This window comes from Amycolatopsis sp. NPDC005232 (assembly GCF_040607795.1).
Classification (GTDB): Bacteria; Actinomycetota; Actinomycetes; order Mycobacteriales; family Pseudonocardiaceae; genus Amycolatopsis.
The window spans coordinates 278,876-360,939 of the sequence record NZ_JBEXHL010000006.1; the positions used below are offsets into that span (position 1 = coordinate 278,876).

An 82,064-nucleotide genomic window follows, 5' to 3' on the forward strand; every position below is an offset into this window, starting at 1 on the left:
ACCGAGCTGATCGAGGCGGTTTACGTCGTTGTGGTTGCCGCACTGGGCACTGTCTGCGAGCACGAACTGGACCTGAAGACCGTGGTCGGCGGCCCGCCGGCCCGGCGCACTTGACTCATGCGATGAAGGAGAAGCAATGGAGCGGCTGAAGAGCGCGGTCGAGGCGGTGGATGACCCGGCGAAACGGGCGGCCGTCCGCGACACCGTGGCGACGGTGATCGAAGACGTCCGGCGTGATGGTGACGCGGCGGTGCGCGCATACTCGGAGAAGTTCGACAACTGGTCGCCGGAGCGGTTCCGGCTGTCGGCGGAGGACATCGACCGCGTTGTGGCTACCGTGCCCGAGCAGACGCTGGCCGACATCCGCACGGTGCAGGCCAACGTCCGGGATTTCGCGCAGCGCCAACTCGAATCCCTGCGGGATTTCGAAGTCGAGCCGCAGCCCGGGGTTTTCCTCGGTCAGAAGAACATTCCGGTGTCGGCGGCCGGCGCGTATGTGCCGGGCGGGCGCTACCCGCTCGTCGCTTCTGCGCACATGACCGTGGTGACGGCGAAGGTCGCCGGAGTTGAGCGTGTGACCGCGGCCACGCCGCCGATCCGCGGTCAGGTGCCCGCCGCGACCGTCGCGGCCATGCACCTCGCCGGAGCCGACGAAATCCTGCTGCTGGGCGGTGTCCAAGCCGTCACCGCGATGGCGGTGGGCACCGAGACGATCGGCAGGGTCGACCTGCTCGCCGGTCCCGGCAACGCCTATGTCGCCGAAGCCAAGCGCCAGCTGTTCGGCGAGGTCGGCATCGACCTGTTCGCCGGTCCGACCGAGATCCTCGTGATCGCCGACGACCACGCCGATCCGTTTGTGGTCGCGGTCGACTTGCTGTCTCAGGCTGAGCACGGCCCAGATTCGCCGGCGGTGCTGATCACCACGTCGGAGCGGGTGGGGCGCGAGGTCCTCGCACACGTCGAGGCCCTGCTGCCGGGAATGCCTACCGCGGACTTCGCGGCACCGGCCTGGCGGGACCACGGCCAGGTGATCGTCGTCGACGACCTGCGGGCCGCGTTCCGCCTAGCGGATGAGTTCGCGAGCGAACACGTCCAGGTGCTCACCGAGAACCCTCGGCAGGCGCTCACCGTGATGCGCAACTACGGCGCGCTCTTCCTCGGCGAAGGCACCGCGGTGTCCTATGGGGACAAAGTGATCGGGACGAACCACACACTGCCGACACGGGGATCCGCGAACTACACCGGCGGCCTGTGGGTCGGCAAGTACCTCAAGACCGTGACGTACCAGGAAGTGACGGATCGGACGTCCAGCGCGGCGCTCGGCGAGCTGCTCGGCCGGGCAGCGCGGGTCGAGTCCTTCGAGGGCCACGCTCGCTCCGGCGACGTACGAGTGGCGAAGTACCGCGGGGCGCAGCTGCCGTGGGCACCGGAGCGGAAGTGGTGAGGAAGGACCGGATCGCCGGCCGCACTGCGCTGGTGACCGGCGCGGGCAACGGGCTCGGCCGGGCGATCGCCACCTCGCTGAGCGCTCACGGTGCGAGGGTCGTGCTGGCCGGGCGGAACGAGGCGAAGGTCGTCTCAGTCGCCGGCGAGATCTCGGCCAATGGTGGCAGCGCACACGCTGTTCGGTGCGACACGAGCGATCCGGAGTCCGTCGCCGCGGTGGCGGAGTCGCTCGCCGACGAGGAGATCTCGATCCTGGTCAACAACGCCGGCGTCGCCGGCCCGGTCGCGCCCCTGGTGGACGTCGAGCCTGAGGCGTGGGACGACGTTTTCGCAGTCAACGTGCGCGGCGTCTACCTGATGTGCCGGGCGTTCCTGCCTCCGATGGTCCACCGGCGTTCCGGCGACGTGATCAACCTCGCCTCGGTCTCCGGCAAACGGCCGCTCGCCGGCCGGACGCCCTACACCGCCTCGAAAATGGCGGTGCTCGGGCTGACGGTCACCCTCGCGCACGAGGTCGGTTCGTCCGGCGTAACCGTCAACTCACTGTCGCCCGGGCCGGTGCGCGGGCCGCGGATGGAGCGCAATTTCCGGCTGGAAGCGCAACGGCTGGGCGTGTCCGAGGCGGACGCGGAGCGTGAGTTCGTATCGCGGGCTGCGCTGCACCGGATGGTCGAGGAGGACGAGGTGGCCGACGCCGTGGTCGCCATGCTGCACATGCCCGGACTGAGCGCGGCCGACATCGACCTGTCCGCGGGGATGGTCGCGCGCTGACGCCCGGCTGCGCTGTGGTGGCCGCGTTCACGCAGGCCACCACAGCGCCGGGAAGGCCGTTGCCGCGGTCAGTCGTTGACGGGTACCCGGGTGAGCACCGCACCGGCTTTGTCGTACACGGTCAGCTCGCTCGGTGGGTGGACGGGATTCGCGGCCTCGTTGACGTTGAGACCCGGTAGCACGAATGTTCCATTGTGGACCTGAGCTGTGACGGCGGGCGACACCGGCCGGGACAGGCTGACCGAGGTGACCCGGGGATCGGTGACCAGGCCGGCGATCACTCCCGTTTCGCTCGAGTAGCTTCCGCGGTACGGCCGGAAGTCATACGGCATCATGCCGCTAATGAAGAACGGATTCGGCTGCACCTCGAACGAAACGAACAGTTTGTCGAAGGTCTGGTCGAAGACCTGGAGCCGGCGCGAAGTCCCCTTGATGATGCATTCGGCGAGCAGCGAACCGTAACGGCCAACCTGCAGCGTCTCGCTCGTGGTGAGCACCTGAGTCTGGGTCGGCTGCCACTGGTCCGGGTCGACGGCGGGGCTTGTGCCGGCATCCGGGTGCGTGAGGCACTCGCCCAGCAGTCGCCCGCCCTCGGACGCGCGGTCGCCCGCTGGGGTCGGCCGGTCGGTCGCCGCCGGGACTCGGGCCGGTATCGCGTCGGCCCCGACTCGCACAAGCCGTCCTTGTTTCACCGGCGTGCCACCGATTTGCACGGTCACCCCATTATCGCCGATCGCGACGCCATTCGGGACCACGAATACGCCGCCGAACGCGAGACCCGGCATTCCCCACTGGTCGCCAGGGCCGGCGCTCACGGACCGGAACGCCGGATCGATCAGCCCCGCGATCGTGCCCAGCGACGAGACGTAAGTCGCCCGCGCCGTCCCATCCGCCGTGCCTCCGGCGGGTTTCGCCACCCGCACCGTCGCCGGGGTCTGTTCGCAGAACACGACACCGCCCGGTGCGCGGAACGCCGCCACGGTCACGCCCTTCGTGGCCGCTGTCAGGATCGGCTGCCACTCCTGCGCACCGCAGCGCCGGATCTGGTCCTCGGGAACAGTTCCCTCGTGGACGTTGTAGAGCTCTTGCGGGGTGTACTCCCACGAGTCGTCGGTGTTCGGCGCGCCCGTGCCGGGCGGGACGGACCGCGGCGCCGGCCCGGATCCAGTGATCACCAGCCCGCCGACGGCTGCGGCTGCGACGGTCGCCGCCACCGCAGCTGGAGCCCAGCGCCGGGCCGGGTTTCGCGCCAGAATCATCCCCGCGACGATCCTGTCGCGCGCCCGGGCGCGGACGGGATCCGGTAAGAGGCGCTCGGGTGGCAGACCCAGCAGGTCGGGCAGGTCACGCATCGTCGGTCTCCTCGGTGAGTTCCAGCAGCCGCGCCCGCGCGCGGGACAGTCGCGATCGGACGGAGGACTCCGTGATGCCGAGCACCTCGGCGGCGTCGGCGGCCGCGGTCCCGCCGAGCAGGCACATCCTGACTGCCTCGCGTTCCGCGGGCGGCAGCTGGTCGATCGCCGTGAGGACCCGCCGCAGCCGGTCGGCGGCGGCACCGGCGTCCGCGAGCCGCTCGGCGTGATCGGGTGAAGGGCCACTCACCAGCCGGGGCACGAGTCTCAGGTACCGGCTCAGGCGGCGCCGTTCGTCGCGGACCACGTTGCCGGTCACGGTGTAGAGCCACGGCAGCGCGCTGTCGCGGATGAGCCGGACCTCACCTCGGCGGCGCCACGCGGTGAGGAACGTCGTCGCGAGCAGGTCGTCGGCGGCGGTCCACGAGGCGGTCGTGCGGTAGGCGTAGTTCCACACCGCCTGGGCGTGGCGTTCGTAGAGCTCGGTGAACGCTTGCTGGTCTCCTTGCGAGATGAGGTGCCAGAGGCGGCCGTCGGACACTTCGTCCTCGGGCGCCGGCTCCTCGTCGGGCCGCATCGCGGCCTCCTTTGCCGGAACTGGGGTGAACACGGCTGTTTGTGGTCGATGGAACGATCTTGTTGCGGCACGAAGATGTGACGTGGTTCACCCCAGTCTCGGTACTCAGTCGCGGGTGGCCTGTTCGAGGAGGAAGATCACCGATTCGTAGACCGCGCCGGTGGCCTGCTCCATCCCGACCTCGCAGGTGCGGTTCGCGGAGACGTGCGCGGCGGGACCCCACGCCCGGATCTGTTCGGCTTCGCGAGCTGTCGCCGACGCCGCGAGTTCGGGGTGGAGCAGGCCGCGGTCGCCGGCGAAGGCGCAGCAGGTCATCGTGTCCGGTACGACGACGTCGTCCGCGAGGCGCGCGGCGAGGTCGACGAGGTCGTCGCCGAGTCCGAGGTGTCGCATTGAGCAGGTGACGTGCACGGCGAGCGAATCGACCGTGCGGCTGATCTCGAGGTGTGGCGCGAGTTCCCGCGAGGCCCAGGTGACCGAGTCGACGAGGGTGAGGTGCTGGTGCCTGTCCTGGCGCTCTTCGTCGAGGTAGGGCAGCACTCCGCTGATGAGGCCCAGCGTGCACGAGGAGGCATCGACCACAAGCGGCAGGGCGCCTTCGGCGGTCCAACGCCAGATCCGGTCGTGTATTTCCCTCGCCATGTAGTCGTTGCCGCGCTCGTAGCCCTTCGAATGCCACACCGTCGAACAGCACGCGCCGACCACGTCGTCGGGAATCCACAGTGGACGCTCAGCGCGCCGGGACACCTCGACGAGCGCTTCGGGTAGCGAGCCGGAACGGGTGGAGTGCCTGCTGTTGCCGAAGATGCGGTTGATGCAGGCCGGGAAGTAGACGGCGTGGGCGCCTTCACGGTTGGTGCGGGGGAGCCGGGCCGGTGCCGGTCCGGGCAAGCGGTCGCTCCAGGCCGGGACGAGTTCCGGGCTGACGACGGAACGCACGACCCGGGTCACGCCGTTCATCAGCCGGTCGCCCACGCCCGCCCCGGCCGCGAGCGCGAGCCGCGCCGCCTGTTCGGCGCGGCCCCAGTGCCGGGCCAGCGCGAGCGCGGCGGACTCCTCCCGTGCCGAATGACCGGCGGCGCGGAACTGCTTCATCAGTGCGCCGGTGTCGATGTCGACGGGACACGCGATCGAGCAGGTCCCGTCGCCCGCGCACGTGTGGACCGCGTCGTAGGCGTACTGCTCGACAAGTTCGCGCTGCAGGGCCGAGCCGGCAGGCTGACGGAACATCTCCCGGCGCAACGCGATCCGCTGGCGCGGGGTAGTGGTGAGGTCGCGGCTGGGGCAGACCTGCTCGCAGAACCCACATTCGAAACAGGCGTTCGCGCTGCCCTCGATGGTCGGCATCGTCTTGAGGTGGGCGAGATTCGCCGCGGGGTCCCTGCTGAGCAGGACACCGGGTGCGAGCAGGCCACCCGGGTCGGCGAGTTCCTTGATCCGCCACATCAGCTCGGTCGCCTTGGCGCCCCATTCGGTTTCCAGGAACGGGGACATGTTCCGGCCGGTGGCGTGTTCGGCCTTCAGCGAGCCGTCGTACTTGTGCACGATGAGGTCGACGAGTTCGCGCATGAACGACGAATACCTGGTGCGGTCGGCGTCGGAGGTGGCGTCGAGGGCGAGGATGAAGTGCAGGTTCCCCGCCGCGGCGTGACCGGCCACGCCGCGCGGGTACTCGTGGCGTTCCTGAAGTGCGAGAACGTCCCGGCAGGCTTCGGCGATGCGTTCCGGCGGCACGCACACGTCTTCGACGATCAGAGCCGTCTCCGGCCCGCGGTCCTTGCCGAGGCCCGCGATCAGGCTTTCCCGGACCCGCCAGAAGAACTCCGCCTGCTTCGGGTCGCCGGTGAACTGCGCCGGTGTGAGCAGGCCGAGCTTCGCGACGACTCGCTGGGCGCGTTGTGCGAGCACTGCGAGCGTGCCGGTGTCGCCGGCGCGAAACTCGACGAGGAGCCCGCAGGCCTCCGGCGGCAGCGTCGCCCACGAGTCGGGGGCCCCGGGCTTACCCGCCGACAGCTTCAGGGTGTTCGCGTCCATCATCTCGACGGCCCGCGCGCCCGCTTCGACGAAAGCCGGTACCGCCGTGGCTCCGTCCTCGAGTGTGGGGAAGATCAGGAGGCCGGTGTGGTGCAGGGCGCCGAACGGCACGGTGTCGAACAAGACTTCGGCGACGAACGCCAGTGTGCCCTGGGAACCGATGACGAGGCGGCGGAAGATGTCGAGCGGGGTGCCACCGTCCAAGAAGGAGTCCAGGCGATACCCGTTGGTGTTCTTGATGCGGTACTTGCGCCGGATGCGGTTGGCAAGGGCCGGGTCGGCCTCGATGTCCGCCTTGATCGTCATGAGCCCGGCAGCGAGCTCGGGCGCCGCTGCCGCGAAGACTGCTTCGGCATCCGGGGTGGTGGTGTCGATGATCGCACCCGAGGGAAGGACGAATGTCAGTCCGGCGACGGTGGTGTAGGAATTGTGAGCGACGCCCGCGGCCATGCCGCTCGAGTTGTTGGCCACCACGCCGCCGATACAGGCGACCGAGCTGCTCGCCGGGTCGGGGCCGAGGACGCGGCCGTGGCGCTTGAGCGAGAGGTTCACCTGGTTGACCGTCGTGCCGGGCTTGACTCGGACGCGGCGGCCTTCGTCGAGCACCTCCACGCCGACCCAGTGCTTGCGCACGTCCACGAGCAGGTCATCTGATTGCGCTTGGCCGCTCAGGCTGGTCCCACCGGCGCGGAAGACGAGTGTGCGGCCTTCGCGGCGGGCGAGTGCCAGCACGGCCGAGATGTCGTGCACGTCGTGGGCGACGACCACGGCCTGCGGCACCATCCGGTACGGGCTCGCGTCGGTCGCGTAGCGCACCAGGTCCAGCGCTCGCGAGAGCACGCGATCGGCGCCGAGCGCGGTGTGCAACCGGGCCAGCAGCGTGGCCGGGGTTCCGGTGGCCAGCTCGTCGTCCACGCGGTCCACCGCACCCGGAGTAGCCGCCGGGCGGATGGCGTCCAAGTTGGGCTCGAGGAATTTCACGAATTGTCTCCTTGCTCGGCGGGCGCCGCCCGCTTTCGTGGGGTTCTCGCGTCCGGGTGCGGGGCCGGTCTCCGGACACCGGCGATCGCGAGAGGGACCGTGAGCAGCGTGATCAGCGCGGCCGCGAGGAGCACGACGGTGTAGCGGTGGCCGCCCGCGAACATGGCGAGCAGGTACGGCGCGGCGAGCCCGGTGTAGGTGAGGGCATAGAAGATCGCCACCAGGCCCGCGGTTTCACCGGGGTTCGCCAATCGCTCGACGGTGCGCAGGCCAGTGACGAGCAGCACGCCGTACCCGGATCCGAGCACCACGGCAGCGACCGGGACGAGAACCGCCGCCTGCGTCGCGGCCACCAGCGCGCAGACGACCAGCCCGGCAGTGGCCACGAGCAGGCCGGCGACCTCGGCCCGTGCGTCACCGGAGCGGCCGAGCCATCGGGCCAGTGGCTGCACCGCGATGCCCGCCGCGAGCACGAGCCCCGCGACGCCGCCGCTGAGGACGACCGGCTGCCCCACCTGCTGCGAGATCACCGCGGGGAGCGTGGCGAAGCCGATGGTCGCGATCCCGAACACCCAGGGTGCCCAGGGCAGGACACCGAGCAGGAATCGTGGGCTCCGGGCGGCCGCCGGGATCAGGGAGTGTCGCGGCACCGCGGATTCCGGCGCGCCGGGCGGAGCCGACCACACCAGCGGGATGGCGACCGCCATCAGGGCGACGTGAACCAGGTACGGGATCACGGCGGGAGACGGCAGCCACTCGGCGACGGCCCCCGCGATGAGTGGACCACCGCCGAACCCGAGGGACAGCGCGATGGTGGCGCGTCGTGCACCGGCGCCCGGGCCGGCCCGGCCGGACAGCTCCTTGAGCCAGGCGCTGCCCGCGCTGAACGCCACTCCCGAGGCCAGCCCGCTGAGAAACCGGCCGAGGAACAGCAGCCACGGCGTAGTGGCTCCAGCGATCATGACCAGCGAGGCGATCAGCGACACCGCCACGCCAAGACGGACGCAGACGCGCCGGCCGTGCCGGTCGGAGTAGGGGCCTGCCACGAGCAGCGCGGGGATGAGCCCGACAGCGTAGATCCCGAACATCGCCGTCACTGCGGTCTCCGGGAGGTGGTCGCGCGTCCGGTAGACGAGGAGCAGAGGCGCGACCTGGTTCGCGCCCCACCCCACACCCACCATCGCGAGCGCCACGCGCAGCCAGTTTCCGGCCGGGGCGCGGCTCACCCGCCGACCCTCTTTCGACCCTGCCACCGGCTCGCGGCTCAGGACCGCGCGGTGAACGGCTCGACGGGTGAACGGTGCTCGCCGAGGCCGGCCACCTCGAGCTCCACCACGTCACCCGCGGCGAGGAATCGCGGCGGATTTCGCCTCATGCCGATCCCGGCCGGTGTTCCGGTGTCGATGAGGTCACCGGGCTCGAGCACCAGAAACTGGCTGAGGTACCAGATGATGTGGTCCGGCGTGAACACGAGATCTGCCGTCGTGCCGTCCTGCATCGTTTCGCCGTTCACGGCCAGCTTGAGCCGTAGGTCGCCGACCGAGGGCAACTCATCGGGCGTCACGAGGTAGGGTCCGGCCGGGTTCGAGGTCGCAAACGATTTGCCCTTGATCCACTGTCCGGGTCGGGCCATTTGCCAGGCCCGTTCCGACACGTCGTTCACCGCGACGTATCCGCCGATGTAATCGTTTGCCGCCTCGGGCGAGGCCAGGTTCGCGGCTCGTCGTCCGATCACGACGCCGAGTTCGACCTCCCAGTCGACCTGGGTTGCGCCTGGCGGGATCACGATCGGGTCCGTGGGCCCGACCAGGCTGTTGGGTGGCTTGGTGAACACCACCGGTTCGGTCGGTAGCTCAAGGCCCGCTTCGGCCGCGTGGTCACGGTAGTTGAGCCCGATCCCGTAGATCGCGCTCGGGCGGGCGATCGGTGGCCCGATCCGCTCCCCGGTCAGGTCGACCGGCTTTCGGGCACCGTCGGCCACCAGCTCGGCGACGCGGGCTGCGCCGCCGTTCGCGAGGAACACGCCGTCGACGTCGGACGTCACGTCCGACAGATCGAGGGCGAGATGGTCCGAGCCTGGCACCAGGACGGCGGGCCGCTCGGCTCCGGGCGGGCCGTAACGGAGAAATTTCACGACGATCCCTTTCGGTGGTACAGAAATGACCGAGCGCCGGCGGTGCCGGGCTCGTCAGCCGAGCCAGCCGGTCAGGAAGGACCGCAGCTCCTCGTTGACGAGGTCGGGCCGTTCCTCCTGGCACAGGTGCCCGCACTGGGGGAGCGCCACCGCACGCAGATCAGGAGCGAGGTCCCGCCACACGGCGGCCACGTCGTAGGCCTTGCCGACCCCCTCGAAGTCGGCGCCCCACAGCGCGAGGACCGGCTGCTCGATGGGCACGTCGGCGTCCGCGGTGTCCTGAGTGATGTCCTCACCGGCGGCCCGGTAGTCGGCGCATGCGCCGCGGATGGCACCCGGCTGCCGGTACGCGCGGACGTAGACGTCGATCTCGTCCTGCGACAACATCTCCGGGTTGTAGGACCAGGTCCGGTAGAAGTAGCTGAGGAACACGTCCTCTTTGCCCGCGATGAGCGCCTCGGGAAGGTCGAGGATGCCGAGGAACGGGAAGTACCAATACCCAGCGCGTGCCTTGGCGATGTCGAAGGTCTCCGCGACGACTCTCGTCGGGATGTTGTCGATGACGGCCAGCCGGTCCAGCCGACCGGGATGGTCCTTGGCGAACCGGGTGCCCACCCGAGCCCCGCGATCGTGGCCGACCAGGGCGATCCGATCGTGGCCGAGGTGGTTCATCAGCGCGATCACGTCGTTCGCCATGGTGCGCTTGTCGTATCCGCCGACCGGCTTCTCGGTGGCGCCATAGCCGCGCAGGTCGGGTGCTACGACGGTGTGGCGCCGGGCCAGCTCCGGGATCTGCTTGCGCCACCCGAACCAGGTCTCCGGAAACCCGTGCAGCAGGTAAACCGGTGGCCCGGTGCCGGCAGTCACCCAGTGCTGCTGGATCCCGTTGAGCCGGGCGAAGTGATGGGTCACGTCGGGATAGAGCTCGCCGCTCATGCGCGGACTTCCTTCCGGACGAGAGGTGCGGCGGGTACCGGCCGGCACCCGCCGCACCTCTGCGGTCAGTTCTTGTCCTGGTAGGGGATGTCGGCGGCGGTCAGGCCTTCGAGCGCCATCCCGAACGGCACGTCCTGGACGATGCGGCGGCGGAGATTGCGGTTGAGGGTCTGCTTCTGCATGCTCCGATAGAGCGCGGGCTTGGCGGCCAGGCCGCGAGCGATCTCGATGCCCCGGTCCACGGCCTGCTCGTGGGGGACGACCTCGCTGACGACGCCCCAGTCGAGTGCTGTGCGGGCGTCGATGGTGTCGCCCGTCCACAGCAGCCACTTGGCGCGAGCCGTGCCTGCCACCTCTTCCCACACGACCTGCACGCCGTCACCACCGGTGATGCCGAACGCGGGGTGCGGGAAGTCGGCGTAGGTGGCGCGCTCGGAGGCGATGTGGATGTCGGCCAGCAGCAGGTATTCCGAATGGATGATGGCCGGCCCGTTCGCCACGCCGACCACCGGCATGGGCAGCTCGACCAGGCGCTGCAGCACCTTGGCGCCCTCGGTCCGGGTCTTCTCCCACGCGGCGGGCTTGAAGATCTCGCCGAGGCTCGGGCCGTCGATCTCGTTCATGAAAGCGTCGCCGGTGCCGGTGAGGACCATCGCCTTGTTGTCCCGGTCGAGGGAGATCTCCTCCAGCGCGGCCGGCAGGTCCTCGTGAGTCTGCCCGGTGAACACGATCGGGCCGCCGTTGGTGTGCAGGCGCAGGATCAGGACACCGTCGTCGCCTCGGGTGAACGCCAGGTTCTCGTACTTGTCGAAATAGGCCGGGTTGCCCATGACTCGCCTCTTCTGTGGATCGGTGGTTGCCTTACGCACTACCCAATCTCACAAGCGGTCCGATCGATACCCGCTGGCTGATGGGCCTGCCGATGCTGGCTATAAGGGGCACCGATGCCCCGATCGGGGCTCAGTCCGGCGAACCACATGGACTCGGGTCACCTGACGATGGTCGACGTGCGTACTGCTGGTCGGCGATTCATCCCGCTGAGGCTCATCGCCGGCGTCGGGCCAGCGCGGTGCGTGCGCGGGTCCATCCTGCCTTCAGCAGCCCTTCGACGCCTTCCCTTGCCACCACGACGGCCAGCATGACGAGAGCGCCATAGATCATCTGCGACACCTGAGCACCGTGCTGGGCGGAGAACTCGGTGCCCGCGATCGAGGCGATGACATCTTTGGTCCAGAACGGCAGCAGTACGATGACGGCTGCGCCCAAGATCGGGCCGGCGGCGGTGTCGATGCCGCCGACGAGAAGCATGGCCACGAACTCGATCGACAACAGCAAGGTGTACTGGCTCGTGGACGTCGTACCAGTGAAGTAGTAGTTCAGCGCGCCTTCGGTGCCGATGATCGCCGACGAAAGCATCATCGCTCCGATGCGCCACCGGGCCACCGGAATGCCCACGGAGGCGGCGGCGAGTTCGTGGTCACGCAGCAGGCGCCACGCCCGGCCGGCACGACCACGACGGACGCGGGTGATCCCGATCAGCACGATGCCCAGGAGAAGGGTGAGCACCCACGACCAGGTTTCCTGAAGGCCCAGGATCCCGTGTCCGGAGAAGACCGGTGTGGTCACGAACCCGGCGTCGCCGACCTTGCTTCGCTGGTAGTTTTCCGCAAGGCCGACGAGGATCGCTTGGCCTGCCAGTGTGGACAGTGCGAAGTAGAGGGCCGCCAGTCGTGCCGACGGTAGTGCGAATACTCCACCGAACACCGCGGACGCCGCAACAGCGAGGACCACCGTCCACGGGAAGCCCAGCCCGGCGGCATCCCCGGCCACTGAGACGAAGCTGCCGACGCACAGGAAGGCGGCCGAGCCGACTGAGACCAGTCCCGCCGTGCCCATGGAGAGGTTGAGGCCCGAAACCCCGATCGCGGCGAACAGAAAGGTGTTGTAGAGCAGCAAACTGTACGAGGTCTGCGTCGTGCTCATGTACAGCGTGAGCACGATCAGCAAGGCCACGACGCCCCGCGCCACCCATCGGTCGTCTGTGCCACCGTCGGGGCGGAGGAATCGTGGTGCCCGCGATCCGGCAGCCGGAGGCCAGGTCATCACGATGCAGCCCCTTTCAGACTCGTTTGACGATGCGTGTACCGAAAAGTCCTTGTGGCAGCAGCAGAAGGATGAGCAATAGAGCGACGTAAGTGACGAGGTTGACGTGCTGGCCGCCCCAGTACATCGTTGTCACCCCTTGCAGGAGCCCGATGAGGACACCGCCGAGGATCGCGCCGGGCACACTGTCGAGACCGCCGAGCATCATCGCCGGCAGCGCGAAGAGCGCGACGTCCGCGATCTGTGCCGTCACCAGGTTCGTCGACGCGAACGACAGCCCGGCGAGCGCGGCCAGCACCCCGGCGACGGCCCACGTCACGACGAACATCCGGCGCACGTTGATGCCGCCCTGGCTCGCCAGCAGCGGCATCTGGCCGGCGGCCCGGATGCGGATGCCTGTCCGGGTCCGCTGGAGGAACGCGGCGACCGCGCTCGCCAACGCGATGTTGGCGACGGCGATGAGCAGTGCGGAGGACTGGATCTTCGCCCCGGCGACGTCGAACGAACCGGTGGGGAGGAGAGGATTCCGCACGCTGTACTGCGGGGCGTTGAAGACGATGCCCATCAGGCCGTCGAGGAACGATGCGAACGCGAGCGTGGCCACCACGGTGAGGAAGACCGACGCACCGAGCATCTTCCGCAGGACGAGCTGGTAAAAGAGTGCGCTCACAACGGCGGTGATCACGAACGCGATCAGGACGGTCCCGAGAAATGACCAGGTGGTCCCGGTGGCCCACCGGCCGATGACGTAGGCGGCCAGCAGCATCATCTGCCCGTAGGCGAAGTTGAAGACGTGCGTGGCGCGGAACACCAGCACGAGACCGAGGGCGATGAGCGAGTATGTCCCGCCCAGGAGCAAGCTCGTCACCATGGCGGTGACAAAGGTCTGCATCTAGAGCCCCTCCTCGTGATCGGTGTCCTCGTCATCGTCGCCGCGGGTATCGCCGACGAGCGCGTCCTTGAACTCCCTGCTTTCCAGTACCGCCTCGGGGGGGCCGGCAACGACGGCCCGGCCGGTCTGCATGGCGACCATCCAGTCCGCGACCGCGCGCACCAGCGTCATGTGATGCTCGATCAGGACGATCGTGGTGCGTTCGCGCTCGTGTAGCTGGCGAAGAGTGTCCGCCAGTGCGGCCTGCTCGCGCTCGTCCAGTCCCGAGGATGGTTCGTCGAGCAGCAGGAGGTCCGGCTGCCGCATCACGGCCCGGGCGAGGTCGACCAGCTTGCGGTGCCCATACGACAGCTGCGAGAGCGGCGTGTCCGCGAGCGTGTCCATCCCCATCACGTCCAGGATGGCCCTGGCGCGCTCGACGGACGCAGCTTCCTCCCGCGCCGCGAGCCGGGGGAGCAGGAGCTGGGAGATGACTCCGTGGCGCCTCGTGACATGCGCGCCACAGAGCACATTGTCGAGTACCGTCGTCGCTTCGATCAGTCGTGGCTCCTGGAAACTGCGTGCCACCCCGAGTTCTGAGAGCTCGGCCGGCCGCATCCGGACGGTGTCCTGGCCGTTGATGGTGATCCGGCCGCTGACCCGGTCCCGCAAGAACCCGTTGACCGCGTTGAGCAGTGTCGTCTTCCCCGCGCCGTTCGGGCCGACAACGGCGGTGATGCTGTGGAGATCCACCGAGAGGTCGACGCCGTTCAACGCCTTGACACCACCGAACGTGACGTGGAGGCCCTCGACCCGGAGCATGGGCATGTCGCCCGGGCCCGGCAGTGCCGGTCTCGCTCCGGGCGCGGTGCCGAACCGGGTGGTTTCAGGGTTAGCCGGCAAGATAAAGATCCTCCAATAGCGCCCTGTCTCCGAACTGTTCACGCGGACCCGATGCCCGGATCCGGCCGCCGCTCATCACGTGAATGGTGTCGGCGTATTCGAGAGTCGAACTGGTTCCTTCGTCCACCAGCAGCACACCGGTACCCCGGGCGGCGATCTTCCGGACAGCGTCGTAGAGCTGTGGGTGGATGCCTGGGTGAAGGCCCAGTGTCATCTCGTCGATCAGCAGAACGGTGGGTTCGAGGAGCAGGCCACGCGCGATGGCCAGCATCTGTTGCTGGCCACCGCTGAGCAGGCCGGCTACATCGTTCATCCGGTCCCGCAGGAACGGGAACATCGCGAGGACCCGGTCCGTTGCGGCGTCCAGCGCCACGCCATCCTTGCGCCGGTGCAGTGCACGCAGGTTGTCACGGACCGAAAGGTTGGCGAACACTTTGTCACGCTCCGGGATCGCCACAACACCAAGCCGTGCCATGCGATTCGGCTCCCGGCCTGTCACAGCTGTGCCCTCGTACGTGATCTTGCCGCTGGTGACCACCGCGGGCTCGCTCCTGAGGAAGCCGGACAGCGCTCGCAAAGTGGTGGTCTTCCCGGCACCGTTCGGGCCGAGGATCGCGACGATCTCGCCGGGAGCCACGCTGAGCGAAACCTCGGTGATCGCCAGGGCGCCTGTTCCATATCGGACGGTGATCGAGTGTGCCTCGAGCATCGGGATGCTCCCTACTGCTTGGGCAAGGAGACAGGCTTGCCTGCCGTGACGACGTTCTGAGTGGCCGGGTCCCAGGTGTAGAACTGGGCCGTACTGGTTGCGTAGTGGTTAGCCGGCGAGAAGCTGATCGGTCCGTACATGGCATCGCCGGGGACGGTGAACCCACTGATCCGCTCGAGCTCGTCGGTCAGCTTCGCTCCGTCGCACGAGGCGCCGCAGTCGGTCAGGGCCTTCACCAGGATGGCACCTTCGCTCCAGCCGTAGCTGAAGTTGGGTGTCGTCATCTTCTCCGCGATTCCGGCCACTTTCGCGGCGTCGGCCATTTCTCCGCTCGGGGCCGGCTGCGCCGCTCCGAGGAAACCGGAGTACTGCGGAGACGCGACCGCTTTGATGATCGCTGGATCGCTGGCCTGTTCGTAACCCAGGATCGGTCCGGCGAAGCCTGCGGCAATGGTGTCCTTGACGATCTGCGGGGTCAGCGACGGCAGGTCCAGCACGATCAGGGCGTCCGCCTTGCTGCTGACGACCTTCGCTGCGTTGGGGGCGAACGTCGTCAGCTGCAACGCTGCACGGTCGACGAGCGCGGGCGTGTAGCCGAGGGCGGTCGCACTGTCCTTGAACGACTGGACGAAGCCGTCACCGAACGGTGTGTCCGCTGCGCTCACGGCGAGACGCTTGCCCTTGAGCGTGCCGAGCTTCTGTTCGAGCTGCGCGAGGATTATCTCCATCATTTTCGCGGTGGGCATGTAGGTGGTGAACAGCCATGGCTGCGGTTTCGGCAGCATTTGCGAGTCCGTGGAGATCTCCATCAGGAACGGGATCCGGGCCGACGAAGCGAGCTGCGGAATGGCGGCCATCTGGCTGCTGCCTGTGAAGCCCAGAACGGCGATCGGCCGGCTGGACAGGAGCTGCTGGAGCGCGGTCTGGGCGCCCTGCGGTTTGCTCTGGCCGTCCGCGACTTGCAGCTCGATCCTCTTTCCGTTGACGCCGCCCTTGTCATTGATCATCTTGACGTAAGCCTGAATACCGGCACCTGTGGGCACGCCTTGGTATCCGCTGACTCCGGTCTGGTCCAGCAGCACACCGACGTTGTAGGTCGCGTCGTTTACGCCGGCTTCGTCTCGCGCGCCGCATGCCGCGGTCAGGCCGACGAGCAGGATTGCACAGGCAACGCTGCCCAGCCATTTCCTCACGAATTCTCCTCTGTCGATGTGCCCCGCGTCTTTGTCGGGAATCGCGCGCGAATCGCGGCATTGAACCCCGTGGCTGCCGTTACTCCTTGGAGACGGGTCCGAGGTCGTCGAAGCGTAATCGCCGCCTCGTCTGGAGTCAACGGACACGTTGACTCTCGAAATTTCGGAATCGATACTGTGGGGCGCGCAGGTGGAAGCTGCGCTACTTCTTGGTCCCGCGTCCTGAATGCTAACGTTGACAGTTGCATTGCGTGAGGAAGGGAACACGAATAGCAATCCCTGATTCCGCGGGATTGGTCGCGTGCAAGCCTGAAGCCCTTGAACACGCGGGGTCAGAGGACAGCCACAAGGACGACAGGACTGCCTGCTCCGCCGACGAAGGGGCGGGGAAGCGCGGGGTGAGGAGCGGCTGGTCGGTGAACGTTCGGGCGCGAGAGTGCGTTCGCAGGGTGGCCGGACCGATCGCTGGGAGCTGGATGGGCTCGTGCCATGAGCGCAAGGAGTCGGTTGACGCGCAGGCTATCCCTCTGATGGGTGCGCTGCGACGGACGGATGGTCGACCGGGCCGGTGCCGTTGACGTCGGGTCCGAGGTCGTCCAGGGCGAAGAAATCCGCATTCACCCGCCGGAATGACTCCAGCCCGGCCGGCAGCTCGTCGTCGCGAAAGATGGCGTTCTGAGGACAGGCCGGCTCACATGCCCCGCAGTCGATGCATTCATCCGGCTTGATGTACAACATCCGTGCGCCCTCGTGGATGCAATCCACCGGACACTCGTCCATGCAGCTTCGGTCCATGATGTCCACGCAGGCCACTGTGATCACGTACGTCATGATTCGGTCTCCTTGAGGGTAGGGGCAAGCGTTCGCCCGAGGGCGATTTCGACAAGCCGGTCGTGGTCGGCGATCTTCGTCCGCAAGCGCCCCTTGCTTGCTCCCACGGCGGTCTCGGCCGCGTCGATCGCTGTCCACCCGCGCCAGTCGACAACCCGGCGTCCGCGTGCGTGGAGCAAAGGAGCAATACCACGGAGTCCGACGGCTACCGGGATCGACGGGAGGTCCTCCAACAGCAGCGCCACGGTTTCCGCGGCGCAGGACTTGTTGCTCCCGATAACCCCCGACGGGCCACGTTTGGCCCAGCCGACGGTGTAGATCCCGGGCGCAACGCGGCCTCGGTCGTTCACGATCCTTCCGCGCCGGTCGTCGAAGGGTGCCCCGTCGATTCTCTCGCCGTTGTAGCCGATCGCGCTGACCACTGTGTCGACCGGGAGCCGCGACACGCCTCGCTCCCCGCTGAGCTCCAGTGCTTCCACGCGGTCGTCGCCGAGGATCCGGACTGGTGCTTCACGGAATCGGAACCGGAGAACCTTGGGTGCTCCGGTAGCCGGTGTCGCGCTCCACTTCCGGAAGATACGAACCCTGGCGGCGGCGAACCTGTCCTCACCAGCGCGAGCTTCTTCCTCGGCAATAAGTTTCAGGTCCTCCGGGTCCACGAGGATGTCGACGCCTTCCAGCTTGTCGAGGTCCAGCAGCTCGGCCGGTGAGAACTTGGTGTCGGCGGCGCCGCGGCGGATCACCATGGTGAGTTCGTTCGTCGGTCGGCGATCCAGTACGGCGAGGACCTCATCGGTGACGTCGGTATGCGCAAGGCCCGTGCCTGCTTTCAGCAGCACCCTCGCTGAGTCGAGCGCCACGTTGCCGGCACCGATCACGGCGACGCGGCGTGCGGGGATACCTGCGGGTCGGCTGGCGCCAGGACGGCTGTTGTACCAGTCCACGAACTGCCCAGCGGGAATGTGCCCGGGAAGGTCGTCGCCCGGGATGCCGAGCCGGCGCGACCGGGCCGCGCCCGTCGCCAGCACGATCGCGGCGTAGGAGGCTCGGAGTTCGGCGAGGCTGACGTCCCGGCCGACCTCGACGTTGCCGTGGAAGGACACCCTCGGGTCCACCATGGTCTGGGTGAACTTCCGCTCGACGGACTTGATCTTGAGATGGTCGGGAGCCACCCCGTAGCGCACTAGCCCGAACGGGGTCGGGCTACGATCGATGACGTCGACGAGGACGTCGTCGCGAGCCAGCAGGCCATTGACGGCGAAGATTCCCGACGGACCGGCGCCGACAACGGCTATTCTCTGCACTGTCAGACCTCCTGAAGTGAATGCGCGGTTGGACCCGCATTCGAATCAAGCGCCGTCGGGGAAGTCGAGGCACGGCATGCGCGCGCCCTCGCGCGGTGTTTCCCGCCTGCTGAAAGAAGCTGACGGGCCGCGTTGTCGGCGGGGGGTGATCGTATCTAGTGGTTCCCGTGCGGTGGGGGGTCGCCGGCCCGAAGCGCCTGGGTGGCGGTGAGGGCCCGTCCTTCCGTCCGCAAGCCGTAGCAGATGTCACCGCCGAGGCCGGGGGAGACATCCAGAGCACCGAGTGTCCAACGGCCGTCGGCGCGGGTTTCGGGTGTGTAGGCCACGTTCGAGTTGATCTTGATGAAGTAAATCATCGTGGAGAGCTCGGCGAGCCCGATGAGGAGAGTGTTGACGTGCGTACAGCCTCGGGTACCGCGGCCCTGCGCGAGCACGGCGCCGCGCCAACCGGAGAGGACCGATTTCCCGAGTAGCGCCTGCGTTGCGGGGATGATGAACGGGCAGTCGGCGTATGGGTGGGCGTAGGCCTGTACGTCGAGGGAGATCAGGATCAGATCGGGGCCCTCGACCTCGCCGTCGAGTCCGAAATCGTGGATGGTAGCGGTTTCGCCGCTGAAGTCGCCGCCGGTGGCGGAGTCCGTGAGCCGCGCAGTGAATCGGAAACGGCCCTCGCCTGCCGGGGTGACCTGCATCGTCTTCGCCCGGGTGACGGAGGGATCAGTGTTCATGATCGGCCACATCCTGGGCGGCTGCGCGCTCACCGGCTGTAGCGGGCGGATGAACGGCTGGGTAGGGGGCACTGGAGAGCTCGATGGGGTTGCCCCACGGGTCCTTGCAATAGCTGATCCGGCGTCCGGGCTCCACCTCGTGGATGCCGGTCCGGACCGAGCCGCCGTGGGCCTCGAGCGTCGCGAGCGTGCTGTCCAGATCCGGCGTGGTGAACGCCAGGTGAGAAAATCCAATGCGCCAGTAGTCGAAATGCTCCTGGGGGGCCGTCATTTCCGGGTCGATGAACTGGAAGAGCTCGACTCCGGTGTCGTTGTCGTCCGCGAGATGCGCGATGCGCATCTCGCGCCACCGCTCGCCGAATACCTCCCGGCGGCGGTCCGCACCTGCGGTCTCGCGCGTCGCGGTCTCCGCCCCGACCAGTATCCGGAGCTCGAAGACTGCCGAGTAGAACTCGATCGCCTCGTCAAGATCGCCGACCGTGACGCCGATGTGGTTGACGTTCATGGCTTGACCGTAGGCGCGGACGGGAGCGTAGTCAACGCCTCCGTTGATAGATGGGTTGGTCATGGCGCTGAACCCTCGTCGGACGGCAGGCCGTGTTGTCGTGAGCACCTCGCGAACGGAGTTGACCGAGGTTCGCGGCCGAGGCGTGGGGAGGTGGAGGTTTTCGGTGCAAGGGCGACCGGGAGGTCCGGGTCGGCGGCGCACCGACGCCGAGGTCGGCAAGTGAGCCACGGACGCCGAGGCTCCGCCGGAGAAGCCACCAGTGCCGCGTGCTGTGGACCCCGTCGCGGGGATGTTCACCGTACCGGTCAGCTACGGTTTGACCAGCCGTTCGGCCCTGCCGTCCCACGCGACCACCTTGGGCGTCCGGAGAGTGAACTCGTTGCCGTCGAAGGTGATCGGGCCGGTGGCGCCGGTGAAGCCCATCTTGGCCACGAAGACGAGGCCCCGTTGGATGTCTGCGGGAGTTGCGCGGCCGGCGACCTTGATCGCACGGGCGAGCCACCACACTGCGTCGTAGCCTTCGGCGGCGTAGGGGTTAGGGGCCGCGCCGTTGAACTTCGCCTTGTACGCGGCAGTGAAGTCGGTTGCGACCCGATCGGTCTGCGCGGAGCTGAAGTCCGTGGGCCAGGCGGCGCCCGCACCGGCGCTCCCGGCTCCTGCGATGTTGCCCCCGGAATCGCTGTTGGTCGCGATCACCGGGCCGTCAAAACCCGCTTGCCGCAACTGCTGGAGAGCGGTGGCGTTGGCTGTGCCGAGCAGGAATTTCGCGACGGCGTCGGGTTTCGCCGACACCAGCGAGGCGATGGGGGCGGTGAAGTCCTGTGTAGACGACACCACGCTCTTGTCGGCGACGACCGAGATCCCGAACTTGGCCGTCCACGACCCGATCAGCGTCGCGAGTTCCTGATACGACGCGACGTCGGAGTTGTAGAGAAGTGCGATGGTTTTGACGCCCTTGTTCCTGAGGTAGGTTCCCATCACGTCGTAATAGCGGGTGAAGGAGGCGGTTGCGCGGAAGGTGTAGTCGCCGATCACGACGCCGTCGCCGTTGGACTGGGTGAAGATGACGGGCACTTTGCCCTTCTGGGCGATCGGCGCGACGGTGAACGCCTCGGTGGTGAGGATCCCACCGAGGATCGCCGAGTATTGCCTGCTCGCGACGGCCTGCGCGGCGAGGCCCGCAGCCGTCTGGGGCGTGCCGGTCGAGTCGAGGTACTTGACCTCGATCGTCGTGTCGCCCAGGAACTTGGTCCTGGTGATCTCGTCCACGGCGACCTGCGCACCTCGAGTGGCGGGAATCCCCGCGAACGAGACCTGGCCCGTCTGGGCGTTGATGGAGACGACCTTCACGACGGCGGGCAACCCGGCGCTCGCGGCGCCCGGGCCCGCGCCCTCGTGGCCGCACGCGGTGAGCATGGCGGGGAGCAGTATGCCCACCGCGAGGGCCGCGCGCCGGGCCACGACGTGGCGTCCTCGTCTGTTCATCGGTTACCCCTCACTGGCTGTCGAGTGATGGTGGTCCCACGGTGGGGGAGAAGTGTTCCTCAGGCGCGGACACCGGGCAGCGTCAGGCCGCCGTCGACGTAAAGGCATTGCCCCGTGATGAAACCCGCGTCCTCGGCGGTGAGGAAGCTGACCGCGCGGGCGATGTCGGCGGGCAGCCCGGTGCGCCGGGTCGCGACCGCCGCTGCCATGCGCTCTTTCATCGCCTCGAAGCTCCCACCGGTGCGCTCCGCGACCGAGCGGGTCATGGCCGTTTCGATGAACCCGGGCCCGATCGCGTTGACGGTGATGCCGAAAGGTCCGAGCTCCAGGGCAAGGGTTCGCGTGAACCCTTGGATCCCGGCCTTCGCGGCCGCGTAGTTCGCTTGGCCTCGATTGCCGAGGGCGGAGGTCGAGGACATGTTCACGATCCGGCCGTGCCGGTGCTCGACCATCGAGCGCTGCGCGGCCTTGCTGAAGAGGAACGCGCCTTTGAGGTGCACGTCGATGACGGCGTCCCAGTCCTCCTCCGGAAGCTTGTACAGCATTGCGTCACGAAGGATGCCGGCGTTGTTGACGAGGATGCCGACGGGGCCGAGGTCGGCGACGATCCGGTCGACTGTGGCGGTGACTTCCCGCGCGTCCGACACATCCGCGCCGTACGCGGTCGCCACGCCCCCTTCGATCGTGATCCGGTCGGCGACCAGACGTGCGGCATCGGGGTCGCGGTCGACGACGGCGACGCAGTTGCCGTCCGCTGCGAGCCGCTCGGCGCAAGCGGACCCGATGCCGGAGCCCGCGCCTGTCACCACCGCGACCCGTCGGGCGCCGGCGCCGCTAGTGGACATAGATGGCCTGCTCGGGGCAGTTCCGGGCGCCCATCAACGCGTCCTCTTCACGGCCCGGTGCAACGACTTCGTTCTCGACGTAGGCGTGATCGTCGTCGCCGATCGTGAAGATGTCCGGGGCGTTGACGCAGCACACGCCGTGGCCTCGGCATTTGGTTCGGTCTACTCGCACCCGCATGTGGACTTCCCTCGTGTGATCCGTGACAAGATGTGTACGGGGCAGTCAGTATACCAGGGGTCAGGGCGAGTCCGGTACCGATTCGGGACGGTCAGCTGCGGGCGACGCCGTGCCACACCAGATCGAAGAACTCGGTTCCGATCTGTTCGGCCGTCAGCCGGCCATCGGGCGTGTACCAGTGGTTCATGAAGTTGACCATGCCGAGGATGATCAGGGCGACGGGCCGGGCCAGCTTGGGCACGGCCCAGGTGCCACTGGCGGCCTTGACGACGTCGGTGAACAGCCCGGCATACTCCGAGCGGACGACCTGGATCTGGTCGTAATGGCCGGGGTCGAGGAACCGCATCTCGATGCTCAGCGCCCGGAGCGCGCCGAGGTTTTCCGCCACGGACTTGGACTGCCATTCGATGATCGCCCGCAGTGCGGCGACCGGGTCCGGATGGGCTTCGACCAGCTCGCGTTCGATGCTCAGGCCCTGCACCGTCAGGCGGAGGTTGAGCTGGTACAGGACCGCTTCCTTGTTCGGGATGTAATAGTAGAGCGCGCTCTTGGTCAGCCCTGCTCCGTCGGCCAGCTCGCGGGTGTTGGTGTTGTCGTAGCCGCGGTCGTAGAACATGGCCGCCGCGGTGTCGAGGATTTTGGTCAGCACGGGGTTCTCGGCCCAGAGCAGCTCCGCGGCCTCGACGATGGCCCGCGGATCGCCGTGCCGGGCCGGCCGGGCCGGACCGGGCGCGCTGCCGCGGCGACGACGAACGATCGGGCGGGCGGTCGCCGCCGTGTGGGCCAGGCCATCGAGGAACAGCCCGGAGATGACGGCCACGACGTCGGTGGGCGCGAGCCACTTCTCGGGGTCGTACCACTGGTACAAACTGGCGATCGCGCCTAGGACACCCTCCGCGGTCAGGGGAACGTCGAATGTGCGGAAATCGCCCGCGCTCGTACCTTCCGCCAGCGTCTCGCGGAAGAGTTTCTCGTGCCCGTCGCGAAGGTTGACGACTTTCTCGGCGTTCTCGAGCGAGAGGTTCTTCCGCTCCTCGAAGAACACACGGATCTGGTCACCGTGCTCGATGACGGTCTGGACATAGTTTTCGATCAGCAGCCTGAACCGCTCACGCGGAGTTCCTCGGAGGTCGATGGGCTGTAGCAGCCGTTCCAGGAACTGCTCGTGGATCGCGAGGAGGAGGCTCTCCTTCGAGTCGAAATACCGGTACAGGGTTCGCTTGGTGATCTGCGCGCCGGCGGCGATCTGGTCGGTGGTCGTCCGCGAGAAGCCCTGACGGTGGAAGAGTTCGGTCGCCGCGTCGACAATCGCCTCTCGGTGCGTGGACCTCGCCCTGACCATGCCTTTGCCCTCGTTCGTTCGCGCTCGGCGCAGCTTCGCCGAATTCGATGATGCTGAGAGGTCAGTATACCGAGGATGCACCTCCGGCACCTTGACGGGCCCGGTTCAGTAAGTATACTGTTTGGTCAGTATACTTGAGGAGCTTGCGCATGGACGTCTCCGACTACAGCCCGACCGACCCGCAGGTGCTCGCTGATCCCTACCTGTACTACGCGTTGCTGCGCCGGGGGCCTGCCGCCCATTACGTGGAAGTGGACGATCTCTGGGTCGTGTCACGGTTCGAAGAAGTCGGGCAAGCCATTCGCGACCCGGCGACATATTCGTCGAAGGCGCTCTGGGCTCTCTTCGGCGGTGTCGTCAGCGCCCGGGAGGGAGCGCGGCCCGACGTGCGTGAATTGGCCGCACAGCAACCGAAATCGCTCATCGCCCTCGATCCGCCCGAGCACATCCCGATGCGGCGGATGGCGGCCAAGATGTTCACCAAACGCGCCGTGGACGGCTATGCCGTGATGGTCCGCCAGATCTGCGAAGAGCTGGTCGACGACATGCTGGAACGCCGCGATGGGGGAGAGGTGGACCTCGTCGAGCACTTCCACCACCCGCTGCCGGTCCGCGTCATCGCCGACATCCTCGGGATAGACCAGGACCGGCGGAGGGATTTCCGCCGCTGGTCGGACATTCTCATCAACCGGCTCAGCGGCCGGGGTGACTCGCCTGCGGATCGCGCCGATCTCAAGCAGATGATGGAGTACTTCGACGTTCTCATCACCGACCGGAGGCGCCGCAGGCGGGACGATCTCATCAGCCTGATCATCTCGGAGAACGAGCAGGCCGGCGACCTGCTCACCGACTGGGACCTGTTCAACTTCTGCGCACTTCTCCTCTCCGCCGGCAACGAGACGACGACGAACCTGCTCGGGAACCTCTTCAACGCCTTTTTCCGCTTTCCCGACCAGCTCGTCCGGGCGCGAGGGCGGGACGACCTCAAGCCGGTAGTGGAGGAGATCCTCCGCTGGGAGTCGACCGTGCAGGGCATCGTGCGGTTGACCAACCGCGAGGTCCGGGTCGGCGACGTGAGGATCCCGGCCGACGCGATAGTGCTGCTGCAGACCGGATCGGCCAACCGCGACGAGTCCCGGTGGGAGGACCCCGAGCGGTTCGATGTGGACCGTCCTCAGCTCCCGCACTTCGGTTTCGGGACCGGTATCCACCATTGTCTCGGCGCGGCGCTGGCGCGGCTGGAGACGGAGGTCGCCACCGGGGTCCTGCTGTCGCGCACGGCCGGCATCGAACCGGGTGCCGAGCCGCCTGCCCGCACGGCCAACATCATCCTGCGCGGGTTCAGGTCGATGCCGGTCGTGATCAAGCCCGCGTAACGGGGGCGCGACCAGGCTCGGACGGGCCGGTGACCGCCGTCCGCCGGTCGAGCTCGCCGCGGTGGGCGAGGAATTCGCGGAGCGCGCCGCGTGCGGCCACAGCCTGCACACCGGTGCCGTCGGTCAGGAGGGCGACGAAGCGCTCGGACCCCGGTCCGCCGGCCGCGTACTCGACCGTGGGGTCGGGCGGGACGGCGCCGGCGATCTGCAGACGGGCGCCGAACTGGTCGGACCACACGTAGGGCAGGGAATCCGCGACAGTGTGCCCGCCGGCGAGATTGGCGGCGACCACACGGGCGTGCTCGGCCACGGCGGTCCAGTGCTCGGCGCGCACGTCGCGTGGGTAACGAGGGTGCCGCCATCGGGCGACGTCGCCTACGGCGAAGACGTTCGTCGTTCCGTCCGCCCGCAGGTCGGGTCCGCAGACAACGCCGTCGGCCAGCCTCAGTCCGCTGCCTTCGAGCCAGCCTGTGGCGGGAATGGCGCCGATGCCCGCCACAATCGTGCCGGCGGTGATGATCGATCCGTCGGTGAGGCGGATCCGGTGCCCGGCGGGGCCGGGCGAGAGTTCCCGGACGCCTGCCCCGGTTCGCACGTCGATACCCCGACGCCGGTGGAGCTCGGTCAGGTGCTCACCGATGACCTCCCCGACTGCCCTGACCATCAGGCCGGCGGCGGGTTCGACGATCGTCACGGCCAGACCCAGCCCCTGCGCCGTGGCGGCGATCTCGGACCCGATGAACCCGCCACCCACCACTGTCAGAGAAGCGCTCCGCGCCAAGCGATCGCGAAGCACCATGCCGTCGTCGAGCGTTCGGAGCGTGTTCAGGTACCCGGCGCCGGGCAGGGTCCGCGGCCGGCAGCCGGTCGCGATCACCAGCGCGTCGTACGCCACGCTGGTGCCGCCGTCGAGCTCGACCACCTGGCGTGTGATGTCCAGCCCGGTCGCGGTGGTCGCCAGGCGGAGGTCGACGTCGAGGCGGGCGAGCTCGTCGCGCGAGATCAGGGCGAGGTCGCCGGCATCATTCTCGCCGCGGAGAAAGCCCTTGGACAGCGGCGGACGGTCGTAGGGCAGCACGGGCTCGGCACCGATCAGGATGATCGAGTCCTCGAGACCGGCTGCGCGGATGGCTTGGGCTGTGCGCAAGCCGCCGAGTGAGGCGCCGACGATGACGGTCCGCATGTCAGGACTCCTGCCGTAGCGCGGTTTCGCCGAGGAACGCGCGCACCACCGAGGAATGGGACCGCGTCTCCTGCGCGCTCCCGCTGAAGACGACTTCACCGCGAGCGACCACCACCGCGTCGTCGGCGATCTCGAGCGCCACCTTCGCGTTCTGCTCGACCATGAGCACGCCGATGCCGGAGTCGGCGACTTCCCGCACGCGGGTCAACACCGTGTTCACGATCGCCGGTGCCAGCCCCAGGGACGGCTCGTCGATGAGCAGCACCTTCGGTCGCGCCATCAACGCCCGTCCGAAAGCGAGCATCTGCTGCTCGCCGCCGCTCAGGAGACCGGCCGCTCCGTGCCGGCGTTCGGACAGGACGGGGAACAGGTCGTACACCCGCTCCAACTCCTCGATGAGTCCGGCTCTGGGCCGGGTGTAACCCCCGAGCCGCAGGTTCTCCTCCACGGTCAGGGGCCCGAACACGCGCCGGCCCTCCGGCACGAGAACGATGCCGGCGGCCACCACACGGTCAGCCCTCTGCCGCTCGATGCGCCGGCCCTGCATGGTGATCTCTCCGCTGTCCGGCGGATGGAGGCCGGCGATCGACCGGAGCGTCGTGGTCTTGCCGGCGCCGTTGGCACCGAGCACCAGCGTGATGGAGCCGGGTTCGACAGTCACGCTGATCCCGCGGACGGCGGGCACCCTCCCGTAGGACACGTGAAGATCACTGACGCGCAGCATCGCCGGCTCCCGTTCCTCCCAGGTATGCCTCCTCGACCAGCGGATTACGCACCACCTGGGTGGGCGCGCCCGAGGCGATCAGCCGACCGGAGTTCATGGCGAGGAGGTGATCGCAGGTCGCCACCATCATGTCCACGTCGTGCTCCACTAGCAGTTGCGCAAGGCCTTCGCCACGAAGACGGCGCAGGAGATCGGCGATCTCCCGCCGCTCGCGGGCGTTCATCCCGGCGGTCGGTTCGTCGAGGAGAAGGAGCCGGGGCCGGGCCGCGATCGCGCGGGCGATCTCGACGCGGCGCTGGGTTCCGTAGGGCAGCTCAGACGGCCGCAGGCCGCCCATTCCGTCCAGGCCCGTCAGTTCCATGGCTCGTTCGGCCTGGTCCGCCGCCGCGCGCCTGCGCCGTGCTCCCCGGAGCCGGTGGGCGCCCGCCGCAGCGAGCGCCCCGGGCCGGTCGGACGCAAGCTGGATGTTCTCCCGGACCGTCAGACCCGGAACCAGGCGGACCGTCTGGAACGTGCGGGCGACGCCGCGGCGGGCGATGGTCGCAGCCGATTGCGTGCCGTACGCGGCCCCATGGAACTTGAACGAACCGCCGGTGAGCCGGACCAGCCCGGTCATGGCGCCGAGCAGGGTGCTCTTGCCCGAGCCGTTGGGGCCCAGCAGCCCGAAGATCCGGTTCGAGGTCAGTCCGAAAGAGACACCGTCGAGGGCGCGGATCCCACCGAAGTGGACGGTCACGTCCCGTGCCTCGAACACCGTCGATTCGCTCACGTCTGCTCCTGGGGGTGCGTCTTGCGGTTGCCTTGCGGGGCCTCGTCACGGGACGGACCGGCCGGGCCGGGCGCCGGCGATTCCCTGTCCGGCAGCCGGGCCGTGCGCCGCCGTGAAGTGAGTTTTCGGAGCGCGTCCCCGGTCACTCCGACGACACCGCCGGGCAGCCAGATGGCGACAGCGGCGACCACGATGCCGTAGCCGACGCCCTTCCAGTCGCCGACGAAGGCGAGCACGGTCGGCAGCCAGGTGAACACGAACGCGCCGATCACCGCGCCCTTCCACGAACTGGCGCCACCGACCACGATCATCGTCACCGCGAGGACGATGAGGGCGAAGTCGATGTTGCCGGGTGCGATGGTCGTGGTGATGGCGGTGTTGAGTCCTCCGGCCAGGCCCCCGAGTGTGCCGCTCGCGACGAACGCGGCGCGGCGCACTCGGTGCACCTCGATGCCCAGCGCTGCCGAGAGTTCGGGGTCCTCACGGACGACGGCGATCTTGCGCCCGAGCCGGCCGTGTTCGGACGCCGCGACGACCGCCAGGACCACCACGGTGACCAGGAAGATGTGCAGTGTCGTCACGTCGGCGACGACACCGAACAGGCCGGTCGCGCCACCCGTGACCTCACCGCCGTTCACGGCCAGTACGGAGACGAGCAGGTCGAAGGCCACCGTTGCCATCGCGAGATAGAGTCCGCTGAGCCGCTGGAGCAGCCAGGCCAGCCCGTATCCGATCAGGGCCGCGGCGAGGGCGCCGGCCGCGAGTGCGCCGAAGACCGGGTACTCGTAGCGCGTGACGAGGATCGCGGTGGCGTAGGCGCCGATTCCGTACGACCCGACTCCGGCGAAGGAGAAGACGCCGAACCGGAGCGGGACCTGGATGCTCAGTGCGAAGAGCACACTCACCATGGTCGCCTGGATGAGCACGAGATGTTCGTCGTACCAGAGGCTCACTGGGGCTCGCTTTCGCCGTGAACGGGGACGGGGAGAAAGCCGGAAGCTTGATCGGACAATGCTTCCGGCTCACGTGCGGCGTACCTCCGCGCGCCCGAAGATCCCCCGTGGACGGAACAGGAGAACCAGCAGGATGAGCCCGAAGGAGATCGCGCTCACCCAGGTTCCCGACGTGTACGTGAGCACCATGGTTTCGGCGAAGGCGAGCACGACACAGCCGACCACGACGCCCGCTACGCTGCCGACACCGCCGAGGATGATCGCGGCGAACGCCTTGATGAGCAGTGCGTCGGCGCCGGCCGTCTCGATCGCACCGAGGTGGTAGGTCAGCAGCGCGCCGGCCAGCCCGGCGAGCGCGCCGGCCACAGCCATGGTGACGCGGGCGAGCCGGTCCCGCTTGATCCCCATCAGCGCGGCCGTCTCCGCGTCGACACCGATGGCGCGCAGCGCCAGCCCCGTCCGGGACCGCCGCAGCCACACGGCGGCCGCCGCACCGACGACGATCCCGGCCCCGATGATGACGAGCTGGATGTCGGAGATCCGGACCGGTCCCCAGGTGTGAGCCGTGATGGTGAAGGAACTCCTGACGAACCCGAATGGCGCGCTCGCCGTCGCCTTCTGGACGAGCGCCAGCAACGCGGCGCCGACACCGAGACCACCCACGAGGATTGGGAATTCGGCCCTGCGCACGTCCGGGGTCCGGCCCAGGATGGGCTCGAACGCGAGCACCTGGACCAGAAGCGACACCACGGCGCCGGCCGCCACGCAGATCGCGACGACAGCGCCGATCGGCATCCTGGTCCACTCGAGCACGAGGTGCCCGGCGAAGGCGGAGGTTGCGAACACAGCCGCGTGTGCGAGGTTCAGGATGCCGATCGACCCCCACACCAGGCTCATGCCGATCGCGAACAGTAGGTAGACGGACGCCAGGGTGGCGATGTTGACGAGATCCTGCACGGCGGTCCTTCCTGCTGCCACCGCCACGGCAGCGGTGCGGTCTTCGGCGGGCAGCGCCCGCGCCGGTCAGGGCCGGAAGTTCTTCAGGAGGTCGCGCTTGAGCTTCTTGCCGAGTGAGTTCACAGGGATGCTGTCGACGAAGACGATCCTCTTGGGCGCCTTGTAATGCGCGATCCGCTCGCGGCAGAAATCGATGATCTCCTGCGGAGCGGGATCGGTGTCTTCCTCGGCGACGACGAAGGCGGTGACGGCTTCGCCCCACTTCTCGTCGGGCACACCCACCACAGCCGCATCGCTCACTGCGGGGTGGTCGAGCAGTACCCGCTCGACTTCGATCGTGAAGACGTTGAGGCCACCGGATTTGATCATGTCCTTGAGCCGGTCGACGAAGTAGAGGTAGCCGTCGGCGTCGTGCTTCACCAGATCGCCGCTGCGGAACCAGCCGTCGTCGAAGGCTTGCGCCGTCTCCTCGGGTTTTCCGTAGTATTCCCTGAACACGGTCGGCCCGCGGTACTGAAGTTCCCCGACCTCGTCGACCTGCGCCGGCTTGCCCTCCGCGGTCACCACGCGGATGTCCATGAACGCGGGCTTTCCGAGTGTTCCCCGCCGTTGCCAGAGATCGACGGTCCGGTGCGTGGTGATGAGTCCGGTGGTCGTCTCCGTCTGGCCGAACATGTAGTACACCTCGGCCCCGAGTCCCTGATGCAGCGCCCGAAGCTGCTGTTCGTTGTGGCGGGCGATGCAGGTCCCCACGACTTCGAGCGACGAAAGGTCGAAGTCGGCAAGGTTCTCCTTGACGACCGCATTCCACATCGTCCCGATGCTGAAGGCGAGATTGACCCGGTATTTCTCGATCGACTCCAGCATGCGCCGGGGATTGAACTCGTCGAGCACGACGAGCGTGCCGCCGTCGGCGAGCACCGGAAGGGAACTGGTGTTCAGTCCGCCGATGTGGTTCATGCCGGCGGTCACCAGTGCGTGGACGACGGGGGAGAGCGCCGAACCGTACCGGGCCCAGAGAAAGCGCTTGGTGAAGTCGTTGGCCGCCATGATGTTGGCCTGGGTCAGCAGGACACCCTTGGGCTTGCCGGTCGTGCCGGAGGTGTAGATGATCACGAGCCCCGATTCGGCGAGCACGACGTCGCCCGGTGGCTCGAACGACGGCGCCCCGTCCGCGACCAGGGACTCCAGCGCCACCACGTCATCCGGGCGGTCTCCTGAGCCTCCTGTGCGGCTCCACCACTTCGCCTTGCCCGCCAGAGGACGCAGTTCGGCGACGGCGTCGTCGAACTGGGGGGAGTACACCAGCCCCACCGACTCCGAGTCATCGAGTTCGTAGGCCATTTCGCCGGGACTCAGCCGCCGGTTGACGAGGACGGCCGTCGCCCCGATCTTGGCGGCGGCGAACACGACTTCGAGAAAGTCCGCGCTGTTCTGCATGAGCAGGCCGAAATTGTGGCCGGGCCGGACGCCGAGGGACCAGAGTGCGTTCGCGGTCCGGCACGCTCGTTCCTCGAGTTCGCGGTACGTACGCCGCACTTGCTGCTCGACGTCGATGACGGCGACTCGATCAGGGTGCTCGGTGCTCCGGGTCTCGAGTTGCCAGCCGAGGTCTTCACGTGAGCGTGGACGCACTCCGGACATGGTGATCCTCTCTCGTCACTCCTGGCGGCAGCTCCCTGCGGCGTCGTACCGCTCTCACAATCCAGTGAGGTGAGTCACACGGGAACTGACTGCACAGTTTACTTATCAAGTCGGTTGCGTCAACATGTCCGAGGACGGTGATCACCGTTCCGGTTCGGATCCGCCGAGGATTCCCTTGTTAAGGAGCGCTCCGTTGCGGCTGCACGAGGCCATCGCGAAGTCATTAGTGGCACAAGGCGTCGACACGGTCTTCGGCGTCATGGGCGACGGGAACCTCTTTGTCGCCGACAGCTTCGTCCGGGAAGCGGGCGGGCGCTTCATCGCGGCGAGCCATGAAGCGAACGCGGTCCACATGGCTCACGGCTACGCGGTGCTGTCGAGCCGGGTCGGGGTCGCCACGGTCACCCACGGGCCCGGCCTGACCAACACCGTGACCGCCCTGGTCCAGGCGGTCAAAGCCGGTGTCGGGCTCGTGCTCCTCTGTGGTGACACCGACAGCCGCGACCGCTACGGCCCTCAAGTGATCGCGCAGCGGGAGCTCGTGCTCCCGACCGGTGCGGGCTTCGAACAGGTCCGGGCGGCCGATACGGCGCTGGAGGATCTGGCGACGGCCCTACGGCGGGCACAGGTCGAGAGCAGGCCGGTGGTGCTGAACCTGCCGGCCGAGCTGGTCCACGCGGATATCGGCTACACCGCGCACCGGGGTCAGCTGCCGACGAGGCCGGCGCCCGTGGTTGACGAGGACCAGCTCGACGTCGCCGTCGGCATTCTCGCCTCGGCACAGCGGCCGCTGGTTCTCGCGGGCCGGGGAGCGCTCGGGGCGGGCGAGCAGCTGTCGGCTTTCGCGGAGCGCGTCGGCGCGCCGGTGGCGACCACGCTGGGTGCGAAGGACCTGTTCCACGGCGACGCGGGAAATCTCGGGATCTTCGGCACGCTGGCGTCGGCTGCGGCGCTGGAGGTGATCGGCCAGGCGGACTGCGTGTTCGCCTTCGGTGCGAGTCTCAATCCGTACACGACCGTTTCGGGCTCGCTGCTCGCGGGCAAGCGGGTGATCCACTGCGACACCGAGCCGGAGGGCATCGGCCGGTTTTCGACGGTCGACGCCGCGGTGGTGGGTGATGCCGGTGAAGTCGCCCGTACCGTCGTCACCTGGCTGGACAAGGCGGATGTCCCGCCTTCGTCCTTCCGGCGGCGGGTTCCGGCCGGAGAGCTGCGCGATCGCGAGGAAATCGCGCCGGGCGCCGCCGGGGGCACCGGGGTCGACATCCGCACCGCGCTGCGCGCGATCGACGGCGTAGTCAGTTCTGATCGCACATTCGTGACCGACGCGGGGCGCTACCTCGCGGTGGCCTGGCCCGAAATCCACGTCGAGCGCCCGGAGCACTTCCTGTTCACGGTCAGCTTCGGGGCGATCGGAACGGGCGTCGGCAGCGCCATCGGCGCCGCCGTCGGGCGGCCCGGGCACCCGGTTCTGCTCGTCTGCGGCGACGGTGGGCTCATGCTGGGCGGGCTGGCGGAGCTGGCGACGGCGCGCCGGCTGGGTCTGGATCTGATCGTGGTCGTCTGCAACGACGGCGCGTACGGGGCGGAGCACGTGCAGCTCGTGAACGCCGGGCGATCACCAGGACTCACGGAGTTCGCGTGGCCGTCTTTCGCCGCTCTCGCGACGGCGATGGGATTCGAAGCGGTGACCGTCGGCTCCGCCGGAGAGCTTCCCGCAGCGCTGGAACGAATCCGTACTCGCTCCGGCCCCGTGCTCGTCGATGTCGTGCTCGACCCGGCGCACATGCCCGACGTCGCCCACTGACGGCCCGCCGTAATCGTTGACAGCCCAGTTGACCTAAGTATACTGACTGCCCAGTGACATGTAGGACGGTGATGTGATGAGTGACGGTGAGCCGCACTCCGAGCGTGGCGGTTCCGCTCCTCTGGAAGGCGTGCGCGTCCTGGATCTCACCCGGGTCCTGGCCGGTCCGTTCGGAACGATGATCCTGGGTGATCTCGGCGCGGACGTGCTCAAGGTCGAGGAGCCGGGGCACGGCGATGGCGTACGTGACATCGGGCCGTTCTACGCCGACGGGACCAGCCACTACTTCCTGGCCATCAACCGCAACAAGCGCAGTATTGCGATCGACCTGAAAACCGATGCCGGCCGCGACCTCGTTCTCGACTTGGCCGCGCACAGCGATGTCGTGATCGAGAACTTCCGGCCCGGGGTGATGGAGCGGCTGGGGCTGGGCTTCGATCGGCTGGTCGAGCGCCGCCCCGACGTCATCCTCTGCTCGATCAGTGGCTTCGGCAGCACCGGTCCGATGTCGGGCAAGCCGTCCTTCGACCTGGTTTCGCAGGCGCTCAGTGGCGTTATGAGCATCACCGGCGAGCCCGGCAGTCCGCCCACCAAGATGGGCCTGCCGATGGGGGACCTCGCCGGTGGGCTCTGGGGCTCGATCGCCGTCCTCGCTGCTCTGCAACGGAGGCATCATGACCCGACGCCGCAGCACATCGACCTGAGCTTGCTCGAGGGTCTGGTGGGGCTGCTCGGCTATCTCGGGCAGCTGTCGATGCTGACCGGCGAGAGTCCCCGGCGGATGGGGAGTGACCACCACAGTGTGGTGCCCTACGGCCGGTTCGAGGTCGCCGACGGTCATCTCGTCATCGCCCTTCACGTCGGCAGCTTCTGGCGTGGCTTCTGCCGGGCCATCGGGCGCGAGGATCTGGCCGACGATCCGCGATTCCGTTCGACGCGGCTGCGCAACACCAACCGGGAGGCGCTGCTCCCGATCGTGCAGGCCATCCTGCGCACCAAGACCCGCGCCGAATGGCAGAAGCTGCTCGGCGACGCCGATGTCCCGCACGCGCCGTTGCTGGATGTCACCGAAGCACTGGCCCACGAACAGATTCAGGCTCGCGGGGTCCTGCGGCCGTTGCGTCATCCTTCGGCCGGAACCGTCGAGGTGGTGGGGCCGGTCGTCCGGTTCGCCGGAGAGTCACCGCCACGGCTGCGCCCTTCGCCGCAGCTGGGCGAGCACGGGCGGGAACTGCTCTCGGAAGTGCTGGGGATGGCCGATGAAGCTATCGATGCCCTGGCGGCAGCCAAGGTGCTCAGCCTGCCCGGTGAGCACGAGCGTGCGGGGACACGGTCGGCCGACGAAAATCGCGGAAGGTAGGAACGAGTGAGCAGCACCACTGGAATGATCACCGAGGCGGAGGTCGAACGACTTCGCGGACGGTTGGGCGAACTCGTCCGGGTCTCCGAGCTTCCCTATCTGACCGAGGGGAACCGCGATGCCATCCGGCGCTGGGCCATGGCGACGGGCGACCGCAACCCCCTTTACCTTGACGAGGAATACGCGGTGAAGAGTCCACACGGGACGATCATCGCGCCTCCCTGCCTGCCCTACGCCTTCAGCCGCCTGTCCATCGGATACCGCGGCGGGCTGCCTGGCGTGCACTCGATGTTCGGCGGCTCGCACTGGCGCTGGTTCAAGCCGCTTCCCGTCGACTCCGCCGTGACGGCCCAAACCCGGTTCACCGACCTGATCGAGCTCGAAGGTCGCTTCGCCGGCCGGATGTTCAAGCAGGTGAGCACCACCGAATTCACCAGGACCGGCGATGGGCAGCCGTTTGCGGAGGTCCAGGGATGGGGCATGCGGACCGAGCGGCAGACCGCTCGCAAGAAGGGCAAGTACGGCGGCACCAGGCTCGCCGCCTACACCGAGGACGACATCGCCGCGCTCGCGGAAGAGTACCGGCGTGAGCAGCGCACCGGCAGCGAGGTGCTGCACGTCGACGACGTCGTGACTGGGCAGGAGATCCCGGCCATCGTGCGCGGCCCCTACACGGCGACGATCGCGGTGGCGTTCGAGCAGGCCTGGGGCGGCCTGTTCGTCCGCGCGCACGGCGCCTGGTTCGACTACGTGCGGGACCACCCGGCGATCTCGATCCCCAACGCCTACGGGATTCCCGAACCTCCGGAGGCGGTCCATTGGGATTCGGGGCTCGCTCGCATGGCCGGAGTGCCCGAAGCCTACGACTACGGTCCCGAACGGATCTCGTGGCTCTCGACGCTGGTCACGAACTGGGCGGGTGATCACGGGTTCCTGGAAGAGCTCTACTGCGAGATCCGCGGGTTCAATCTCATCGGCGACCTCTCCCGCGGGCGGGGCGTGGTCACCGAGGTGCGACCTCCCGGACCCGACGGCACCGGTCGGGTCCGGCTTGACGTGTGGATCGAGAACCAGCGCGGGGACAAGACTGCCAAGGGCTGGGCCGTGGTCCGGCTCCCGGCCCGATGACCGCCGTCGCGGCCGCTCTGGCGGCCGAAGCTCGTACACCTGACGGGACCTGGCGCCATTTCATCGACGGGGCCTGGGCTGACAGCGCCGACGGTGGTCGCTTCGAGGTCGTCAATCCGGCGGACGGGACACCGGTGGCGGTGGTGGCCGCCGCGGGCGCCGGCGACGTCGACGCGGCAGTCGGCGCCGCACGGAGGTCGTTCGATTCGGGCCGGTGGCGATCGAAATCGCCCCAGTCCCGGGCCTCGGCGCTGCTGCGGCTCGCGCACGTCGTCAAAGGCCGCGCGGCCGAGCTGGCCGCGGTCGAGACCCAATGCAACGGCATGCCGCTGCGGGACGCCAAGGCCATGGTGAAGCGCTGCGTGTCCAGCTTGGAATACGCGTCGGGCTTCGCGCAACGCGCCTACGGGCAAAGCATCCCGGTCGCCGACCGGTACCTTGACGTCACCCTTCGCGAGCCGATCGGGGTGTGCGCGCTGATCGTGCCCTGGAACGGCCCGCTCATCTCCGCCCTGTGGAAGCTCGGTCCGGCCATCGTCCTCGGCAACTCCGCGGTCCTCAAACCCTCCGAGCTCACGCCGTTGTCGGCACTGCTGCTCGCGCAGTGCTGCCAGGAAGCGGGGATCCCACCGGGCGTGGTCAACGTCATCGCCGGGGGGCCGGCGGCCGGTGCCGAACTCGTCGCCCATCCGCTCGTCGACAAGATCGCATTCACCGGCTCGACCGCCACTGGCAAGGCGATCATGAAGGTGGCGTCCGAGCATGTGAAGCGGGTGACGCTGGAGCTGGGCGGCAAGGCGCCCAACATCTTCTTCGAAGACGTGGAGATCTCCGACGCGGTGCCGGCCGCTCTGTCCGGTCTGATGCGCAACACCGGACAGACCTGTATCGCCGGTGCCCGGATGCTCGTCCACACCTCGCGATACGACGAGTTCGTGGAACGGTTGATCGCCGCGGCGGGCCGGCTCCGCGTGGGGCCGCCGGTCGCGGAGTCGAGCCAGCTGGGGCCCCTCGTCTCCGCCGTCCAGCTGGCGCGGGTTCAGGGGTACGTCCGCCTCGCGCGCGAAGAAGGCGCGGATGTCCACGGCGGCGGGTTGCTCGAAGGCGAGGGCTATTTGGGCGGGAACTACATGGCGCCAGGACTGATCACAGGCGCGGGCAATGAGCTGCGGGTCAATCAGGAGGAGATCTTCGGCCCGATCGGCGCCGTGCTGCCCTTCTCCGATGAGGAGGAGGCCGTCGCCATCGCCAACGCCACCCCGTACGGGCTCGCTGCGGGCGTCTGGACCCGTGACGTCAAGCGCGCGCTGCGGGTGACCCGCGGGATCCGGGCAGGCACGGTGTGGGTGAACACCTACGGCTGGAACTTCGTCGAAGCGCCCATGGGCGGCTTCAAGGAAAGCGGCCTCGGACGTGAGAACGGCTCAGCCGTCATCGATGCCTACACCGAGACCAAGAACGTCGTCCTCGAGCTCGACGACGCCAGTCTCGACATCTACGGCCTGAGTGAGCCGAGGTGATCGGGACGCGGACCGAAGGCGGGAAGGCTGTGGGCGAGGACGCGCCGGCGGGTGCTCCGTTACGGGAGCTCGTGCGTGATGGCGATCGGCTGTTCGTCGGGACGGGCGCGGGAGAGCCGCACACCTTGATCCGGACGCTCGTCGAGGACGTGCTCCCCTACCGGCGGGACGTCGAGCTCCTGCAGGTCGCTGTCGGCGGCCGTGAGGGGATCGTCGATTACCCCGACGGGCGAGGGCATCGGCTGCGGCTGGTCGCCGGCGGTCCCCGGGGCATCCACGCGCTCCGCGAGGGCCGGGCGAGGGGAGTCCCGGCTTCGATGGGCACAGTGGACGAGCTGATCGAATCGGGTGCCCTGCCCATCGATGGAGTCCTCGTCGCCGGCACGGCACCCGCCGGCGACGACGCAGGGGCGGTCGGTCCCGGCCTGTCGCTGGATCTCGGTCGCTCCGCCGCCGCGGTGGCGAGGTTCAGGGCGCTGGAGCTCAACCGCGCGCTCCCGAGCGTGCGCTCGGTCGGCTGGCTCGACCTGGCCGACTGCGATCTCGTGATCTCGACCGACCTAGCACCTCCCGAGCTCGCGCCTTCGCCCGTAACCGACGCGCAACTGCGGATCGGGGAGCTGGTCGCTGATCTCGTCGTCCCGAGCGCGGCACTCGAGCTGGGAGTCGGACGAGGACTCACCGGAGTGGCACGGGCGCTCGCAGCGCGCCGGCCCGGGCTGAAGCTTACCGTCCACACCGGAATGATCACCGACGATGTGAAGCTTCTGGTGGAGAGCGGCGTGGTCGCGGGACCCTCACCGGATGATCCGAAAGCCGGTGTCGTGGCGACCGTCGCACTCGGGTCGGCGGAGTTCTACCGCTGGCTCGACGGCAATCCCGCCGTGACCTTTGTGGACTCCTCGCGCGCCCACCGCCTCACGCATTTGACCCGGTTGGGCGATTTCCTCGCGGTCAACTCTGCGTCCCAGGTCGACCTCGTGGGGAATGTCGGTGCACTCTCCTGGGCCGGTTTGCTCGGTGGTGGTGGGCTCTCCGACTTCGCGACCGCCGGCGCACACAGCCTCGGGTCGGTGATCGCCGTCGAGTCACGGAACCGCAGCGGCCGGAGCCGGCTCGTCCCCCGCGCCGCACACGTGCAGCTTCACGGCTCTCTCGTTACGCACGTCGTCACCGAGTACGGAGTAGCGCACCTGCGTGGGCTGGACGCGCCGGGCCGGGCCGAGCGCGTGATCGCGGTCGCGCACCCCGGCGATCGGGCCGAGCTCGCCGCGGCCGCCGAGGTGCTCGAGGGAGCCGGATGATCTTCCCGCGCCCACCGCGGTCGCCGACGCGAAATTGACGACCCGATATCCGAACCGCAGCAGGAAAAGGAGGACCGTCGTGCTGGACGACTACGTGGTCATCGACGCGGTGACCCACGCCTACAACTTCCATCCGTCGAACTACGCGGTGGCGAAGGATGCCCGGCTCGTCGCGGATCTTTCGTACTTCATGGCGCGCAATCCGCCGGATCGCCGCTATGCGCTTCCCGACGAAGTCTACCGGAGCGACTGGTCCTCGGCCGACGTCGCCAACCTGCTCTTCCACGAGAGTGAAACCGACTTCGCGGTCATGCACGCCTTGCCCATCTCGGCTTTCCACGACGGCCTGGTCTCCGTCGCGAAGGCGGCGGAAGCGGTCGAGCGCTGGCCCAACCGGTTCATCGGTGCCTACGCGGCGGTCGATCCGATGACCGGACCGCAGGCGCTGCTCGAGCTGGAGCGTCAGGCCGATCTCCTCAAGCCGCACGGGCTCAAGCTCTACCCGAACAGCTGGGCCACCGGAAGCGTCGAGCTCTGGCGCATGGACGATCCGAAACTCGTCTATCCCTTGTACGAGAAGGCGATGGAGCTCGGTATCCGGCACATCGCCGTCCACAAGGCCGTGCCGATCGGGTCTGTTCCGGTCAAGGACTCCTACAACCCGAGCGACATCGAGGGAGCGGCCGCGGCCTTCCCCGATCTCACTTTCGAGATTGTCCACGGTGGCATGGCGTTTCTCGACGAGACGGCCTGGCTGCTGTCCAGGTTCGACAACATCTACGTGAACATGGAGATCCAGAACATCATCCTGGAGCGTCGGCCGCGTGCGTTCGCGGAGATCCTCCTCGGCTTGGCTCGAATCGGCGGCAAGCGGATGTTCCGGAGGATGTTCTGGGGCTCGGGCACCACCCTGTACCACCCTCGCCCGGCGCTGGAAGCGTTCCGTGCGTTCGAGTTTCCCGAGGACCTGCTGGCGGATGCGGGGTTGTTCGCTTCGATTCCTCAACTGACCGACGCGGACAAGCGCGGGATCCTGGGTGGCAATTACGCCCGGATGCACGGTGTCGATCTTGAAAAAGCGAAGGCCGCTGTCGTGGGGGACGAGTTCTGGCGCGAACCGGGTGCGGAGCTACCGGAGCCCTACTCCACGATTTCATCCGCGAAGGCAGTCGACGACTGGAGGTCCGAACGTGTCTGACGCCGCCGGGTTTGCTCGCCGGCCCGAGTTCGCCCCGGCTCCGTCCGAGATCGTGGCTCGGCTCGCCACCGTTCACGATCCGTGCAGCGTCGCCTCTGGCCGCCCGCTCAGTCTGGTCGACATGGGGATGGTCAAGCGCGTGACGGTGGGCGACGACGGCACCGTCGACATCTACCTGAGGCTCACCTCGCCGGCCTGCTATCTCATGCCGTACCTGGAATCGGAATCAACCCGCGCGGTGTCGGAGATCTCCGGGGTCCACCGGGTCACCGTTCACCCGGACGAGGGGCTGGACTGGTCGCCGCGCCTGATGTCCGACGCCGCCCGAGCGGGTCGCTCACTCCCGATCGTGTCGACCACCGGCCCGGCCGAAGAGCGACGGACCGGTTCAGCCACCTCCCTCGGATGCCGCGGCTGACTTGAGGTCCGCCGCATTCGATCGGGGCAGGGATGGGCGCGGGCGCCGTCGCGTGCCCGCCATCGTGGCTTGCCGGCTTCTGGCGATGATCACTGACGCGACGTTCTCGCGTCAGTGATCATCGCTTCGGCGCTCGATCCACCCAGCGGGCGACGTCGGCCCGGAGATCGGAGTCGACGAGTTCGACGCGGAGCGCGCCGCCCAGCACGTGGTGGTAGCTGAACACCCGGGTCTCTCCGGCGCTGTTCACGTGGCTGACCTCCCGTTTGCCACCCGCGTCCAGTGAGCTGAGCGCGAGGGGGAACTGGTCCGCCCAGAAGCCGATGTGGTGGAGCGTCGCCGAGCGCCCCGGCTCGGTGGTCCACAGGGTGCCGGGGATCTCTTCGATGAGCTCGACCATCAGCCCGTCACGAGACGGACGCGAGTAGGTGTACAGAAGGTCCACGTCGGACAGATCCCCGCCCTGCTCGACGCGGAGGGTTGCGCGGCGAGGCGTCGCCCAGGACAGGCCCAGAAGCTCGCCCAGTTCGGCTGCTGCGTCGTCGAGCTTCGGGACCACTATGCCCACGTGATAGCCGGATACGAAGGTCACAGTGGATTCACCCCCGAAAAAAGCCGCGCCCGTGACGTTGCCGCCAGAGAGCAAGAGCCGCCCAGTGGAGGCGCGGTCCTGGGGGAAGACTGAAGGGGTGTTGTGCCGGGAGTCGCTGAGTCTGCGGCGCTCATTATTCTCCTAACCTGGGCGCTCAGTATACAAGGAATGAGTGTGGATTCAGTGGCCGTCGAAGGTGAGAGTTCTCCGGTGTCCACTCGGAGCGCGCGGGTGGCCGGGGTCTCAGGTCCATAAGTGGAATACCCACACCACTTATTCGGTTGATGCTGACGCCAGGGCACAGCACACGGAGGAGCGGTTCATGGAAATCGGAGTGTTCACCTTCGCGGACCTCGCGGCCGGAACAACTGCGGCGCAGCGCATCCCGGAGCTGATCGAGGAGATCCGGCTCGCGGATGAGGTGGGGCTGGACGTCTTCGGGATCGGCGAGCACCATCATCCGGCGTTCGGAGCGCCGGCTCCACCTGTTCTGCTCGCCGCCGCTGCGGGGCAGACGTCGCGTATCCGGCTGACCAGCGCGGTGACGGTGCTCAGCGGGGACGACCCCGTGCGGGTGTTCGAGCAGTTCGCCGCCCTCGACCTCGCCTCGCACGGGCGGGCGGAGATCATGGCTGGCCGGGGGGCGTTCCTCGACACGTTCCGGCTGTTCGGGCATGACTTGGCCGCCTACGACGCACTGTTCGACGAGAAGCTGCGGCTGCTGCTGCAGCTGCGCGAGGACGAGCCGGTCACCTGGTCGGGGCAGTTCCGCCCGCCGTTGAAGAACGAACTGCTCCTTCCCCGGCCGGTCCAGTCTCCGCTGCCGGTGTGGGTCGCCGTCGGCGGCAGCCCGGACTCGGTGATCCGCGCCGCGTCGCTCGGTCTGCCGATGGCGCTCGGCACGATCGGCGGCACTGCGCGGCAGTTCGCACCGTTGGCCGAGCTGTACCGGCAGGCGGCGGCCCGCTACGAGCAGGCTCCGCAGGCACTTTCGGTCACGGTGCACGGTTTTGTCGCCGAGACGACTCAGCGCGCCCGCGAGATCTACTACACCGCTGACGCCGACCTGATGAACCTGGCCGGCGCCGATCGTGGCATCCACGGGGTGACCGCAGAGCACATCGCGGCCCGTGACGTGCCGGGTGGGATGTACACGGTGGGCTCGCCTGGCGAGGTCGCCGAACGGCTGCTCTACCACCACGAGATGTTCGGGCACCAGCGCACCATGCTGCAGCTGATGGTCGGGTCCATCAGTCACCGGGACGCTATGCGTGCGATCGAGTTGCTCGGCACGGAGGTCGCGCCCATGGTCCGCGACGAGGTCGCCCGTCGCGAGGCGACGGCGACCGCGCCGGTGCAGGTGGAGCTGTGAATGCCGGGCCCACCGCGCCGGCGCGCACCATCGGCATCTACGGCGCGGGTAAGTCCGGTATTGCCATCGCGCGGCGATCCTCGGCGAGCGGGCACGAGGTGCGGATTGCGACCTCCGGTCCGGCGGATCGCACCGATCTCATCACCGCGATCCTCAGCCCGGCGCCATCGCGGTCGATGCTGCCGAGTTGCCCGGAGCCGCGGACCTCGTGATCCTCGCTGTGCCGCTGCGCAAGTTCCGGCGCGTGCCGCTGGGTCTGCTGGCGGGCCGGACCGTCGTCGACGTGATGAACTACTGGCCGCCCATCGACGGCGTGTTACCTGAGTTCGAAGACGGGCGACCGTCCAGCGAGATCGTTCGCGACGCCCTCCCGCCCACGAGCCGTCTCGTGAAGACCCTCAACCACATCGGCTACCACGAGATCGAGGAGCTCGCCCACCCCGCCGGAAGCCCTGAGCGGGTCGCGCTTGCGCTTGCCGGGAACGACTCCGGCGCCGTCGGCGTCGTTGCCCGGTTCGTGGACGAGCTCGGATTCGATCCGGTGCTCGCCGGGAGCCTCGCCGAGAGCGCCCGCCTTCAACCTGGTTCCCCGGTATTCGGCGCCGATCTCGACCGAGACGCGCTGCGTCGAGACCTCGGCTCGGCGACGACCTCGGTCGGCATCGGCTGACCGCGAGTGCCTCCTGGTCGAAGAAGTGCGGAGAATACGCGAAATGTAGAATCCGGAGCCGGACGCGACAGCGACGACCGAGGGGGTGCCATGCCGCTCCGCCAGGACGCTGAACGCAACCGCGTCCGCATCCTCGAGGCCGCGCGCCGAGTGTTCGCCCGCGACGGGCTCGACGCGTCGATGAACTCCGTCGCTCGGGAAGCCGGCGTCGGGCCCGCCACCTTGTTCCGACGCTTCCCGACCAAGGAAGCATTGATCGACGAGGTGTTCTCCGACCGGATGGACGCGCACCTCGCGGCCATCGATGACGCACTCGCAGCCCCGGACCCCTGGCAGGGGCTCCGGACCTACATTCAGATCATGTGCGAACGCCAGGCTGAGGACGCCGGATTCTCCGACGTGATCACTTCCGCCTTCGTCACAGCCAAGGGAGTGGAGCGTCGCCGCCAACACGCCTACCGACGGCTCAACGAGCTGATCGCGCGGGCCAAGAACACAGGGCGGCTTCGACAGGACTTCACAGCCGAGGATGTGATCCTCATCCAGGCTGCTAACGCGGGCGTGATCACCACTACCGCATCCGACGCACCCGGTGCCTGGCGACGCGTCGTCGAGCTCATGCTCCAAGCCCTCGAACAGCCGACCCCACCTCCTTTGCCACCGGCGCCCACGCCATCAGCTGTCTACCGGGCGATGCTTCGCGCCGCCCGACGGCGTGACGCGACACGGACCGTCGGGGACGCTGAGGCTCGCCGATAGAAGAAGGAAGCCGACGCTAGGGTGCCACCGTCGCTGTGTGCCGTCGCCGACCGATGCGACGATCCGAATCGGGGCGCACCGGCCGCAGCGCGCCGCGATGTCAGCCGGCGAGGTCGCCGAGCGCGGCGAACTGGGTCCCGCACAGTTCGCCACACAAGGCGATCCGGGCGGGGGTCAGGACCTGCTGCCAGGCACCAGCGTTGCCTGGGCCGGAACAACCCGTCCACCGCGGGCCCAAGGCCCATATCCGATCGGCCTGTTACGTCACGGCGCACCGGTGTGCACGCGCCACCGGATCTCGTCGATCGACTGCCGCTTGCTCCACAACGACGGCCGACCTCGTCGTGACGGTTCAGGCAGCAACGGCTCCAGCACTGGCCACTGCTCGTCGGTCAGGTCGAACCGCCTCGTCACCGCCATGGTGGCCACCAGGTCTCCGGTGCTCAGGTTCTTCTTGGCCTACGGACCAACTACCGGGGACCTCACTCACTTCACCGCGACACGCCCTGCAACACCAATTCCAGCCCAACCCGCCCGAGAAACTTCGGTGCAGGTCCTGGGCGCGGACGGCTCGGGACGCTAGAGGATCGCCACCGGGACGACGGGGCTGCCTACCCCTCCGACGAGGGGAAGGGGAGCGAGGACGAACAGGAAGGTGGCCCGACCGGCGGCGGCGAGCGGCTCGAGGTCCAGGAGTTCGGCGAACAGGATTCCGTGCCCACGGACCAGTTCGATGTGCAGGGGCACCTGGCAGTCGTCGACGCCGGACGGGAAAACTTCGACGCCGGGGTTGTCCGCCCCGACGAGAACGACGTCGCGTCCGGCGAGCCAAGCTGCGCAGTCCGAGTGCAGGCCACCCCAGGTCGAGGCGCCGAGGCCGGAGGCGAGCCATCCGGTCCGGACCAAGAGCGCGTCGCCGGTGCGCAGTTCGACGCCATTGGCCGCAAGAAGTGCCTGCAGTTCTTCGACGTGCACCGGGTCGTCCGGGGTGCGTGGCCGGGAAGCCGCGGCATCGACGAACACCCCCCGGGTCACCACCGGTGGGATCTTCTCGATACCGAGCTTCCGCGCGCCCTGGCTGGTGACGTAGCTCGACGGGAATCCGTTGTACAACAGGCCGTCCTGCCACACGTGGGACAACGCGTCCACATGCGACACTCCGTGCGTAGGGACCGTGAGGATGTCGTCGGCGAAGCCGAACCCGCCCCGTTCGGGCAATCCTGCGGCGTAATCGCCCCCGTCTCGAACCATCAGATGCAGCGGATCCGGCCGCCCGACCAGACCGAAGCCATGTCCTCCGCGGATCGGCGCCGCGAGCCGCACGACCTCGCCGGTCCGCACTTCGGTGACTGCGCTCAGTACGTTCGGTGCGTCGAGGAGGTTGGTCGCACCTCGTTCGTCGTCGGCGCCCCACCGGCCCCAGCCGGTCATGCGTCCGGCCGCAGTGCCGGGGTGAAGTAGCCGAGTGACGCGCCGCCGTCGACGACGAAGTCCGCACCTGTGCAATAACCGGACTCGTCAGAGGCCAAGAAAACCGCCATGGTCGAGATGTCGCTGGACTGTCCCATCCGTGGCAGCGCCATGCCCGCCCAGGCCTGCGTTTCGCTTACCATCTGGTCCCGGCGACGGCCCAGCATCGGGGTGTCGATGTAGCCGGGAAGGATCGCGTTGACGCGCACCCCGTTCCTGCCCATTTCGATGGCCGCGGACTTCGTCAGTCCACGCAGGCCCCATTTGGAAGCGGTGTAGGACCCGCGGCCGGGAGTCGCTCGGTGGCCGGCGATCGATGCGATGTTGACGATCGAGCCACCGCCGTTCTCGGCCATGTGCCCACCCACCACGCTGAGCCCGATCCACGGGCCGAGCAAGTTGATGTCCAGAGTGCGCCGGAATTCCACTGGGTCGATCGCGGCCAGCCGGCCGGTGCCGAGAACTCCGGCGTTGTTGACCAGCACAGTGGGACTGCCGAAGGCCGAGAGCGTCGCTTCGAGCACAGCCTGCCAGGAGTCCGGGTCGGTCACGTCGTGTCGCACTGGTACGGCGGATTTACCCAGGTCGGCGGCGACCTTTTCCACCTCGTCGGTGAGCACGTCACCGACGACCACCTTGGCTCCTTCGTCCACGAATCGGCGGGCATGCTCCGCACCCTGGCCGCGGGCGGCTCCGGTGATGATCGCGATCTTGCCGGACAGACGTCCCACAGTCGTTCTCCTTGTCTTGCCCAGGAACCAGGTCCGTCATGAGTTCGGTACGGACTCGAAGTGGAAGTCGGTGATGCGCCCCTCGCGCTGTTCGCTGAACACGACGCGAACTCGGTCGTGGGTGAACAGGTACTCGCCGGCGGCGCTTTCGTCGCTCAGGTCGATGCCTTCGACGAAGTTGAGGATCGCGCTGTCCGCGCCGTCGAGCGTCACGAACGCGATCACGAGCGGCGGGTCGGGGAGCCCCGGGAACTTGGTGCTGATGAAGCCGAACGCGTCGATCGTACCCTCGGTGCCGACCGGTTCCCATTCGTCGCGGGTCGCCACGTAACACGCGTCGCAGTACGACCGGGCAGGTACCACCAAGCGCTCACAGCCGGGGCAGCGCCGGCCGAGGATGCGCTGGTTGTCACGCAGCTCCGCGAAGAACCGGCTGGCCGTCGCCCCGGCGAAGTAGGTGTAGTCGAAGTTCCAGTTGCCGGGCAGGAGCAGCAGGTCCTCGACGGGCGTGGACGGGTTCATGGTCGGTCTCCTCCGAGGACGCAGACGGTCGAAAACTGGGTCGCTCCACCTTGCCCGGTTGCGATCGCGCGGTGTACCCCGTCGCGCTGATACGGCCCGGCTGTGCCCCGGACCTGCTGGGCTGCCTCGGCAATCCGGATCAAAGCGGTCGCCGAAACCGGGTTCGCTGCTTGCGCCCCACCGGAGGGGTTGAACTCGATCGCCGTTTCGCCGCCCAGAACGCGCTCCACGAAGGGCCTGCTGTCGGCTACTTCGCACAGGCCGAGCGCGGGATAGGCCATCGCCTCGAGAATCGAGAACGGTGCCTGCAGTTCGAACACCTTCGCCTCCCGGCCTGGCTCGGTGATCCCTGCTTCCCGGTAGGCGACCTCAGCGGCGCGGCGCAGCGGCACCATTTCGATGAGACTGCCCTCGGGCCGGTTCATGCGCTCGCCCATGGAGTAGGTGTCACTGGATCCGCCCATGCCGTGGATCCAGGCTGTGGAGTGGGTCGGCCCGATGACGCCCGCGCGCGACAGGATGACCGCGCAGGCGCCCTCGGTGGTGGGGCACGCTTCGTAGCGGTGGATCGGCCACGCGAGCATGGGAGAGGCGAGCACCTGTTCGGGGGTCCGTGGTTTGGCGCCGATCACCAGGGGGTTGTCCACTGCGTTGGTGAAGTTGCGCGAGGCGATGCCCGCCCAGTGCCGCTCGGTGAATCCGTGCCGTTTGACCAGCATCGACGCGCGCAGTGCGGCCATGGTGATGGTGGTGAGGACGAAGTCCTTCTCGTAGATGGGGTCGAAGATCGTGTTGAAGATGGATTGCGCGGTCGCGGCCTGGCCCATCCGCTCCAGCGCCACGACGAGCACGGTGTCCGCGCGCCCGGCGCTGATCCACGCCAGCGCGGCCTGGACCACGGAGGCCCCGGTGGCACCTCCGGTGTTGATGCGGAAGTAGGGGCGGCCCGGGACACTGATCGACATGCGGTCGATGTCTTTGACACCAGCGAGAGTGTCGGGGGCCACGCCGCCGAACACGGCGTCGATGCCGTCGATGTCCAGCCCCGCGTCGGCGAGTGCCGCGTCCACAGCGATCTTCACCAGGTCGCCCGCGGACAGGTCGGGATTCTTGCGGCGATAGGGTGTCTGCCCGACTCCGACGATACCGATCGGTTCCCTGCTCACGCTTCCACCACCACCGCTGTGTGCGTTTGACCGGCAAGCGCCGCACCACTGGCCACCAGCGCGACACTCGGTCCCCCCGGCAGCTGCACGGCGCCCGCTCGCCCGGTGACCTGGAGGACGGCCTCGACGAACCGCACCAGACCGGTCGCCGGTTCGCAGTCTCCGGCGGCCGAGCCGCCCGACGGGTTCAGGCGTGTGTCGTCAGCCAGCGCGCCGAACCCGGTGCCGGGCTCGGCCAGGCCGGCGCTTTCGATGAGCTGCACCTCGTCCCACACTGTGCGCCCGCCCAGCTCGGCGACGTGCACCTCGGTCAGTTCGCGACAGGCCTCGGCGAGCGCGCCGCGCACGGCGACTCTTGCGCTCGGCAGCTCCGCCAGCGACCGGTTTCCCAGGTGAAAGGTGTCGGTGCCATGCCCGAACCCGGTGATCGAGGCCTGGCCGCTCGTGGTGTTCAGGTCGGTCCGGCACAGCACAGCCGCGGCGACGGCGTCGGTCTCAACGCGCAGATCGGCGGCGCGCAAGGGGAACGGAGCCGGAACCGTGCGGGCGGCGATGCGGTTCGCCCGGGGGTTGCGTTCCGCCCTCGAGCGCCGAGCATCCACAGCCCGCGTGTAGTCGGCGCTCGCGCCGAAGGCGCGGATGTGCGCCGAGGCCCGCAGCGCGGACGTGACCATCGCCGTCAGGCCCAGCGGCTGTTCGGTGAACGGATCGAATCCGTGTGCCGAGCTCCGTTCGGGGTCGCCTTCGCTGGCCCGTCCCCATGCGGCGACGAGTACCCGGTCGAATGTGCCGCTGACCAGTTGTGCGCCGGCGAGCGACAACGCGGCCAGCCCGTCTTCGGACAGGCGGATTTCGTCGCGGAGGTACGCGCCGGCGGCGGGTCCGGTGATCATGCTGGACAACGACCGGCCGTCGATCAGGTCTTCGCCGGCTACGGTCACCGCATCGACGTCTCGAAGAGCGCAGCCCGCGTCCGCCAGCGCCGCGCTGACGCACGAGAAGATCAGCTCTGGCAGGGAGCGAGTGCGATCGGCGCTGGTGAGTTCTACGGCGACGCCCTCGACGACGGCGTTATCTTGGCTCACGTGTTCACTCTACCTCAATTTGTCAACGGTGTTGTTGATAGTCTCGAGCGGTCAGGTGGAACCCAGGAGGTTCAGAGCGTGTCGCAGGTTGAACGGCGCGCCGACGCGGCGGTGTTCCCAGGCGCCGTCCACGCGTTTGCCGCGTCGGTGCAGCATCAGGTTGAACCCGGTGATGACCGCGTATTTGTAGAGTGACAGTGCCTCGAACCAGTCCACATGTGACTCGTCGCGGCCAAGCGCGTCGAAGTACCACTGCTTGAGCTCGGGTGCGTCGGCGAAGGTCGTGGACGGACGGGGGACGGGGCCCCATGCCGGTTTGTCGTGGAACGCGCAGATCCAGCCGACGTCGCCCAGCGTCGGGCCGATCCCGCACAGCTCCCAGTCGATGACGGCCAGGAGATCGCCGGTGTGTCCGTACATCAGGTTCTGGAACTGGAAGTCGCCGTGGAACAGGCCGATGTCGAAGGTTGCGGGCATGGTCTCGAGCAAACGCTGCCGGACTTCGGGTGCGAGCGCGAGCAACTCGTCACGTTCGGCTGCGCGTTCGGCGAACCGGTCCCACCGGGTGATCTCCCGTTCGAGGCCCCCGAACGTGCCGAGATACCCGCAGCGTGCCTGCCAGTCGACGTGGTGCACGTCGACCAGGGCAGTCATGGCTTGCCGGGCTGCTTCGCGCAAGGTGGCGCGGTCGAACCGCGCGATCGTCTCCGGACTGGACAGCGTCACCCCGTCGACCCGCGGCACGATGTAGTACGGGACGCCGAAGACGCCAGTCTCGTCGCCGGACCACAGGACTGCAGGGTGAGGTACGGCTGTGCCGTGGAGGGCTTGCAGGGCGGTTGTCTGGCGGGTGAGGTCGGCTGTGCCTTCCCATTTCACGCCGGGTGGTGGGAGGCGCAGATAGAATTGCTGAAAGGTGTTGGCTGCAGTGATGTCGAACAGGTAGGCGAAGCCGGCGTGGCCAGGTGCTCGTTCGACGGCGGTCACGCGTGCGTCGTCCGCGATGGTTTGGCGGGCGAAGCGGCGCAGCGCCTCAGTCACCTGTTCCAGGTCCATGGTTGTCAACATAGGTGTTGAATCGAGTAGAGTCCAGGCATGGCTTGGGATTTCAGTACCGATCCGGAGTTCCAGGAGGAACTGGACTGGGTCGAGGAGTTCGTCCGCGATGAGGTGCAGCCGCTCGACTTTCTGCTCGGTGACCCGCACGACCTTGTTCAGCCGGGCTACGAGGAGCTCGTCCGTCCGCTGCAGGAAACAGTGAAGCGGAGGGGATTGTGGGCGTGTCACCTCGACCCGGGCTTGGGCGGCAAGGGCTTCGGACAGGTCAAGCTCGCGTTGATGGCCGAGGTGATGGGCCGTTCACGGTTCGGGCCGACCGTGTTCGGTTGCCAGGCGCCCGACACGGGCAATTCCGAGATCCTCGCCCGCTACGGTACGGCCAAGCAGAAGACGCGCTACCTGGAACCCTTGCTGGACAACCGGATCGTGTCCACGTTCGCCATGACAGAGCCACACGGTGGTGCCGATCCGCTGATGATCCGCACCACCGCGGCCCTCGGTGCCGGCGGCTGGACGCTCAATGGACAGAAGTGGTTCGCCACCAGCGCGCGCTACGCCGGGTTCTTTCTGGTCGTGGCGATCACCGAGCCGGAGGCCTCGCCGCATCGCCGGATGTCGATTCTCATCGTCCCGGCCGGCACGCCCGGGATCGAGATCCTGCGCAACTCGAAGTTCCACGGCGAGCCTGAGGCGACACATGCCCACGTGCGATTCACTGACGTGGTGGTACCCGTCGACAGCATTCTCGGCGAACGCGGCGACGCATTCGTGATCGCACAGAACCGCCTCGGCGGTGGGCGATTGCACCACGCGATGCGCACGATTGCTCAGGCGCAGGCGGCGTTCGACATGATGTGCTCGCGGGCGTTGTCCCGGACGACCAAGGGGGAGCAGCTGGCGAAGAAGCAACTGGTGCAGGAGAAGATCGCTGACTGCTGGGCCAAGCTGCGTCAGTTCCGCCTTCTGGTGCTGGAAACGGCGTGGCTGCTCGACCAGGGGCGCGACTACCGTGCGGTGCGCAAGAACATCGCGGCGGTGAAGGCGACCATGCCGGGCGTGCTGCACGAGGTCGCTGCCGCCGCACTGCAGGTGCACGGGTCGCTCGGCTTGTCCGATGACATGCCGTTCACCGACTGGATCGCCCAGTCGTTCCGGCTCGGGTTGTCCGACGGGCCCACCGAGGTGCACAAGGTGACCATTGCTCGGGAAGTGCTGCGCGACTACGAGCCTGACGACGAATCGTTCCCGTGGTACTTCCGGCCCGCGCAGGAGGAACGAGCGCGGCGGAGTCACGGGCGGGGGTGATCCGGCGGCGCGGGTCACCCCGGTGGCCCGCGCCTGAAGAGAGCGAAGAAGCTACCGCGTGGATTTGTCATCCCGGAGGTCGATGGGTTGCTCCACGGGTCCTCGCGGTAGCTGATCCGGGACCTCGGGCGGCACTTGATGGTTTGACCGAATTCCACGAGTGCGACAGGTGTCAACGAGTGCGTTGGTTCAGCTGGATCACCATGTCGGCCACTCCGCGGCGGAACGCGGGCCGCCTGGTGGACCACTCCTGCGCCTCGCCCTCAGCGGCCAACGCGTCAGTGTGCCGCGAGAGGGTGAGCGCCTCGCGCGCCGTCGCGATAACCCGCCTGGTGTAGACCGGCTCCTGGTCGTCGAGGCGGCGGCCGAGCGCGACCGCAGCGCCTAGCAGCTCCTCGTCCGGATACACCGCCGCGACAAGGCCTTCGGCGAGCGCGCTCTCGGCGTCCCATTTCTCGCCGAAGACCGTGGCGAGCGTTGCGCGCTGCGCACCGACCGCCCGGGCCAGCATCCACAGGTTCCCGCCGCCGGGGTGGATTCGCAGTCGCGCAAATCGTGAGTCGAACAACGCGCGCGTGCCGGCGAGCCGCACGTCGCAGGCCAGCGCCAGGTTGAGTCCGGCGCCTACCGCAGGCCCATTGACCGCGGCGATCGTCACCAGCGGCGAGTGCAGGACCCGCAGGAAACCGTCGTACACGGCGCGAACGCGGTCGAAATCCCCGTCCGCCGCGGCTTCCAAAGTGGACATCTCCGCGCCGGCGCAGAACGCCGGGCCCGCGCCGGTTACGACGATGCACTGTGCCTGCGGATCGGCTTCGATCTCGTCGATCGCGCGGCCGACGGCCGCAACCAACCGGGCGGAGAGCACGTTGCGCCGGTGGGGGACGTTGAGAGTCAGCACGGCTGTGCCGCCGTGGCGTTCGACGAGGACAAGATCGGACATCGGAAACCTCACAGGGATGCAGGGACGACGGCAGTCCACAGGTCATCTTCGGATTCGCGGATGTCACTCCCGAGCCGAGCGGCCCAGATCCGCTCGGAGCCGTATTCGTCGCGCCAGGCCCACATCGAACGGGTGTGGACCTGCAGCTCGTACTCGCGGGTGATGCCCATGGCACCGTGCAGCTGGTGGGCAATGCGGGCGCCCGTCGTCGCGGCGAGACCCGTGCGCACCTTCGCCGCCGCGATCTCCCGCAGGCGCGGGTTCGAGACCGCGGTGCGCGCGGCGGCGGCCGCGGCGGCTGCTTCGCCGGCCAACGCGGCCAATTCCTGCCGGACCACCGGCTGCGTGGCCAGCGGCCGGCCGAACTGCTTGCGCTGGCGTAGGTAGGTGACGGTCAGATGCCGGCAGCGTTCGAGCGCCGCGGCGATCTGCACACCGCGGGCGAGCGCCCCGTACCCTTCGATGAGCGTGGCGGCCTCGGCTCCCCCCGTCCCGGGCGGAGAAACGTCGAGCAAGACGGTATCGGCAGGGAGGCCGGCGAGATTGGCCCCGTTCGTGACCCGCGCCGCGCCGGCCTCCACCAGGCCGACCCCGCCTTCGCGGTCGGCCACCAGCAGGTGCGAGGCCCACGACGCCCACGGCACCCGTGCGGCCCGGCCCGCCTTCGCGATCACCGGGACGACACATTCCTCCGGCAGCGGGATTCCGAGCCGTGTGGCCACCGCGTTGGTCACGAGCACCTGATCCGCCAACGGCGTCGGCACGCCCTGGTAGGCGGCCGCCGTGACGGCCTCGGCGGCGTCGGCGAAGCCGCCGCCGTTGCCACCCAGGCCCTCCGGGAGGCCGACGCGGGTCCAGCCTTGCTCGGCCAGCTCGGCGAACGCGGACCTCAGTGCCGGCTCGTCCCAGTCCCCACTGCTGGTCCGCACCACGTGCCGACCCACCATGTCCTGGACAACGTCTCTGAAGGCACTCACGCGTTCACCAGCTCTCGTCCGACGATTCCACGCAGGATCTCGTTCGTGCCGCCTCGCAGGGTCGCGTCGGGGCTGTGAAGCACGGCCTCGGTGAGCAGGCGCGTGTAGCGGTCGGGCGAGTTCGCGTCCGGCTCCGCCGGTGCCAGGCGTCGGGCTGTATCGACCACCTTGCGCTCGAACCGGCTACCGAGGTCCTTCACCAGAGCCGCCTGAACGACGGGCGATTCGCCGCGCGCGAGCGCATCGGCGACGGAAGCCGACAGCGCACGCAGGGTCTGAAGTTCGGCTGCAAGCTCGCCCAGCTCCGCATCCGCTACCTCGGGCCGTGCCGCGAGCGCGCTGAGCAGGGGGAGGTTGGACAGGTACCGCTCCGGTCCGCTGCGCTCGTGGCTCAGCTCCGCGACCACCTGCTGCCAGCCGAGCCCTTCGGTACCCAGCAGCGCGTCTCCGTCGAGTTCCACGTCATCGAACACGACTTCGTTGAAGTGGCGCTGCCCGTCCATGCTGATGATCGGGCGGACCCGCACGCCCGGCGCGGTCAGGTCGACCAGAAGCTGCGACATCCCGGCGTGCCGGTGTGCGGGGTCCAGAGGCGAGGTCCGCACCAGCGCGAGCAGGTGGTGCGCTTGATGCGCGTGCGAGGTCCAGATCTTGGTGCCGTTGACGATCCAACGCCCGCTCCGGCGACGCGCGGTCGTGCGGATGGACGCGAGATCCGAGCCACTGTCCGGTTCGGACATCCCGATCGCGAAAAAACACCGCCCTGCCGTGATCTCGGGCAGATAGCGGGAGCGCTGGACCGGTGTGCCGTGCTTGAGCAGGCTCGGCCCGACCTGGCGGTCGGCGAACCAGTGGGCCGCGACCGGTGCGCCGGCGGCAAGCAACTCCTCGACCACGATCAGCCGCTCCCGTTCACTGCGCTCGGTGCCGCCGTACTCGCGCGGCCAGGTCATGCCGATCCAGCCACGTTCGGCGAGGCGCCGGCTGAAGGCCTGGTCGAACGAGGACATCCAGGCGTCGCAATGGGGGACGAACTCGGTTTCGGCCAGGAATCGCCGGACGTCGGCTCGTAGCGTGCTCACGACGACACCGCCGAGTACAGCGTGAGCTCGCCCTCCGCGCGCTCACGCACCAGGCCGGAACGGATGAGCACGTCCAGGTGTGCGATGGTCTCGCCGACAGCGAGCATCTGGTTGAACACGTCCAGCTCGTCGAAGTGGCGGCGATGGCGCGTCCAGCCGAGTTGCCGGGCGATCGGCAGCGCAGGATGTTCACCGAGCGTGGAGACCGCTTCTCCGATCTCGGCCAGGCGCCGGTCGTGGTGGGTGACCAACTCGTCGACCCGGGTGTGCGAACTCGCGGCCACGGGGCCGTGAGCGGGCAGCAACCGCAGATCCGGCAGGGTGCGGACGAGGGCGAGTGACGCGAGGAAGCTTGTCAACGGCGACGGTGAGGCCACCGTCTCCAAGCCGATCGACGGCGTGATGTGCGGCAGGACGTGGTCGCCGCTGAACAGCAGGCCGCGTCCGAGGTCGGCGAACACGAGATGGCCACGGGTGTGCCCCGGAGTCGGGACGACCTTCAGCTCGGAGCCGCCCGCCTCGATAGTGCCGCCGTCGAGCCACTCGTCCGGTACCTCCCAGCCGTCCGTCTTCGGGTTGACGTACACGGCCTGGCTTTCCACGATGCGTGCGAGTTTCTCCGCCCCGGCGCCGCGTAGCAACTGCATCTGCGAACCGAAGCTCGCGTTGGCGTTTGTCGAGGTCAGGGCCTCGATCGAGGCGCGCTCACCGGCACCGAGCGCGATCGGCATGCCGAACTCACGTCGAAGAATCACGGCGAGGGTGTAGTGGTCGCGATGGGCGTGTGTGACGAGGATGCGCTTGATCGAGGTCAGCTGCGCGCCGATGGTCTGCACTCCGATCTCGAGCGCCGCGCGGGCTTCGGCCCGGGCCCAGCCGCCGTCGATGAGGGTCAGTCCGTCCGGCTGCTCGAGCGCGTAGACGTTCACCGCCTTCAGGTTGTCGCCGGGCATCGGCAGTGGGATGCGGTAGACGCCCGTGGCGACCTCTTCGGTCGCGGGCAGTGTCCAGGCGTTCCGGTCCGCGGACCCGGGTTGCGGTTCGGCGCTCATGCGGTTCACGGCCATGTACCGAACTTAGGAATGGCACCGCTCGTTGTCAACATAGGTGTTGACGAACGGGTGGTGCGAGAGGTTTCATGACTCCATGCTTGATGTCAGGAGCGCGATGCGGCGCGCCGTGGAATTCAACAGCGACCGCGTCGCGGTGATGAGCGAAGGCCGGTCATTGACGTACGCCGAGGCCTGGGATCGCGGCAAGCGCATGGCGAACGCATTGGCGAGCCTGGGGGTGCGACCGGGTGATCGGGTGGCCGTGCTCGAGGACAACTGCATGGCCAGCTCCGACTTCTTCGTCGGCACGGCGATAGGCAACTTCGTGCGAGTGCCGCTCTACAAACGCAACAGCAGTGAAGCGCACGCCCACATGCTGCGACAGACTCAATGCAAGGTGCTGGTCGTCGCCGCCGATCTCGAGAGCGAGGTCAAGGACCTGGTCGCGACGCTGCCGGACCTCGACCACATCATCGTGCGCGACGCGGGCTACGAAGACTGGCTCGCGTCTTTTCCCTGCACCGATCCGGACCCGGCGATCGACGTGGATGACTTCTATGTCATCCGGCATTCGGCCGGCACGACCGGCTTGTCCAAGGGCGTTGCCTTCACCCACCGGGCGTGGATGAACACCGAGCGGAACTGGACGTTCCTGCTCGCGCCGATCGGGATCGGCGACTGCAGTGTCCATGTGGGGCCGATCTCGCACGGCTCGGGCTACTTGTTCGTGCCGACCTGGCTCGCGGGCGGGACGAACATCCTGGAGCCCCGCTTCAGCCCGCAGCGGGTGCTGGCCCTGCTCAGTGAACACGGTGGTTACATCTTCGGCGTGCCGACTATGTTGAGTGATCTGGTCAAGGCCATCGACACCGGCGAAGTGACGCTGCCGGCACTGCCCGCGCTGAAGGGTTTCGTCCTGGGCGGTGCGCCGATCAACCGGGCCACCACGCTCCGTGCGAAGGAACTTCTGGACGGCAAGCTGTATCAAATGTTCGGCCAGACTGAATGCGTACCTGGGACGTGGCTCACCCCGGGGGACTGGTTCGCCGACATCGAGGGTTCCGACCCGGTCGTCTCGTGCGGCAGAGTGTTGCCCTACACCGAGGTCGAGATCCGCGACGCGAACAACAAGCCTCTGCCGATCGGCGAGACCGGCGAGATCGCGCTGCGCAGCGACGGGCAGATGGTGTGCATCTGGGGTGAGCCGGACCTGACCGCCCAGCGGCTCGTCGACGGCTGGGTGCTCACCGGCGACATCGGGCACTTCGATCGAAACGGGTATCTTTACCTGGCCGATCGCAAGGACGACCTGATCATCTCCGGCGGCTTCAACATCTGGCCCGCAGAGCTCGAGGCCGTGATCGCGGAACTGCCCGGAGTACGTGAGGTCTCCGTCGTCGGCATTCCCAGCGAGCGTTGGGGCGAGACGCCCTTGGCCCTGATCGTGGTGGACTCGCTGGGCGCGGTTACAGAGGAAGCGGTGGTCGAGACGTGCCGCAAACGCCTCGGCTCGTACAAGAAGCCCAGCCGGGTGGAGTTTTCCACTGAGCCCTTGCGCCGTACGCCCTTGGGCAAGATCTCGCGGAAGCTGCTTCGCGAGCCGTACTGGGCCGGCCGAGCGAACCGGGTGGGGTCGGCGTGAGCACACCTGACACCGTCGCCGTCGAGCAATTCGAAAAGTGGCTTGAGCGCTTCGCCGGCGACATCGGCAGCGGTGACGCGCGACGAGTCGCCGAGCACTTTCGCGACGATGGCTATCTCCGCGACATTCTGGCCCTCACGTGGGATTTCCGGACCTTCGCAGGGCCTGCCGAGATCGAAAGTGCATTTGCCACGACTCTCCCGGAGGTGCGGCTGAGGGATCTGCGGCGCTCGCCTGAGCGCTTGGCGCCGCGGATCGTGCGCCGATCTGGGAGGAGCGTGCTGGAGGCGTACTTCGACTTCGACACGGTACTGGGGCGCGGTTCTGCGTTCGTGCGGCTGCAACTGGCGGACGGCGATGACACTGCCGAGGACCCTCGCGTGTGGACATTGCTCACGACGCTCCAGGAGCTCCGCGGATTCGAAGAGCGCGTTCTGGACCGGAGACCGGACGGCACCGAGTTCTCCTATCAGTTCGCCGGCGACAATTGGCTCGACACTCGTCTGATGCGAGCGGAGTTCACCGACCGCCAGCCCGAGGTACTCATCGTCGGAGCGGGGCAGGCGGGGCTGTCTCTCGGCGCGCGGCTGGGCCAGATCGGGGTCGATGCGCTGATCGTGGAGTCGAACGCACGGGTGGGGGACAACTGGCGCAACCGTTACCACTCGCTGGCGCTGCACAACGAGGTGTGGTCCAACCACATGCCGTATGTCCCGTTCCCGCCGAACTGGCCGACCTTCTTGCCGAAGGACAAACTGGCCGGTTTCCTCGAGGCGTACACGGAATTCATGGAACTCAACGTCTGGACCGGTACCCAGATGATGGGTGCCGACTACGACGAGACAAACAAGCACTGGACGGTGCGACTGAAGCGGGCTGACGGCGTCGAACGCTTGGTCACGGTCCCGCACCTGGTGATGGCCACCGGCAGCGTCGCCGGAGCGCCGATCGTCCCGAAGTTGCCCGGCCTCGACGAGTTCGCCGGTGAGGTGCTTCATTCGAGCGAGTTCACCAGCGGAGTTCCCTACCGGGACAAGCGTGCGATCGTCATCGGCACCGGCAACAGTGGACACGACGTGGCGCAGGACCTGTATTCCAACGACGCGACCGAGGTGACGATCGTTCAGCGCGGTTCGACGTGCGTGGTCAGCCTCGTGCCGAGCGGGACGATGGTCTACTCGCTCTACGCGGAGGGGCCGGTCGAGGACATCGACCTGATCACGGCGTCCATTCCGTACCCGGAGCTGCGCAGCTCGTACCAATGGCTGACTAAGAAGACCTGCGAACTGGACAAGGCACTGCTGGATGGGCTTCGCGCGGTCGGCTTCGAGACCGACATGGGCGAGGACGGCACCGGTTTCCACATGAAGTACCTGCGCACCGGCGGCGGTTACTACATCAACGTCGGCTGCTCGGACTTGATCGCCCGCCGCAAGATCAAGCTGGCCCACGCCAGCGACATCGAGACGTTCGTGCGGGATGGCCTGCGGCGCAGGGACGGCACCGTGATCCAGGCTGACGTGGTCGTGCTTGCTACGGGCTTCGAAACTCAGGTGGCCACGATCCGCCGGTTGCTCGGTGACGAGGTCGCCGACAGGATCGGGGAGCTGTGGGGCTTCGACGACGACGGTTTCATGAAGAACATGTGGCGACCCACCGGGCAGGAACGCCTCTGGGTCATGGGCGGGGCGCTCGCCGAGTGCCGATTGTGGTCGCGCTTCCTCGCGTTGCAGATCAAGGCCGATCTCGAAGGGTTGCGCCCGGCCTGGGAGGGAGGCCGACCGGGTGGCTCGCCTCGGCTTGGCGTATGACCTCAGGCTGCCGGGGCTGACTCCAGAGCAGCGGGCGAGGCAATATCGCACTTGCCTCGAACAGGTCGAATGGGCCGATCGGGTGGGCATCGGGCAAGTCGCGCTGCGCGAGCATCACGGTAGTGACGACGGGTACCTGCCCTCGCCGCTAGTGCTGGGCGGCGCCGTCGCTGCCCGCACTAGCTCGCTCACGATCCACCTGCAGGCATTGGTGGTCACCCTGCACGATCCGGTTCGCCTGGCCGAGGACCTGGCGGTGCTCGACCTCATTTCGGGCGGGCGGCTCGTGGTCACCGTCGGCGCGGGATATGACCCGAACGAACACGCCATGTTCGGCCGCAGTTTCGACCAGCGACCGGCTGATGTGGAGCGTGCTTTCACCACCCTGCGAAAGGCGTGGACGGGCGAGAAATTCGAGCTTGACGGGAGGCCCGTGCGGGTCACGCCGCAGCCATACCAGGACCCCGGGCCGGCACTGCTGCTCGGCGGCGCAAGTGCCGCCGCAGCCCGGCGCGCTGCCCGCATCGCGGATGGCTTCCTGCCGGTTCGGGACCGGTTTTACGCCGCGTATAGATCGGCCGTCGTGGAGCTCGGTCAACCCGATCCTGGGCCGTTGGCGAAGGCCGGGCCACTTTTCGTCTACGTCGCTGAGGACCCGGATCGGGCGTGGCAGGAGATCGGGCCGTACTGCCTGCACGAGAGCAACGCCTACGCTGCGCTAGCTCGCGCCTCGGGACTGCGGACCGGCTTCACCGCGTACCCGGATATCGATGCGCTGCGCTCCAGTGGGCAATATCCCATCTACACACCGGACGAACTCGTCGCCCTTTGCCGCCAGTGGGGCGACGAGAGCAGGGTGACCATTCCACCGCTGGCCGGCGGCATGCCGCCCGAACTGTCGTGGCGCTCGCTGGAGCTGATCGCCGACCGGGTGGTACCGCGGATCACTGCGCGCCCCAGCCCACCCGCGAGCTTCCGCACATCGTCACCGACAGGAGTGATCGCGTGACGTGTGGCAAACACTCCGACTCATTGGCCCGACGGCTCTGTAAGGTCGGGCAGATCAGGCGGCTTGTCCCACGCCACCCCTGTCGATCGCGCGGCTGGGTTGCGGGGTGATCACTGACGCGCGCCAGGCCAACTCCAGAAGCACCGGTCACGACCCGCAGAACTTCCAGGTGGGGCAACAGAGCCGCGACGTGGTGGCGGTGCTCGAGGCGGCTGGACACCGGTTGGGCCTGGACTTCGGCACCAGCGCCGGCGCGATGATTGCGCTGGAAGTGGCGCGTGTCCACCCGGAATCGGTGGAGGCGGTTGTCGCACATGAACCACCGGCGACTCGGTTGCAACCCCGACGCCGACGAACTGTGCGCCGTCTGCGCCGACATTCACCGGACCGTGTGGACCTCGGGGTACACCGAGGCGATCGCGCGGTTCAACACGGTCGTCTTCGGTGTCCCGGGCCCACCGGCTGGTCCCGCAATTCCCGAGTTCGCCGCCAGGGGCGATTCCTAGTTTGTCGGGTTCGTGGAGCGGACCGCCGGGAACTTCGAGTTCTTCGCGCAGTCTGAGACGATACCGGTCACCTTCTACTAGCCCGACGTCGAGACGATCACCCGGAATCAGGTCACCTTGGTGCCGGCAGTCGGACGGTCCACCCTTGACCAGGGCCGGTTCCACGGCCGAATCGCGACCGTGCTGGCCGAGTGGGAAGGAGAGCAGGTGGTGGTGTTCCGGACACCACCTGTGCTATCTGGACCCAGGTGAAGAGTGGGCGCACTCACTTCACAAGGTGCTGGGCCAACCTGCTTCGTGCCCGGACGGTCGGCTGACGCGAGCGGACGGCTGATTCCTCAATGCCGCACTCCCGGCGGCGAGGAATCAGGCACGCCCGTCGGAGCTGGACCGTCCCCGATCAGCCGCCCGTGTCCAGTCCGAGCAGCTCCTGTGCGTAACCGATCATGAGCTCCTTGCCTTTGACGTCGATGACAAAGCCGGATTCGGCCAGGTCCTCATTACCGGCCAGCTGTCCGGAACCCTGGTCGGGTCCGAACGGCACCACAATGAAGTCGGGTGGCTCGGTGAAGGCGGAAACTTGTCCGTCACCGGTGATCTGCCGCCGGATGTTGGCCGCGGCCACCTCGGCCTGCACGCTGGCGAGGTAGGCCCGGTTCTCCCCGATCTCCGCGATGTCGCCGACCGCGAAGACGGTCTCCTGGCCGACGACGCGCATCTGATCGGTCACCCGGATGGCCCCCGACGAGGTCTTTGCCTCTGCCAGGGCACCGGTGACGTAACCGGTCTGCCGAGTCACCCCGTAGCACTGGTACCAGATGTCGGCCTCGATGACCGCGCCACCTGCGGTGGATACCGAGAAGGGGGCATGCACGCCTGGCGCACCAGGTGGCGGGGCGGACAGGCCGTGTCCCAACACCAGCTCCACTCCCGCTTCGAGGGCGAGGCGGCGTAGCTCGTCGCGCAGGTCCTGACGGAAGCGCCCGGCGAGAACGTCGTCAACCGGGTCGACGATGGTGACCTTCTTCTCCGGCCACCGTGCCGAGATCTCGCCGGCCAGCTCGATGCCGACGGGGCCGGCGCCGAGCAGCAGTACGCGATCGGCGCGATCGAGCTCCTGGTGCGCGCGGCGGTACCGATCCTGTGCCTTGCCGATTTTGTCGTGATCGGACTTCGCCGGGAACGGGTACGTCGAACCCGTCGCCAGGACCAGGAAATCAGGTGTCAGAACGGTACCGGACGCCAGCACCACGCGCCTAGGCCCGACCTCGATCGCGCGGTCACGCACCACGCGCCCGCGTTCCAGGAGCTGCTCATAGGAAAGGAAGATCGATGGCATCCAGTCAGGGTCCACGAGCGCGCGCAACGCACCGATCGTGTGGTGAAAGGCTTCCCGGGGTTCCACCAGCACCACGTCGGCGATATCGTCGAGCGCGCGAGCAGTCGTGGCGCCACCGTAGCCGCCACCGATCACCACGACCTGGTGACCAGAACTGTTTTCGTCGGTCATCTTCGCTCCTCCGCTGGTCACCACGCCGGCTTGACCAGTTCTTCTTCGGACACACCCGATAGCAGACCCTTGACCAGTTCGTCGGGATCGATGACGATGCCGCCGGGGCGTCGGAGGAAGACCTCCGACGCCATGAAGGCCTCGCCCTCCTCCACCGGCATGTTGTCGATCTGGAGCTCCACGTGGTTGCCCTCGGGGTCGCGGTAGTACAGCGAGGTCGTCGTGCCGTGGTTCATCGACAGCACGGGGCGGATTCCCAGTGCGGCCAGGCGGCCGTAGTTGTCCAGCAGGTCGCCCAGCTTGGTGAAGGTGAAGGCGATGTGGGAGAGCCCGGTCAGCGGGCCGCCGACGATGTCGAGCGGGTTCACGCCCTCGGTCACGCCCTGGGGCTGCACCGGCGCGCTGGCCATCGGCGGCACCTGGCCGGAGGGCTTGCCGCCGCGGGTGCTGTCGATGAACGCGATCCGGTGGTGTTCTTCGTCGTATGAGAGGAACACCCCGGCGGGGCCGTCGTGGACCACGCGGGCGTCAAGGACCTTGAGATACCACTCCGTCATGTCGGCCACGCGCTCGGTGTTCAGCACGACATGTGCCATTTTCGATGGAGAAGCCATTTTTAGTCACACTCCCATGAGCGGTTTGATCGTATTTTCCGTGGATTAAAAAGGGGATGCGTAGTAGCGATTTATATCGGGTAACCGTTGGTGAACATAAATGATAATTCGAGCTAGGTCGACCATTCCGGGGTAAATGTTATTCGAAAGGCCGGCCGAGGCCGAATTTCGGCCGGCTCAGATCTCGGCCCAGGTATCTTCGCACCGCGAGAAGTCGACCTGTGACGGCAGAATGCCCAGCACCGTTGTCTGCTCGTCATCAAGCTCGCCGAAAGCTCGCGTTCAATGGCTGCGAATGCAACTTCCACCTTCGCCCGGCGCCCGGCCGCCGACCGCAGTGATCTCGACGATGTGCCGGTGGCGGTCGGTCGGGTCGCGACGACGGCGCACCGGCCGAGCTGCCTCGAGGTCGTTGAGAATGCCGACCACTGCGCTGGGGTGCAGGCCAAGCACCTCGACTAGGTGTATTGCCCTGTGAGGTTGGGGACGCGGCTGGCGGGTGGTTGGCCGGCGAGTGCGGTGTGGCCGCGGTGGTGATTGTAGGTGTGCAACCACCCCGGATAGGCGTCACGTCGCTCGGCTTCTGAGTGGTAAGGACGTGCGTAGGCCCATTCCTCGAGCAAGGTGCGATTGAACCGCTCAACTTTGCCGTTGGTTTGCGGCCGGTAGGGGCGCGTGCGCTTGTGGACGATGCCCGCGTCGCGCAGCGTGTCGCGCCAGAGGTGGGACTTGTAGCAGGACCCGTTGTCGGTCAGGACTCGCTGGATGGTGATCCCGACTGAGGTGAAGAACGCGTGCGCTCGTGTCCAGAACGCGACCGCGGTTTCTTTGGTCTCATCGGGCAGGATTTCGCTGTAGGCCAGCCGGGAGTGGTCGTCCACGGCGTTGTGGAGGTAGCTGGATCCGATCCTGGGTCTGCCATGACGGTAACGAGCTGTGGTGGTGGCTTTCTTGTTCTGCTCTCCGGTGGCGCGGTCGGTGACACGATGCCCGCCGCCGTCGGGGATGTTGCCCAGCTTCTTGATATCGACATGCACCAGGTCACCGGGCGCGTCGTGCTCGTAGCGGCGGATCGGCCGTCCGGTGGCCCGGTCGAGGTGGGCCAGCCGGGAGCACCGGTAACGGGTCAGGACTCGGTGAACCGTGGACGGATTCAGCCCGAGCAGGTAGGCGATCCGGGCCGGTCCCCACCGGCGGATCACCCGGACCTTGATGATTCGCCGCTCGACCCGGGTGGGGGTCTGGTGCGGGCTCGCGTGTGGACGGCTTGACCTGTCAGCCATGCCGGCTTCGCCGTGCTCGCGGTAGCGCCCGGCCCACCGCACCGCGGTGGAGACCGATACCTGGAACCGCTCCGCGGCCCGCCGCAACGGCCAGCCCTCGTCCACGACACACCGGGCCAGGCGCAGCCTGCCGGTCTCAGACAGCGGGGCATTACGGTGGGACACGAGGGCCTCCTGGTAGCCGGTGCAGATGTCGCAATCCACACCGAACCCGGAGGCCCTCCCTCACACCAAGATCATCCGATCACGTGTCGCACCGATCGCAACCTCCCCAGGCAGTACAACTAGGGCTTGCTGGCTCAGCTGGTGCTGGGCGAGGTGCATGAGGGTGGATTTCGAACGGCGAGTTGAGTGCGCCCGGCGAAGCGACCGGTTCGGCGGGCGTCATCGGGTTGGCTCCCCGGTCAGAGGTGGACGGCGGAACACGCCATCGGGATCGAACCGGTCGCGAAGGCGGAGGACACGGTCGCCGGTGCGGCCGGGGAACGCCTTGCGGAACGTGCGCTCGTCCGGTCGGCTCTCGAAGCTGCGGTAGGCGCCGTCGGCATAGGGAACCAAGGATTTCGTGACCACGTCGAGCTCGACGCCGCCCACCGGCGGGAATTGCGTGACGATCACGAGCACTTCCTGGTGTCGGTGCGCGTACGCGGTCGTTGCTGAATCGGCGTCGTTGATCGCGCCGCCGAGCGCGCGTAGCTGAACTAACGGGCCGTTCGGGTGGTCGGCCATCGTCATGATGGCTTCAGCGCTGGCCGCCGTGAGCGTCGGCAGCAAGGCGTTCGTCGTGGTGGACGGTTGCTGTCCCAGGTTCGGGTGTACGTGGCTACGGGAGACCAGTGCGGTGTACGGAACGACCTGTGCGGCCTGATTGAGCGGGCGAACTCCGAACCGGGTGAGTGGTTCGACGAGCTGCCTGATCAGCGCGCCGTCCTCGTTGGCGACGACCGCGGTGAACTGGGCGGCGAAACCACCGCGCCGGGGAAACAGCGCGACGGTCGTCGTGAGCTCCCGGGGTGCCTGTGCCATGTACTCCGACCACCGGCGCACGGTCTCGCCCTTGAGGTCGGCCTCGACGACGACGTTGGCGTAGCCGACGTTCCGGATCGGCGCGGCGTCGATCTCGAAGGAGGTGGCGATCCCGACGTTTTCGCCGGCGCCTCGCATCGCCCAGAAGAGGTCGGGATGGTGATCGTGGTCCGCGTGCACCTGGGTGCCGTCCGCGAGAACGACGTCGACGGCATGGATGTGGTCGATTGTCAGCCCGTAGCGCCGAACGAACCACCCGATTCCACCTGCGGTCGCGATGCCTCCGACACCGACATTACCGTGATCGCCGGAGCTGATCGCCCAGCCGTGTTCGCTCAGTGCCTCGGCGACGTGTGCCCAGCGCGCTCCGGCCCCGACCTGCACTCGGCGGGTTCCGGTGTCCAGCACATCGACCTGGCGCAGAGCGCTAAGGTCGAGTACAATCCCGCCGTCGTTCGACGACCGTCCTGCCAAGCTGTGTCCACCACTGCGAATCGAAATCTGCAGGCCGCTGTCCCGTGCTGTGGTCACCGCCACAGCCAGTTCGTCGGCGCTTTCAGGTACCAGGATCAATGCAGGGGAAGCGGTTCTGACGTACGTCGACTGAAACAGTGGATAACGCCGGTCGCCGGGGCGCACGGCACGGTCCCGCAACACACTCGGGAGCACCAGTTTGGTCATGCCCTGTCACGCAGCTCGGCGACGCGGGCTCGTACCGCGGGAACCACCTGCGTCGTGAAGATCTCCAGCTGGCCAGCCGGATCGGTGATGGGCCAGAAGACGAACGTGTCGAATCCGAGCCGCACGGTCCAGTCGGCCAGCGTGTCCACCCACTGCTCGACCGGGCCGAGGAGCCCCTGCCCGCCGCGGTGACCGCCGACAGATCCCAGGACGTTGTAGATCCGGCGGACTTCGCGCGGTTCCCTGCCCGCATCTGCTGCCGCCTTGTCGATCAGCGACTGCAGTCCGGGCACTTCGTCGGGGGCGATGTAGATGTTGAGCGGGCACACCCAGCCGTCGCTGGACCGGCCGGTGACTGCAAGCATTTTTGGTTTCTGCGCTCCGACCCACACCTCGATCGGCTTGGGTGGTATCGGCCCGGCTTGATAGCCGGTGACCTGATGCTGATCGGTCCGGGCTTCAATGGCGTCGCCCTTCAACGCCTGCCGCAAGATCTGGATTGCTTCGTCGGTGAAGGTCACCATACTGGATCCGGATCGAGGGATTCCGCCCATCGAGGCGATCGCCGGCGCGCTCGCGCCGCCACCGACGCCGAGCTGGACCCGACCACCGGCCATGGCCGCCAGAGAGGCCGCGGCCTTGGCCAGGATGGTCGGCGGGCGCAGTTGCAGGTCGGCGACGTCGGGCAGCACCGAGATCCGCTCGGTGCGGGCGAGCAAGTAGGTCACCATCGTCCACATGTCGAGGTATCCAGGCTGGTACGGGTGGTCTTGTACCGCCAGGTAGTCCAGTCCGGCCCGGTCGGCTCGCTGCGCTATGTCGAGTGACGGGGCGAAGCCTGCGGCGGTGGGATCGATACTGATCCCGAAGCTGACGGGACGTCCGAAATCTGCCATGACGCCGATGCTCCGCGCCGAGGCATGGGACTTGCAAATCGGTCCGAAGTCACTTAGTTTTCTTAAGTATGTCCTCCGCGCAGCGCGTCACCCGGCCCCAGCCCTCGATCCTGAACGAGGACGAGTGCTCGGGCTTCCAGACTGCAATGGAGATCATCGGCCGACGTTGGACCGGGGCGATCCTGCTTGCGTTGGCGCGCGGTAGCGAGCGTTTCGGCGAGGTCCTCCGGGTGGTCGATGGTCTGTCGGATCCGATGCTGTCCCGACGGCTCAAGGAACTCGAAGCCGAAGGGCTGGTCAACCGGACCGTCGTGCCGACCACGCCGGTGCAGATCCGTTACGAGCTCACGGGCCGCGGCCGGGATCTCATCGTCGCGCTCCAACCGCTTGTGCGGTGGGGAATGGTTTCCCGGGGCAAGCACTGACCCAGCCGGCCGCCGTTGTGCGGAAGTGTCATGATCGCGTTGCGCTCTGTTTCGCATAGCGCACTAACATGCTCGCCGCCGAACCGACGAGGCTATTAGAGGAACCGGGCAGACGCCAGGCCAACTCGCGTGTGCTATTTTACTCGCCGATCTTGGGGTCGATTACCTGCTTGTCGAACGGCGCGCGTCGACATCTCACTGCCCAAAGCCCATTATCTGAGCCAGCGGACGATGGAGATCTTCCGCCAGCATGGTCTCGGCGACGAGGTGCTGGCGATGGGATGCCAACGCACGAGACCACAGTTCGTTAGATCACCGGGATGGGCGGTGAGGGCCCGCTGGACGCACGCGAAATTTCCGGTTCGACGGGTTCGGGGGCCGTTGCGTGAGCGATACGCGGAGGCGTCGTCGGTGACGCGGTCGTGTCTCAGCTGCGGCTCGAACGGGTAATGCGGCGCCACGCGGAGGAGCGCGCCGGGGCGGAACCGGTATGGGCAAGAGCTTCTGTCCTTCTCCCGGAGGAAGGCGGGGGTCGCCCGCGCGAATCGCCGGATCGTGTTCCATCCCGTCGGCCTCCCCTCGACCCGGCGAATACGCCGAGGCGGCACGACTGGACCGCTCGGCGTTCGAGTTCTCGACGATCGACGGCTTGCTCGCGAAGTACGCCCAGTTGTATGACCAGGAGATCTTCCCGTACCTATCGATCGACCACGGGCTCTAACTATCCATTTACTGCACCGATCCGGTTGGCCAAGGACTGGAACTGCTGACCGACGCGTTCGCGACGGGGATGCGTCGCACGAGTGGATGTGAGTGGCCGGGAGTTCGTCACGGATCCCGATGGCTTCCCGTTCGACCCCGACAAGCTCATCGTCGTGCGCAGGGACGGCGCGAAGCTCGCGGATCTGCCCCGCCGGCTCTACGAGGAGGGCGAGTTCTGGCCGCGGCCGGACCAGCGGGCCCTGATGGTCCGGCCCGGTGATGCCCGTCCGGGTGTGTGGGAGCACCGGAGCTGGGATCTGTCCCACCCGACCTTCGGTTGAGCCGCTGACGCCCCGTCATGGCGGGGGCGCGTCAGCGGCGCCGTCAGATCGGTGATCGTGGAACTACTGAACCACAAGAACCCGCGGCGGGTCGGAATGTCTGCTCGCCTTGTTGACGGGCCGGGATATGACCGGTCCGGAGATCGTTTACGGAGGAACAGGGTGCGGATTGTCAACGACCGAGGCTGGGTCGGGCCTGCCCGGGACAGCGGCGTGCTCGACGTCCAGACGGCGGGTGACGGCCGGTTCCCGAGCGACCTGGCGCGATCTACCCACGATGGGCCGAGTTCACGGCCTGGGCAGTTGGCGACCCCGCCCTCGATCCCGGCCGAGGGCATTGGCGCCCCGTCACCACCCCCGGGGCAGGTGTTAGCGAACGGGCTGAACTATCACGTACACGCCGCGGAGGGGATGTCGAACCGTTGGCGCAGCCTGTGGTCTTCACAAAGTTCCCTCGTCGATCGCGGGTCCGTTCGACACGATCGTCTTACCCAGCGACAATGTCGACTACGAGGTCGAACTGGTGGTCGACCGCTGGTATCGGCGAACATTTCGAGCGTGACTACCACCTCGCTTCGTGACCGTGTCGAGGTTGCCGGGGTCCGATAGCCGAAGCGCGATCCGGGCGGGCAACTCGAGGCACTCGCCGGCGGTGACACCGGTGCGACTGCTGAAGGATTGGCGCTTATGGGCACGAGCCTTTGCCTGTCCGAGTGGACGGTGCGGCAGCAGCAGGCCCGGAAGGTAGGCTCCTGCTGTGCAGAAAAGTAAGAAGAATCAGGCCATCTCTGCGACGCTGGGTCTGGTCACCGGTATTGTCGTCACTCGACGTGCGCACCGTTCCCCGACTTCGCCCGGCTGGGACGAGCGCGTCGGGTCCACGCGGCTTCGTCGTTCGGATCTCCCGGTCGGTTTCGCCGTGGCGATGGCGACTTCCGCGGTGTTGAGGTGTATGGGCCGGCGCCACGCAGCGGGTCTCGTCGCGGCGTGGGGATTGGGTGCCGGTATCGGAGCGGTCGGCACTGGGCTTGCCGAGCCGCTTGACCAGCCGTAAGCCTCGCCCTTCGATGATGTGAGCCCAAAGGGGCACGGATTGCCCGGGCTTGCCGTTATCACCATGACGACGAATTACTGATCGAGTTCGCCGGCTTGCTGAACTGCGCTGGTATTCGTTCGCAAGTGTATTTCAGGTTCTCCGGCGGCCCGGCGATTGCTGGTCTCCGCTTGCTACGCGGTGACAGGGGAGTGGCACGAGGTCCGCCTGGAGGCACACGTCGATGCGTTCTCCATCATCGATGATCGCTCGCCAGGTCTGCTGGAACCGCCGCGGTCATCGGCTTCGTCACCTCTCACGCCGCTGATGGCGCTGTCCTCAACATCATTGTCGGCATCGACCTGCTCGGTGCGGATGTCGCAGGCCATGAACCGGTGCGCCAGAGCCGGGTCGCGGTCGAGTTCAGTGAACCTGCCGAGAACTGCATCGCGAGCTGCTCCTTCCGGCTGCTGGAACTCTGTCCTGACGCGGGCATAGACACGACATCCCGGCAGGCCCCGACCTGCGGCGGCGGGCCTGACGAGCGGAGACCGTGCCTGTCCGACAGCACTCGGCAGACGCGGGCACCTGCGTAGCATGGAACCCGAAGCCTTCGTTGACCGCTTTGGCCATTTCGACCTTGGACCAGCGCGATCAGCATCGGCTTGCCGTCAACGCTCACGGTGAGCCGGGTAGAATGCGGGGCATGGCCAAGAGTGCGATCGGTCGGCGGAGGACGGCGGCGCTGCGCGACGGCGGAGCCGGGTACGCGCAGCGCCGAGCAGAGATCGTCGCTGCCGGTGCGGAGGTGTTCCGCGACCGTGGGTACGAGGCGACCTCGCTCAAGGATGTCGCGGAGAGGCTGGGCACCGACCGTGCCTCCCTCTATTACTACGTGGCCAGCAAGAATGAGCTTTTCCAGCTCGTCACGCAACAGGCGGTGGAAGAGGTCGTCGCTGCCGCGGAGCAGGTCGCGGGCCAGGATGCCGGCCCGGAGGCGCGTCTGCGCGAGCTGATCGTGACCACGCTGCACAAGTACGAAGACCATTACCCCTACATGTTCGTGTACATCCAGGAGGACATGAGCCGCATCCATTCCGAGACCCTGGACGAGGTCTGGGCCCGGACGATGCTGCAGCTCGGCAAGCGCTACCAGGAAGCCCTGCTGAAGATCCTCGACGATGGCATCGCGGACGGCGTGTTCGTCACCGACCATCGGCATATCGCGATGAACACCATTGTCGGGGCCGTCAACTGGACCCATCGCTGGTTCCGGCCCAGTGGCAAGCTCACCGGTGACGAACTGGGGACGACGATGGCCGACCAGCTCGTCGCCGGACTCCGTCCCGCGCGCTGAGCCTCAAGTGCCAGGGAGAGGCGTTCGGCACCTGGTGATCCGCAGGTCACGGTTCACCGCAGCGGCCACACGTTCAGCCGTTCCAGGCGCCAGGCTGCGATCCGCCACATGTCGTCGGCACCACGCCTGTACGTCTCGTGATAGTAGCCGTAACCTTCCCACCCGCGCGAACCGCCAGGACGTTCGATCTCGACTCGGTCGTACATCGGCCACACCCCTGACGCTGTGCCGCGGCTGCGGATGGTGAGTACCGGATCGGCTCCGCGGTGCACTGACGTGCCGGGCAGGATCCAAGCCTGAACGCGGTTGACGAAGTCGTCGGGACCTGTTACCTCGCGCAAGTTGTCACCGCCGAACTCGCAATCGTCGGTGAAGAGCGCCCGCAGGCCAGTCCAGTCGTGGGTGTCGACGTACCGAAAGTACCGCGCTTTCAGCCGCTTCAACTCTTCGAAGGCTTCCAGCCAGGCGATCCGCGCATCGAGCGACTCGTCGATATCCTCGCCGCGTTCGTGAGCCACCCTGCTCCTCCTGGTCGCCGCACTGCCTGCCCGTCAGCACGATAAACACCGAGCGCACTGGTGTCAACGAAGGTGTTGACGAATCGAGCGGCGGCGGGTTGCATGGACGAAGCATCACGACCGAGTGCGGGCAGGATCATCCGGTCCTGCCCGCCCGTGAGATTTCGTGAGCAGGAAGGATCGCCGAGATGCGCAGGGTGACCGGCAGCGCTGCGATCACGACCGGAACCGTGTGTGACAGTCTTAGCAGTTCCACAAAGGACTCCGCGGTACCTGCGGCGCCCAGCTCTCTCGCGCTCGACCAGCCTCCTCGATTGCCCGACTCCTGCGAACCGAGCTTCGCCGAGAAACCTGATTCCTTGCGGATATCGGCGGTTCAGCCAGCTGCTTCACCCCGCTGTTCGTGCGACGCGGCATTTGGACGCGGCCCGCATGGGCCGCAGGAAACTCCCTGCCCCTACCGCCCCACGAAAGGTGCCGGATATGTCCTTCACCCGGATCGGTGCACCGGCCGAACCCGTGAAATCCGATGATGTTGCCATAGCGGGGATCCAGGTCGCAGACCTCGTTGTGGAGTTCCCCGGTCGCAACGGCGCGCTCGGTGCCCGCGCCGTCGACGGTGTGACGTTCGACGTGCGGCCCGGCGAATTGCTGGTGCTGGTCGGGCGCAGCGGCTGCGGCAAGACGACCGTGCTCAACGTCCTTGCCGGACTGCAGCTACCGACGTCGGGTACCGCCCTGGTGGCAGGTGATAGGCCACGGCTGGCCAGGCGACGCGTCGGTTATATGTTCGCGCGCGACGGGCTCCTGCCCTGGCGGAGCGCACGGCGCAATGTGGAGTTCGCACTCGAGATCCGCCGGCCCCAACTGTCCCGGTCGGAACGGCGCGACCGCGCGCTGGCCGCTCTGGAGCGGGTCGGAGTCGTTCACGCCGCAGGACGCTACCCGTGGCAGCTCTCCCAAGGCATGCGCCAGCGTGTGGCCCTGGCTCGCACATGGGTAATGGATCCGGAGGTGCTGCTCATGGACGAGCCGTTCGCCGCGCTCGACGCGCAGACCCGCGCATCTGTGCAGGAGGAGTTCCTTGGCGTCTGGGGCCGGAACCGGCGGACGGCTGTGTTCGTCACGCACGAACTGAAGGAAGCCGTGCTGCTCGCCGATCGGATCCTGGTTTTGCACACCGGCAGAGTGATCGACGAGATCGCTGTGGGGATCGAGCGACCCCGCAACGAAGCGACGCTCGAAGAACATCCCCGCTACGGCGAGATCCACCGCCGGCTGATCGCCGGCCTCAACGAGATGCCGAGGTAACCATGAGCGAACTCGAAACCGCGGTCCCGGCGGCTCGCCGGGCGTCGTCGTCCTCGTCACCGCGTTCCATGCGCGCGGGCGGCGGGCTCCTCGCTGCCCGCATCGGTGTCCTCGCGGCCCTCGTCGCGATCTGGTACGTCGTCGCGCGCCTCGGGTGGGTCAGCCCCACCGTGCTGAGCCCACCCGGGACGGTGTTCGCGTGGCTCGGCAACGCTTTCGCCGACGTGCAGTTCTGGAGCGATCTCGCCGCGACCATGCTGGCGACCGTGATCGCCTGGGTGCTGGCGACGGCCGCCGGAGTCGTCGTCGGAATCGTGCTCGCACTGCTGCCGAGGCTGGAGCGGGTGGTCGACCCATTCCTCAGCGCGCTCAACGCGATGCCCCGCATCGCTCTTGCGCCGGTATTCGTCGTCGCGTTCGGACTGACGATCAACGCGAAGATCGCCTTGGCGTTCTCACTCGTCCTGTTCATATCGATCAGTGCGGCCCGCGCGGGGGTCGCGTCCGTCGACCTCGACCACACCCGCCTGGCTGAGGTACTCGGCGCTAGCAAGGTGCAGAAGTTCACCAAGATCCTGCTACCCGTCGCTGTGCCCGCCATCTTCGGCGGGATCCGGCTTGGCCTCGTTTACGCCCTTCTCGGCACAGTCACGGCCGAGCTCATCGGGTCCACCGACGGGATCGGCCAGGAGCTGCAGACCGCCGCCGGTCAATTCCAGATCGAGGCGATGTACGGCCTGCTGATCGTGCTGGCAGTCATCGCCTCGCTGATCAACGCCGCGATGGGCGCGCTGGAGCGCCGTATACTCCAATGGCAACCGTGACCTGGGCACCTCCGCTCGGGCACGATTTCACTACTTGCGTTGACAACTCGTTTCGGTTGGCAGGTCGAAGATCTCGCCGCGTTCGCCGATCGGGCCTGCGGCGAGATGGTGGCCCGTGCGGACAGCCATACTCGAGCAGCGCGGCTGGTGCTGACAGCAGATCGCGGGCTTGCTCGCCGTCGACGCGTACGCCCCCAGCCTGACCGGGACGGTCGATCGTGCCAACCTGTTCTGCCGTGCGATCACATCCCGGGAAGGGGATCTCGGATCCCCGCAAGACGGTCGTGCACCGAGAGAAGTTCGGTGTCGGTGACGAACCCTCCGCTTGTGCTTCCAGTACTGGGATGCCGTGGACGACGTGATGGGTGACCGGCTCTTGGTGGCCCGGGAAGCTGAGCGGCCGAAGCCCCGGGATACTGTGGCGACGGTATCCCGGGGCTTCAGCGTGCGACGGTTAGCCGCCGAGGCTGTCTGTAGCGATCATGTCTTTGTACAGTGGTGTCGGCCGGGTCATGATCCCCGAGGACACCAGCGAATCGATCGACTTCTGGTACGACGCCTCCGACACCTTCGCTGCCGCAACGCCGTCGTGGTCGAATTCGTAGGCCTTCGCGGCAATGGCCGGGCTGAGCCCGACCTTGTCACTCAAGACCCGTACGCACGTTTCCTTGTTCTTCGGGTCCGTAACGAAGGCCCGCGCCTTCTCCATGCCGGTGGCGATCTTCTGATAGAACCCGGGTCGCGCCTTCAGTGAAGAGCCGGCAGTGAAGTACAGGCTCGTCGCGATGAGCCCTCGGAATTCCTCCGGCCCGGACTCGTCGTTGACGGCGAGCCGGCCGAGGCTCTTCGTCTCGATCTGGGCCGCGTTGGGCGTGGTCACGGTCACGACATCGACCACGCCCTTCTCGAGTGCTGCGGCGGAGGTGGCAACGCCGGCCACAGCGATCTTGACGTCCTTGTCGGGATTCAGGCCGACGGTCTTCAGCATCGAGCGGAGCCGCTTCTCCATGATGGAGCCCAGCGCCGGCACCCCGATGGTGTGTCCCTTCCAACTCCGCACGATGCTCTGCCAGTCACCGCTCGTGATATCCGGCAGGCCGGAGTTCTTGCCGACGTACCAGAAGTTCGTGTTGCCAAAGGTCTCGAACGACTTCAGCGGGTTCGCTCCGGCCGTCGCGTTGAAGCTCGCGAGCGCCGGCATCGTCTGCATCCCGAAGTCGAGCTGTCCCTTTTGGACAGCGGCGAACATCGCCGGCAACGACGTGAAGAGCGTCGTCTTGAGCCCCGTGATCCCGGCGTCCTTGAAGTAGCCTTGGGCTATCCCGACCTCGAGCAGGTATGTGGCGTAGTTCTCCTGCAACGCCACAGACAGCGTGCCACCGCCACTCGCGGTCTCCCCGGCGCCGCCACTGCCGCACGCAGACACTGCGAACGCCGTGACCGCGGCAAGCGCGGCCGCGACCCTTTTGAACCTGCGACCCATGACCCGACCTTTCGTCCGAAGTGTATTCCCCCGCGAAACGAGTGACCGCGGTCACTTGGTGGCCCGATCCTAGGTACTCGAAGCCTATGAGTCAACGAGGGTGTTGATTGACTTGTCCTTGTCGCTCTTCAGGCATTTTTTGCAGACCCCATCTCGAATTAGCTTCTCGTCAACGCACTGGTTGACTGCATTGCTTGCGCGGGGATACCCTCACTGCGCTATCCGTCCCGGGCCGCCCGGTCGCGGTCCCGCCGTCAGGAGTGGCACATGCTCATCCGGTTGCGCGAATCCGCCGAGGACACCGTCGAGACCATCGGCAAGGGCGACGTGCACTATCGCGTCGACAACGTCTTCGGCCACGTCACCGAGAACCGCCCCGGCCCGCAGGTGTTCCTCGTGCACCAGGCCGCCGGCGACATCACCGCACCGCACTACCATGCGGTCCCTCAGTTCCAGGTGTTCACCACCGGAGAGGGGAGGTTCGGCCGTTCCAGCGTCACCACTCCAGCGATCCACTACGCCGACGCATGGACCTCTTACGGCCCGATCATCGCCGGCGAGCGGGGCATCGACTACTTCACTGCCCGGGTCCACGCCGACGTCGGCGCGAAGTACATGCCCGAATCTCGCAAGCTCAAGCCGCACCGCTCCGGCCGGCACTTCACGGTCACGCTTGCTGCTTCGCCCAGGCCGGGCCTGCGGACTCTCATCGAACCGCACGACGACGGGCTCGCCGCCTACCAATGCTCGATAACCGCCGGGCAGTCGCTCAAGTTGCCCGCGCCACGCGGATCAGGTCGGCTCCTCACGATCCTCACCGGCACCCTGCTTGCCGGTGGTCACCACTTCGCTCAATGGTCGTGGGGACATGTCGAAGACGCCGCGGCATCTGCCGGCTGGGTCGCCGGTGCCGAGGGTGCGACCGTGTTGTGCTTCGACTACCCGGCCTTCGCGTTGTCGTGATGCTCGACGTCCGCGTCATGTCCCAGGACTGGCCGGCTCCTGGTGTCGTCGCACTCACGTTGGGCCGCGCGGACGCCGGCGCCCTGCCGACCTGGGAACCCGGCGCCCACATCGACGTGTTCGTGGGTGACGGACTCGTGCGGCAGTACTCCTTGTGCGGCGACCCGCGCGATGCGGACCGATGGCGAATCGCGGTGCTGCGCGCGCCGGCGTCGCGCGGTGGCTCAGTGGCGTTGCACGAGTCTGTGTCGGTCGGTGATTCCTTGCGCGTCTCCGTGCCTCGAAATCACTTCGAGCTGCGGCCGGCACCGCGGTATCTGTTCGTTGCGGGAGGCATCGGGATCACGCCGATCCTCCCGATGGTTCACGCCGCCGCGACGGCGGGCACGGACTGGCGGCTCTGGTATGGCGGACGCTCTCGCGAATCGATGGCCTTCGCGGACGAACTGTCCGCCGCTTTCGGCAGCCGCGTCGAGCTCTGGCCGGAGAACGAACGAGGACTTCTGCCGGTCGCGGAACTCCTCGGCAGGCCGGATCGCGGAACACTGGTCTACTGCTGCGGGCCGGAGCCTCTGCTTACGGCCTGCGAGCTCTACACTCGCCCCTGGCCCGCCGGCACGCTGCGGCTCGAGCGGTTCACTCCACACGCCCCGTTTGTGACTGGAGCGGACGAGTTCGAGATCGAGCTGGCCTCGTCGAAGAAGGTGCTCAAGGTGCCGGCGGACCGCTCCATGCTGCAGGTGATGCTCGATGCCGGAATCGATGTTGACCACTCGTGCCGGGAAGGAGTGTGCGGGACGTGCGAGACGACTGTCCTCGCGGGACTCCCCGAGCACCGTGACTCAGTGCTGACCGACACTGAACGCGCCGAGAATACCAGCATGTTCGTGTGCGTTTCGCGGGCGCGATCCGAGCGGCTCGTACTCGACCTCTGATAGGCCCCAAGCGTCCGCGGGTGGCGACATTGACCTAATAGAACAGATCTTAAGCAGATCCTCAGAACTCTGCACGAGCACGGCCGCGGCCACGACCAGGACGACGAGCAGAGCCGCAACGACCAGCAGGCCCAACGCGCGCGCACGCAATCGCGGAATCTCGGCGGCCAGGTCGATCGAGCCGGCCGAGTCGCCGACCCCTCTGGCCCGACAAGCGCTCGTGAATCGCTGCTCGCGCTTGCCGGTCGGTCGCCGGTGACCGACCGCGCGGCGCGGCTCGTCGCTGGACTCCTGCTCCTGCGCTCTGTCCCTTCTTTCGTCGTCGTCCGTCCCCAGCCGCATTCGTCGAGCGTATGTCCGAAGAATCCTTGCGCACCTGGAAAGATAGTGGGATCGAGACCGCCGTGTCCCGGGCAACCCGTGGGCCGCGGCAAGCGTGTTTCCCTGAGGCTCGCTCGCTCGGATGCGTGCTGGTGCCAGCGCGCCAAGCCGATCAGTAGCGGCGGCGCACCGCTGGTCGCGCTGGCGTCATCGACGATGGTCTTTGGCACGGAAACCGCCGGGAGGTACGCCTCACACGACGGCCGCAGAGCTCGCTGAGCGGAACCTTAGGGCCTCCAGCGGGAAGTTTACCGCGATCGGGATACTCATTTGACGACTCTGGACGGGCTCACTACGCGCTTAGAGCTTGTCTCATTTGGTGAGTCTCTTGTAGTAGTTGATGGCCGCGGCGAGGGTGAGGAAGGCGAGGAAGTGGCTGACTTTGCGCTCGTAGCGGATGGTGAGTCTGCGGTAGCCGAACGGCCAGGCGACGGCTCGTTCGATCACCCACCGGTGTTTGCCGAGCTTGTCACCGGATTCGATGCCTTTGCGGGCGATCCGTGGGAGGATTCGGCGCTGGTGGAGCCAGTCGCGCAGGGCGGGGATGTCGTAGGCCTTGTCAGCGTGCAGTTTGGCCGGTTTCCGGCGCGGGGTCCCCGGCGGGAGCGGATCGCCGGGAGCGCATTGATCAGGGGTTTGAGCGCGTGGCTGTCGTGGGTGTTCGCCGCGGAGATTCCGACGGTCGAGGGCACGCCGACCCGGTCGGACAACACGTGGATCTTCGAGTCGGGTTTGCCCCGATCAACCCCCGGCCGCCCAGTTCGTCCAGCACCGCCTGGTGTAACTGCCGCCACAACCCGGCCTCGGTCCACTCGGTGAACGTCCGGTGCGCCGTGGGCACCGACACCCCGAACGACGGCGGCAGGTGCCGCCACGCACAACCACTGGTCAACACGAACACGATCGCCGTGAACACCGCCCGCGGATCCGTCCGCGCACGCCCACCACTCTGCGGACGCTCCTTCGCCGGCGGGATCAACGGCTCCACCAGCGCCCACAAGTCATCGGGCACCAGACGTTGCGACAGCGAGTCGATCACAGCACTAGATCATCGCAGCCCAACCTGAAAGATCCAAACGAGACACGCTCTTAGCCTCTAGCCCGGGCTGATCTACCGCTTCGCTCACCCTGTCCATATCGGTGGAATCGGTGTCCGTGCTACATCCTCACCTTTTATCTCTTTATCTCTCAAGATGGAGTTTCGTCGTGTGAACTGGACTGCGTTAGCGGGAGCGTCGGACCCACGGTTCGGCGTCGCTGGCCAAGCAACTCGAAGAGCATCTTCGGCCGAGGGCCGGGTTCAAGGCGCAGACTTAGCGGCCGTCAGATGCCCCTTTCGGGGGGTCTGCTGAAACCCAAGGGATTATGGCCCGGATGCCTACGGCGGACCTGGGTTTTCGCAGGTCAGTACACCGCTGAGCCCAGGAGGACTCATAATCCCTTGGCCGTCGGTTCGAGCCCGACCCGGCCCACTCTTCATGTCTAAATTGTGTCCGTGACCTGCGTAAACACGGCGTCTAGTTGATCTTTGTGAGCCTCCTGGCGGGCGCCAACAACCAGCACGGCGCTGGGAACCCAAGGGATTTTCCGAGTACGACTGATCTCATGACCGTCGCTGAGGCACTTGAGGAGGTGCTGGACCCCGAGGACGTCAGAGCGCTCGTCGGGGGACCGGAGAACGCATCTGAACGCCAAGAGCCGCGCTGACTCCACGATCGATGCGTACCTCGAGAGCGTCGCCATGCTTCGACGACGTCGAAGACATCATCGAGATCTCGCCCTTCTACAAAATGGAAGTGCCCGCCGTCCCGGAGAACCCGCCGGCGATCTTGCGCGACCACGAACTGACGGCACTTCTGGCGACGACGGTGGGCAAGTCGTTCGTGCAGCTTCGTGACCGCGCGATCATGCTGGTGTTGATCGACTGTGGAGTACGGCTCGGAGAACTGTGCGCGCTGCGAGCGGCGAACCCGGCTGAGCGGGATCCGGGAAGTTCCGACTTCGAGGTCTGTTCGATGGGGGTCTTGGGCAAGGGGCGTCGTGCACGCCCCGTCCCGTTCAACCCCGCCACGGGGGAGGCGTTGCGTCGTCGCCATCGGCATCGCCGCCCGCACCGGCCACACCATCAGCTTCTGGCAGTTCACCCGCTACGGCCTTGTCGTCACTGTCCTCAGTACGGCGATGGCTTGGGGGTACGTCTGGCTGCGCTACTTCACCTGACTCCCATCGCCCCACAAGGCCCGCTCGTGACAGCCACGATCACCGGCGCCGCATGACCGCTTCGCGGTCGGTCTCGATCGTGCCGAGAGTCGCGAGCGACACGCCGCTCAGCGCCGGCTCTGCAGTGGACTGGAGCACTGCGCGGCTCAGTGTTCGGCTTCTGCCACGGCACGAACTCGATCGCGCGATCATTGCTCGAAGACCGCGGTTACGAGCCTCGCCCTCACGTTCAACTGCGATGAGCCCCTGGAGCGAGCTTGGCCAGCAGCTCCCGGCCCTTTTCCGCATTGCGTGGCTCGCACAGGATGTCGTAGCGGCCGGCAACGAGCTGGCTGGTAGAGGAGAAGTCGCGGCGTCCGCGGGCAGTGGCGTAGCCGAGCGCCGCGAATACGCCGCCGAACAGGGCTCCGGCGGCGAGGCCGACGATCATCGGCGCAGCGGCCATGCCCTTGGTGCTGTTGAACAGGCCCAGCAGCAGGCCGACGAACAGCCCGAACCAGGCGCCGGACAGCACGCCGGTGCCGAGCACTTTGCCCCAGGTGAGCCTACCGATGACACGCTCGACGAGCATGAGGTCGACGCCGACAATCGTCAGGTCCTGGACTGTGAACTCGTTGTCGACCAGATACTCGACCGCGCGCTGTGCTTCTTCATAGGTGCCGTATGAGCCGATCGGCCACCCCGATGGCGGCGTCGGCAGGCTGGGCAGTCCCGGCGCCCGCAGTCCCGACGAGATGGGATTGGTCACGATCATCACCTGTGCTTCGTTCGGCTGCGCTGAGGGTCTGGACATGCTGGATTCCACTTTGCGGCGCCTTGAGTGACCGTCTTACTTGGTGCTGGTGGATGAGGTGACATGAAGGCGTCCTCACTCAGACTTGCCCCGGCTGAACTATCGGCCTGGCGATGCCGACCGCCCGATGGGTTGACGAGCGGTAAGAACCCACCACATTGCGGTAGCAGACCAGCGGATGAACACCAGGAGGCTCTCTTCGGATGGGTTCGACGTCGTGAAAGAGCGGATGGTCCGTGCCGGGCCGCGCTCCCGTCCGGTGCCGGCCCGCTGCGGCCGATCGAGGTGCGCCGGTTCGGGCAACGCCGGCGCGACGCCGTCACCTACGCCCTGCGGCGCCGGCGGTCCGCCCGGCCGCCGAGGCGGCCAGCGCGGAGCACCCTCGGCGGGTGTCTGCCGAGATCCAAGCCGAGCGGGAGCGTCGGCAGGCTGAGCGCGCCGAGCTGAATCACTCGAGGTGCGTCGCGGACCGGGGCCTTGCGGCATCAGCACACCCGGTCAGCGCACTCGCCAGGCCGGCCGCGTCCAGTACGTCCCGGCGCGCCACAGCCATTCGAACGGGCCGTAGGCGAAGTGCACGAGCCAGAAGTGGCTGAACACCAGCTGCACCGCCCAGATCGGCACGCACAGCAGCAAAAGCAGCGCAGTGGGGATCGTCCAGAACGAAGCGAGAGTGCCCACCACCACGAGGCCGAGGATCGCGTGGGTGAGGTAGCTCGTGAGCGCCATGCGCCCGTAGCGCTGCAGCGGCAGCAACACTGCGCGCAGCCGGGCCGAGCGCAGCAGAAGAACGAGCCCGCTGAGGTACGCGACGGCCGGCACGATGGCGAGGTTTTCCTCCAGCGCGTGCATGAGATTCGTGTCCGACAATGACAACGTCCACACCCACAAGGCGATCGTCGCGATCCCGGTTACCGCGAAGAGCTTCCGGATCGCCGGCACGTGCCGCTCGGCTGTCAGCAGACCGGCGCGCAGCGCCCAGCACCCGAGCATGGTGTGGCCGAACGACTGGACCACGACGCCTGTCGCCAGCCACGAAACCTGGCCGATTCCGGCGCCCGCGTAGTGGTCCGCGAGCGCGACGCCGGTGCTGGCGACGTCGGCGCCGAGTCCCACGACGAGGCCGACGACGAGCAGAACTCGTTGCGGCGCGCGGAAGAACAACGCGAGAACGGCGCCGTTGAGCGCGTACACGGTGAGCACGTCCGGTGCGTGCAGCAGGGTCAGGTTCACCAGGCCGAACGCGAGCAGGATGCCCATCCGGCGCAGGTAAGGTGCCCAGAAGTTCCCTCGCCGCGTCATGTTCTCGTACTGGATGGCCGCGCTGACGCCGAAGAGGAACGCGAAGATGAAGTGGAACTTGTCGAGCACCAGCAAGTCGACGAGCCGGCTCGCCACCGTGTCCACGGCCGACGTTTCGGGCGCGGGTCGGTGACCCGGGCTGGCTGTGGCGTAGTACGCCCCGACGTTCACGAGCAGGATCGCCATCACCGCGATCGCGCGGATGATGTCGATCGACTCGATCCGCTGCCGGACCGTCGTCATGGGTTTCGTAGCCGTGTCCACGGAAAGTTCCCTTCGTGGTGTGGTGTGGTGTGGTGAGTCAACCGCCGCCCGGACTGCTCGGGCATCGATCGCGAGGATGATCCGGGGGTGCCCGGAGGCGCTAGGTGCCACGGTCGATCAGCAGCTCAGCGAGGATGTCGTTGCGGAATCTCCGTAGTGGACTTTTAGGTCCAGATCTATCAGACTTGGGGTCACAGTACTGTGCGTCATAAAGTGGACCACAGGGTCCCGTGCCGTCTCGCTCGACCCAGCTGGCAGGATCGAGCTCAGCAAGAACGAATGGGAAGTCGAGAAACGAGATCAACTGTCATGAGCGAGAGCTTCGGCGCCGTGAGGCCGGGGAGGCTCGTGCATGCGCCACTGGTCAACCGCCGGTGGCAGGTCGCCCTCTAGGTCAGTCCACGCAGTCTGACCTCCTCGGCGGTTCCTGTTGGAGAGGAGACCTTCGACAGGTTCGCGGATTCACCTTCCCGTGGCTCCGAGTCGCCGGGGGCTCGGGGTCACCTCGATGACGTTAAGGAGCAACGATGAACGAAAAGCCCAGCCCCGCAGTCCACGAACTCCACCAAGCGGTCGATCTCGAACTTGCCGAGGTCGCTAATAGTGCCGACCCCGACGGCGACGACGTGCCGGAGCGTGAACTCTACGAGGCGGAACTGCGCAGCTTCCATGACGCTGTTGTGGCCGAGGAGAAGGCGGAGGAGGAGGAACGTAACTCCGAAAGTTAATCGTGCGGCACTAGTGCTGACCTCACGAGTGCACCTCCGTGTCGGCGCAACAGACCGTGCTTATCGCAAGGTGACGCTCGTCCGACACAACACGCCGTCTGCCGTCTGTCGCACTACGACCCCAGCCGGCCCACGGGGGGCGGCACAAATTGCCAGCAAGTCACATCAATGACAACGGGGGAGTCATCATGGGCGGCATAACGCCTCCGCCACTGACGATCGTGCAACCGGGAGAGGGAAAGGAGGGGGATCTCGGAGATATCGGAGTGGCCTTCAAGCTCTGGAGCCACGAGACAGGAGGTGCTGTGTCGATCGTGGAACACTCCTTCCCCGTCGGTGCACTGGTCGCTCCGCACCTGCATACCCGTGAGGACGAGTACTCGATCGTGACCGAGGGGGAGATCGGTTTCCGATCAGGCGACCGCGAGGCCGTACTCGGCGCAGGTGGATACATCACCAAGCCACGCGGAGAACTCCACACGATGTGGAACGCGAGCAAGACGCCCGCGCGGATGATCGAGGTGATCGCCCCGGGCGGCTTCGAAGGGTTCTTCCATGACCTGTCCGACCTGATTGCGGGCAGCCCGCCCGCCGAAGGGGAGATGGCACGCCTCGCGGCCGAGTACGGACTGGAGTTCGCCACCCCCGATTGGCTGCCGGACCTCATCGCCCGGTACGGGCTCAAGCCACCGCCTGGCCGCGACTAGCCCCGTCGCGGTGGGCGCGCCGCCGCCGCGTGCGGCCTACCGCCGAGGAGTCGACCGGCGGCGGCAGCCGAGGTCGAGAAATCCCATCCCATCCCGTCACCGAGCCGATGCGCGCGCTCGGTCGAACATCCGGAGGTATGTCATGAGCACGCAGTATCAGAAGGTTGCCGTCATCACCGGGGCCTCGCAGGGCATCGGCGCCGGCCTGGTCGAGGCCTACCGCAAGCTCGGCCACGCGGTCGTCGCCACCTCGCGCACCATCACCCCCGCCGAGGACGCGGGCGTCCTCGCGGTCCAGGGCGACATCGCCGACCCGGCCACCGCCGAACGGGTGATCTCCGCTGCCCTCGAGCGGTTCGGCCGCGTCGACACCCTGGTCAACAATGCGGGCGTCTACGTCGCCAAGCCGTTCACCGACTACACCGCCGAGGATTACGCCACC

General features: G+C 67.4%; 78 protein-coding genes and 1 pseudogene (1 of these 79 cut by a window edge). 31 read left to right on the plus strand and 48 right to left on the minus strand.

Annotation, left to right across the window (positions count from 1 at the left end):
• The 3 genes in view from ABZU76_RS14710 to ABZU76_RS14720 are tightly spaced (at most 22 nt apart) and all read left to right on the plus strand, a layout consistent with a single transcriptional unit that may run on beyond the window.
• Positions 1–114, plus strand: partial view of a TetR/AcrR family transcriptional regulator gene (locus ABZU76_RS14710; protein ID WP_354869096.1) — the final stretch only. 519 nt of this gene lie to the left of the window's left edge; the window shows 114 of its 633 coding nt (coding positions 520–633); its start codon lies beyond the left edge, outside the window; it ends in the stop codon at positions 112–114.
• Between the two features lie 22 nt (positions 115–136).
• Positions 137–1,444: a histidinol dehydrogenase gene (gene hisD, locus ABZU76_RS14715; RefSeq protein WP_354869099.1), complete on the plus strand. Its 1,308-nt coding sequence runs from the start codon at positions 137–139 to the stop codon at positions 1,442–1,444.
• On the plus strand, positions 1,438–2,217 hold the full coding sequence (locus tag ABZU76_RS14720) for an SDR family NAD(P)-dependent oxidoreductase (RefSeq protein WP_354869102.1): 780 nt from the start codon (positions 1,438–1,440) through the stop codon (positions 2,215–2,217). The genes hisD and ABZU76_RS14720 overlap by 7 nt, the downstream gene beginning before the upstream one ends.
• Before the next feature lie 68 nt (positions 2,218–2,285).
• Here ABZU76_RS14720 and ABZU76_RS14725 read toward each other — a convergent pair whose 3' ends face one another.
• The 20 genes from ABZU76_RS14725 to ABZU76_RS14820 form a co-directional block, all read right to left on the minus strand.
• Positions 2,286–3,569, minus strand: a complete 1,284-nt coding sequence (locus ABZU76_RS14725; RefSeq protein WP_354869105.1) for a hypothetical protein — start codon at positions 3,567–3,569, stop codon at positions 2,286–2,288.
• Positions 3,562–4,146 carry a sigma-70 family RNA polymerase sigma factor gene (locus tag ABZU76_RS14730; protein WP_354869108.1) on the minus strand — a complete coding sequence of 195 codons (585 nt, stop codon included), beginning with the start codon at positions 4,144–4,146 and terminating at the stop codon, positions 3,562–3,564. Before ABZU76_RS14730 ends, ABZU76_RS14725 begins: the two co-directional genes overlap by 8 nt.
• A gap of 105 nt (positions 4,147–4,251) precedes the next feature.
• Positions 4,252–7,161: an FAD-binding and (Fe-S)-binding domain-containing protein gene (locus ABZU76_RS14735; RefSeq protein ID WP_354869111.1), complete on the minus strand. Its 2,910-nt coding sequence runs from the start codon at positions 7,159–7,161 to the stop codon at positions 4,252–4,254.
• Positions 7,158–8,387, minus strand: a complete 1,230-nt coding sequence (locus tag ABZU76_RS14740; protein ID WP_354869114.1) for an MFS transporter — start codon at positions 8,385–8,387, stop codon at positions 7,158–7,160. Before ABZU76_RS14740 ends, ABZU76_RS14735 begins: the two co-directional genes overlap by 4 nt.
• Before the next feature lie 38 nt (positions 8,388–8,425).
• Positions 8,426–9,295, minus strand: coding sequence for a fumarylacetoacetate hydrolase family protein (locus ABZU76_RS14745; RefSeq protein WP_354869117.1), 870 nt, complete (start codon positions 9,293–9,295; stop codon positions 8,426–8,428).
• 54 nt (positions 9,296–9,349) lie between these two features.
• Positions 9,350–10,231 carry an alpha/beta hydrolase gene (locus tag ABZU76_RS14750; protein ID WP_354869120.1) on the minus strand — a complete coding sequence of 294 codons (882 nt, stop codon included), beginning with the start codon at positions 10,229–10,231 and terminating at the stop codon, positions 9,350–9,352.
• Between the two features lie 65 nt (positions 10,232–10,296).
• On the minus strand, positions 10,297–11,061 hold the full coding sequence (locus ABZU76_RS14755) for an enoyl-CoA hydratase/isomerase family protein (protein ID WP_354869123.1): 765 nt from the start codon (positions 11,059–11,061) through the stop codon (positions 10,297–10,299).
• Positions 11,062–11,275: 214 nt separating this feature from the next.
• On the minus strand, positions 11,276–12,244 hold the full coding sequence (locus ABZU76_RS14760) for a branched-chain amino acid ABC transporter permease (RefSeq protein WP_354869126.1): 969 nt from the start codon (positions 12,242–12,244) through the stop codon (positions 11,276–11,278).
• Between the two features lie 106 nt (positions 12,245–12,350).
• A complete protein-coding gene (locus ABZU76_RS14765) occupies positions 12,351–13,226 on the minus strand; it encodes a branched-chain amino acid ABC transporter permease (RefSeq protein WP_354869128.1) in 876 nt (291 codons plus the stop codon).
• Positions 13,227–14,027, minus strand: a complete 801-nt coding sequence (locus ABZU76_RS14770; RefSeq protein WP_354869131.1) for an ATP-binding cassette domain-containing protein — start codon at positions 14,025–14,027, stop codon at positions 13,227–13,229.
• 70 nt (positions 14,028–14,097) lie between these two features.
• On the minus strand, positions 14,098–14,817 hold the full coding sequence (locus ABZU76_RS14775; protein ID WP_354869133.1) for an ATP-binding cassette domain-containing protein: 720 nt from the start codon (positions 14,815–14,817) through the stop codon (positions 14,098–14,100).
• Positions 14,818–14,828: 11 nt separating this feature from the next.
• Positions 14,829–16,010: an ABC transporter substrate-binding protein gene (locus ABZU76_RS14780; protein ID WP_354869136.1), complete on the minus strand. Its 1,182-nt coding sequence runs from the start codon at positions 16,008–16,010 to the stop codon at positions 14,829–14,831.
• Positions 16,011–16,529: 519 nt separating this feature from the next.
• The gene (fdxA, locus tag ABZU76_RS14785; RefSeq protein WP_354869138.1) at positions 16,530–16,841 is read right to left on the minus strand and encodes a ferredoxin; all 312 of its coding nucleotides are present in this window, start codon (positions 16,839–16,841) and stop codon (positions 16,530–16,532) included.
• The gene (locus ABZU76_RS14790) at positions 16,838–18,145 is read right to left on the minus strand and encodes an FAD-dependent oxidoreductase (protein ID WP_354869141.1); all 1,308 of its coding nucleotides are present in this window, start codon (positions 18,143–18,145) and stop codon (positions 16,838–16,840) included. Before ABZU76_RS14790 ends, fdxA begins: the two co-directional genes overlap by 4 nt.
• A gap of 155 nt (positions 18,146–18,300) precedes the next feature.
• Entirely contained in the window at positions 18,301–18,873 is a 573-nt protein-coding gene (locus ABZU76_RS14795; RefSeq protein WP_354869144.1) for a DUF2889 domain-containing protein, read from the minus strand.
• Complete coding sequence (locus tag ABZU76_RS14800; RefSeq protein WP_354869146.1) at positions 18,863–19,378, minus strand: VOC family protein; 516 nt, start codon at positions 19,376–19,378, stop codon at positions 18,863–18,865. Before ABZU76_RS14800 ends, ABZU76_RS14795 begins: the two co-directional genes overlap by 11 nt.
• A gap of 312 nt (positions 19,379–19,690) precedes the next feature.
• Positions 19,691–20,866, minus strand: a complete 1,176-nt coding sequence (locus ABZU76_RS14805; protein WP_354869149.1) for an ABC transporter substrate-binding protein — start codon at positions 20,864–20,866, stop codon at positions 19,691–19,693.
• Between the two features lie 59 nt (positions 20,867–20,925).
• Entirely contained in the window at positions 20,926–21,711 is a 786-nt protein-coding gene (fabG, locus tag ABZU76_RS14810) for a 3-oxoacyl-ACP reductase FabG (protein ID WP_354869151.1), read from the minus strand.
• Positions 21,701–21,889 (minus strand): ferredoxin, encoded by a 189-nt coding sequence (locus ABZU76_RS14815; RefSeq protein WP_354869154.1) that lies wholly within the window; start codon positions 21,887–21,889, stop codon positions 21,701–21,703. The genes fabG and ABZU76_RS14815 overlap by 11 nt, the downstream gene beginning before the upstream one ends.
• A gap of 91 nt (positions 21,890–21,980) precedes the next feature.
• Positions 21,981–23,321, minus strand: a complete 1,341-nt coding sequence (locus tag ABZU76_RS14820; RefSeq protein WP_354869156.1) for a TetR family transcriptional regulator — start codon at positions 23,319–23,321, stop codon at positions 21,981–21,983.
• A 59-nt stretch (positions 23,322–23,380) separates the two neighbouring features.
• Here ABZU76_RS14820 and ABZU76_RS14825 point away from each other — a divergent pair, with 59 nt between their 5' ends.
• A complete protein-coding gene (locus tag ABZU76_RS14825; RefSeq protein ID WP_354869159.1) occupies positions 23,381–24,607 on the plus strand; it encodes a cytochrome P450 in 1,227 nt (408 codons plus the stop codon).
• Here ABZU76_RS14825 and ABZU76_RS14830 read toward each other — a convergent pair.
• The 6 genes from ABZU76_RS14830 to ABZU76_RS14855 form a co-directional block, all read right to left on the minus strand.
• Complete coding sequence (locus ABZU76_RS14830) at positions 24,594–25,790, minus strand: FAD-dependent oxidoreductase (RefSeq protein WP_354869161.1); 1,197 nt, start codon at positions 25,788–25,790, stop codon at positions 24,594–24,596. The two genes, ABZU76_RS14825 and ABZU76_RS14830, sit on opposite strands and share 14 nt — an antisense overlap.
• A 1-nt stretch (position 25,791) precedes the next feature.
• Positions 25,792–26,514 carry an ABC transporter ATP-binding protein gene (locus ABZU76_RS14835; RefSeq protein WP_354869163.1) on the minus strand — a complete coding sequence of 241 codons (723 nt, stop codon included), beginning with the start codon at positions 26,512–26,514 and terminating at the stop codon, positions 25,792–25,794.
• Positions 26,498–27,283: an ATP-binding cassette domain-containing protein gene (locus ABZU76_RS14840; protein ID WP_354869165.1), complete on the minus strand. Its 786-nt coding sequence runs from the start codon at positions 27,281–27,283 to the stop codon at positions 26,498–26,500. The genes ABZU76_RS14835 and ABZU76_RS14840 overlap by 17 nt, the downstream gene beginning before the upstream one ends.
• Positions 27,280–28,236, minus strand: coding sequence for a branched-chain amino acid ABC transporter permease (locus tag ABZU76_RS14845; RefSeq protein ID WP_354869168.1), 957 nt, complete (start codon positions 28,234–28,236; stop codon positions 27,280–27,282). The genes ABZU76_RS14840 and ABZU76_RS14845 overlap by 4 nt, the downstream gene beginning before the upstream one ends.
• A 69-nt stretch (positions 28,237–28,305) precedes the next feature.
• Positions 28,306–29,193: a branched-chain amino acid ABC transporter permease gene (locus tag ABZU76_RS14850; protein WP_354869170.1), complete on the minus strand. Its 888-nt coding sequence runs from the start codon at positions 29,191–29,193 to the stop codon at positions 28,306–28,308.
• Positions 29,194–29,259: 66 nt separating this feature from the next.
• The gene (locus ABZU76_RS14855; protein WP_354869173.1) at positions 29,260–30,837 is read right to left on the minus strand and encodes an AMP-binding protein; all 1,578 of its coding nucleotides are present in this window, start codon (positions 30,835–30,837) and stop codon (positions 29,260–29,262) included.
• Positions 30,838–30,961: 124 nt separating this feature from the next.
• On the opposite strand from ABZU76_RS14855, the gene ABZU76_RS14860 reads away from it, so the two are divergent.
• The 7 genes from ABZU76_RS14860 (at position 30,962) to ABZU76_RS14890 (ending at position 39,572) form a co-directional block, all read left to right on the plus strand.
• Positions 30,962–32,644, plus strand: a complete 1,683-nt coding sequence (locus ABZU76_RS14860; RefSeq protein ID WP_354869175.1) for a thiamine pyrophosphate-binding protein — start codon at positions 30,962–30,964, stop codon at positions 32,642–32,644.
• 76 nt (positions 32,645–32,720) lie between these two features.
• Complete coding sequence (locus ABZU76_RS14865) at positions 32,721–34,004, plus strand: CoA transferase (RefSeq protein ID WP_354869178.1); 1,284 nt, start codon at positions 32,721–32,723, stop codon at positions 34,002–34,004.
• Between the two features lie 6 nt (positions 34,005–34,010).
• Positions 34,011–35,132 (plus strand): MaoC family dehydratase N-terminal domain-containing protein, encoded by a 1,122-nt coding sequence (locus ABZU76_RS14870; RefSeq protein WP_354869181.1) that lies wholly within the window; start codon positions 34,011–34,013, stop codon positions 35,130–35,132.
• Positions 35,129–36,652 carry an aldehyde dehydrogenase family protein gene (locus ABZU76_RS14875; RefSeq protein WP_354869183.1) on the plus strand — a complete coding sequence of 508 codons (1,524 nt, stop codon included), beginning with the start codon at positions 35,129–35,131 and terminating at the stop codon, positions 36,650–36,652. Before ABZU76_RS14870 ends, ABZU76_RS14875 begins: the two co-directional genes overlap by 4 nt.
• Positions 36,649–37,956 (plus strand): acetyl-CoA hydrolase/transferase C-terminal domain-containing protein, encoded by a 1,308-nt coding sequence (locus tag ABZU76_RS14880; RefSeq protein ID WP_354869185.1) that lies wholly within the window; start codon positions 36,649–36,651, stop codon positions 37,954–37,956. The genes ABZU76_RS14875 and ABZU76_RS14880 overlap by 4 nt, the downstream gene beginning before the upstream one ends.
• Positions 37,957–38,035: 79 nt before the next feature.
• On the plus strand, positions 38,036–39,154 hold the full coding sequence (locus tag ABZU76_RS14885) for an amidohydrolase family protein (RefSeq protein WP_354869187.1): 1,119 nt from the start codon (positions 38,036–38,038) through the stop codon (positions 39,152–39,154).
• Positions 39,155–39,206: 52 nt separating this feature from the next.
• Entirely contained in the window at positions 39,207–39,572 is a 366-nt protein-coding gene (locus tag ABZU76_RS14890) for an iron-sulfur cluster assembly protein (protein WP_354869189.1), read from the plus strand.
• A 118-nt stretch (positions 39,573–39,690) separates the two neighbouring features.
• Here ABZU76_RS14890 and ABZU76_RS14895 read toward each other — a convergent pair whose 3' ends face one another.
• Complete coding sequence (locus ABZU76_RS14895) at positions 39,691–40,164, minus strand: VOC family protein (RefSeq protein WP_354869192.1); 474 nt, start codon at positions 40,162–40,164, stop codon at positions 39,691–39,693.
• 322 nt (positions 40,165–40,486) lie between these two features.
• On the opposite strand from ABZU76_RS14895, the gene ABZU76_RS14900 reads away from it, so the two are divergent.
• The 4 genes from ABZU76_RS14900 (at position 40,487) to ABZU76_RS14915 (ending at position 42,965) form a co-directional block, all read left to right on the plus strand.
• Complete coding sequence (locus tag ABZU76_RS14900) at positions 40,487–41,536, plus strand: LLM class flavin-dependent oxidoreductase (RefSeq protein WP_354869195.1); 1,050 nt, start codon at positions 40,487–40,489, stop codon at positions 41,534–41,536.
• A complete protein-coding gene (locus ABZU76_RS14905) occupies positions 41,533–41,748 on the plus strand; it encodes an NAD(P)-binding domain-containing protein (RefSeq protein ID WP_354869198.1) in 216 nt (71 codons plus the stop codon). The genes ABZU76_RS14900 and ABZU76_RS14905 overlap by 4 nt, the downstream gene beginning before the upstream one ends.
• Positions 41,724–42,206: a hypothetical protein gene (locus ABZU76_RS14910; protein ID WP_354869200.1), complete on the plus strand. Its 483-nt coding sequence runs from the start codon at positions 41,724–41,726 to the stop codon at positions 42,204–42,206. Before ABZU76_RS14905 ends, ABZU76_RS14910 begins: the two co-directional genes overlap by 25 nt.
• A gap of 90 nt (positions 42,207–42,296) precedes the next feature.
• On the plus strand, positions 42,297–42,965 hold the full coding sequence (locus tag ABZU76_RS14915) for a helix-turn-helix domain-containing protein (protein WP_354869202.1): 669 nt from the start codon (positions 42,297–42,299) through the stop codon (positions 42,963–42,965).
• A gap of 264 nt (positions 42,966–43,229) precedes the next feature.
• Here the strand turns inward: ABZU76_RS14915 and ABZU76_RS14920 are convergent, their stop codons facing one another.
• The 7 genes from ABZU76_RS14920 to ABZU76_RS14950 form a co-directional block, all read right to left on the minus strand.
• Positions 43,230–43,385, minus strand: a complete 156-nt coding sequence (locus ABZU76_RS14920; protein WP_354869205.1) for a transposase — start codon at positions 43,383–43,385, stop codon at positions 43,230–43,232.
• Positions 43,386–43,544: 159 nt separating this feature from the next.
• The gene (locus ABZU76_RS14925; protein WP_354869207.1) at positions 43,545–44,396 is read right to left on the minus strand and encodes a cyclase family protein; all 852 of its coding nucleotides are present in this window, start codon (positions 44,394–44,396) and stop codon (positions 43,545–43,547) included.
• Positions 44,393–45,166 carry a glucose 1-dehydrogenase gene (locus ABZU76_RS14930; RefSeq protein WP_354869209.1) on the minus strand — a complete coding sequence of 258 codons (774 nt, stop codon included), beginning with the start codon at positions 45,164–45,166 and terminating at the stop codon, positions 44,393–44,395. The genes ABZU76_RS14925 and ABZU76_RS14930 overlap by 4 nt, the downstream gene beginning before the upstream one ends.
• 36 nt (positions 45,167–45,202) lie before the next feature.
• Positions 45,203–45,688 (minus strand): zinc ribbon domain-containing protein, encoded by a 486-nt coding sequence (locus tag ABZU76_RS14935; protein ID WP_354869212.1) that lies wholly within the window; start codon positions 45,686–45,688, stop codon positions 45,203–45,205.
• The gene (locus ABZU76_RS14940) at positions 45,685–46,854 is read right to left on the minus strand and encodes a thiolase family protein (protein WP_354869215.1); all 1,170 of its coding nucleotides are present in this window, start codon (positions 46,852–46,854) and stop codon (positions 45,685–45,687) included. The genes ABZU76_RS14935 and ABZU76_RS14940 overlap by 4 nt, the downstream gene beginning before the upstream one ends.
• Positions 46,851–47,939 (minus strand): hypothetical protein, encoded by a 1,089-nt coding sequence (locus tag ABZU76_RS14945; protein WP_354869217.1) that lies wholly within the window; start codon positions 47,937–47,939, stop codon positions 46,851–46,853. Before ABZU76_RS14945 ends, ABZU76_RS14940 begins: the two co-directional genes overlap by 4 nt.
• A 51-nt stretch (positions 47,940–47,990) precedes the next feature.
• Positions 47,991–49,145, minus strand: a complete 1,155-nt coding sequence (locus ABZU76_RS14950; protein WP_354869219.1) for a phosphotransferase family protein — start codon at positions 49,143–49,145, stop codon at positions 47,991–47,993.
• On the opposite strand from ABZU76_RS14950, the gene ABZU76_RS14955 reads away from it, so the two are divergent.
• Positions 49,035–50,303, plus strand: a complete 1,269-nt coding sequence (locus ABZU76_RS14955; protein ID WP_354869222.1) for an acyl-CoA dehydrogenase family protein — start codon at positions 49,035–49,037, stop codon at positions 50,301–50,303. The genes ABZU76_RS14950 and ABZU76_RS14955 overlap by 111 nt on opposite strands.
• 172 nt (positions 50,304–50,475) lie before the next feature.
• On the opposite strand, the gene ABZU76_RS14960 is transcribed toward ABZU76_RS14955, so the two are convergent.
• From ABZU76_RS14960 to ABZU76_RS14975, 4 genes are read right to left on the minus strand one after another with little or no spacing between them, the layout of a single operon-like run.
• Positions 50,476–51,246, minus strand: a complete 771-nt coding sequence (locus ABZU76_RS14960) for an enoyl-CoA hydratase-related protein (protein ID WP_354869224.1) — start codon at positions 51,244–51,246, stop codon at positions 50,476–50,478.
• Positions 51,247–51,254: 8 nt separating this feature from the next.
• Complete coding sequence (locus tag ABZU76_RS14965; protein ID WP_354869227.1) at positions 51,255–52,223, minus strand: acyl-CoA dehydrogenase family protein; 969 nt, start codon at positions 52,221–52,223, stop codon at positions 51,255–51,257.
• Positions 52,220–53,305, minus strand: coding sequence for an acyl-CoA dehydrogenase family protein (locus ABZU76_RS14970; RefSeq protein WP_354869230.1), 1,086 nt, complete (start codon positions 53,303–53,305; stop codon positions 52,220–52,222). The genes ABZU76_RS14965 and ABZU76_RS14970 overlap by 4 nt, the downstream gene beginning before the upstream one ends.
• Positions 53,302–54,372 carry an MBL fold metallo-hydrolase gene (locus ABZU76_RS14975; protein ID WP_354869233.1) on the minus strand — a complete coding sequence of 357 codons (1,071 nt, stop codon included), beginning with the start codon at positions 54,370–54,372 and terminating at the stop codon, positions 53,302–53,304. Before ABZU76_RS14975 ends, ABZU76_RS14970 begins: the two co-directional genes overlap by 4 nt.
• A 100-nt stretch (positions 54,373–54,472) precedes the next feature.
• Here ABZU76_RS14975 and ABZU76_RS14980 point away from each other — a divergent pair, with 100 nt between their 5' ends.
• Genes ABZU76_RS14980 through ABZU76_RS14990 form a run of 3 tightly spaced genes read left to right on the plus strand, consistent with a single transcriptional unit; the run spans position 54,473 to position 58,819 of the window.
• Positions 54,473–55,999 carry an AMP-binding protein gene (locus ABZU76_RS14980; protein ID WP_354869235.1) on the plus strand — a complete coding sequence of 509 codons (1,527 nt, stop codon included), beginning with the start codon at positions 54,473–54,475 and terminating at the stop codon, positions 55,997–55,999.
• The gene (locus ABZU76_RS14985; protein ID WP_354869238.1) at positions 55,996–57,810 is read left to right on the plus strand and encodes an NAD(P)/FAD-dependent oxidoreductase; all 1,815 of its coding nucleotides are present in this window, start codon (positions 55,996–55,998) and stop codon (positions 57,808–57,810) included. The genes ABZU76_RS14980 and ABZU76_RS14985 overlap by 4 nt, the downstream gene beginning before the upstream one ends.
• Positions 57,785–58,819: an LLM class flavin-dependent oxidoreductase gene (locus ABZU76_RS14990; protein WP_354869240.1), complete on the plus strand. Its 1,035-nt coding sequence runs from the start codon at positions 57,785–57,787 to the stop codon at positions 58,817–58,819. Before ABZU76_RS14985 ends, ABZU76_RS14990 begins: the two co-directional genes overlap by 26 nt.
• A 906-nt stretch (positions 58,820–59,725) precedes the next feature.
• Here ABZU76_RS14990 and ABZU76_RS14995 read toward each other — a convergent pair.
• The 5 genes from ABZU76_RS14995 to ABZU76_RS15015 form a co-directional block, all read right to left on the minus strand.
• Positions 59,726–60,802 (minus strand): FAD-dependent oxidoreductase, encoded by a 1,077-nt coding sequence (locus ABZU76_RS14995; protein ID WP_354869242.1) that lies wholly within the window; start codon positions 60,800–60,802, stop codon positions 59,726–59,728.
• 50 nt (positions 60,803–60,852) lie between these two features.
• A complete protein-coding gene (locus ABZU76_RS15000; protein WP_354869244.1) occupies positions 60,853–61,419 on the minus strand; it encodes a VOC family protein in 567 nt (188 codons plus the stop codon).
• 488 nt (positions 61,420–61,907) lie between these two features.
• Entirely contained in the window at positions 61,908–62,897 is a 990-nt protein-coding gene (locus ABZU76_RS15005; RefSeq protein ID WP_354869246.1) for an IS481 family transposase, read from the minus strand.
• A 219-nt stretch (positions 62,898–63,116) separates the two neighbouring features.
• Entirely contained in the window at positions 63,117–64,439 is a 1,323-nt protein-coding gene (locus ABZU76_RS15010) for an FAD-dependent oxidoreductase (protein WP_354869248.1), read from the minus strand.
• Positions 64,436–65,335 (minus strand): LLM class flavin-dependent oxidoreductase, encoded by a 900-nt coding sequence (locus ABZU76_RS15015; protein ID WP_354869251.1) that lies wholly within the window; start codon positions 65,333–65,335, stop codon positions 64,436–64,438. The genes ABZU76_RS15010 and ABZU76_RS15015 overlap by 4 nt, the downstream gene beginning before the upstream one ends.
• A 68-nt stretch (positions 65,336–65,403) precedes the next feature.
• On the opposite strand from ABZU76_RS15015, the gene ABZU76_RS15020 reads away from it, so the two are divergent.
• From ABZU76_RS15020 to ABZU76_RS15035, 4 genes are all read left to right on the plus strand, one after another.
• Positions 65,404–65,760 carry a helix-turn-helix domain-containing protein gene (locus tag ABZU76_RS15020; RefSeq protein ID WP_354869253.1) on the plus strand — a complete coding sequence of 119 codons (357 nt, stop codon included), beginning with the start codon at positions 65,404–65,406 and terminating at the stop codon, positions 65,758–65,760.
• 129 nt (positions 65,761–65,889) lie between these two features.
• Complete coding sequence (locus ABZU76_RS15025) at positions 65,890–66,210, plus strand: FAD-dependent monooxygenase (RefSeq protein WP_354869256.1); 321 nt, start codon at positions 65,890–65,892, stop codon at positions 66,208–66,210.
• Between the two features lie 353 nt (positions 66,211–66,563).
• Positions 66,564–66,803: a hypothetical protein gene (locus ABZU76_RS15030; protein WP_354869259.1), complete on the plus strand. Its 240-nt coding sequence runs from the start codon at positions 66,564–66,566 to the stop codon at positions 66,801–66,803.
• A gap of 1,739 nt (positions 66,804–68,542) precedes the next feature.
• Entirely contained in the window at positions 68,543–69,193 is a 651-nt protein-coding gene (locus tag ABZU76_RS15035) for a TetR/AcrR family transcriptional regulator (protein ID WP_354869262.1), read from the plus strand.
• Between the two features lie 53 nt (positions 69,194–69,246).
• Here the strand turns inward: ABZU76_RS15035 and ABZU76_RS15040 are convergent, their stop codons facing one another.
• Positions 69,247–69,711: a nuclear transport factor 2 family protein gene (locus ABZU76_RS15040; RefSeq protein ID WP_354869264.1), complete on the minus strand. Its 465-nt coding sequence runs from the start codon at positions 69,709–69,711 to the stop codon at positions 69,247–69,249.
• Between the two features lie 483 nt (positions 69,712–70,194).
• On the opposite strand from ABZU76_RS15040, the gene ABZU76_RS15045 reads away from it, so the two are divergent.
• The gene (locus tag ABZU76_RS15045; protein ID WP_354869267.1) at positions 70,195–71,022 is read left to right on the plus strand and encodes an ABC transporter ATP-binding protein; all 828 of its coding nucleotides are present in this window, start codon (positions 70,195–70,197) and stop codon (positions 71,020–71,022) included.
• A 2-nt stretch (positions 71,023–71,024) separates the two neighbouring features.
• The gene (locus tag ABZU76_RS15050) at positions 71,025–71,846 is read left to right on the plus strand and encodes an ABC transporter permease (RefSeq protein ID WP_354869269.1); all 822 of its coding nucleotides are present in this window, start codon (positions 71,025–71,027) and stop codon (positions 71,844–71,846) included.
• A gap of 454 nt (positions 71,847–72,300) precedes the next feature.
• On the opposite strand, the gene ABZU76_RS15055 is transcribed toward ABZU76_RS15050, so the two are convergent.
• On the minus strand, positions 72,301–73,329 hold the full coding sequence (locus ABZU76_RS15055) for an ABC transporter substrate-binding protein (RefSeq protein ID WP_354869271.1): 1,029 nt from the start codon (positions 73,327–73,329) through the stop codon (positions 72,301–72,303).
• Positions 73,330–73,596: 267 nt separating this feature from the next.
• Between ABZU76_RS15055 and ABZU76_RS15060 the strand changes: the two genes are divergently transcribed.
• Both ABZU76_RS15060 and ABZU76_RS15065 read left to right on the plus strand, forming a co-directional pair.
• The gene (locus ABZU76_RS15060) at positions 73,597–74,292 is read left to right on the plus strand and encodes a hypothetical protein (RefSeq protein ID WP_354869274.1); all 696 of its coding nucleotides are present in this window, start codon (positions 73,597–73,599) and stop codon (positions 74,290–74,292) included.
• Between the two features lie 59 nt (positions 74,293–74,351).
• On the plus strand, positions 74,352–75,227 hold the full coding sequence (locus ABZU76_RS15065) for a PDR/VanB family oxidoreductase (RefSeq protein WP_354869276.1): 876 nt from the start codon (positions 74,352–74,354) through the stop codon (positions 75,225–75,227).
• Positions 75,228–75,920: 693 nt separating this feature from the next.
• Here the strand turns inward: ABZU76_RS15065 and ABZU76_RS15070 are convergent.
• Positions 75,921–76,647 (minus strand): annotated as a pseudogene (locus ABZU76_RS15070) (IS5 family transposase).
• Positions 76,648–77,326: 679 nt separating this feature from the next.
• Between ABZU76_RS15070 and ABZU76_RS15075 the strand changes: the two are divergent.
• The gene (locus ABZU76_RS15075) at positions 77,327–77,884 is read left to right on the plus strand and encodes a tyrosine-type recombinase/integrase (RefSeq protein ID WP_354869278.1); all 558 of its coding nucleotides are present in this window, start codon (positions 77,327–77,329) and stop codon (positions 77,882–77,884) included.
• Positions 77,885–78,057: 173 nt separating this feature from the next.
• Here ABZU76_RS15075 and ABZU76_RS15080 read toward each other — a convergent pair whose 3' ends face one another.
• Positions 78,058–78,582, minus strand: a complete 525-nt coding sequence (locus ABZU76_RS15080) for a general stress protein (protein WP_354869313.1) — start codon at positions 78,580–78,582, stop codon at positions 78,058–78,060.
• A 537-nt stretch (positions 78,583–79,119) separates the two neighbouring features.
• Positions 79,120–80,187 carry a DUF418 domain-containing protein gene (locus ABZU76_RS15085; protein WP_354869280.1) on the minus strand — a complete coding sequence of 356 codons (1,068 nt, stop codon included), beginning with the start codon at positions 80,185–80,187 and terminating at the stop codon, positions 79,120–79,122.
• Between the two features lie 527 nt (positions 80,188–80,714).
• On the opposite strand from ABZU76_RS15085, the gene ABZU76_RS15090 reads away from it, so the two are divergent.
• The 3 genes from ABZU76_RS15090 to ABZU76_RS15100 all read left to right on the plus strand — a co-directional run.
• Positions 80,715–80,915, plus strand: coding sequence for a hypothetical protein (locus ABZU76_RS15090; protein WP_354869283.1), 201 nt, complete (start codon positions 80,715–80,717; stop codon positions 80,913–80,915).
• A 188-nt stretch (positions 80,916–81,103) separates the two neighbouring features.
• Positions 81,104–81,622 carry a cupin domain-containing protein gene (locus ABZU76_RS15095; RefSeq protein ID WP_354869285.1) on the plus strand — a complete coding sequence of 173 codons (519 nt, stop codon included), beginning with the start codon at positions 81,104–81,106 and terminating at the stop codon, positions 81,620–81,622.
• 142 nt (positions 81,623–81,764) lie between these two features.
• On the plus strand, positions 81,765–82,064 hold a 300-nt coding region (locus ABZU76_RS15100), incomplete at its 3' end, for an SDR family NAD(P)-dependent oxidoreductase (protein WP_354869288.1).

Coding starts and splice junctions, on each gene's coding strand:
- hisD (WP_354869099.1), top strand. CDS start 137: ATGGAGCGGCTGAAGAGCGCGGTCGAGGCGGTGGATGACCCGGCGAAA.
- ABZU76_RS14725 (WP_354869105.1), bottom strand. CDS start 3,569: ATGCGTGACCTGCCCGACCTGCTGGGTCTGCCACCCGAGCGCCTCTTA.
- ABZU76_RS14730 (WP_354869108.1), bottom strand. CDS start 4,146: ATGCGGCCCGACGAGGAGCCGGCGCCCGAGGACGAAGTGTCCGACGGC.
- ABZU76_RS14750 (WP_354869120.1), bottom strand. CDS start 10,231: ATGAGCGGCGAGCTCTATCCCGACGTGACCCATCACTTCGCCCGGCTC.
- ABZU76_RS14755 (WP_354869123.1), bottom strand. CDS start 11,061: ATGGGCAACCCGGCCTATTTCGACAAGTACGAGAACCTGGCGTTCACC.
- ABZU76_RS14765 (WP_354869128.1), bottom strand. CDS start 13,226: ATGCAGACCTTTGTCACCGCCATGGTGACGAGCTTGCTCCTGGGCGGG.
- ABZU76_RS14770 (WP_354869131.1), bottom strand. CDS start 14,027: ATGCTCCGGGTCGAGGGCCTCCACGTCACGTTCGGTGGTGTCAAGGCG.
- ABZU76_RS14775 (WP_354869133.1), bottom strand. CDS start 14,817: ATGCTCGAGGCACACTCGATCACCGTCCGATATGGAACAGGCGCCCTG.
- fdxA (WP_354869138.1), bottom strand. CDS start 16,841: ATGACGTACGTGATCACAGTGGCCTGCGTGGACATCATGGACCGAAGC.
- ABZU76_RS14795 (WP_354869144.1), bottom strand. CDS start 18,873: ATGAACACTGATCCCTCCGTCACCCGGGCGAAGACGATGCAGGTCACC.
- ABZU76_RS14800 (WP_354869146.1), bottom strand. CDS start 19,378: ATGAACGTCAACCACATCGGCGTCACGGTCGGCGATCTTGACGAGGCG.
- ABZU76_RS14805 (WP_354869149.1), bottom strand. CDS start 20,866: ATGAACAGACGAGGACGCCACGTCGTGGCCCGGCGCGCGGCCCTCGCG.
- fabG (WP_354869151.1), bottom strand. CDS start 21,711: ATGTCCACTAGCGGCGCCGGCGCCCGACGGGTCGCGGTGGTGACAGGC.
- ABZU76_RS14815 (WP_354869154.1), bottom strand. CDS start 21,889: ATGCGGGTGCGAGTAGACCGAACCAAATGCCGAGGCCACGGCGTGTGC.
- ABZU76_RS14825 (WP_354869159.1), top strand. CDS start 23,381: ATGGACGTCTCCGACTACAGCCCGACCGACCCGCAGGTGCTCGCTGAT.
- ABZU76_RS14830 (WP_354869161.1), bottom strand. CDS start 25,790: ATGCGGACCGTCATCGTCGGCGCCTCACTCGGCGGCTTGCGCACAGCC.
- ABZU76_RS14835 (WP_354869163.1), bottom strand. CDS start 26,514: ATGCTGCGCGTCAGTGATCTTCACGTGTCCTACGGGAGGGTGCCCGCC.
- ABZU76_RS14855 (WP_354869173.1), bottom strand. CDS start 30,837: ATGTCCGGAGTGCGTCCACGCTCACGTGAAGACCTCGGCTGGCAACTC.
- ABZU76_RS14860 (WP_354869175.1), top strand. CDS start 30,962: ATGTCCGAGGACGGTGATCACCGTTCCGGTTCGGATCCGCCGAGGATT.
- ABZU76_RS14865 (WP_354869178.1), top strand. CDS start 32,721: ATGAGTGACGGTGAGCCGCACTCCGAGCGTGGCGGTTCCGCTCCTCTG.
- ABZU76_RS14875 (WP_354869183.1), top strand. CDS start 35,129: ATGACCGCCGTCGCGGCCGCTCTGGCGGCCGAAGCTCGTACACCTGAC.
- ABZU76_RS14900 (WP_354869195.1), top strand. CDS start 40,487: ATGGAAATCGGAGTGTTCACCTTCGCGGACCTCGCGGCCGGAACAACT.
- ABZU76_RS14915 (WP_354869202.1), top strand. CDS start 42,297: ATGCCGCTCCGCCAGGACGCTGAACGCAACCGCGTCCGCATCCTCGAG.
- ABZU76_RS14920 (WP_354869205.1), bottom strand. CDS start 43,385: ATGGCGGTGACGAGGCGGTTCGACCTGACCGACGAGCAGTGGCCAGTG.
- ABZU76_RS14925 (WP_354869207.1), bottom strand. CDS start 44,396: ATGACCGGCTGGGGCCGGTGGGGCGCCGACGACGAACGAGGTGCGACC.
- ABZU76_RS14935 (WP_354869212.1), bottom strand. CDS start 45,688: ATGAACCCGTCCACGCCCGTCGAGGACCTGCTGCTCCTGCCCGGCAAC.
- ABZU76_RS14955 (WP_354869222.1), top strand. CDS start 49,035: ATGGCTTGGGATTTCAGTACCGATCCGGAGTTCCAGGAGGAACTGGAC.
- ABZU76_RS14960 (WP_354869224.1), bottom strand. CDS start 51,246: ATGTCCGATCTTGTCCTCGTCGAACGCCACGGCGGCACAGCCGTGCTG.
- ABZU76_RS14975 (WP_354869233.1), bottom strand. CDS start 54,372: ATGGCCGTGAACCGCATGAGCGCCGAACCGCAACCCGGGTCCGCGGAC.
- ABZU76_RS14980 (WP_354869235.1), top strand. CDS start 54,473: ATGCGGCGCGCCGTGGAATTCAACAGCGACCGCGTCGCGGTGATGAGC.
- ABZU76_RS15010 (WP_354869248.1), bottom strand. CDS start 64,439: ATGACCAAACTGGTGCTCCCGAGTGTGTTGCGGGACCGTGCCGTGCGC.
- ABZU76_RS15015 (WP_354869251.1), bottom strand. CDS start 65,335: ATGGCAGATTTCGGACGTCCCGTCAGCTTCGGGATCAGTATCGATCCC.
- ABZU76_RS15020 (WP_354869253.1), top strand. CDS start 65,404: ATGTCCTCCGCGCAGCGCGTCACCCGGCCCCAGCCCTCGATCCTGAAC.
- ABZU76_RS15035 (WP_354869262.1), top strand. CDS start 68,543: ATGGCCAAGAGTGCGATCGGTCGGCGGAGGACGGCGGCGCTGCGCGAC.
- ABZU76_RS15045 (WP_354869267.1), top strand. CDS start 70,195: ATGTCCTTCACCCGGATCGGTGCACCGGCCGAACCCGTGAAATCCGAT.
- ABZU76_RS15050 (WP_354869269.1), top strand. CDS start 71,025: ATGAGCGAACTCGAAACCGCGGTCCCGGCGGCTCGCCGGGCGTCGTCG.
- ABZU76_RS15055 (WP_354869271.1), bottom strand. CDS start 73,329: ATGGGTCGCAGGTTCAAAAGGGTCGCGGCCGCGCTTGCCGCGGTCACG.
- ABZU76_RS15060 (WP_354869274.1), top strand. CDS start 73,597: ATGCTCATCCGGTTGCGCGAATCCGCCGAGGACACCGTCGAGACCATC.
- ABZU76_RS15075 (WP_354869278.1), top strand. CDS start 77,327: ATGCGTACCTCGAGAGCGTCGCCATGCTTCGACGACGTCGAAGACATC.
- ABZU76_RS15080 (WP_354869313.1), bottom strand. CDS start 78,582: ATGATCGTGACCAATCCCATCTCGTCGGGACTGCGGGCGCCGGGACTG.
- ABZU76_RS15090 (WP_354869283.1), top strand. CDS start 80,715: ATGAACGAAAAGCCCAGCCCCGCAGTCCACGAACTCCACCAAGCGGTC.
- ABZU76_RS15095 (WP_354869285.1), top strand. CDS start 81,104: ATGGGCGGCATAACGCCTCCGCCACTGACGATCGTGCAACCGGGAGAG.